85 protein-coding genes, 2 pseudogenes and 3 riboswitches are annotated in these 93,563 nt (G+C 38.2%); of the genes and pseudogenes, 61 read left to right on the plus strand and 26 right to left on the minus strand.

Features of this window, described 5'->3' with window-relative positions:
* A partial coding sequence (locus IC621_RS26410) for a hypothetical protein (RefSeq protein ID WP_224752420.1) occupies positions 1–235 on the plus strand: 235 nt, incomplete at its 5' end.
* A 440-nt stretch (positions 236–675) separates the two neighbouring features.
* Here IC621_RS26410 and IC621_RS08885 read toward each other — a convergent pair.
* Positions 676–1,806 (minus strand): CdaR family transcriptional regulator, encoded by a 1,131-nt coding sequence (locus tag IC621_RS08885; RefSeq protein ID WP_191157880.1) that lies wholly within the window; start codon positions 1,804–1,806, stop codon positions 676–678.
* A gap of 442 nt (positions 1,807–2,248) precedes the next feature.
* On the opposite strand from IC621_RS08885, the gene IC621_RS08890 reads away from it, so the two are divergent.
* Together IC621_RS08890 and IC621_RS08895 are read left to right on the plus strand one after the other, a co-directional pair.
* A complete protein-coding gene (locus tag IC621_RS08890) occupies positions 2,249–3,595 on the plus strand; it encodes a TrkH family potassium uptake protein (protein WP_191157882.1) in 1,347 nt (448 codons plus the stop codon).
* Positions 3,596–3,698: 103 nt separating this feature from the next.
* Complete coding sequence (locus tag IC621_RS08895) at positions 3,699–5,705, plus strand: penicillin-binding transpeptidase domain-containing protein (RefSeq protein WP_224752421.1); 2,007 nt, start codon at positions 3,699–3,701, stop codon at positions 5,703–5,705.
* Positions 5,706–6,331: 626 nt separating this feature from the next.
* Here the strand turns inward: IC621_RS08895 and IC621_RS08900 are convergent.
* On the minus strand, positions 6,332–6,670 hold the full coding sequence (locus IC621_RS08900) for a DUF3905 domain-containing protein (protein ID WP_191157884.1): 339 nt from the start codon (positions 6,668–6,670) through the stop codon (positions 6,332–6,334).
* Between the two features lie 93 nt (positions 6,671–6,763).
* Here IC621_RS08900 and IC621_RS08905 point away from each other — a divergent pair, with 93 nt between their 5' ends.
* The 3 genes from IC621_RS08905 (at position 6,764) to IC621_RS08915 (ending at position 7,473) form a co-directional block, all read left to right on the plus strand.
* The gene (locus IC621_RS08905) at positions 6,764–6,925 is read left to right on the plus strand and encodes a hypothetical protein (RefSeq protein ID WP_191157886.1); all 162 of its coding nucleotides are present in this window, start codon (positions 6,764–6,766) and stop codon (positions 6,923–6,925) included.
* Positions 6,926–6,997: 72 nt separating this feature from the next.
* Complete coding sequence (locus IC621_RS08910; RefSeq protein ID WP_191157888.1) at positions 6,998–7,159, plus strand: hypothetical protein; 162 nt, start codon at positions 6,998–7,000, stop codon at positions 7,157–7,159.
* 137 nt (positions 7,160–7,296) lie between these two features.
* Entirely contained in the window at positions 7,297–7,473 is a 177-nt protein-coding gene (locus tag IC621_RS08915) for a hypothetical protein (protein WP_191157890.1), read from the plus strand.
* 274 nt (positions 7,474–7,747) lie between these two features.
* Here IC621_RS08915 and IC621_RS08920 read toward each other — a convergent pair whose 3' ends face one another.
* Positions 7,748–9,514, minus strand: a complete 1,767-nt coding sequence (locus IC621_RS08920; RefSeq protein WP_191157892.1) for a B12-binding domain-containing radical SAM protein — start codon at positions 9,512–9,514, stop codon at positions 7,748–7,750.
* Between the two features lie 152 nt (positions 9,515–9,666).
* On the opposite strand from IC621_RS08920, the gene IC621_RS08925 reads away from it, so the two are divergent.
* From IC621_RS08925 to IC621_RS08940, 4 genes are all read left to right on the plus strand, one after another.
* Positions 9,667–10,395, plus strand: coding sequence for a FadR/GntR family transcriptional regulator (locus IC621_RS08925; RefSeq protein WP_191157894.1), 729 nt, complete (start codon positions 9,667–9,669; stop codon positions 10,393–10,395).
* Positions 10,396–10,765: 370 nt separating this feature from the next.
* Positions 10,766–11,494: a (Fe-S)-binding protein gene (locus IC621_RS08930; protein ID WP_191157896.1), complete on the plus strand. Its 729-nt coding sequence runs from the start codon at positions 10,766–10,768 to the stop codon at positions 11,492–11,494.
* A gap of 7 nt (positions 11,495–11,501) precedes the next feature.
* Entirely contained in the window at positions 11,502–12,932 is a 1,431-nt protein-coding gene (locus tag IC621_RS08935) for a LutB/LldF family L-lactate oxidation iron-sulfur protein (RefSeq protein WP_191157898.1), read from the plus strand.
* Positions 12,929–13,651, plus strand: coding sequence for a LutC/YkgG family protein (locus IC621_RS08940; protein ID WP_191157900.1), 723 nt, complete (start codon positions 12,929–12,931; stop codon positions 13,649–13,651). The genes IC621_RS08935 and IC621_RS08940 overlap by 4 nt, the downstream gene beginning before the upstream one ends.
* A 129-nt stretch (positions 13,652–13,780) precedes the next feature.
* Here the strand turns inward: IC621_RS08940 and IC621_RS08945 are convergent, their stop codons facing one another.
* Complete coding sequence (locus tag IC621_RS08945; protein WP_191157902.1) at positions 13,781–14,785, minus strand: acyltransferase family protein; 1,005 nt, start codon at positions 14,783–14,785, stop codon at positions 13,781–13,783.
* Between the two features lie 407 nt (positions 14,786–15,192).
* Here IC621_RS08945 and IC621_RS08950 point away from each other — a divergent pair, with 407 nt between their 5' ends.
* A complete protein-coding gene (locus IC621_RS08950) occupies positions 15,193–17,400 on the plus strand; it encodes a PAS domain-containing sensor histidine kinase (protein ID WP_191157904.1) in 2,208 nt (735 codons plus the stop codon).
* Between the two features lie 432 nt (positions 17,401–17,832).
* A complete protein-coding gene (locus IC621_RS08955; protein ID WP_191157906.1) occupies positions 17,833–18,414 on the plus strand; it encodes a DUF2087 domain-containing protein in 582 nt (193 codons plus the stop codon).
* Between the two features lie 200 nt (positions 18,415–18,614).
* Here the strand turns inward: IC621_RS08955 and IC621_RS08960 are convergent, their stop codons facing one another.
* Complete coding sequence (locus IC621_RS08960) at positions 18,615–19,133, minus strand: DUF3231 family protein (protein ID WP_224752422.1); 519 nt, start codon at positions 19,131–19,133, stop codon at positions 18,615–18,617.
* A 212-nt stretch (positions 19,134–19,345) separates the two neighbouring features.
* Between IC621_RS08960 and IC621_RS08965 the strand changes: the two genes are divergently transcribed.
* On the plus strand, positions 19,346–19,591 hold the full coding sequence (locus IC621_RS08965; RefSeq protein ID WP_191157910.1) for a WGxxGxxG family protein: 246 nt from the start codon (positions 19,346–19,348) through the stop codon (positions 19,589–19,591).
* A 392-nt stretch (positions 19,592–19,983) separates the two neighbouring features.
* Here IC621_RS08965 and IC621_RS08970 read toward each other — a convergent pair whose 3' ends face one another.
* The 5 genes from IC621_RS08970 to IC621_RS08990 form a co-directional block, all read right to left on the minus strand.
* Positions 19,984–21,321 carry a (Fe-S)-binding protein gene (locus tag IC621_RS08970; RefSeq protein WP_191157912.1) on the minus strand — a complete coding sequence of 446 codons (1,338 nt, stop codon included), beginning with the start codon at positions 21,319–21,321 and terminating at the stop codon, positions 19,984–19,986.
* Complete coding sequence (glcD, locus tag IC621_RS08975) at positions 21,318–22,706, minus strand: glycolate oxidase subunit GlcD (protein ID WP_396652997.1); 1,389 nt, start codon at positions 22,704–22,706, stop codon at positions 21,318–21,320. The genes IC621_RS08970 and glcD overlap by 4 nt, the downstream gene beginning before the upstream one ends.
* 284 nt (positions 22,707–22,990) lie before the next feature.
* Positions 22,991–24,055, minus strand: coding sequence for an S-methyl-5-thioribose-1-phosphate isomerase (gene mtnA, locus IC621_RS08980; RefSeq protein WP_191157916.1), 1,065 nt, complete (start codon positions 24,053–24,055; stop codon positions 22,991–22,993).
* Positions 24,056–24,198: 143 nt separating this feature from the next.
* Positions 24,199–25,389, minus strand: a complete 1,191-nt coding sequence (mtnK, locus tag IC621_RS08985) for an S-methyl-5-thioribose kinase (protein ID WP_191157918.1) — start codon at positions 25,387–25,389, stop codon at positions 24,199–24,201.
* Positions 25,390–25,486: 97 nt separating this feature from the next.
* A riboswitch (SAM riboswitch) is annotated at positions 25,487–25,644 on the minus strand.
* A 358-nt stretch (positions 25,645–26,002) separates the two neighbouring features.
* Positions 26,003–26,791, minus strand: a complete 789-nt coding sequence (locus tag IC621_RS08990; RefSeq protein WP_191157920.1) for a carbon-nitrogen family hydrolase — start codon at positions 26,789–26,791, stop codon at positions 26,003–26,005.
* A gap of 99 nt (positions 26,792–26,890) precedes the next feature.
* Between IC621_RS08990 and IC621_RS08995 the strand changes: the two genes are divergently transcribed.
* From IC621_RS08995 to IC621_RS26415, 5 genes are all read left to right on the plus strand, one after another.
* Complete coding sequence (locus tag IC621_RS08995; protein WP_191157922.1) at positions 26,891–28,078, plus strand: pyridoxal phosphate-dependent aminotransferase; 1,188 nt, start codon at positions 26,891–26,893, stop codon at positions 28,076–28,078.
* A 73-nt stretch (positions 28,079–28,151) separates the two neighbouring features.
* Positions 28,152–28,255: riboswitch (SAM riboswitch) on the plus strand.
* Between the two features lie 207 nt (positions 28,256–28,462).
* Complete coding sequence (gene mtnW, locus IC621_RS09000) at positions 28,463–29,704, plus strand: 2,3-diketo-5-methylthiopentyl-1-phosphate enolase (protein WP_191157924.1); 1,242 nt, start codon at positions 28,463–28,465, stop codon at positions 29,702–29,704.
* 181 nt (positions 29,705–29,885) lie between these two features.
* Entirely contained in the window at positions 29,886–30,497 is a 612-nt protein-coding gene (locus IC621_RS09005; protein WP_191157926.1) for a methylthioribulose 1-phosphate dehydratase, read from the plus strand.
* A 193-nt stretch (positions 30,498–30,690) separates the two neighbouring features.
* Positions 30,691–31,224, plus strand: a complete 534-nt coding sequence (locus IC621_RS09010) for a 1,2-dihydroxy-3-keto-5-methylthiopentene dioxygenase (RefSeq protein ID WP_191157928.1) — start codon at positions 30,691–30,693, stop codon at positions 31,222–31,224.
* 289 nt (positions 31,225–31,513) lie between these two features.
* Positions 31,514–31,996 carry a hypothetical protein gene (locus IC621_RS26415; protein WP_224752423.1) on the plus strand — a complete coding sequence of 161 codons (483 nt, stop codon included), beginning with the start codon at positions 31,514–31,516 and terminating at the stop codon, positions 31,994–31,996.
* A gap of 174 nt (positions 31,997–32,170) precedes the next feature.
* On the opposite strand, the gene IC621_RS09020 is transcribed toward IC621_RS26415, so the two are convergent.
* From IC621_RS09020 to IC621_RS09035, 4 genes are all read right to left on the minus strand, one after another.
* On the minus strand, positions 32,171–32,560 hold the full coding sequence (locus IC621_RS09020; RefSeq protein ID WP_191157930.1) for a hypothetical protein: 390 nt from the start codon (positions 32,558–32,560) through the stop codon (positions 32,171–32,173).
* Between the two features lie 153 nt (positions 32,561–32,713).
* Positions 32,714–33,241, minus strand: a complete 528-nt coding sequence (locus IC621_RS09025) for a type 1 glutamine amidotransferase domain-containing protein (RefSeq protein WP_191157932.1) — start codon at positions 33,239–33,241, stop codon at positions 32,714–32,716.
* A gap of 59 nt (positions 33,242–33,300) precedes the next feature.
* Complete coding sequence (gene fosB, locus IC621_RS09030) at positions 33,301–33,723, minus strand: metallothiol transferase FosB (protein WP_191157934.1); 423 nt, start codon at positions 33,721–33,723, stop codon at positions 33,301–33,303.
* Between the two features lie 354 nt (positions 33,724–34,077).
* On the minus strand, positions 34,078–34,497 hold the full coding sequence (locus IC621_RS09035) for a YkvA family protein (protein WP_191157936.1): 420 nt from the start codon (positions 34,495–34,497) through the stop codon (positions 34,078–34,080).
* A 223-nt stretch (positions 34,498–34,720) separates the two neighbouring features.
* Between IC621_RS09035 and IC621_RS09040 the strand changes: the two genes are divergently transcribed.
* The gene (locus tag IC621_RS09040; RefSeq protein ID WP_191157938.1) at positions 34,721–34,969 is read left to right on the plus strand and encodes an aspartyl-phosphate phosphatase Spo0E family protein; all 249 of its coding nucleotides are present in this window, start codon (positions 34,721–34,723) and stop codon (positions 34,967–34,969) included.
* Positions 34,970–35,084: 115 nt separating this feature from the next.
* Here IC621_RS09040 and IC621_RS09045 read toward each other — a convergent pair whose 3' ends face one another.
* On the minus strand, positions 35,085–35,816 hold the full coding sequence (locus IC621_RS09045) for a ZIP family metal transporter (RefSeq protein WP_191157940.1): 732 nt from the start codon (positions 35,814–35,816) through the stop codon (positions 35,085–35,087).
* Between the two features lie 340 nt (positions 35,817–36,156).
* Here IC621_RS09045 and IC621_RS09050 point away from each other — a divergent pair, with 340 nt between their 5' ends.
* Positions 36,157–37,104, plus strand: coding sequence for an aldo/keto reductase family protein (locus IC621_RS09050; RefSeq protein WP_191157942.1), 948 nt, complete (start codon positions 36,157–36,159; stop codon positions 37,102–37,104).
* 78 nt (positions 37,105–37,182) lie between these two features.
* On the opposite strand, the gene IC621_RS09055 is transcribed toward IC621_RS09050, so the two are convergent.
* The gene (locus IC621_RS09055; RefSeq protein WP_191157944.1) at positions 37,183–38,676 is read right to left on the minus strand and encodes a PAS domain-containing sensor histidine kinase; all 1,494 of its coding nucleotides are present in this window, start codon (positions 38,674–38,676) and stop codon (positions 37,183–37,185) included.
* A gap of 265 nt (positions 38,677–38,941) precedes the next feature.
* Between IC621_RS09055 and IC621_RS09060 the strand changes: the two genes are divergently transcribed.
* Positions 38,942–40,516, plus strand: a complete 1,575-nt coding sequence (locus IC621_RS09060; protein WP_191157946.1) for a bifunctional metallophosphatase/5'-nucleotidase — start codon at positions 38,942–38,944, stop codon at positions 40,514–40,516.
* A gap of 163 nt (positions 40,517–40,679) precedes the next feature.
* Positions 40,680–41,126 carry a MarR family winged helix-turn-helix transcriptional regulator gene (locus tag IC621_RS09065; protein ID WP_191157948.1) on the plus strand — a complete coding sequence of 149 codons (447 nt, stop codon included), beginning with the start codon at positions 40,680–40,682 and terminating at the stop codon, positions 41,124–41,126.
* A gap of 554 nt (positions 41,127–41,680) precedes the next feature.
* On the opposite strand, the gene IC621_RS09070 is transcribed toward IC621_RS09065, so the two are convergent.
* A complete protein-coding gene (locus IC621_RS09070; RefSeq protein WP_191158024.1) occupies positions 41,681–42,529 on the minus strand; it encodes an AraC family transcriptional regulator in 849 nt (282 codons plus the stop codon).
* Positions 42,530–42,653: 124 nt separating this feature from the next.
* On the opposite strand from IC621_RS09070, the gene IC621_RS09075 reads away from it, so the two are divergent.
* Both IC621_RS09075 and IC621_RS09080 read left to right on the plus strand, forming a co-directional pair.
* Entirely contained in the window at positions 42,654–43,652 is a 999-nt protein-coding gene (locus IC621_RS09075) for a Gfo/Idh/MocA family protein (protein WP_191157950.1), read from the plus strand.
* A 13-nt stretch (positions 43,653–43,665) separates the two neighbouring features.
* Complete coding sequence (locus IC621_RS09080) at positions 43,666–44,607, plus strand: aldo/keto reductase (RefSeq protein WP_191157952.1); 942 nt, start codon at positions 43,666–43,668, stop codon at positions 44,605–44,607.
* Positions 44,608–44,759: 152 nt separating this feature from the next.
* Here the strand turns inward: IC621_RS09080 and motB are convergent, their stop codons facing one another.
* Together motB and motA are read right to left on the minus strand one after the other, a co-directional pair.
* The gene (gene motB, locus IC621_RS09085; protein ID WP_191157954.1) at positions 44,760–45,503 is read right to left on the minus strand and encodes a flagellar motor protein MotB; all 744 of its coding nucleotides are present in this window, start codon (positions 45,501–45,503) and stop codon (positions 44,760–44,762) included.
* Positions 45,496–46,287, minus strand: a complete 792-nt coding sequence (motA, locus tag IC621_RS09090; RefSeq protein ID WP_191157956.1) for a flagellar motor stator protein MotA — start codon at positions 46,285–46,287, stop codon at positions 45,496–45,498. The genes motB and motA overlap by 8 nt, the downstream gene beginning before the upstream one ends.
* Before the next feature lie 175 nt (positions 46,288–46,462).
* Here motA and IC621_RS09095 point away from each other — a divergent pair, with 175 nt between their 5' ends.
* Positions 46,463–48,157, plus strand: coding sequence for a M3 family oligoendopeptidase (locus tag IC621_RS09095; protein ID WP_191157958.1), 1,695 nt, complete (start codon positions 46,463–46,465; stop codon positions 48,155–48,157).
* 1,094 nt (positions 48,158–49,251) lie between these two features.
* Here IC621_RS09095 and IC621_RS09100 read toward each other — a convergent pair.
* Complete coding sequence (locus IC621_RS09100; protein WP_191157961.1) at positions 49,252–51,369, minus strand: ATP-dependent Clp protease ATP-binding subunit; 2,118 nt, start codon at positions 51,367–51,369, stop codon at positions 49,252–49,254.
* Positions 51,370–52,062: 693 nt separating this feature from the next.
* Between IC621_RS09100 and IC621_RS09105 the strand changes: the two genes are divergently transcribed.
* From IC621_RS09105 to IC621_RS09160, 13 genes and pseudogenes are all read left to right on the plus strand, one after another.
* Positions 52,063–53,088, plus strand: coding sequence for a YkvI family membrane protein (locus IC621_RS09105; RefSeq protein WP_191157963.1), 1,026 nt, complete (start codon positions 52,063–52,065; stop codon positions 53,086–53,088).
* 78 nt (positions 53,089–53,166) lie between these two features.
* Positions 53,167–53,901 (plus strand): metallophosphoesterase family protein, encoded by a 735-nt coding sequence (locus IC621_RS09110; RefSeq protein WP_191157965.1) that lies wholly within the window; start codon positions 53,167–53,169, stop codon positions 53,899–53,901.
* A 20-nt stretch (positions 53,902–53,921) separates the two neighbouring features.
* Positions 53,922–54,494, plus strand: coding sequence for an HAD-IA family hydrolase (locus IC621_RS09115; protein WP_191157967.1), 573 nt, complete (start codon positions 53,922–53,924; stop codon positions 54,492–54,494).
* 158 nt (positions 54,495–54,652) lie between these two features.
* Positions 54,653–54,769 (plus strand): DUF6254 family protein, encoded by a 117-nt coding sequence (locus IC621_RS26425; RefSeq protein WP_224752425.1) that lies wholly within the window; start codon positions 54,653–54,655, stop codon positions 54,767–54,769.
* A gap of 131 nt (positions 54,770–54,900) precedes the next feature.
* Positions 54,901–55,668 (plus strand): hypothetical protein, encoded by a 768-nt coding sequence (locus IC621_RS09120; protein ID WP_191157969.1) that lies wholly within the window; start codon positions 54,901–54,903, stop codon positions 55,666–55,668.
* A 15-nt stretch (positions 55,669–55,683) separates the two neighbouring features.
* On the plus strand, positions 55,684–56,133 hold the full coding sequence (locus tag IC621_RS09125) for a hypothetical protein (RefSeq protein ID WP_191157970.1): 450 nt from the start codon (positions 55,684–55,686) through the stop codon (positions 56,131–56,133).
* 113 nt (positions 56,134–56,246) lie between these two features.
* Positions 56,247–56,291, plus strand: a riboswitch (PreQ1 riboswitch).
* 115 nt (positions 56,292–56,406) lie between these two features.
* Positions 56,407–57,072: a 7-cyano-7-deazaguanine synthase QueC gene (queC, locus tag IC621_RS09130; protein WP_191157972.1), complete on the plus strand. Its 666-nt coding sequence runs from the start codon at positions 56,407–56,409 to the stop codon at positions 57,070–57,072.
* The gene (gene queD, locus IC621_RS09135) at positions 57,069–57,512 is read left to right on the plus strand and encodes a 6-carboxytetrahydropterin synthase QueD (RefSeq protein WP_191157974.1); all 444 of its coding nucleotides are present in this window, start codon (positions 57,069–57,071) and stop codon (positions 57,510–57,512) included. The genes queC and queD overlap by 4 nt, the downstream gene beginning before the upstream one ends.
* Positions 57,505–58,233: a 7-carboxy-7-deazaguanine synthase QueE gene (gene queE, locus IC621_RS09140; protein WP_191157976.1), complete on the plus strand. Its 729-nt coding sequence runs from the start codon at positions 57,505–57,507 to the stop codon at positions 58,231–58,233. The genes queD and queE overlap by 8 nt, the downstream gene beginning before the upstream one ends.
* 16 nt (positions 58,234–58,249) lie before the next feature.
* Complete coding sequence (gene queF / locus IC621_RS09145; protein ID WP_191157978.1) at positions 58,250–58,747, plus strand: preQ(1) synthase; 498 nt, start codon at positions 58,250–58,252, stop codon at positions 58,745–58,747.
* 284 nt (positions 58,748–59,031) lie between these two features.
* Positions 59,032–59,146: pseudogene (locus tag IC621_RS09150) on the plus strand (IS200/IS605 family transposase); the annotation flags it as partial.
* A gap of 101 nt (positions 59,147–59,247) precedes the next feature.
* A complete protein-coding gene (locus IC621_RS09155) occupies positions 59,248–59,532 on the plus strand; it encodes a DUF3219 family protein (protein WP_191157980.1) in 285 nt (94 codons plus the stop codon).
* A 19-nt stretch (positions 59,533–59,551) separates the two neighbouring features.
* The gene (locus IC621_RS09160) at positions 59,552–60,541 is read left to right on the plus strand and encodes an LLM class flavin-dependent oxidoreductase (RefSeq protein WP_191158025.1); all 990 of its coding nucleotides are present in this window, start codon (positions 59,552–59,554) and stop codon (positions 60,539–60,541) included.
* A gap of 336 nt (positions 60,542–60,877) precedes the next feature.
* Here the strand turns inward: IC621_RS09160 and IC621_RS09165 are convergent, their stop codons facing one another.
* Positions 60,878–61,354: a GNAT family N-acetyltransferase gene (locus IC621_RS09165; protein ID WP_191157982.1), complete on the minus strand. Its 477-nt coding sequence runs from the start codon at positions 61,352–61,354 to the stop codon at positions 60,878–60,880.
* Between the two features lie 213 nt (positions 61,355–61,567).
* On the opposite strand from IC621_RS09165, the gene IC621_RS09170 reads away from it, so the two are divergent.
* Positions 61,568–62,365: a peptidoglycan-binding protein gene (locus IC621_RS09170; RefSeq protein WP_396652998.1), complete on the plus strand. Its 798-nt coding sequence runs from the start codon at positions 61,568–61,570 to the stop codon at positions 62,363–62,365.
* A 780-nt stretch (positions 62,366–63,145) separates the two neighbouring features.
* On the opposite strand, the gene IC621_RS09175 is transcribed toward IC621_RS09170, so the two are convergent.
* The gene (locus tag IC621_RS09175) at positions 63,146–63,334 is read right to left on the minus strand and encodes a YkvS family protein (RefSeq protein WP_191157986.1); all 189 of its coding nucleotides are present in this window, start codon (positions 63,332–63,334) and stop codon (positions 63,146–63,148) included.
* A gap of 233 nt (positions 63,335–63,567) precedes the next feature.
* Here IC621_RS09175 and IC621_RS09180 point away from each other — a divergent pair, with 233 nt between their 5' ends.
* From IC621_RS09180 to IC621_RS09190, 3 genes are all read left to right on the plus strand, one after another.
* Complete coding sequence (locus tag IC621_RS09180) at positions 63,568–64,419, plus strand: patatin-like phospholipase family protein (protein ID WP_191157988.1); 852 nt, start codon at positions 63,568–63,570, stop codon at positions 64,417–64,419.
* A gap of 63 nt (positions 64,420–64,482) precedes the next feature.
* Positions 64,483–65,124, plus strand: a complete 642-nt coding sequence (locus IC621_RS09185) for an SDR family oxidoreductase (RefSeq protein ID WP_191157990.1) — start codon at positions 64,483–64,485, stop codon at positions 65,122–65,124.
* Positions 65,125–65,191: 67 nt separating this feature from the next.
* Positions 65,192–65,386 (plus strand): hypothetical protein, encoded by a 195-nt coding sequence (locus IC621_RS09190; protein ID WP_191157992.1) that lies wholly within the window; start codon positions 65,192–65,194, stop codon positions 65,384–65,386.
* Between the two features lie 95 nt (positions 65,387–65,481).
* Here IC621_RS09190 and IC621_RS09195 read toward each other — a convergent pair whose 3' ends face one another.
* Positions 65,482–65,976, minus strand: coding sequence for a sigma-70 family RNA polymerase sigma factor (locus IC621_RS09195; RefSeq protein ID WP_191157994.1), 495 nt, complete (start codon positions 65,974–65,976; stop codon positions 65,482–65,484).
* A 322-nt stretch (positions 65,977–66,298) separates the two neighbouring features.
* Here IC621_RS09195 and IC621_RS09200 point away from each other — a divergent pair, with 322 nt between their 5' ends.
* The 3 genes from IC621_RS09200 (at position 66,299) to IC621_RS09210 (ending at position 69,741) form a co-directional block, all read left to right on the plus strand.
* Entirely contained in the window at positions 66,299–66,874 is a 576-nt protein-coding gene (locus IC621_RS09200) for a cell wall hydrolase (protein WP_191157996.1), read from the plus strand.
* 488 nt (positions 66,875–67,362) lie between these two features.
* Positions 67,363–68,700: a polysaccharide biosynthesis protein gene (locus IC621_RS09205; protein ID WP_191157998.1), complete on the plus strand. Its 1,338-nt coding sequence runs from the start codon at positions 67,363–67,365 to the stop codon at positions 68,698–68,700.
* Positions 68,701–69,360: 660 nt separating this feature from the next.
* On the plus strand, positions 69,361–69,741 hold the full coding sequence (locus IC621_RS09210) for a hypothetical protein (protein WP_191158000.1): 381 nt from the start codon (positions 69,361–69,363) through the stop codon (positions 69,739–69,741).
* A 163-nt stretch (positions 69,742–69,904) separates the two neighbouring features.
* On the opposite strand, the pseudogene IC621_RS09215 reads toward IC621_RS09210, so the two are convergent.
* Positions 69,905–71,461, minus strand: a pseudogene (locus IC621_RS09215) (IS3 family transposase).
* 138 nt (positions 71,462–71,599) lie between these two features.
* Here IC621_RS09215 and IC621_RS09220 point away from each other — a divergent pair.
* Positions 71,600–72,139, plus strand: a complete 540-nt coding sequence (locus IC621_RS09220) for a TlpA family protein disulfide reductase (protein ID WP_191158002.1) — start codon at positions 71,600–71,602, stop codon at positions 72,137–72,139.
* A 379-nt stretch (positions 72,140–72,518) separates the two neighbouring features.
* Positions 72,519–74,447 carry a heavy metal translocating P-type ATPase gene (locus IC621_RS09225; RefSeq protein ID WP_191158004.1) on the plus strand — a complete coding sequence of 643 codons (1,929 nt, stop codon included), beginning with the start codon at positions 72,519–72,521 and terminating at the stop codon, positions 74,445–74,447.
* 78 nt (positions 74,448–74,525) lie between these two features.
* On the opposite strand, the gene IC621_RS09230 is transcribed toward IC621_RS09225, so the two are convergent.
* The gene (locus IC621_RS09230; RefSeq protein ID WP_191158006.1) at positions 74,526–74,720 is read right to left on the minus strand and encodes a hypothetical protein; all 195 of its coding nucleotides are present in this window, start codon (positions 74,718–74,720) and stop codon (positions 74,526–74,528) included.
* Between the two features lie 425 nt (positions 74,721–75,145).
* Between IC621_RS09230 and IC621_RS09235 the strand changes: the two genes are divergently transcribed.
* The 4 genes from IC621_RS09235 to IC621_RS09250 all read left to right on the plus strand — a co-directional run bounded on the left by IC621_RS09235 (position 75,146) and on the right by IC621_RS09250 (position 81,109).
* Positions 75,146–75,454: a heterocycloanthracin/sonorensin family bacteriocin gene (locus IC621_RS09235; RefSeq protein WP_191158007.1), complete on the plus strand. Its 309-nt coding sequence runs from the start codon at positions 75,146–75,148 to the stop codon at positions 75,452–75,454.
* A 170-nt stretch (positions 75,455–75,624) separates the two neighbouring features.
* Positions 75,625–77,577 (plus strand): putative thiazole-containing bacteriocin maturation protein, encoded by a 1,953-nt coding sequence (locus IC621_RS09240; protein WP_191158008.1) that lies wholly within the window; start codon positions 75,625–75,627, stop codon positions 77,575–77,577.
* A complete protein-coding gene (locus IC621_RS09245) occupies positions 77,574–79,514 on the plus strand; it encodes a TOMM precursor leader peptide-binding protein (RefSeq protein WP_191158009.1) in 1,941 nt (646 codons plus the stop codon). The genes IC621_RS09240 and IC621_RS09245 overlap by 4 nt, the downstream gene beginning before the upstream one ends.
* Positions 79,515–79,537: 23 nt before the next feature.
* Positions 79,538–81,109: a SagB family peptide dehydrogenase gene (locus IC621_RS09250; protein ID WP_191158010.1), complete on the plus strand. Its 1,572-nt coding sequence runs from the start codon at positions 79,538–79,540 to the stop codon at positions 81,107–81,109.
* A gap of 375 nt (positions 81,110–81,484) precedes the next feature.
* Here the strand turns inward: IC621_RS09250 and IC621_RS09255 are convergent, their stop codons facing one another.
* Positions 81,485–82,810 carry a short-chain fatty acid transporter gene (locus IC621_RS09255; RefSeq protein ID WP_396652999.1) on the minus strand — a complete coding sequence of 442 codons (1,326 nt, stop codon included), beginning with the start codon at positions 82,808–82,810 and terminating at the stop codon, positions 81,485–81,487.
* A gap of 474 nt (positions 82,811–83,284) precedes the next feature.
* On the opposite strand from IC621_RS09255, the gene IC621_RS09260 reads away from it, so the two are divergent.
* The 10 genes from IC621_RS09260 (at position 83,285) to fsa (ending at position 93,238) form a co-directional block, all read left to right on the plus strand.
* On the plus strand, positions 83,285–84,553 hold the full coding sequence (locus IC621_RS09260; protein WP_191158012.1) for an NAD(P)H-dependent oxidoreductase: 1,269 nt from the start codon (positions 83,285–83,287) through the stop codon (positions 84,551–84,553).
* 115 nt (positions 84,554–84,668) lie between these two features.
* The gene (locus IC621_RS09265; RefSeq protein ID WP_191158013.1) at positions 84,669–85,097 is read left to right on the plus strand and encodes a transcriptional regulator GutM; all 429 of its coding nucleotides are present in this window, start codon (positions 84,669–84,671) and stop codon (positions 85,095–85,097) included.
* 21 nt (positions 85,098–85,118) lie between these two features.
* Complete coding sequence (gene srlA, locus IC621_RS09270) at positions 85,119–85,646, plus strand: PTS glucitol/sorbitol transporter subunit IIC (protein ID WP_191158014.1); 528 nt, start codon at positions 85,119–85,121, stop codon at positions 85,644–85,646.
* Between the two features lie 17 nt (positions 85,647–85,663).
* A complete protein-coding gene (srlE, locus tag IC621_RS09275; protein WP_191158015.1) occupies positions 85,664–86,683 on the plus strand; it encodes a PTS glucitol/sorbitol transporter subunit IIB in 1,020 nt (339 codons plus the stop codon).
* A 40-nt stretch (positions 86,684–86,723) separates the two neighbouring features.
* The gene (locus tag IC621_RS09280; protein WP_191158016.1) at positions 86,724–87,083 is read left to right on the plus strand and encodes a PTS glucitol/sorbitol transporter subunit IIA; all 360 of its coding nucleotides are present in this window, start codon (positions 86,724–86,726) and stop codon (positions 87,081–87,083) included.
* A 56-nt stretch (positions 87,084–87,139) separates the two neighbouring features.
* A complete protein-coding gene (locus IC621_RS09285; protein ID WP_191158017.1) occupies positions 87,140–88,078 on the plus strand; it encodes a sugar-binding transcriptional regulator in 939 nt (312 codons plus the stop codon).
* Between the two features lie 79 nt (positions 88,079–88,157).
* Positions 88,158–90,158 (plus strand): transketolase, encoded by a 2,001-nt coding sequence (gene tkt, locus IC621_RS09290; RefSeq protein WP_191158018.1) that lies wholly within the window; start codon positions 88,158–88,160, stop codon positions 90,156–90,158.
* Positions 90,159–90,307: 149 nt separating this feature from the next.
* Positions 90,308–90,583, plus strand: coding sequence for a phosphoenolpyruvate-utilizing N-terminal domain-containing protein (locus tag IC621_RS09295; RefSeq protein ID WP_191158019.1), 276 nt, complete (start codon positions 90,308–90,310; stop codon positions 90,581–90,583).
* A 313-nt stretch (positions 90,584–90,896) separates the two neighbouring features.
* Positions 90,897–92,246: a glucose-6-phosphate isomerase gene (locus IC621_RS09300; protein WP_191158020.1), complete on the plus strand. Its 1,350-nt coding sequence runs from the start codon at positions 90,897–90,899 to the stop codon at positions 92,244–92,246.
* Positions 92,247–92,569: 323 nt separating this feature from the next.
* Positions 92,570–93,238, plus strand: a complete 669-nt coding sequence (gene fsa, locus IC621_RS09305; RefSeq protein ID WP_191158021.1) for a fructose-6-phosphate aldolase — start codon at positions 92,570–92,572, stop codon at positions 93,236–93,238.
* The last annotated feature ends 325 nt before the right edge of the window (positions 93,239–93,563 follow it).

The following is a 93,563-nucleotide window of genomic DNA, read 5'->3' on the forward strand; positions in this document are numbered from 1 at the left end:
AAGCCAAGATTCGCGCATAGATCCTGGTAAATCGCGCAAAGAAGCAGCCTATTCGCTCATAGAAAAGAGATCGCTCAAAGAGAGAAGGATTTCGCTCATAGAAAGCCAAGGTTCGCGCATAGACACTGGTAAATCGCGCAAAGAAGCGGCCTATTCGCTCATAGAAAAAGAGATCGCTCATAGAGAGAAGGGTTTCGCTCATAGAAAGCCAAGATTCGCGCATAGACACTGGTAAATCGCGCAAAGAAGCGGCCTATTCGCTCATAGAAAAGAGATCGCTCATAGAGAGAGGAGTTTCGCTCATAGAAAGCCAAGGTTCGCGCATAGATCCTGGTAAATCGCGCAAAGAAGTAGCCTATTCGCTCATAGAAAAGAGATCGCTCATAGAGAGAGGAGTTTCGCTCATAGAAAGCCAAGATTCGCGCATAGACACTGGGAAATCGCGCAAAGAAGCGGCCTATTCGCTCATAGAAAAGAGATCGCTCATAGAGAGAGGAGTTTCGCTCATAGAAAGCCAAGGTTCGCGCATAGATCCTGGGAAATCGCGCAAAGAAGCGGCCTATTCGCTCATAGAAAAGAGATCGCTCATAGAGAGAGGAGTTTCGCTCATAGAAGGCCAAGGTTCGCGCATAGATTTTGGGAAATTCTTTTTTGATAAGTCACAACTTGGATCGATTAAGTGTTTTCTTGATCTTTTTTTGTATATTCATCTAAAAAATGAAGAGACATAAATAAAGATACGAGATCGCGGATGTTTTTCGTTCGTAAATTTGTTAATTCTTCTATTTTTTTTAATCTATAATGGAGTGTATTGATATGTATATGAAGAGATTGAGACGTCTCTTTTAATGATTGGTGCATTTGAAAGTATGCTCTTATTGTGTCAATCAATTCCTTATCATCTAGAAGGGGACCGATCGTTCTTTCTACAAAAAGTCGTTTTGTTTTTAGTGAGATTTCCTGAAAGCACATTTCTAATTCGAGTTCTTCTTCAAAAACAATTGATTGGTTAGATAATGCAACCTTTAATGCTTTTTCTGCCTGCTCATATGAGCTTCTTAATTGTTTAGCAGAGATTGGCTGGCCGACCCCAACAGCAAGCTTCATTTGATTAGTTTCAAAGCAATATGCTTGCAGCTTACTCAGAAAGCAGGCCGTTTGTTCTTTTGTCGTATGTTCAATTTGATTTAAGAGGATGAGTATTCGGTCATTGCCCCATCGGATAATAAGATCATCGCTTTGGGGGATTTTAAATCTTGTTAGATCTGTCCAAAAATGATTGATATCGACTGTTTCAGGTTGTAGTAACTGGGCAATGGCAACTCGTCTTTCGTTTGTTAGATTAATTTTTAAAAGCTTGCTTTTATCGATAAAAGAATCTGACCAGTTTTTCTGTTGAAGCCAATCAAATACAAACGTTTCTTCTGCACGTGCCTCCCATTCCAATTGTTCAGCATAATAGCTTTCTTGTAATAAAAGCTCAGTCATTTTCTTTAATAATTCACCATACTTCCATATTTGTGATGGGTTACCTGTAATACCAATTGCTCCAACAGGTTCGTGCTGAAAAAAGATCGGGAGACAAATCCCTGCTTTGACCCCTTTATATAATGCTTCATCATTTTTTGAGATAGGAATCGTTTTCTTTTCCTGACAAGCTAAGAATGCGCCTTCGTGATAATTGCCGATACGGGAAGGTTTTGTACTGGCAATAATAAAGCCGTTTCTGTCAACTATGATCATTTGTTCCTTAATCAGCTTTTTAACTTCACTTATGATTTTATTAGCTATTACCGCTCGAATCATCTTTCACACACCTTATCTATGTGGGGACTTTCCGTTATTGATACATCTATTCTACCAAAAGGGATAAATCTTTGCTCAGAATAAAATGTTGATCAATTCTTTCAAATGATTGGGTTCGTTAACCTTCATAAAATCCCCTAAAGAACATAGCCGCCGTTTTTAATCTACCTTTATTTGTGAATAAATATCTTTTTCTCGATAAATGCTTTTAGTTATTATGTTTGCTGTATTCATAAGTCTAAGATGTGACCAACCTCAGCATGTTACATTGAATTTGATATATAGACAAATACTTATAAAAGGTAAAGAATATATGGTCTAGCTATAATTGAATTAAAAAGGATAAAAAAAATCATATGGAATTTCTCAAAAAAACCTTTTAAGTTTGGAGTATTTTCATTATGATAGGGACGGGAAATTAAACGTCAAGGAATGAAATATTATGAAAAAAGTTGCAAGTTTTCTTAATAAATTATCGCCAGTTCAGCTAATTGCTTTATACTATGCGTTGGCTGTAACGGTTTCAGTTGGTCTGCTTAGTCTACCTGTCGCTCATAATCCCGGGGTAGACTTATCTTTTATGGATGCTCTCTTTACAGCTGTAAGCGCGGTGAGTGTGACAGGACTTACATCTGTAAATATAGCAGATACTTTTAGTACGACAGGAATTGTTTTGTTAGCTTTTGTTTTACAATTTGGCGGAATTGGGATTATGACATTGGGGACATTCATTTGGCTTGTTATGGGGAAAAAGATTGGACTTCGGGAAAGACGGCTGATGATGACAGATCAAAATCAGTCTCATTTATCAGGTATTGTGAAATTATTAAAGCAAATTATTTTACTCATCCTCCTCATTGAATTTATTGGCGGACTTATATTAAGTACATATTTTTTAAAATATTATTCGAAGGTTGAGGAGGCTTTTCTGCACGGGTTTTTCACATCAGTCAGTGCAACGACAAATGGCGGTTTTGATATTACGGGAGCCTCAATGATCCCTTTTGCCAATGATTACTTTATCCAATTTGTCGTCATGATTTTAATCATTCTTGGGGCAATTGGTTTTCCTGTTCTTATTGAAGTGAAAGACTTTATTTTATCGAATAACAAAAAACATCACTTTTCATTGTTTGCCAAAATTACATCAATCACGTTCTTCTCCCTTATTGTTGGTGGGACATTTTTCATTGCAATTCTTGAGTACAACCTCTTCTTTACTGATAAAGAGTGGCATGAAATCTTTTTTTACTCATTGTTTCAATCAACTGCTACGAGAAGCGGTGGACTTGCAACCTTGGATGTCAGCATGTTTTCAGATACTACACTAATTATTATGTGTGCGTTGATGTTTATCGGTGCTTCACCAAGTTCAGTGGGTGGAGGAATAAGGACAACGACTTTTGCTCTCAATCTTTTATTCATTTTCCATTTTGCTCGGGGAAATAAATCGATTAAAATTTTCAGACGTGAGCTTCATCATGATGATGTATTGAAATCCGTTGTTGTCACTATGGTAGCCGTCATCATCACTTTTTCTTCAGTATTCATTTTGATGATCACAGAGCGGCATGACTTTATTGAGATTCTTTTCGAAGTATGTTCTGCCTTCGGAACAACAGGGTTATCGATGGGCATCACACCTGATTTAAGTATAATAGGAAAGTTTATCATTATGGCTCTCATGTTTATTGGAAGAATTGGAATTCTAACCTTCCTATACATAATGGGCCGAAAAGAAATTGAAGCAAATTATCATTATCCTAAAGAGAGAGTTATTATCGGATAGATTACAGGTACTGATCCTTGAAAAGATGAATGCAAATTGCCCCCTGAAAAAAGTTACATTATGGTATAATAGCCAAGGAAAATAATAACAAGGGGGCTATTTTTTGAGGTATTTTGTTTTACTGCTTTCTTTTTTTATTTTAATCATGGCAGGGTGCTCGAAGGAGCCGACTCCTGAAGAGAGAATGACCCAATATATAAAGGATTGGAATGAACAAAATTTCAGCAGTATGTATGAACAGCTTTCAAAGAAAACAAAAGAATCTATTTCAGAAAAAGATTTTAAAGAAAGATATGAGAATATTTATCAAGCGATTGAAACAGAAAAGCTGAAGGTAACTTTTAATAAACCAGAAGGTGAAACAGAGATAAAAGATGGGGAAACGGCAAAACTTCCATTTTCACTAAGCATGGAGACGGTAGCAGGGCCAGTTGAATTTGAACATGAAGCTTCCTTAATTCAAGAAGAGACAGAGGAAGGAAAAGAGTGGTTTATTGAGTGGGATCCTTCCTATATTTTCCCTCAGCTTAAAGAAGGTGAAGAGGTTCGGGTCACCTCATCTTCACCTGAGCGCGGACAACTATTTGACCGGAATGGTGAAGGTCTGGCAATAAATCAAACAGTTTATGAGATTGGGGTTATTCCACAAGGAATAGCGGAAAACAAAGAAGAGATCATTGATAAGATCACAAAGCTATTGCCGATATCAAAGGAAAAGATTGACCAAGCTCTTGCTGCTGATTGGGTTAGAGAAGGAGACTTTGTACCGATTGCAAAAATGAATCCAGCAGATGAAGAAACGTATCAACAGCTGATAGAGCTGCCTGGTATACAGAAGAAGGATGTTACTGCCAGGTTTTATCCTTTTGGAGAGAGTGCTGCCCATTTAGTTGGATACGTTCGACCTATTACTGCTGAGCAATTAGAAGAACAAAAGGATGCAGGGTACTCTGGCAATTCGATGATAGGAACGAGAGGACTAGAGCAGGTCTATGAAAAAGAGCTTCGCGGCGAGAGCGGCTGGAAGATCTTCATTCCAGATAGTGAAGAAGTGATTGCTGAAAAGCCTGCTGTAAACGGAAGAGATATTCGTTTAACGATTGACGCGACATTGCAAGTCCAATTAACAAACGAACTAAAAAAAGATGAAGGAACCGCTGTTGCCATTCATCCAAAAACTGGAGAAACGCTTGCAATGGTAAGTACACCGACTTACAATCCAAATAATTTTTTATTTGGCTGGCCGGAAGAGGAACTTAAAACGTTTAATGATGAAAAACTAGCTACATCTATAGCAAAATTTAATAAGCTATATTCACCAGGTTCAACTTTTAAACCTTTAACAGCAGCTGTAGGGTTGGAAACTGGGAAAGTAGATCCAAATAAGGAAGAATCAATTACTGGTGCAACATGGAGCAAAGAGGGCTGGGGTGACTATGAAGTAACCCGGGTTTCTACTAGACTTGAAAAAGTAAATCTGAAAGATGCTTTAGTTACCTCTGATAATATTTATTTCGCAAGAGCTGCATTAAGTATTGGAAGCAAAACATTCCAATCTGAATTAGAGAAGCGTTTTGCCCTTTCAGAAGAACTTGACTTTTATCCTTTTCCAATCGAAACCTCATCTGTATCCAATAATGGCATTGGATCAGAAGGATTACTGGCAGACTCCGGTTTTGGACAAGGAGAAGTGTTAATGAGCCCCCTTCATGTCGCAGCTTCCTATACACCTTTTCTAAATGAAGGAAATATGATTCAGCCATATTTGGAAATGAAGGACTCTAATAAACCAACTGTTTGGAAAGAAGGGGTATTAAGCCAGGAAAATGCTAACCTGATTCTTTCCCACCTAAAAGCGGTGGTAAATGATCCAAGCGGAACAGCCAATAAACCAGTTGTAGAAGGATTAGAATTAGCAGGTAAAACAGGAACGGCAGAATTAAAGGTATCAAAAGATGCTAAAGGACAAGAAAACGGCTGGTTTGTAGCGATGAATACAAATGACCCTAGATTGCTTGTAGCGATGATGATTGAAGATGTCAAAGATAGAGAAGGAAGCCATTACGTAGTTCCTAAGGTTAAAAATGTCATGAAAGCTTATTTGCAGTAAAAACAGGCACCGATGCCTGTTTTTTTATGTGCTAAGATCAGAAAGTTTAATTTAACTAAAGTATTAACGTGTTAAAGAGTGTTGTCGTTGTCTGGCTCCAGGCGCCATCGGCCCTTAGGTCATAAGCCAATCCGTCAAGAAGGTTAAAGAACAACCTTCATGCCGGCTCGTCTTATGCTTGTCGCCGATAGGCGGGCGCCATGCGCTTTTCGTTCAGCTAAAACAGAAAGGAGACGTAAAGACAGGAATTTGTACGTAAACAAGAAGTTTAGCTCAAATTACTTATCACAAGTACAAAAAAATCAATTAAGTTTCACTTGGCTCGTAAAAAGGGGATTTGGATTATTAAATTCTCCGAATGAACCTTCGCTCAAATCGTTCAACTCTGGCTTATCCGCCAAGGAAACCGGACAGAAAAAGTTGAGAATAAAAGAACAAATTGCGAGAATTGGCACGTTAACGAGAAATCTCGCTCTAAATTCTCTTCTTAAAAAGGCAAAAATAAGTTCAATTTGGCATGTAAACGATAAGTCTTGGTCAATAGGATTGAATTGGCTTCGCTTAAATAAGTTCTGTCAGGCTGATAAAGAGTTTTTTCACCTTGATTAGCCGGTACCACATGTTTACTAGTCCTGCTCATACCCAACATCTTTATCTGGATGCATAAATAATCCGTTTTGTCCCATTTTCTTTTCTTCAACAAGCTGTCTATTTTCTGGGGTATTCCAGCCAATATCATTAGTAGGATGGATCCACTCATCACCTGTCATTACCTCTGGATCAATCTCATCACTCCAGTTATTAAGAGGAGATTGAGCTGAATTGTAATTGCTATCTCCAATTACAACCCCCTGCTCATTTACAAATGGCGGCTTCATTTTGATCCCGCTTCCTTTCCAGCTGGGAGCACTTATTTGGTGCGGCATTGTTTCGTTGATGGTCAAATCGTTATTCTTTTTTATCATATGTTTCACCTCAGTAATTACTATTTACTAATTGATCCATACTATGATTGTATTCCTTTAGCCAAATATACGAATGAAAGGTGGATATTTCAAATGAATGAAAACAAGCAATTTCCAGTTGCGGATTTAACAAATGAACACCTGCAAGAACTTCAGAAAATGGAACAGAAGCTTCGACAGGATACAGGGGAAGATATTGTGTTAATTGCTTATGAACATGGAAAAAAGGAATTTAATGCAGAGAACTTTCGTTAATAGAAACAGAAGGAGTTAGACAAACTATTACAGTGAGTATTCTCACAATTATGGTTTTGAGGGGGAAACTTTTTGAAAAGGAAAGTAGCAAAAGACCAAGCTAGAAATAATAACTTTACACCGAAGGAAAGCCTTCCTGATACTGAATTTTCAGCGGAGTATGATGCAGAAAACCCAATGAAGGGTGCAAACCGCAACTCAAAGCATGGACGACAAGGAAAGAGCAGAAAATAGCAAATGACTTTTTACAAAGCATTATCGGCGAATCGCCGGTTGCTTTAAGAATTAAATTGATCACTCCCACATGAACCTTGAAATGATGGAAGCAATACTTGCTTAACAGCAAAATAAAAAAACAGAGGTTGATTGCAATGACGAAGAAAACAGAAAAAAGCAAGGAAATGCAAAATCATAAAAGACCAATGGATAAAGAACTGCTTCAAGAAGAGTTTGGCCACGAGCTTGGGCATTATAACGAGGGAAAAGTGTACGAAACCCTTGCTGATCATAAAAGAAAGTCAAACGACGACGATTGCGAATGTGATTAAAATGAATGTGAGAGGCATCGTGCCTCTCACATTTCATTAAAGTAAAAGAATTTTGTTTATCCGTAAAATTAAAATTAACCAGATGAAGGTGCAAATATCCGTGTATCGGTGTAAAAAATCGGCTAACGGAGCAAATATCCGTAATTCGGTAAAGGTGCAACTTCTCCTGCTAACGGTGCAACTAACCAGCTGAGAGTGTAATTATTTAGAAAAGCAAGCAATTGACGATAAAAGCACTAAACAAAAAGTCTTCGCATACTTACGAAGACTTCATTTAGCTTACATGTTTTATCATTTTATTTAATGGGGTATGATAAATATCCGTTTTATCTTCAGGTAAATTGTAATGAACCAATAAAAGGGATGGGTCAAACTCGATTACACCTGCAGTTATATATTTATCCAAATTAAAAGGAGTTACCTCGATGATTGAGTGTTTGTTGAGTTCTTTTTCAGACAAGGCTTTTGCTTCAAAGCTTTCCCCTAAAATGTGAGGCTGCTCGATAACTGCTCGATAATAGTCATTTCTTCCTTTTTTATCAAGTGCATCTTTCCACCATGATTTACGGGGTTTATGTTTTTGATTTCTTAAGTAATCATATTTCATGAGTGTTTCAACGATGGGTAAGCTTTCTGGAGATCGCTTTTTAATAAAATTGGATAGTCGCTTAAATAAATCCTCCAATTGGTGGCCAATCCTGCTCCATCCTTGTTCGTCCCAATAAGTCCCAAATTCTTGGAAGAAGTCAAAAGGTGTCGGGAATACGTGGTGAACCAAATAGCCAATCGTAACATCCATTCGGTGGTCATTCCAGTATTTTTCCAGGACATCCTCTACTTGTTTAATTTTCATTATATCCTCAAAAGGTAAAATGTCGTTTTTAAGGATTTCATATGGAGAGTGATCCATATATACATATCCGTATTGTTTTGCACTTATTCGTAATCCTGTGCCTCTAAGCATTTTTAAGAAGCCTAATTGCAGCTCCTCAGGGTTTAAGGCAAAAACGTCATTAAATGTCTTCTTAAATGAATGATAATCTTCTTCGGGAAGACCGGCAATAAGATCTAAATGCTGGTCAATTTTTCCGCCATCCCGGACCATTGTAACAGTACGGGTTAGCTTTGAAAAGTTTTGCTTTCGTTTGACGAGCTCATTTGTTAAATCGTTTGTTGATTGAACACCAATTTCAAACCGGAATAAGCCTTTAGGGGCATTTTCATTTAAAAACCGGATGACTTCAGGTCGCATAATATCAGCTGTAATTTCAAATTGAAATACTGTTCCAGGCAAGTGCTCATCAATTAAAAATTGAAACATTTCTAGTGCATAGCTGCGGCTTATATTAAAAGTACGATCAACAAACTTAATTGTTTTCGCGCCGTTTTTCATTAAGAAGCGAATATCCTCTTTTATTTTTTCACGATCGAAATATCTGACACCGACTTCTATCGATGAAAGGCAAAATTGACAGCTGAAGGGGCAGCCGCGGCTTGTCTCAATATAAGTCACCCGTTTTGACAGCTGGTCCAAATCTTCTTCAAATCGAAAAGGAGAAGGTAATTCTTTAAGATCAATCTTGTTAGACTGAGGATTTATTTTAATTTGCTTAGAATCACGATAGGCAATGCCGTTTACTTTTTTAAGATCTTTATCCCCATGGATTTGATCTAAAAATTGTTTAAAGGTCTGTTCTCCTTCACCAATGACGATAAAATCTACCTCAGGTACATTCTCCATCCATTCGTATGTGTCATAGGTGACTTCAGGTCCCCCAAGAACGATGATTAACGAAGGATTGATTTTTTTCATCATTTTGATGACCTTAATCGTTTCTTCAATGTTCCATATATAACAACTGAATCCTAGCACATCTGGATTTTTTCGAAAAAGATCTGTCACAATATTCATTGCTGGATCTTTAATTGTATATTCTGCAAGCTTAATATCGTACTCCGGCTGGGCATAAGCCTTTAAATAGCGGATAGATAAGCTTGTATGAATGTATTTAGCGTTTAGAGTACTTACTACAATATTCATTAAAAACACCACTTCTACTTGTAGTTTTATAACTAATATAGTTTATCATAATTTTACAATAAAACGAACTTGAGTTTCCTTTTGCTTTTCTTACCTATTTTGTCTAAAATTTAACTGTTAAACAGTATGCGTGAATTATTGAGGTGAAAAGGTTGAAATATAAGCAGGTCAGACCGCGAAAAATATATGAAGAAGTAGCGGAAACGATTTTAGAAATGATTAAAAAGGGTGAAATAAAACCTGGTGAAAAACTGGATTCAGTTGAGCAGCTGGCCGAAAATTTCAATGTCGGGCGTTCAGCGATAAGAGAGGCACTTAGTGCATTAAGAGCAATGGGGATGATTGATATAAAACAAGGGGAAGGAACCTATGTGAAAGAATTTGACCCTGATGTATTTTCCCTTCCATTATCTAGTGCAGCCTTAATGAACAAACAGGATATATCGTATTTGTTAGAAGTACGAAGAATTTTAGAGACAGGAGCAGCAAGAGCAGCTGCTGAAAAAAGAACAGAAGCAGATCTTGAGGACATGCAGATTGCTCTAGGTCAGATGAAGGAAGCTGTAGGGAATGAAGAGCTTGGTGAGCAAGCAGACCTTTTATTTCACATTGGAATAGCAGCTGCTTCCCATAACCCAATTCTTGTCAATTTAATGAATCATGTATCGGGGATGTTGATTGAATCGATGCGGGAAACAAGAAGAATTTTGCTTTATTCAAAACGAAAAAATACGGACCGTCTATATGATGAACATGTTGAAATATTTGAAGCGATTCAAAGCGGAGATTCAGATACGGCTGAAAAACGTATGCTCCAGCACTTGGAAAATGTAGAAAAGGTATTAACAAAATATTTTCTAGAAAAGGACTCTTCTATTTGAAGGGGCCTTTTAATATAATCAGACTTTTCAAGTCTAATAAACGTATTACAGTTCATTGTGTTGTCCGGCGGAGGCAGACAGGCATAAGGACTTGACGTTTTTGCCGGTCAGTCGCCATCGCCCGCTAGATAATTCTGTTAAAATGGTTAATCAATGCCAGCTCGTCCGAGTGCTTGTCGCTGAAGGACTATCGCTTTGCGTTTTTCCCAGTTCATTTACATTTTAAAAACAGGAAAGCGCAAATAAATCCTTTATTAAAGATTTAATTTCTAGTTAATCATCAGATGACCTGTTGACTAAAATAGAAAAACAAGCTAAATTAATAATAACAAAAAGCGTTTACATTCAGCAGAATTGGGAGAGGTGAAGGATGAAAGTTGCTTTATTTATTACTTGTTTAGTAGATATGTTTCAGCCTCGGGTTGGGAAATCCGCAGTAGAACTGCTAGAGCATTTAGGTTGTGAAGTAGAGTTTCCAGAAGAACAAATTTGCTGTGGGCAGCCTGCTTTTAACAGCGGTTATGTGAAAGAAGCAAAAGAGTCCATGAAACGAATGATCCAAACATTTGAAAAAGCAGATTATGTTGTAACTCCTTCAGGTTCCTGTGCATCAATGTTTAAAGAATATCCTCATGTTTTTAAAGAAGAACCTGTCTGGGAAGAGAAAGCAAAAGCATTAGCTGAAAAAACGTTTGAATTAACCGAATTTATCGTCGGTGTGTTAAAGGTAGAAAATGTAGGAGCTTCTCTAACAGGAAGAGCAACTTATCATACCTCTTGCCATATGACGAGATTACTAGGGATAAAAGATGAACCTATCAAACTTCTAAACCAAGTTAAAGGATTAGATTATGTGCCGCTAAAAAACAATCACGATTGCTGCGGGTTCGGAGGGACCTTTTCAGTTAAAATGGATCGTATTTCAGAGCAAATGGTCGAAGAGAAAGCAGCCCATATTGAAGGGACAGAGCCTGATTTTTTAATAGGAGCGGATTGTGGCTGTCTTATGAATATTGGTGGAAAAATTGACAGAAAAGGAAAACCAATAAAAGTGCTCCACATAGCTGAGGTACTAAATCATCGAGAAGAAAGAAGGTGACCGGCAGATGGCAATGAAAATTAAACATGAGCCCTTTAAAGCTAGAGTAGAAGAAGGCGTGGAAGATGTTTTTATGCGAGGAGCTGTTGCAAGTGCTCAAGAACGATTAAGAGCACGTCGTCTTGCTGCAGCTGATGAGCTTGGCAATTGGGAAGAATGGCGGGAGCTGGGTGAGGAAATTCGTCAGAATACGTTAGAAAATTTAGATTTCTATTTGTATCAATTAAGTGAAAATGTCTCAAAGCGCGGCGGCCACGTCTTTTTTGCGAAAACGCCGGAAGAAGCGAACTCCTACATTAAAAAGGTTGTTGAAAGCAAAAACGCGAAAAAAATTGTAAAATCAAAATCAATGGTAACAGAAGAAATTAACATGAATGCTTGTTTAGAAGAAGCAGGATGTGAGGTCATTGAGACAGACTTAGGAGAATACATTTTGCAGATTGACGATCATGACCCTCCCTCTCACATTGTAGCCCCTGCGCTTCATAAAAATAAAGAGCAAATAAGAGATGTTTTTAAGCAAAAACTAGGTTATTTAAAAACAGAGAAACCCGAAGAGCTCGCTCTTCATGCAAGAGAAATGCTTCGTAAGGAATTTCTTTCTGCTGATCTCGGAATTACCGGCTGTAATTTTGCTATTGCCGAATCAGGATCGGTCAGCCTTGTTACAAATGAAGGAAATGCCCGATTAGCAACGGCGCTCCCTAAAACGCAAATTACAGTCATGGGGATGGAAAGAATCGTCCCAACCTTTGAAGAATTTGAAGTCCTTGTCTCACTTTTAACACGAAGTGCTGTTGGACAAAAGCTGACGAGCTATGTTACAGCCTTGACTGGCCCGAAGCAAACGGTGGAAGCGGATGGTCCCGAAGAATTTCACTTGGTTATTGTAGATAACGGGCGCTCTAACATCCTAGGAACTGAATTTCAATCCGTCTTACAATGTATCCGCTGTGCAGCATGTGTGAATGTTTGTCCGGTTTATCGTCATATTGGCGGCCATACTTATGGCTCCATCTATTCGGGGCCAATCGGAGCTGTATTGTCGCCGTTACTCGGAGGCTATGATGACTTTAAAGAGCTCCCTTATGCGTCAACACTGTGCGCAGCATGCACCGAAGCGTGTCCTGTTAAAATTCCGTTACATGAGCTTCTTCATAAACACCGCCAAGTGATTGTTGAAAAAGAGGGAAGAGCACCTATCTCGGAAAAACTGGCGATGAAAGCATTCGGTCTTGGGGCAGCGTCCTCATCTTTATATAATCTAGGCTCTAAGTTTGCATCGTCTGCTATGAATCCATTTACTCAAAATGAAAAAATTTCAAAAGGACCAGGTCCTCTAAAAGCTTGGACGCAATCAAGAGATTTTCCTGCTCCTGCGAAACAAAGATTTAGAGATTGGTATAAAAAACGAACTCAGGAGGATGAACAATCATGAGTAGTAAAATTTATGGGCGCGAATCCTTTATCGAAAAAATAGCCGCAGAGCTTGGCAGACCGATTAGAAAAGAAGGCGTCTTGCGTCCTCAATGGAAGAAAACCCCACAATATCATGTCTTAGCTGAGGCAGACCAGGATGAACTCGTGCAAGTATTAATGAAACAATGTGAATTCATTCATACGAATGTCGTCCTGACTGATGTTTTGCACCTTAGAGGCGTGCTTGAAAAGTCAATTGAGGAGTTTGGAAATGGTTCAGTTATCACATGGGATGATCCGAGATTTTCTGAATATGGAATTGCAAGCTTGCTAAATGCCGAACTTCCTGCAAAAAACATTGCTGTATCAAAATGGGATCCCCTAAATGGCAGGGAGGAAAATATTGAATTAGCTGAAAAAGCAAATGTAGGTATTACATTCTCTGACCTTACCCTGGCTGAATCAGGAACAGTGGTTTTATACAGTGATGCCGGAAAAGGACGGTCAGTAAGCCTGCTCCCTTCCACATATATTGCGATTATCCCGAAAAGTTCCATTGTACCCCGAATGACACAGGCCGCAGAGATCCTTCACAATAAAGTTGATTCAGGAGAGCAGGTTGCTTCCTGTATCAACTTTATATCAGGTCCCAGCAACTCTGCAGACATTGAAATGAATCTTGTCGTTGGTGTGCACGGCCCTATTCGAGCGACCTATATCATTGTGGATGATAAGTAATAAGGAGAGGCTTAGGATTTAAAGGTTAGTAATAAAACGTTTGGAGTATCCCTGCGTTTGAGTTACTTATTTAATAATAGGTTTAAAACCATTAATAAAAAACCGCCAGGCCTGGCGGTTTTCATTAGATTATCGTATTTCCTTTATCGCTTGCTTTAAATTTGTAGCTCTTAGTTCAATGACAGGCTGGGCAATGGTTTTAACGAAATTACTTGATAACAGCAATGTGAGTAATATGGATAGGACAACTAAGAGTGTTAAGCTTTCATAATCCTTTATAAAGTCAGGTAAAGCACTGTTTCGGAAATAACCGATGAATAAACCGTGCAAGAGATAGACAAAGAAAGTTCTTGTACCGAGATGAGTAAAAAACGTTTGCCGTGTTGGAATAAATGCTAAAAAGCTAATCGTTGTGATGAAGGTTAACGTGTAAAAGCCTAACCGAACAAAACTGCTGATAACATTTACTTCTCCAAATTCTGAATACGGTTTTGATCCGAATAACCAGCTGTAGTCGAATTCAAGGAAAAAGTATGAGAAAAAGGTTAGGACCATTAAGGAGGCTGCAAAAAGACGTGCTTTTTGAGTCGTCACCTTTCTAAAGTGGTCCCTTTGTAAGTAATAGCCGATTAAAAAAATCGGGAAAAACACAAACGTTCTCGACAAACTTAAATAATTACTAATAAAGTCAATGTACCCAACCGCTATTCCGATTACAAAGGCTGTTAAAATCGCCCATTGTTTTGACATTTTTGTAAATGGTATTAACAGGACATTCCAGAAAAACAAGCTTATCAGGAACCATAATGACCATTGCGGATCTAGCGGATCCAATGCGACAACACTTTCATCCTGGATTAAATAATAATAGACTGAATAAAGCCCTTGAAAAATTAGATAAGGCAGAATTAGCTTTTTGGCTACTTTTTTTACATAACCTGGTTTATTAAATCCCTTGGCAAAATAGCCTGAGATTAATATAAAAGCCGGCATATGAAACGTGTAAACAAATTTATAAATATTCAGCATCAATTCATTATCGTCGATGAACGAACGAATGATATGCCCAAAGACAACAAGGAGAATTAAGATAAATTTAGCGTTATCAAAATAGCTGTCTCTGCTTTTCATCATATCACCTATTTTCTGTTGAATTCTTTCATGTTGCAGACTTGCATATCTATTGTATACCCCCCTGTAAGGTAAAATAAAATCATTTCGAGGTCTTTTAATGTTTTTGTAAAGTAATGTTAATCTATCGTAAAAGTTTTGTTAATTTATCCCACTCTACACGGTCAGTAAAATAGTTTGGGAAAAGAACACAAACTTAAAGCGCCACGACCATAGCGGGCGTCTTTGTGATCAACATCCTGCGGGTCCCCCTAACCATTTGATACCCACTGATGGGAGAATCACTTTATAAAAAAAGAATGAGAATAATAGTAAAAAGGAAAGGTTTTTCTTTATGCTTGAAGGACTATGCATGTATTTGTAGAAATATAAACAAAGAAAATGAGGGATAGAACAAGGGGTGTAAAAGGATGGTTCGTACACTTGGGGATCCGACGGTTGATGACTTGAAAAGAGAAATACTTAGATTAAGTGAAGAAAACATGAAGTTAAAAGCAGAAGTGAATAAGCATAAAATAATCTTCAATGGCGCCCTAGATGCCATTATTATTTTTGATCAAGAGATGAATTTTATTGATGTCAATCAAGCAGCAATAGGCATGTTTAATCTTAGCGAGGAAGAATTAAAGAAAAGGTCTCTGAGCGACTTTTTAGGATTAGTACCGAAAGAGGCAATAGAACAGCATCGAAAGGTTCTAGCGGAAACTGGCACCTTAAATGATGAAATTATGATTAAACTTGATAACGGCCAAATAAAATTTTTAGAATTTACGGCAAAAAAACGAGCGATTGGCGATTATGATCTGTCCATTATACGCGACATTTCAACTAAGAAAATGCTTGAACGGGAAAGAACAATAAATGAACAGCTTTTTAAGGATCTTTTTCACCGGGCAGTCGATGGAATTGTCATATTTGATGAAACTGGCAGGTTTGTCGATGCAAATCAATCATTTTGTTTGAGCTTTGAAATTGAGAAGGAAAGACTGTCCTTCTTGCAATTTGATGATTTTGTTGAGGAAAAATATGAATATAAATTAGAAAAGCTGTGGCAGGTTTTATCAGACAAAGGCAGGGCAAAAGGAGAATTGCCTGTCCAGCTTTCGAGCGGAGCAAAAAAAATCTTTGAATTTACCACTACATCTAACATTTTAAATGGTTACTACATGTCTATCATGCGAGATATTACAGAAAAACGAAACATGGAATTAAAATTGTTTAAAAGTGAAGAAAGGTTCCGCGAGATTTTTGAAAATGCAATCGATGCTATTATCATCTGGGAAGAGACGGGAAGGATTTTAAAAGCAAATCAATCAGCCAGCAGAGCGTTTGAGCTTCCGCTTGATGATTTGATAGGCAGCAAAATATCAGACTTTGTTGATAAAAATGATTCGCGTTATGAAGATGTCAAAAGAAGATACTTTGAGGAAGGAGCCATAAGAGAAGAGCTTCTTTTTAATATGGCAAACGGCCAGAGAAAAGAGCTGGAATTCACCTCTAAAATGGGGATTATTGAAGGTCAGCACTTGACAATCTTAAGAAATGTAAGTGATCGTAAGAAAATGGAGAAAGAGCTCCGTGAAAGTGAGGAAAAATTCCGTAAGATCTTTGATGGTGCAATGGACGGGATTGTTTTATTTGATCAAAATTATCGGATTATTGATGCTAATCCTGTTGCAATCGAGATTCTCGAGGTCCCGGATGGTCAAATTCAGAATTACCATTTAAGCAATATTGTCCAATCTGAGAAATACAAGAATTTTAGACAATTGGTGAAAATGATTCGTGAACATGATGAAGTTGTAGAAGAGTACCCATTTAAGCTTCTTAATCAAAAAGAGAAAATTTTAGAGTTTTCATTTAAACGAAACATTAACAAAAATTTTGGATTGGTCACTTTTCGTGATGTAACAGAGCGGAAAGAATTGGAGGAACAGTTAAGAAAATCTGATACTTTAAATGTAGTTGGGGAGCTTGCAGCTGGAATTGCGCACGAGATTCGAAATCCTATGACTGCTTTGAAAGGGTTTATTCAGTTATTAGAGGGCAGTGTTAAAGAGGATTTCTCCATGTACTTTAACATAATCACATCTGAACTAAAGCGAATTGAATCGATTATAACTGAGTTTCTAATCCTTTCTAAGCCTCAGGCGATTCAATTTGAGGAAAAAGATGTAGTAAAAATAATGAGAGATACAATTGATCTTCTGAACGCTCAAGCGATTATCGCAAATGTTCAAATTGAGCTGTATATTCCAGAAACAATCCCTGCTATTTATTGTGAGCCAAATCAATTAAAACAAGTATTTATAAATATTTTAAAAAATGCGATCGAAGTTATGCAAGACGGGGGAACGATAATCGTTTCTATTAAATCCCATGAAGACCATCATGTGATCATTTCAATTAAAGACCAAGGTTCAGGAATCCCCGAAGATAAACTAAAAAGGTTAGGCGAGCCATTCTATACAACGAAAGAGCGTGGTACCGGGCTTGGTTTAATGGTAAGCTATAAAATTATTGAAGAGCACTGCGGAGCCGTAGAGGTAGAAAGTGAAGTGGGCGAAGGAACGACCTTTCATCTGAAGCTGCCAGTTCATCAACATCATAATAATTAAGGGACCCGGCCTATGAAGCCAATCCGCCATAAAAGGCGAAAGACTCATTTTATGGTCGCCGATATGCTGTATTATTACATTTTTATTTTTAGCTTGTCACCTTTTTGAACATGCGACATATTATTTATTATAGTAAATAAAGTTGTATAAAGGAAAAATAGGCAGGTGTTAATGATGATCAAGCGTGAGAGACAGAGGAAAATCCTCTTTTATGCAAGCTTATTGTCTAAAATGAATGTGATTACTGAACAACAGAAAGCTTCCATCATGACAAAATTAAGTTCCTGAGTATATCAGGAGCTTTTTTTTTAGGTCAACCTTTATTGTCATGAAACACTTTGTCCCGATTGAAAGAGTAAGGATATTTTCTATTTTACAATTTATTGAAATTAGATTATTATCTAATTAGATATTTATCTAATGAGGTGTATTATGCAATTAAGCAGATTAGTTAAATTTCATAAAATGATGGGAGATCCGACTAGAATTAGAATCCTAGCCCTGCTTGCAAAAGGACCTAAGCATGGGCAAGCTCTTGCTGGAATATTGGGACTAACTCCTCCAACTATTACTCATCATTTAAACAAATTAAAAGAATTAGCGATTGTAAGACAAAAACGCGAGAAAAACACTGTTTACTATTATTTGGATGTTGCTGCTTTCCACCACTTGTCGGAAGCAAGTATAGCGGTCATATTTGAAAAGGAGAGTTCGGTTATGAAAGGTTCAAAGGAAATGGAGCATCAAAAAGTGGTATTAAACTATTTAACTAAAGATGGAAAGCTTAAAACCATTCCTTCACAACGGAAGAAAAAGCTAATCATCCTTTTTCATCTTGCCAACGGTCTAGAAGCTGGTAAGAAATATGAGGAAAAAGAAATAAATAAATACATCAAGAACTATCATGAAGACTTTGCAACCATTCGGAGAGAATTTATTATGAATCACATTATGTATAGGGAAAATGGAATCTATGAACTGAACCCTAAAGAAATGTGGTCACAAATTGAGTAAGTATCAATGGTACGAGTGAATTTAAGTGTAATTTTTTTGTTCCCAATTATAAAAACAGATTGAATGATTTGGATGAAGAGCTTTAACTTATGAATGCTATGGTTGGGTTTAGGCTACCCTATTGAACAAAGGATTGGGGAATCTTTTTCCGAATAGTGAGAAACAGCCCCCACTTACTCTCTGGGGGCTAAACAAAAATTCTATGCGTGTGCAAGTTCAGGCATTTGCATGTTAAGAGGCGGAGGAATTAACCAACCTTTTTCTTTATTTATCCGTAATAATCTTACGCCATACTGTGCTTTTGTGGTATGAAATTGACCAAACATCATGCCGATGTCTTCTCTAATTGATTGACCCATAACTTGACTACATGCAACTAATCCAGCCGCTATATCTTTAGTTACAGACGCAGCAATTTCAGGGTCATTAAACCTGGCACCAACAGGAATACTTTCTAATGTTGCTGATGGTCTTTCAGGGGGGGAAGGCGGCAGACCAATACCATTCACTTTTAATAAGTTTTCAACTTGTTCAACCTCTTGCTTCATGGTTCGAATCGTATCTTCAAGAAATTTTTTAAGATCCGTATCGCCAGTATGGTTGATGAATGTTTGATACCCAGCTATATAACCTTTTGTCCCTGATAGATAACTCCAAACCCCAAACACTTCACCGTAGTGCATTGGTTCATTTTGTGGATTGTCACTTAAAATTCCCATAATCGTCCTCCCTAGTTGAAAAATATTCATTGAGCGACCTTCCTTTCTCAGAGTTTGGCCACTTTTTTATATTCTCAAAGAGGGAGTAAAGCTATTCGTCCTTTCTAATGATGGTTGTTAAAGGTATATTTTCTAATTTTAACCTAAGCGTCTTTAAGGAATAGTGTTCAATGAAGCTGGAGACATTACTTATTATGAAAGGAGGTTAAACCATGAAGAAAAAAGTATCTTCTATTTTATGTACATTAACTTTAACTATGATGGCTCTAGGCGTAACTGCCCATGCGGAAGACAATAACAATAATATGAATAGAGCAAATAACAATGATGATGTTATGACTCGGAATGTAACTACAGCTGCAGACGCCAATCAAAATGATACAAATTGGGAATGGCTCGGTTTATTAGGATTAGCAGGTCTGTTTGGTCTTAGAAGAAGAGAAAGAGAAGCTCGTTAATAAAGACATACCATAGAAAGGTATGTCTTTAGTCATAGAAAAAGCTAAATAAAGAATGGAGTTAATTAGAACATTGTTAAAGTCCGTTAAAGTGAAAAAAAGCTAATGACCTACTACATTTAGGTTGTTAGCTTCTATTTGCGAGCGTGGCAGACCACTGCCAGGCAGCAGCCGGCATGAAGAAGGAACTTGCCGGATAGATGACGACCCGGCATACATCGGCTATCAATCGGCATAGGGAGTCCATGGGAACAACACCATGTAATCAGCTATACGAACCGGCGATTATATCTCTGGTGAAGTGATACTTAATGAAACGGGCTCATTTCTGACGAACAATTTTCGATAATGATATTCCCCATTTCACAAAAGCGGGGGAGGAATAAAGTTATTTAAATAGAATTAAAGGACGATTGTTCAGCTTCAAGCAATAGATCGGCAATATGAACAGCACGTACTTTGCCTGTAAGACCTTCACGTTCAATGCCGAGCTTCATTTGCAGCAAACAGCCAGGGTTAGCGGTTACAATTGTCGTCGCTTCCGTTGCTTTAGCTGATTCCATTTTGGTGTCGAGAATTTTCATTGACATTTCCGATTCGACAATATTATAGATGCCAGCTGAACCACAACATCGATCAGCTTCCTTCATTTCACGATATTCTATATGATCAATTGATTTTAAAAGCGTACGAGGTTCAGAGGATGTTTTCATTACGTTCTTTAAATGACACGAATCTTGGTAAGTGATTACTTGTGCTTGTAAACTCAAGTTTCTTTTATGGAACTGTAGATCAACTAGAATACTAGATATATCTTTTAACTTCAGTGAAAACTGTTTGGCACGCTCCGCCCATTCAGGCTCATCTTTAAGAAGATGGTCATAATCCATTAAAAATGCACCGCATCCTCCAGCATTTGTAATAATGTAGTCAATCTGTAAGTCTTCAAATGCTTTTATGTTTCGTTTTGCAAGTTCTTTTGCAGCATTTTTTTCTCCACTGTGTCCATGTAAGGCTCCACAGCACGCTTGTTCTTTCGGAATGACGATTTCACAGCCTGCTAGTTGTAATAGTTTCATTGTAGAGTCATTGGTTTTCATAAACATTGTATCCATTAGACAACCCGAGAAAAAAGCTACACGTTTTTTTATCGTTGATTTAGCAGGAAGATAGGATGGACGATTTTTCATTTCTTTCATCGTCGGAACTTCAGGAAGTACTCTTTCCATCGACGACATGCTCTCAGGGAACATCTTCATCATTCCACTTGATCGTACCATTCTCTGCAGTCCTGAGCGCTGATAGAAACCGATTAAGCCAGTCAATAAACGCATTCGATTTTGATAGGGAAAAAGACCTTCAAATACTGCCCTCCGAATCGTTCTTACAGGTAATGAGTGCTTTTTGTTTTGATTAATAATATCACGCGCTTCTTCAAGTAAATGGCCATAGTTAACACCTGATGGACAAACAGGCTCACATGCTCTGCAACCTAAACACACATTTAGTGAACGTTCAACATCTTCATCAGGTTCTATTACACCATCTACAACTGCTTTCATGACGGCAAGTCTGCCCCTTGGTGAATGAGATTCTTGAAAACCTGAATCGATATAAGTTGGACATGTAGGTAAACAAAAACCGCAGCGCATACAGTTTAGAAGTTCGTCTTCATTCATTCGCTCTTTAAATTGTTGTTGAATGTATTCCCGTTCTTTACCTGTTGTCATTTCGTAACCACCACTCGTTTTCGATCGTCTTTAGCGAACACTTTACCTGGATTCATGATGTTATTCGGATCAAGAGACTCTTTTATTGCCTTCATTGCTGCAATTCCTGCCTCACCAAGCTTCAATTCTAAATAAGGTGCTTTCATGACACCTACACCATGTTCACCAGTAATGGTGCCGCCAAGCTCAATTGCCTTTATAAAAATTTCTTCAAAGGCTTTTTCGACACGTTCAATTTCTTCATGGTTTCGAACATCTGTTAAACATGTTGGATGGAGATTTCCATCACCAGCATGACCAAATGTACAAATAGTAAGCTCATACTTCTCAGCAATCTCATTCGTAGCTTTCACCATTTTCGCTATTTCGGAACGCGGTACGGTTGCATCCTCTAATATGGTTGTAGGTTTTAACCGTGATAAAGCAGAAAGTGCAGACCGTCGTGCTGTACGCAGACCATTTGCCTCTGTTTCAGATCCTGCCACTTTAACAGAAACAGCATTCTCAAGTTTACATATATCTGCCATCTTAGCCATATCGCGTTTCACGACTTCGATCGGACCATCTTGTTCAATAAGAAGAACCGCTTTTACATCTGTTGGTAAGCCAATTTGAGCATGAGCCTCAACAACCTCAAGCGTTGGCTGATCGAGAAACTCTAGTGTGGTTGGAATGATTTTATTAGCAATGATTTTTGAGACGGTTTTAGCAGCTGCTTCAAGGTCTTGATAGAGTGCCAGCATGGTCATCTTTGCTTCCGGAATGGGGATAAGCTTAAGTGTTGCTTCCGTCACAATTCCAAGAGTGCCTTCTGAACCGACAAAAAGCCGGGTTAAATCATAGCCTGCCACATCCTTTGCAAGCTTACCTCCTGTGCGGATGATGTCTCCATTTGCTAATACAATCTCCAAAGCGATCACATAATCCCGTGTTACCCCATATTTAAGTCCGCGTAAGCCCCCGGAATTTTCATTGATGTTGCCGCCGATCGTTGAGATTTTCATTGAGCTTGGGTCAGGCGGGTAAAATAAACCTTTTTCTTCAACTGCATGAATCAAATCTAGTGTTACAACTCCTGGTTGAACTGTGACAGTGAGGTTTTCCTCATCAATTTCTAAAATGGAATTCATATGTTTAAAAAGAAGGACAATTCCGCCTTCTGTTGGACATGTCCCAGCACAAAGATTTGTTCCAGAACCTCTTGGTACAATTGGGATATGATGTTTATTGCAAACCCTTACAATTTCTGCAACTTCATCCTTATTTCTTGGCGCAATCACTGCATCCGGCAAGGATTGAAATTGTGGGGTAGCATCGTATGAATACACAAGTCTGCCGACCTTTGAGTCATCGAAATTTTCCGAACCTACTATATTACAAAGCATTAATTTTACCTCACATGATAGCAAAAAAACCATCCTTTCAAATTAAATCTGTACTCTATTTTTATGATAAAAAAAATAAGTAAATTAAACTATGTATATTCATATGAAATCAATACCGTTTTATTGTAAATTTTTATATAAACATCCAAAAAACCATCTAGGAAAATAGGATGTTATGTTGGAAAAAAACAAGATTAACAGCGGGGTATTTGAAGTACGAAGTATCAAAAATTGACCAGAAAATAATAAGGATAGAGTAAGCATTTGCTTCTCTACCCTTATTTTTAGTTAACAGTACTTGACTCTGTTTTTAATTTGGCAATTTCCTCGGTGAGATTGCCTTGAAGGACTCTTTTTTCTGTGATAATGCCAGTAATATACCTATTAGGAGTGACATCGAACGCTGGATTGTATACTTTCACGTCTTCAGGAGCAATTTTGTGCCCATTTATTGTAATGACTTCCGCTCGGTCACGTTCCTCAATTGGAATTTCTTTTCCTGATTGAATGGTGAAATCAAAGGTCGAAAGTGGAGCAGCCACATAAAATGGGATTTGAAATGCTTTTGCCAAGATAGCGAGATTGAACGTTCCAATTTTATTGGCTGTATCTCCATTTTGAGCAATGCGGTCTGCACCGACAATGATGGCCTTGATTCCTTTTTCCTTAATTGTATGAGCGGCCATATTGTCCGTAATCAATGTAACATCAACATCAGCTTGCATTAATTCCCATGCTGTTAATCGAGCTCCCTGCAGGACTGGTCTTGTTTCACAAGCAAAGACTTTTAATTCTTTTCCCTTTTCTTTTGCTAGATAAAAGGGGGAAAGGGCAGTACCATAACGAGCGGTAGCGATGGAACCTGCATTGCAAATTGTCATAACCTGGTCCCCTTTTTTAAAAAGAGGGAGAGCATTTTCACCGATCTGCCGGCATACTTCCTCATCTTCAATTTGAATTTGAATCGCTTCGTGGATGAGATTTGTTTTTGCCTCGTTGATTGACTTTGCATGCTCTACCCTTTTAACAAGTCTGTCAACAGCCCAAACTAAATTTACGGCTGTTGGTCTTGAATTTGTCAAATAATCACGGGCTTCTTTAAGTCTTATCTGAAAATCTTCTAAAGTTTCGACTGTCAAGGATGAGGTGTGAAGTGCCAAGCCAAAGGCAGCCGTTATCCCGATAGCCGGGGCACCGCGTACTTTCAGCTGCTTGATGGCATCCCATACTTCTTGAAGCTCCTTAAGCTCCAAAAATTCAGTTGTATGAGGGAGCTTCTGTTGATCTAATAGAGAAATATAAGTTTCCTTCCATTCGACTGAACGTGGAATTGTAGATGTAATGGCCATTTTATTTCTCCCCTTTTATGCAGTGTAAGAAGTTTAAGTTGATTAAAGTGTAATTGTGTGAAAGAGAGCTGTTTTTGTCTAGCTGCAGCGCCTAGCCCGCCTGAGGTCACAAGCCCTAGGCTGATCAAGGCGCTTCCGCTTTTCTAACTAGTAACCTTCGTGAAAATTTCGATAATTGCTTTTGTGTTTATAAGAGTTTCCCGCTTCCGAATAAGCTCACTGCCTAATGCCAATGCATTTTCCTTCACAGCAATTCTTTGATTAAATGGAACAATAGAATCAAGGTCTGCTACATGAGCTAAACCGATTGTACGGCGAATGATTTCACAGCCTGCAAAGCCGACTGCATCCTCAAAGGCTTTTTCTAACACGTGGTCCAAATAACCAGGTATGGTTGCATAAGCTTCTATACTATCTTTCTTCCAAGCAAAAGAAAACTCCTCTACAAAAACCTCCCAGGTTTTATGAATATGATTGAATAATTCTATTCGATTTTCTGGTTTTCTAGAAAGGGCATTAAGTAACAGGTTTGCAATAAAGTGACCCAAATCAAATCCGAATGGACCATAAAAAGCAAATTCTGGATCGATAACTTTCGTTTCCGTTCTATTTGCAAAAATACTGCCTGTATGTAAATCCCCATGTACAAGCGTATCTGCCTCAGTCAAAAATTTTCGTTTTAATTTTGCTATTTCTAATTTTAAAGGTGTATCTTCCCAGATTTTCTCTACGGAGGGACGTAATTCTTCTTCAAAATCGTTCGTGTCATAATCAAAAAACGGATCTGTAAATACTAAGTCTTCCGTGATTTTACAAAGCTCTGGGTTCGAAAATTGCTTAACCAGCCTTTTTTTCTCTTGAGGGTCTAAGGCATAATCTGAGGTGTAGAACAAGGTTTTAGCCAAATACCTTCCAATATGCTCTGACAGCAGAGGAAATGATTTGCCTTCAATAAGTCCCCTGCGGGCTATTTGTAATTCAGATAAATCCTCCATTATGGTGATCGCAAAGGTATTATCTGTGTAAAAAACCTTTGGGACAAGATCGGGAACATATTCTGCTTGCTTCATTAATGCACTGCTTTCAATTCGCGCTCGATCTATCGTTAATGGCCAGCTCTCACCGACTACTTTTGCATAAGGCAATGCCTGCTTTACAATCAATCCTTTTTTCGTTAAGGCATCTTGTATGTGAAAGACCAAATTTAAATTTCCATCACCAATTTCCTTCGACGTTAACTGACTTGTTTGATCAAATAAACCGAGTCGCTTTACTAGTTCAATTGACTTGTTTTCTGTTAAAGGTTCATAAATGGATGATATCGCAACAGCCATAGTTTTATTCCTCCTAAAAATAATGTTAGAGGCTTTTCAAGGCTAATAGAAAAGCCTCTTTCTGCTAGGAAAGAGGCTTGAAGATTTGTCTTCTCACCTCTCATCTTCCAGAAAGAAATCTTTCTGCTGGAATTAGCACCGTGCCTTAAAGGTAAACCTTAGCGCTCTTTCTTTTGCGCTCCATCTTTGATGGCATTACGGTCGGTTGCTGTTGGGGTCGACGGGCCTAGTCCCTCTCCCAACTCTCGATAAGAGATTCATATTATTCATTTGTAAAAGATAATGCTAGTAACATGGAACTCTTGCTGAAAGCCGCCAAGTCCAATGGCAAACATAAAAGCCAGTACATCATGTGCATGTAGATTGCTTGCCTAAAATCATAACAGGAATTTTTTCCATTTGTCAATAAGTTTTTTGAGTCAAATGGAAAAGTTAGGCTTGTTTTTAGAAGGCAGCTAGAACTCTCTTCTAAAAGCCGCTTAATAAAGGCAATCGGTGAGTCACTGATTGCTTCAAATTTCACATCACACCCCACACACCAAGGAGAAGAAAAAGGTCTAGGTGGGAATACTATTGTTAAAATGACAAAGGAGTACCAAAACAGCATTTATTATTAATCATACAGCTCTTTTCTCCTGTCATTGAAGATTGGAATTTGTTTGCGGACTTCGATGACTTTATTTAGGTCAATTTCTGCTGTAATCGTTTCAGGTTCTTCTGAGCCTTCAGCGATAATTTCTCCCCAAGGGTCAATGATCATTGAATGACCAGCAAACGCATTCTTCAGATCAGCTCCTGCTCGATTACATGCCACAACATAGCACTGGTTTTCAATTGCTCTAGCAATGAGAAGACTCCTCCAGTGGTACAAACGGGCAAGCGGCCACTCAGCAACTACATAAAGAACTTGTGCTCCCTTCGTGGTATGCGCTCGCAGCCATTCAGGAAATCGAATATCATAGCAAATCATTCCTGCACTCGGAATATTTTCAAGTGTGAACAATCCGGTTTTGTTTCCTCCTTTTAAATACAAATGTTCATCCATAAGCTGAAAAAGATGGGCTTTGCTGTATTCATGAATAAGATGTCCTTCACGGTTGAAAGTGAACATCGTGTTTGTTACATTTTCTTTTACTTTTTTAGCAATGGAGCCCCCAACAAGGTTTACAGAATATTTTTTCGCAAGCTCAGAAAGAAATTTCATGGAGACTGCACCGTTTTCGTCGGCAATTTCATCTAACCTCGTTAAATCATAGCCTGTTGTCCAAAGCTCTGGTAAAACAATGATATCTGGTTTTGACGTAATTACTGTCTTTTCTATTTCCTGGGAAACTTGTTTGAAATTCTTCTCAGGATCTCCAAAAGCAATATTGATCTGCAAACATGATATAGTTAAGTTCATAATGACTACCCCATTTATAAAAATAATCCTTTACATTTTCGTATTAACATTATATGATTTTTGACTAGAATTTCAAGAAATTTTTGAGTAGGTGAAAAAATGAAGCAATTTGAACAATCCGATTTGTTGAAAGCATTACCAAAACAGTTTTTTGCGTCACTTGCACAAAAAGTAAGTTTGAAGGTAGGACAAGGATTTGATGTGATAAACCTTGGGCAAGGTAATCCAGATCAGCCGACACCAGATCATATTGTTCAATCCTTGCAAAAAGCCGTAGAGAATCCGATCTTTCACAAATATTCTCCTTTCAGGGGGCAATCTTTTTTAAAGGAAGCTGTTGCTGAATTTTATTGGCGGGAGTATGGTGTTAAACTTGATCCTGAAAAAGAAGTAGCCGTATTGTTCGGTGGAAAAGCAGGATTAGTTGAAGTTCCGCAATGCTTATTAAATCCTGGAGATTTGGCTTTAGTTCCTGATCCGGGCTATCCTGATTATTGGTCAGGCATTGAGCTTGCTAAAGCGAAAATGCACAGCATGTGTTTGCGATCTGAAAATGAATTCCTTCCAGACTACAATGAAATCCCAGAGGAACGATTGCAGCAAGCAAAATTAATGTTCTTAAACTATCCGAATAATCCGACTGGAGCGGCTGCTACTAGTGATTTTTTTGAAGAAACAATTCGTTTGGCTAAAAAGAACGATATTTGTGTTGTTCATGATTTTGCATATGGTGCAATTGGTTTTGATAAGAAAAAACCAATAAGCTTTTTGCAAGTAGACGGTGCGAAAGAGGTTGGGATAGAGATTTATACGCTCTCAAAAACTTACAATATGGCTGGATGGAGAATCGGATTCGCGGTCGGAAATGAAAGTGTTATTGAAGCCATTAATCTTTTTCAGGATCATATGTATGTCAGTGTATTTAGTGCTATTCAAGAAGCGGCTGCGACTGCGTTGTTAGATTCTCAAAGGTGTGTAGAAGAATTAACTGCTCTTTACGAAGCAAGAAGAAATACGTTATTTAAGGAGCTGGATAAAATTGGCTGGGAAGCGGAGGCTCCAAAAGGATCTTTCTTTGCCTGGCTGCCAGTTCCTGAAGGATTTACTTCTGAGGAATTTGCTGATTTATTGTTCGAAAAAGCCCATGTAGTAGTCGCGCCGGGAATAGGATTTGGGACGCATGGAGAAGGATTTGTAAGAGTCGGTTTACTGACTGATGAGGAAAGAATCCAAGAAGCAGTTGAGAGAATCAGCAAATTAGAAATCTTTAAAAAGGTAGGAAAATGAGTTGACAAGGAAAACAATTGCTGTCATAATCCAAATTGCAATTACATCATCTTTGAAAAAGTGAATAGTTATTTTCTTATCAAGAGCAGGTGGAGGGACTGGCCCGATGATACCCGGCAACCGACTTAACAAGTTAAGCACGGTGCTAAATCTTGCAGCAAAGCTGAGAGATAAGGATTTGTTACATAGATAAAACCTCTTCTCGCTTGGTACGGTGAAGAGGTTTTTTAATTTGATAAGTTTATTATAAGAGACTGCCTGAACAATCGGCGAGTCGCAGATTGCACAAGTCTCATATCCATCCTCAACTTCGGGAAGCTCGTTAACTCTCAAGGTGAAAGCTTGAAAACAGCAATTTTATATTATGAAAAGAAGGTGTTGAAAATGGGCGAAGTCATAGCCACGTATCTAGTACACGACATTAAAAAAAACTTGCAAAAGAAAGCAGAAGGAATTGCGCTGGGACTAACGGTTGGTTCATGGACCGACTTGCCAAAACTCGAACAGGAGCAATTGAAAAAACATAAGGGCAGAGTAATGGAAGTGAAAGAGCTGCCTGAGGATGAAGCTGTAAATGTTTATTTAAAGAAAAGTGTTTCACGAGGACTTATTAAAATCGCTTATCCTGCCGCTAACTACAGCCCTGATTTGCCGGCTATACTTGTTACAGCTTTTGGAAAGCTATCACTTGATGGTGAAGTAAAACTGATCGATTTAGAGTTTTCTGATGATTTAAAAGCAGGCTTCCCTGGTCCGAAATTAGGAATTGAGGGAATAATAAATAAAGTAAAAGTCTTTGACAGGCCTCTTTTAATGAGTATTTTCAAAGGGGTAATAGGCAGAGATTTACCCTACTTAGCAGAGCAGCTTAAACAGCAAGCCTTAGGAGGAGTGGATCTCGTAAAAGATGATGAAATCTTGTTTGAAAATGAATTAACTCCTTTTGAAAAAAGAATCGAAACAGGAAAAGATGTTTTAAAAAGTGTATATGAGGAAACAGGTAAAAGAACACTTTATGCCGTAAATTTAACAGGGAGAACTTTTGATTTAAAGGATAAAGCCAAAAAGGCAGTTGACCTAGGGGCAGATATGCTGCTGTTTAATGTTTTTGCATACGGTTTAGATGTCCTGCAAAGCTTAGCAGAAGACAAAGAGATTCCGATCCCAATTATGGCCCATCCGGCTGTAACAGGGGCATTTACTTCTTCCTCCCTTTTTGGTTTTTCTTCCAGCCTATTACTTGGAAAGCTGGTTCGCTATGCCGGTGCAGATCTTTCGCTTTTTCCTTCACCATATGGAAGCGTAGCATTGGAAAGGGGAGAAGCACTTAAAATTGCTCAATTTAATACGCAAAAAGAAAATGTGAAACAATCTTTTCCTGTTCCATCAGCAGGAATTCATCCTGGACTTGTCCCCCTATTAATTCAAGACTTTGGAATAGAGAGTGTCATTAATGCGGGAGGCGGGATTCATGGTCATCCAAATGGGGCAAAAGGCGGCGGAAATGCGTTCCGGGAAGCAATTGCTGCTGTATTAACGAACGAATCTTTATCCGCTAGAGCAAGCCAGTCAGAGGATTTAAAACTTGCTTTAGACCTATGGGGAGAGCCGGTGGTGGCTAAGTGAAAAATCAGCTCTTTTTCAATAGATTACTGCTTTCCGCACTAACAGATTATTAAATAAGTTCAATCGGTGTGTCCCAGTTTGTTCAGGTATCACATCCCAGCTTAATCGTTGCCTGACTAATGAAGGATATTAACCGGATCACAGGTTACAAAATCAAGCAAATTAATGAGGAGGTGATCGGTTGGAGCTATTTCAGCAAAGATGGAATGAGCTGGCAGCTATAAAAAGGGAGCTTGCTGAACGGGACTGGTTTCCTGCAACAAGCGGGAATCTTGCCATTAAGGTCGATGACGAGCCGGCAACCTTTCTTGTAACGGCAAGCGGTAAGGATAAACGAAAAGAAACAGAGGAGGACTTCTTGCTCGTAAATAGCAAGGGCGAGCCTGCAACGGATACAAAGCTGAAGCCATCAGCTGAAACATTGCTGCACGTTGAAATTTACCAACGGACAAATGCAGGCTGCAGCTTACACGTTCATACTGTAGACAACAATGTTATTTCAGAACTTTATGGTGATATAGGTTCTATTCAGTTCACAGGCCAGGAAATTATCAAAGCATTTGGATTGTGGGAAGAGGATGCAATGATTTCAATTCCTATTATTCCTAATTTTGCACACATCCCCGCCTTGGCAACTGCCTTTAGTGAGCATGTAAAGACAGATGCGGGAGCAGTTCTCATTCGAAATCATGGGATCACTGTTTGGGGCAGAAATGCTTTAGAGGCTAAAAAATATTTAGAGGCTTTTGAATTTTTGTTTTCTTATCATCTTAAACTACGATTGTTCAGGTAGAACGGAAAGTATTAACTGGAGGATCTCTTCGTGAAGTTGTGCCTGTTATCAAATTAGAGTGACTTTTAATAAATTGGGGATTGCTTTTGATCTCACATCAATCAGTTGGAAAGTAGAAAAACCCCTGTTGATGGAGGATTAAAGCACCAACGTTTCGAAAAATAGCTTAAATAAATATGAGGAGGAATAAAAAATGGCAACTATTCGTTTTCAAGAAACAAATAAGAAAATTACAGATCAAAAAGAGGTCGAGCAGTTCCTTTCCGAGCAGGAGGTTATTTATGAACATTGGGACATTGAAAAGCTGCCTTCCCATTTAACAGAAAATTATTCTTTAACAGATGATGAAAAAGACGAAATTCTTGGAACGTTTAAACGAGAAATCGCCGATATCTCTGAGAGAAGAGGGTATAAAGCTCAGGATGTAATCTCCTTATCTGAAAGTACTCCAAATTTGGAAGAGCTATTAAAAAACTTCATGCAAGAGCATCACCATACAGATGATGAGGTTCGTTTTATTGTTAGCGGACACGGCATTTTTGTTATTCAAGGAAAAGATGGAGAGTTTTTCGATGTGGAATTAAATCCTGGAGACCTTATTTCTGTTCCTGAAAACACTAGGCATTATTTCACACTCCAGGAAGACCGTCGTGTGGTCGCAATCAGAATTTTTGTGACAACAGAAGGCTGGGTACCAATTTACGAGGAAGAAAAATCCGAACTATAAATATTGGCAGATAGTTAAGTAACATCTGAGAATTTAAAAAATTTGTAAGGGATAACTTCACGGAGGGGTCTGATTGAATAAAGCCCCTTGTGGTTATCCCTATTTTAATTCATTGTACCCTAGCTGCTTGAAATATTCTTTCAACGGTTCATGCTCTATCATTTTTCAGAATCCACATTAAACGGGAATCATTTGCAATCATATCGGCGCGGGATATTCTAATCATTTTTTCGTTCCCATAGAAAAGGATGATATAATAAAAATATTATTGAGAAGGGAGGAAATAAACTTGGAAACAACATTGGATCAAATACTTAATGAGCTTAAAAAAATGCGTTCTGATATTAGTGGATTAAAAGAGATGCGCTCTGATATTAGTGGGTTAAAAGAAATGCGCTCTGATATTAGTGGATTAAAAGAGATGCGCTCTGATATTAGTGGGTTAAAAGAGATGCGCTCTGATATTAGTAGATTAAAAGAGATGCGTTCTGATATTAGTGGGTTAAAAGAGATGCGCTCTGATATTAATGGATTAAAAGAGATGCAAGCTGCTGATATTAGTGAATTAAAAGGAATGCGTTCTGATATTAATGAGATAAAACAAGGACAAAAAAGACTGGAAGAAGGCCAAGAAAGATTGCAAAAGAATCTAATAGATAGTTTAGGTGCTTACACAGAGAGAATCGTTGATTATGTTGATGATAAAACTGAAGTGTTAAATAAAAGAGTTTTCAAGGCAGAGTCTGAAATAGAAAGTTTAAGTAGACAGTAGGCAGTTAAACCTGACTTTTGCTATTTACACAGGATGTTTTTCTTTAATTCAAAGGAGAGATTTAGTGTTCTAGGTCGTTTTTTCGATACTTTCCCCTGATAATAATCAATCCTCAATTGTAGATATTAACTTTTCCCAGCCTTTCAATTTAACCCTTTTAATATGAAATTTTAGTTATTGTCCCCATTTGAGTGTGACCGTTAATGTACAGCAATCAGTACTTTCTTCTGCAGGAGGTTGAAGGTTAAAAATGATGGCTGATGGTGTATAACGAACTTGAACGGGTACGTTTAAGCCGCCGATCCCCTTAATTAAACGGTCCACTTCAGCTTGATTTCCGCGCTGGGCAGCATCCATGAGCTTATGAGAAAAGGCGGTGTCACCCAGCTTATCTAATAAAAGTTCACCTTGTTTCATTATAACCCTAAATGTTTTCACTGATTGAGAAAATATCGTAATATCCACAGGAGGATATTGACGTAAGGATGAAAATGGGTAGGAATAAACAATTGGATGTTTTTGAAATCGTTGATGTCCATAGTAATTATATCGTGGGTAGTACATAACAAGTCACCTTCTTCCATGAGAATTTATTTCTTATCATCTTATGTGAAAATGCTTGCCTTTGGTGCCATATGAGTTTCACCTAACATCTCAAACTTTCTGATCTCACAAAAAAGGACGACAAAGAAAATCATCTTTGTCGTCCTATGGGCTTTATTTTTCACCAGCCAAAACATCTGCGAATGCTCTCACATATGGTGGGAGATCCGGTGGGCGTCTTGAGGAAATAATATGTTCATCGACGATGACAGCCTCATCATACCAAGCTGCCCCAGCATTTGTCATATCATCCTTTATCCCTGGTGTACTGGTTACTTTTCTACCTTGGAGGATTCCTGCTGAAATTAATACCCAGCCGGCATGGCAAATCTGTCCGATCGGTTTTTTCGCTTGATCCATTTGTCGTACCATTTCCAACACTTCAGGATATCTTCTAAGCTTATCAGGGGCCCATCCGCCTGGAACTAAAATCGCATCATAACCATCTGCTTGAACATCCTGAAAAGATAAGTCAGATTCAGCAGGCACTCCGTACTTTCCCTTGTATGTGACGTTTGCTTTTTCACCAACTAAATGGACTGTTGCGCCTTCTTCTCTTAAACGAAGAACAGGATACCAAAGCTCAAGATCTTCAAAATCCTCACTCACAAGTGCAATCACTTTTTTATCTTTTAAACGCATGTGAACACCTCCAGCTTCAGTATACCATCCACTTCAAGCTAGTCCAAAGCAAACCCTTTTTAGTCAAAAAAAGTCATATGCGGTTTTTCTTGTTTATAATACGCCAGCCGGTCCATTAAAGTTCCAGTATGGAGCTCAAATTTGTGACCATCAGGATCTGTAAAATAGATTGATTTTTTATCTTTTTCATGTCGTTCCCTGTTTCTTAAAATATGTACATCGTTGGCTTGTAAATGCTCAAGCCACCTGCCATAATCCTCTTCGCTAATCGAAAAGGCAAGGTGGGTATAGGAAGCATGGATTTCAGACCTAGGGATATCAGGCTCTTCATTTAATGCAAGCCACAAACCATCTAAGTCAAAATAGGCTGTCGAGTTTCCTTTTACAAGCAGTTTTGCTTTCAAAACCTTTTCATAAAATAATATAGATTGAGATAAACTAGAAACTGAGAATAATAGATGGTTCACACCATTTAGCTTCATAGTCATCACCTTTTGGATTATATTATTGACTAGACTTAGTATATAAAATAAGGATGAAAACTTTTGAATCATTAATTCTCAACAAATATCGGTAAAAAATAGGTCCTGGTCATCTCACAATATCTTCAAACCAGAAAGAATAGGCTGCAATCCGATACCAGTGCAAATAATCAGGTTACGGTGCAATTATCCGGATAACGGTGCAAAAAATCGGATGACGGTGCAAATATCCAAGTAACGGTGCAAAAAATCAGATAACGGTATAATAATCACAATAACAGGACAATTATCCCATCATAACCATACAATTCGTTTCAGGTGCACTAATTTTTTTGTTAAACAATGGACAGCCAATCATTTTTTAGACTCTTCTTCCATATCAACTGTTATCGTCTTACTTTGCTGCTGTTTCCATTCATCAAATTTATTTAGATCTTTTTTTATTTGATTGGCTACAAAAGCTAGGACTGCTGCATCATCTAATATACCAAGTCCAATTAAAAAATCAGGTACAAGGTCTATAGGAGTTACAAAATAGATAAGGGCAGCTACAATGATGACAACCGATTTCTTCGGGAAGTGGGGATATTCTCCGGATTTCCAAGCTTTGATTGCTTCAACAAACGTCCTTAAAGTTCTCCAGCTGCCTTTCAATTCTCCTTCCTTTTCATTTCCTTTCGCTTCAGATTGTTTTAGTAATGAGTTTGTTTTCTTTTTACTATTCAAAAATCTTTTTGCTTTCGGTTCAATCGCTTTGATAATATTTGAAAACATATGATCACCTCTTCTATTATGAAATATCCTTTTTTAGAAAGTTTAAACAAGGAATAAAAAGGGAATTGATAACTAACTTTTGATAAAAAATTGTCACATTCTCACTATAAAAAATTGTCTAATTTTGCGTTTCTATTTACAAATTTAGTATAATCTGTAATAATGCACAAGTACGCTATTAATACCTGAATCGATTTTATTTTAAAAAAAGAGGTGAATGCGTATGGAAAAAGAACAATTAATGACAATAATAAATGAAAAAAGAAAGCTGATGATGGAATCTGCTGAAACACACGGTCTAACAAGCTCAGAGGTTGTCAGGTGCAGTCAAGACCTGGACAAGCTTTTAAATAAATACCAACAATTACTTTTAGAAGAAGAGCAAAGAGTTTATGGACCCTTTCAAGAGTTCGTAACAAAGATGAAAAGCTGGACCTTTAAAGACAAGTATGTGTTAAATGCAGAAAAATAATAAAGGCTGGCTCGGCATGGATTTTAATCTTGCCCACGAGTCAACCTTTTTTTTATTGATGAATAGTTCTTATCTCCAAGAATTAAAGCCTAACAAATCGCTCTCTCTTTACCTATTAAAATGCTTCTATGAGAAGTATCATAAATAAAATCCCGACAATAAATGAATAAGTAGCATTTCTCTCATTGCCATCTCCATGGCTCTCGGGAATTAATTCTTTATAAATAATAAAAAGCATGGCCCCTGCTGCGAAAGCTAATCCGTAGGGGACGAGCGTCCCAATAAATGTTGTTAAGTAATAGCCAAGAAGACCAGCTACAATTTCAATTGCACCAGTTAGTGTGGCTATCAAAAATGATTTCCATTTTTGAATGGTTTGATTCATTAAAAAGAGGGCAACAAGAAAACCTTCAGGAGCATTTTGCAGCCCGATGGCAAAAGCAATAAGATTGCCGGTATCTGATTGATCAAGGGAATAACTGACCCCAACTGACAGTCCTTCTGGTATGTTATGAAGCGTAATTGCTGCTATAATAAGTAATGCTTTTTCATCAAAAGGCAAGCCTGTCTTAGAATGCTTTAGATCAATGTGGGGTATTGATTTTTCTAAAGTTGTTAAGGTAAGCACACCCAACAATAATCCGATTGATAATTGGATCATTCCGCCATTATTCAATGATTCAGGAATCAAGCCCGTCATGGCTGCAGTCATCATAATGCCTGCTGTAAAAGCAAGTAAAATGTCTCTCCATCTATGAGTGATGGTTTTTTCCATAAAGAGAATTGGAAGGGCCCCGAGCCCAGTTGCCAAAGCTGATAATGTTGTTCCAAGGAAGACCTCGTTCATACTCCACCTCTTACATTCCTTTGAAGTTAAAGATTCATTTTAGTTAAACATTTTAATAATGCTATATCTCCTGCTGTTCACTAATGGCATTATTATAGCGGAAATAATGAATTAAGTATATGAGATCGGTTTGTAATATTCCCTATTATCATTATGTCGGTACAAATTTAACTGTGCCCAAAAAATCCTTTTCCAAGCTAATGATGACCAAAATGTCGAAATATTAACTTTGAATAGAGGACTGGTCGAAACTTCTGTTTCAGCTGAATCTTTACCATTTTTGAAATTTCTGATAAATTTGATATAAGACAATTTTTCGACATTCAGGGGAGGATGCAGAATGAATTACCGTAAACTAGGAAGGTCTGGTTTAAGAGTGAGTGAAATTAGCTTAGGAAGCTGGTTAACCTTTGGAAAAACGGTTGATGAACAAGATGCAACCGCTATCATACATAAAGCTTATGACTTGGGTATTAACTTTTTTGACTGTGCGAATGTTTATGCAGCTGGAGAAGCAGAAAAAGTTCTTTCTAAAGCTTTGCGTGACTTTGCAAGAGAATCATATGTGATTACAACAAAAGCATTTTGGCCGATGGGTGAAGGCCCAAATGATAAGGGGTTATCTCGTAAGCATATTATGGATCAGGTTCATGGAAGCCTACAGAGGATGGACTTGGACTATATTGATATTTTTTATTGTCACCGTTATGACCGCGATACACCTCTTGAAGAAACTCTTCGCGCAATAGATGACTGTATTCGCCAAGGGAAAATTTTATATGTAGGTGTCAGTGAATGGACGGCTGCCCAAATTCAGGAAGCTGTCAACATTTCAGACAAGTATTTATTAGACAGAATTATTGTCAATCAGCCCCAATACAATATGTTTCATCGAGAGATTGAGGATGAGATTATTCCGGTATGCGAAAAGATTGGGATATCTCAGGTTGCATGGTCCCCATTACAACAAGGTGTTCTAACTGGAAAATATCGAGGAGGCAACATACCGCAAGGAAGCAGGGCTTCAAAGGAGGAAGTAAATTCCTGGGTTAAAAAAATTATCAATGACATCGTCACTCGAAAAGTAGACCTTTTAGATGGAATCGCAAAAGAGCACGGATTAACTCTTGCTCAGCTGGCGCTGGCATGGATATTAAGACAGCATAATATTGCAAGTACTCTTGTAGGTGCCTCCTTGCCTGAACAGGTAGAAGAAAACGCAAAAGCTTCAACGGTTACGCTGACTCTTGAAACATTAGAAAGAATTGAGGAAGTCCTGGCTATTTAGGGGACCCCTAAATTGAATGTTCGTTATAAATGAAAAATTAAAGCTGACCAATTTTGGTCAGCTTTTCGCAAATTGATTTTAATGGGAACAAGGTAACTCAATTATCATCGTTGTCCCTTTGTCAACCATGCTTTCAATTTGAATGGAACCATTATAGTGTGCAAGAATTCTTTTACAAACAACCAGGCCTAAGCCTGTCCCTGTTTCTTTCATTGTAAAGAAAGGATCGAAAATTTTATCCTGAATCGCTTCAGGAATCCCCTTCCCGTTATCAATAATCTTTATGACAGCAGCAGTACTCTCAAGGCAGGTAACAATTTTTAAGTTACCTCCTGAATGGGTAGCTTCCAGCGCATTTTTAGCAAGGTTTAAAACAACCTGTTTAATATGATCTTTATTACAAGTAACAACGATCTCTTGTTCGTTTCTAACAAACTGAAATTCTATTTGATGAAGTTTCGCTTCAGATGTAATGATGGGGACAAGCTCTTCAATAATCCTATTCAAGTCGTAATCTTTTTGAATTTCAGCTGTTGGTTTACCCAAAACCATAAATTCACTTACAATTTGATTGATCCGCTGAATTTCCGTTTCAATAATAGAAAAATAAAATTGATCCTGCTCATTTTTGTATTTTTCCTTCAATATTTGAATAAAACCACTGATCCCAGTTAAAGGATTCCGGATCTCATGTGCTGTACTTGCAGCAAGGGTGCCAACCAATTCGAGCTTTTGCGCATCATTTTGCAATCGTTCTAATCTTGCAAATCTCTTAAGTCGCAAATATTGAATGAGTGTATAAACGATCGATAAACCTGCAAAGGCTGTAAAGAGAGGAAGAGCAGAATTTTTGAGGACTTCAGCAGACCTCACCCTCTCAGGTTTAGCTTCAATGACCCAATTGATTTCATCTAAGTGTATTTCCACCGGCTCCAAAGGCGACGATTCATTTTTTTCTCCGCTGGTAAGAACTACACTTTGATCTTCATTTTTTACTGTCATTTTTACAGAAGGGTTTAATACATTCATTATGTTTTGAAGATAATCAATTCGTATGGCAGCTAGCAGCATGTGCTGGTTAGAATCCTGTTCATTTGTAATTGGAGTACAGATTGTTAACACATCATGTCCTGAAATTGGACCATAAAAAGGACCGGAAACAACCGTGCTTTTGGTTGAAAGAACGTTTTTTAAGGAACTTTTACTACCTATATCAATTGGATATTGAATTAATTGAGATCCGCTTTTAAATAAACCATTTCTATCTGTGTAATAAATTCCTGAAAATCTTGGTTCTTTTCGCTTTGTTTCGATTAAATATTTTTGAATTGTATCAAGACTCTTTTCTTCTGTCAGGGCAGTAGCCATTGTTTCAAGTCGGGCTTTCGTTTGGCTAATCAATTGATCAATCTGCTGTTTATGAATTGTAGCCATAAAATGGACTTCTTCCCGATGCTTCTTTTCTATTGAATCTTCATTGATTTTGATAATGCTTGCTGAAATGATGATAAATGGCACGATCACAAAACAAACATAATGAAGAGCTTTTTTAAAAACCTTGGAATGAATCAATTTTCATCTCTCCGTTAAGCATATATGGAACTAATTATAGCACCAATTATAAGGTGAGTGTATGACAATAAGAAGGCTGTTTTTGTACACTTTTATTTGCTGTCACCAAATAATAAAGTCAAGAGTCGTTTTGTCTAAAAGCAAGTTTGACGACTTATCAATTTCCTTTATTATGAAAGGTAAAGTATTTCCCTTTTTATTCTGACTAAAGATATTGATTTGTGTTAGTTTATAGGTAAAGAAGTATATAAAGGGGAACAATCTAATGGAAAAAGTAGACTTAACGATTATTGAAACAAGTGATATCCATGGTAACGTTTATCCACATTCATACAGCAATCATGAAAGTCTGCCCTTAGGCTTAGCAAGAATTTCTACATATATTAAACAAGAAAGATCCAAAAAAGAAAATTTATTGTTAATTGATAATGGAGATCTAATCCAAGGAACCCCACTAACCTACCATTATGTAAAAAAACTAAGTGAGCAAAAAAATCCAATGATTAAATTGCTGAATGCCTTAAGCTTCGACGCAGCTATCGTCGGTAATCATGAATTTAATTATGGAAAGGACATTCTCATAAAAGCAGTAGATGAATCGAATTTCCCTTGGCTTTCTGCAAATATTTTAAATCAAGACACGAATGAACCTTTTTTTGGAAATTCATACATCATAAAGAGTTTTGCTGGAGTAAAGGTTGCGATATTAGGGGCAACAACACACTACATTCCTAATTGGGAAGAGCCAGAGCATATTAAAGGAATCCACTTTGAGGACGCTTTAGAAACAATTAAAAAGTGGGTAAGGGAAATTAGAGAGGTCGAGAAGCCTGATATCCTGTTAGTTTCTTATCACGGCGGGTTTGAGCGGGATATTGTAACTGGAGAAGAAACGGAAGCTCCAACAGGAGAAAATCAAGCATACCGGATTTGTAAAGAAGTAGGAGAGATTGATATCCTGTTAACAGGGCATCAGCATAGGCAAATAGCTTCAGAGCTGAATGGAGTTTTAATCTTACAACCTGGGTTCAACGGACAAGCTGTCGGCAAAATAGAATTGACGTTATCACAGCAAGAACATACTATGAAATGGAAGATCGATCGTTCCTCTGTAAAGGTGGATCCACTTGATACCTATGAAATAGATCATGAAATTCTCGAGTGTGTAAATGAATATGAAGAAGCGGCACAAGCATGGCTTGATCAGCCAATTGGCCATATTCAAGGGGACATGGAAATACATGATCCATTTAGTCTCCGCCTGGAGGACAATCCCCTGATTGAGTTCATAAACAAGGTTCAAATGGAAGCTGCTGGTGTAGATATATCAAATACAGCTCTATTTCATAATCATTCACCAGGCTTTAAAGAGAGTGTAACAATAAGGGATATTGTTTCAAATTACATATATCCGAACACGCTGAAAGTGATTCGGTTAAAAGGCCATGATATTAAAGGAGCTCTAGAACGCTCTGCCACGTATTTTACGTTGACAGAAGAAGGAGAAATAAAGGTTAATCCCACTTTCTCTTCACCAAAGCCGCAGCATTACAATTATGATATGTGGGAAGGGATCGATTATATTCTGGATATCTCACAACCTGTAGGAGAAAGAGTAGTTAAATTGGTTTATAAAGGAATGCCGATGAATCTTCATAAAGAATATGATGTTGTTATGAATAACTATAGAGCTGGCGGGGGCGGAGAGTATACGATGTTTAAAGGGAAACCAGTAATCAAGGATATTCCGCTTGATATGTCAGAGCTCATTGCAAATTATCTGCTTGAATTTAAAACTTTTAAAGCAACAGTCAACCATAATTGGAAAGTCATTTGGTGATGTTTGATGGAGTTATTCCAGTAATCTGAAAAGAGGAGGTGGAACAATTTTGCGTTTTAATCTATCCACCTCCCTAATTTCTTCAAAACTTGACATACACTTATTATTTGCTATATTATTTATTTAGAATTCAAGATATTTTTCACTCGAAGGATTGATTACCGTGAGCAATAAACAAAGTGAGCAGTCTTTAAAATTTTTTATTGTGCTTTCAAGAGCCTTTCGTGCCATTAATGATTTGGTCAATAAACAGATTCACACATTTGGGTTGAATCCTACAGAATTTGCTGTTCTTGAGCTTTTATATCATAAAGGAGATCAGCCTTTACAGCAAATCGGCGGAAAAATCCTGCTTGCCAGCGGGAGTATAACATATGTAGTTGACAAGCTTGAACAAAAAAACCTTCTCGCTCGTAAAGCATGTGAGAAAGATCGCCGTGTCACATATGCTCATATTACTGAGGATGGCAAACAACTCATCGAAGAAATTTTTCCAACTCATGAAGAGAGAATTAATGAAATTATCAGCATTCTTTCTGAAGAAGAAAAGCAATCAGCCATTGAGCTGATTAAAAAAGTAGGATACCATGCAAACGATTTGGCCAAATAGCTTTCACAAAGTGTGAAGGCTATTTTATCAGTTAAGAAAGTTTAAGTTAATTAAAGTATTAACGTGTTAATGAATGTTATCATTGTCCAGCTCCGAGCGCCATCGGCTCGAGGTCACAAGTCAATCCGTCAAGAAGGTTAAAGAACAACCTTCTTGACGGATTGACTTGTGCTTGTCGCCGATAGGCGGGCGCTCTGCGCTTTTCGTTCTTTACTAAAAATTTTGCACATGAGAGTTTTTAAGGGTGGCTAACCCAATTTAAGAGTTAGCCACCCTTGTGTTTTCTAAAATATACTATCAAAGCTCATTTTTTTCGTTACTCGGAAGGGGTCATTTATGTTCATTTTTAAAATGTCCGAAAATATAGGCATACTAGTGATTCCGCATTGTTCAGCAACAGTGGAAATCTTCTCGTTGCAGCTGCTTAAAAGATCTTTTGGCTAATATAAAAAACCATTAAAGAACGTATCGTTGAGTATTTATTAGCTTAATTTGAGAATAAATAAAATGAAACCAATGTCAGGCGAACAAGGTTTTTTTTATGACAGCTCCTATTAATTTGGCTTTTTGTGAAAATACAGCTGGCGATACTCAGTCGGGGTCATGCTTTCTTGTTCCAAAAATCGTTTATTAAAATAGCTAATACTCGGATAGCCTGTTTTTATCGCAATTTCTTTTATCGTCAGCTCTTTATTATCTAAAAGCAACTGTTTACTCTTTTGAAGTCGGCATAATGTGATAAACTCCATCGGTGTCATTTGTGTGGCGCGTTTAAATAATCGGCAAAAATAATAGGTGCTCACTCCTGCTTGTTCTGCCCAATAATCCAGTTCAAATGGGTCACATGCTTTACTTTGCATGATTGGCAGCAGGACTTGAATCCGATCGTTTAATTCTAGTCTTCTATCAGATCTTCGAGGGACAACATTGGTAATGAACTCCATCAAAAAAGTGTAGGTTAATGTTGATAATCGAGACAAATGCAAAAAACTATTTTCCTCTGCCTCTAGGAGAAGCTGTTCATGAGCTTTTTCTAATGTTGGCACATGTTGAACATTCCAAAGTGAAAAGCGATAGAAGCCTCTTTCAGATAAAAATTGATTGAGGATGCTCCCGTAAAAATGAACCCAGCGAATATTCCACGGATTATTTTTGCTGCTATAATACCGCTGCTCCTGCATTGGAAAGTATAAAAAAGCATCCCCGCGTTTTAACGAATATTGCTTTCCGTCGATTTCAACAAATCCAGATCCAGAGAGAATAAAATGGATACTAAAATTATTCAGGGTTCCTACTTTTCGATTTACTTCATGTCCAGGCTCATCCCAATACCAGCCAATCGATTCAGGCAGAATCATATATTCCTGTTCATTTAGCGTGGGCAATAAATATTGTCTTTGCAGCTGATATCACCCTTTCATAGCAATATTCTTTCATATGTAGAGCAATAAGATTCTATTTTTATTTTATTATGAGTTTAATATAATGGCAATATAGTATTAAATTTACAAAAAGGAGTGGGAAGGAATGAAGAAGGTGCGATGGGGGATCATCGGGTGTGCAGGCATTGCAAAGCGTGCTGTCATCCCTGGAATTCAACAATCTGAAACATGTGAAGTCACTGCGATTGCCAGCCGAAGACTAGAAAAAGCTAAAAAAACAGCTGAAGAATTGAATATACCAACTGCATATGGAAGTTATGAAGAATTACTTGCCGACCCAAATATTGATGGCGTTTACATTCCGCTTCCAAATCATTTACATAAGGAATGGACGATTCGTGCAGCAGAAGCCGGTAAACATGTATTATGTGAAAAGCCTTTAGCAATTCATGCAAAGGAAGCGCAAGAAATGGTGATAGCATGTGAAAAAGTTGGTGTCGTATTTGCTGAAGCATTCATGTATCGTTACCATCCGCGCTATGCGATGATTCAGGACTTTCTAAAATCGGGCGAAATTGGAGAGCTGCGTGGCATCCATGGAACATTTACCTTTAACAACTCAAATGACAATGGGAATGTTCGTTTTAAGCAAGAATGGGGCGGCGGCTCTCTATATGATGTGGGAGTTTACCCAATTAGTGCGGCGCGGATGCTGCTGGGAGAGGAACCACAAGCTGCCACTGTACACGCCTTTTTTTCTAATGAACACGATAATGTAGATATGATGGCATCCGGCATTCTTGAGTTCAACCATGGCGTGGCCCTAACCTTCGATTGTGGAATGTGGGCAGCCTTTAGAAATAATCTTGAAATTGTAGGAACAGAAGGTCGAATTGAAGTTCCTTCCGCTTTTATTGCCAGTCAGAATGAACAAGATAACTTTTTTGTGATTACGCAAGAAGGCCGCAGGGAAGTAGAAGTCCCACGATTGAATCAATACTCCTTGCAAGCGGACGCTTTGGCAAGAAGTATTCTAAATGGAGAGCCTCTCCCATATCCAGCTGCCGATGCAATCCTTAATATGAAGGTTGTTGATGCTTGTTTAACATCGGCAAGAGAACGCCGTCGAGTTGAAATTTCATGAGGAGGTATTCTGTATGAAAACGATTACCATTCCAGGCTTAGCAAAACCAGTAACAACACTTATCCAAGGATCTGATTATTTTAGGCCAAGTATTTATGACAAGGTTTGCAGTGTACTAGATCGATATGTTGCAATCGGTGGAACCACTATTGACACCGCTCACATTTATTGTGGAGGAGAAAGTGAGGTTGCGATCGGGCAATGGATAAAGGATCGCAACAATCGGGAGGATGTGGTGATCCTGACGAAAGGGGCACATCACGATCAAAACGGTCCTCGTGTAAATCCAGAAGCCATTTTCAAAGATCTATTTGAGAGCTTAGAACGGCTCGGAACTGATTATATCGATTTATATGCTCTGCATCGTGATGATCCTTCGGTACAAGTTAGCGTCATTATTGAGGCATTAAATGAACATATCAAAGCTGGGCGCATAAAAGCCATAGGCGCATCAAATTGGACGGTTAAACGATTACAGGAAGCAAATGAATATGCAGCTTCAAATCGGTTAGTAGGCTTCACCTTCAGTAGTCCTAATTTAAGCTTAGCAAAGGCAAAAGAGCCTTTTTGGGATGGTTGTGTTTCTGCTGATGCATCTGATTGTGCCTGGCACCAGGAACATCAGTTCCCAATTCTATCCTGGTCTTCTCAAGCAAGAGGCTTCTTTACAGGCCGCTTTACGCCTGAGGATCGAAGCAATGAAGACCTTGTCCGTGTATTCTATAGTGAAGACAACTGGGAGCGTCTGCGTCGCGCTGGACAATTAGCGAAAGAAAAGGACGTCAGTACTATCCAAATTGCTCTTGCTTATGTGCTTAATCAACCCTTTCCATCCTGTGCTCTAATTGGTGCACAGAATGAGGAAGAATTACTTTCTTGTTATGAAGGCTCCAAAATCGTTTTGACGAAAGATGAATTAAATTGGTTGGAGCATGTTGAAAAAAATGTAAGCTAGAAATTTATTTTTTAAAAACAACCCGTCATACTAGAAAATGAAGTGTTAAACCGTTTACTAAATACCTCAAATGAAAATTTCGAACAATCAAGTGCTTTCCTTTAGTAGGTTTGCACTGAAAAGAGGAATCTCAGTTTCTGAGCTTCCTCTTTTTAGTCAACTTCATTCGGCAAAATCAGAATTTCGACTCTCCTATTTTTCTCTCTCCCTTGCGGTGTATCGTTAGAGGCGAAGGGGCTATATTCACCCAATCCTTTTGCACTGAACAATTTAGGGTTCAATTGTTTATTCTCAATTAATAATTTCATAAAGCTTATTGCCCGCATAACGCTTAAATGCCAGTTTGATTCAAACTGAGAGTTTTGGATGGGGACATTATCGGTATGCCCGCTAATGATAATATTTCTTGGAGGATTCATGATAAGCAACTCAGAAATTTCTTTTGCTAAACTCTGATCCTCACTTCGAATGGTAGCACTGCCCGAATCAAAGAAGATATTATCGACAATTGTAATAAGAAGACCTTCATCTGTCAGATTTGTTTTAAGACTCGCTTGTAGTTTGTTTTCTTGAATATACGAATTAATCTTCTCCTGTACTTCTTTTAATTTTTCTTTTTCCAATTGTCTAAGTTTATCAAGATCCTTACTTTTTTGCGTCGGTTGTTCTATGGGTATTTCATCCACTGGACTTGAATATTCCATAACACCTGTCCCGCCAGTAAAGACACTGTTAAAGGCTCTCGATAACATTTGGAATTTTTGAGCATCTACAGAGCTCATTGCGAATAAAACGATAAACAATGCCAGCAACAAAGTTAAGATATCAGCATAAGGAATGAGCCAAGATTCATCTATATGATCTTGTTCGGCTTTTTTCTTCCGTCTTCTAGCCATTGACTTGCTCTCCTTCAACTAATAAGTTCTTTCTGTCCTTGGCAGGTAAATAAGTTGCCAGCTTTTGCTCAATTGCTTTTGGTGATTGCCCTTCCAGTAAAGACAGAACACCTTCAATCATGACATAACGAACTTTTATTTCCTGTTTCGATTTCCTTTTCAACTTATTGGCAAAAGGGTGCCAAAGCATATAGCCTGAAAAGATCCCCATAAGGGTAGCGACGAAGGCAGCGCCGATTGCTTCCCCTAATGCTGTTGTATCATCCATATGAGAAAGAGCAGCAATTAAACCTAAAACAGCGCCTAGTACTCCTAATGTCGGTGCATAGGTACCTGCTTGGGTAAAAATACTTGCTCCAGCTAAATGCCGTTCCTCCATTGCCTCAATTTCCTCGTTCATGACATCACGGATAAATTCTGCATTCTGGCCATCAACAGCCATAGTGAGCCCATTTATTAAAAACTCATCATCCACTTCTGAAAGCTTTGCTTCAAGAGCGAGCAAGCCCTCTCTTCGTGCTACCTGGGCCCATTCTGAAAACAACGGAATTAATTCCTGTATTGTAATATTTTTTTTCTCTCTAAAAATAACCCCGAATAATTTTGGTACTCGTTTAATTTCATTTGTTGGAAATCCAATGACAACGGTGGCAATCGTTCCAACAATAATAACCATGATTGCCGCAGGGTTTAAAAGAACAACAAGATTAACCCCTTTTAAAACCATTCCGACCCCAACAGCAATAAATCCTAAAATTATTCCAATAATCGATGTTTTGTCCATTTTTATCAAATCCTTTATAAAGCTTACTTGCTTTTAATATCGTCAAATCTCTTTGCATCTTTAGGATTTCTAGAATCTGCACCCTAAATAGAATGAGTGATGAAAAAAGGAGATTTTCCAACATTCACGAATTAAGAAGGGACGATCTATTACATAAGTAAAGGTGGAGGATTAGATGAAGTTTAAAGATTATCTTTATAAAAAAATAAATATAGAGGAGGTAAGAACAAAGCATGAGAAGATGCTAGAAAGATTTGAACAAGCTAAAACCTTTGAGGAACAAGATCGAACCATCCAATTATTGCAGGAATTATATAATGAAGCAGATACGATGTTTAATCTTGTCTATATTAGACACTCCATTGATACGAATGATGAATATTATAAAAATGAGCAGGATTATATGGATGAAATTGAGCCGCTAATAAAAGAGCTTCATACAAAATTTTATGAAAAGCTTGCTTCTTCACATTTTCGTCCCCAGTTAGAGCAAAAATGGGGGAATCAATTATTTGCTCTTGCAGAAATCCAATTAAAGACATTCTCACCAGAAGTCATTGAAGATTTGCAAAAAGAAAACCGATTATCATCAGAATACACAAAGCTTGTAGCGTCAGCCAAAATTGAATTTGATGGAAAGGAATATACATTGGCTCAAATGCAGCCACTTGCCGAGTCAAAAGATCGTGAAATAAGAAAACGAGCAAATGAAGCAAAATTTCAATTTTTTGCAGAAAAGAGTGAAGATTTTGACAGGATCTATGATGAACTTGTAAAAGTGAGGACAACGATAGCTCAAAAGCTTGGATATGAGAATTTCGTAGAATTGGGCTATGCCCGAATGAGCCGGACAGATTATGGAGCAGATATGGTAAAGGTGTTTCGTGACCAAGTGAAAGAGTTCATTGTTCCAGTTGCAACAACGCTGCGCAAACGTCAGCAAGAACGTCTAAAGCTAGACACTCTAACTTATTATGACGAACCAATCGCCTATCTTTCTGGTAATGCGACTCCAAAAGGAGATTCTGATTGGATTATTGAAAATGGAGGAAACATGTATAAAGAGCTGTCACCAGAAACTGATGAATTTTATAATTTTATGGTAGAGCATCAGTTGATGGACTTGCTGGCAAAAACAGGAAAAGCTGGCGGAGGATATTGTACATTTTTAGCAAACTACAAAGCACCTTTCATTTTTGCTAATTTTAATGGAACTTCCGGTGATATTGATGTCTTGACCCATGAAGCAGGCCATGCATTCCAAGTATACATGTCTCGTCATTTTGATATATTGGAATATCAATGGCCGACAATGGAGGCTTGTGAAATCCATTCGATGAGTATGGAATTCTTTACGTGGCCTTGGATGGAGAGCTTTTTTAAAGAAGACACGGAAAAATATAAATTCTCTCATTTAAGTGAAGCCGTTCTTTTTCTTCCATATGGAGCAGCTGTCGATGAATTTCAGCATTTTGTTTATGAAAATCCTGAAGCATCTCCAAAAGAGAGAAAATTAGCTTGGCGAAAAATCGAGAAAACATACTTGCCGCACCGTGAATATGAAGGCAATGCTTATTTAGAGGAAGGAGGCTTTTGGCAGCGTCAAAGCCATATTTATAATTCTCCATTTTATTACATTGATTATACACTGGCACAAATATGTGCCCTTCAATTCTGGAAAAAGCTTCACGAAAACAAAGAAGCTGCATGGAACGATTACCTTCATTTATGCAAGCAAGGGGGATGCAAGCCGTTTCTCGAACTAGTTCAAGAAGCAAATCTGAACTCTCCATTTCAAAAAGGGACGATTCAGTCAGTAGTCGGAGAAATTGAAAGCTGGTTAGATCGTGTTGACGATCAATCGCTATAAGGGTGAAACGGAGAGCATGACATAAGGAGCTCTCCTTTAATCTCTGACTAAATCCTACCCAAAGATCGATTGTTATTGCTCGGTTTTTCTTCATTTTAACAATGATTATTAAAGAAAAGCTGATAAAATGGGATATTTACTATTTCACGTCTTTCGAAATCTTCATATATATGAGTATCAACTGGAAAAAGGACGTGTTATTGTGAGACTTCAAAAGAGAAGAAAGCAGCGGCGATCCACCTGTATTTTCCCCGGGTACAGATGGTGCGGCCCAGGATGCAGCGGACCTGGTGCACCTATTAATGAGGTCGATTCCTGCTGCATGAGGCACGACAGGTGTTTAAGGCGCGGGGGTTCACGTTGCAGGTGTGACGATGATTTTATGGCCTGTCTCCGTCCAAAAATAAATAATCGCAGCCAAAGCGGCAAAAACGCTGCAATAATGTATAACTTTATGAGGCTTAGAGCGCTATTTGTATGCAGCCGCTTTTAATTTACGGCTTTCGCAAGGAAAGGACACAGCCTAGCAGTGTTTTATACCAATTCTTAAAAACGCTGTTTCAGAATAAAAAGATATGGCTGTCGGCCCAATAAAATAATAATGAGATAAGATTGAGGAACTGATACTGGCATCAGTTCCTATCATCATACAATAAATTGGTGAACTGATAGCAATCTTCAGCTCTTATATTCTATCTTTAAAATCATAATCCGCTATGATGCCCGATAAGGCTGATTTGGACTGAAGTCGGGCATCCTAACCGCACTATGATGCCTGATAAAGCTGTTTTTTACGAATCCAAATAAATCACCAAATCTTAACTGAAAGAGAAAAAAATCAATGCCGCTGCCATTAAAGACAAATGAAAAGCCCGATAAACAGGAAACAACGATCTATCTTAGGCCTCCGCAATTATAGATTAATGACAAATTTTTCAACTTCTGAAATGGATTTTTATCATTAGATGGCTATGCCAAAGTCCTCTTTTTCATACTTGTGTGATTGACATAAACACTACTCCTAATGGAATCTTGATGAATAAAAATCAGACAAAAAAAAGGCTGAAACGTCTACGTTTCAGCCCTTTCTTGGGTTATTTTGCTTCAATCTTTCCTTCATTTAAGAAGAAGTGGACTTGGTTTAGTTGGTCTTTTTCAAATAACAGATCAGCAATTTTATCTTCCAGCTGCTCCTGAATGACTCTACGAAGAGGTCTTGCACCGAATGCACGGTCATAGCCCAATTTTGCCAGCTCTGTTTTTACATCCTTATCAATTGTAATTGTAATGTTTTGATCGTGGAGAGTTGTTTCCAATTCAACTAGCATTAAATCTATGATTTTCAACAAGCTTGTCTGCTCAAGGTGCTTAAACTCGATGATGCTGTCAAAACGATTCAAAAACTCAGGTTTAAAGAAAGAGCCTAGTGAATCGAGTAAACGAGATTCTTTGACCGCACCTGAGTCACTAGTTTGGAATCCGACTTTTGTTTGTTTCTCAGTTGCACCTGCGTTACTAGTCATGATAATGACTGTATCTTTAAAACTAACCGTACGGCCTTGGCTGTCTGTAAGGCGGCCGTCTTCCAAAATTTGCAGGAACATATGCTGGACATCTGGATGAGCCTTTTCAATTTCATCAAGCAGGATAATACTGTAAGGGTTGCGGCGGACCTTTTCTGTTAATTGTCCAGCTTCATCATGGCCGACATAACCTGGAGGAGAGCCAATAATCTTAGACACTGCGTGTTTTTCCATATATTCACTCATGTCCAGGCGAATCATCGCATCCTTTGAACCAAATAACTCTTCAGCAAGAGTTTTTGACAGTTCTGTTTTACCAACACCAGTTGGACCTACAAATAGGAATGATCCGATTGGGCGGTTTTTAGCCTTTAATCCAGCGCGGGAGCGGCGAACCGCTTTTGCCACTTTATCAACAGCTTCTTCTTGTCCGATCACCTTAATAGCAAGATGTTTTTGAAGATCTCTCATTTTTGTTTGCTCATCTTCCTGTAATTTTCCGACTGGAATACCTGTCTTTCTTTCGATGATCGCTTGAATCTCAGAAATGCCGACGATCATTTTTTCTGCTGGACTTTGGTTTTCTAATTGTTTTTCAAGTTGAATTTCCTCATGACGAAGCTTGGCTGCCAATTCATAATTTTCTTTTTCAGCTGCCTGCTCTTTCTCTTTTGCTAATTCAGCTAATCTTTCTTGAAGTTGCTGTTCATCAATAGAGTTTGATTTCAGATTAGCTTTTGACCCAGCTTCGTCTAACAAATCAATTGCTTTGTCTGGTAAAAATCGATCTTGAATGTATCGGTGTGATAAAGATACACAAGCTTTAATGGCCTCATCTGTATATTCAACCTGGTGAAATTGCTCGTATTTATCTTTAATCCCGTTCAAGATCGTCACAGCTGCTTCAAGGGTGGGCTCATGAACCATTACAGGTTGAAATCTTCTTTCTAATGCAGAGTCTTTTTCAATTTGACGGTATTCTTTAAGCGTTGTAGCACCGACAACCTGTAATTCCCCTCTTGCTAATGCAGGCTTTAGAATATTCCCTGCATCCATCGAACCTTCGGCTGTTCCTGCACCTACTAATAAATGAATTTCATCAATGAATAAAATAATATTTTTTCTTTTTTGCAATTCAGAGATGAGTTGTTTCATTCGTTCTTCAAATTGCCCCCGGATACCTGTATTGGCAACAAGTGAGGCTACATCGAGTAAGTAAACCTCCTTATTCTTAAGCTTAGCTGGCACATCTTGCTGAACGATTTTTAGGGCAAGCCCTTCTGCAATAGCAGTTTTTCCCACTCCAGGCTCTCCTATAAGAACGGGGTTATTTTTATTTCTGCGATTTAGGATCTCACTCACTCGTTCAATCTCTTCGTCTCTGCCGATAACAGGATCAATTAATCCAGCTCGTGCAGCATGGGTTAAGTTGCGGCCCAGCTGATCAAGAAGTCCGCCGCCTCTACCTTGATGGGCCTCTTGATTTGCCTGTGAAGATTGAGACTGAAAATTCATTTGACTTTTAATAAAGTCTTCCATTGAAAATGGCTGATTGAAAAAGCCGTTTGGCATCTTTTGCGCTTCTTTTGCATAACAATCCTCGCAAAGCATAAAATCTCGATTCTCTTGATTGATTCGAACCTGCATGCGAATACTCGCTTGTTTATTTTTACAATTTTGACATAGCATGAAAAAACCTCCTAGGTAACATATTGTTTATTTTGACTTTGACTATATTTGACTAAAAGGTTGAAAGAAAAACTTAAACGAATAAATCGAATAAGCTATTAAAAAGGAGTTTAACCTTCTTTGACTATTATTATAGTTTGACCTTTCTTGACTTTCAACTATTTTGATTTATTTTTTACAAAAAGCCGAAAGAAAAAGAAAAAATTTAAACGACGTCTTTCTGAACAACTTGTCTCATATAAATTAAAACAGGCATTGCTCGTATCCTTTGCTCTGATGCCAGAAAAGCAGAAGCGGATCTAAAATAATATAGGCTAACGCTCAAGTTTTCTGTTGAAACGTGTGCAAAACATGCATCTTACAGGCATGGTGCAAATTTCTGGAAACAGTGCAAATAATCCGGTAACAGAGTAATGATTCGAGTAACGATGCAATTATTTGGATAACGGTGCAAATATCGTAGTAACGGTGCCAAAAATCCGATGACGTTTCAAATATAGAGATAACGGGTGCAATTTTTCAGTATCGGTGCGGCTTTCATCTCTACTACTTGAAGAAAGACTTTGAAGCAACCTGCGATACATCGTGCCTTAATTTAAAGCTCAGTTAAAAAGAAAAAGTGCGTAAAAATAAAAAACAGAGATGATGTTGGGTCATCTTTTATTTTTTAAAGTAAAAAGGGAGGCGGGGGAAGTGGACAAACATTTTATTCCCTCCATTCAGGTGGCTGCGGTTTATATTGGAACTGTGGTGGGGGCGGGTTTTGCGACTGGAAAGGAAATTGTTGAGTTTTTTACACGGTATGGATTTTATGGGATACTTGGGATCCTGCTTGCAGGTTGGCTGTTTTGTTATTGTGGTGTGAAAATTATGATTATTTCTAAACGAATTGGAGCAAAATCCTATCAGGATTTCAATCTTTATTTATTTGGAAAGCCTCTTGGGTCGGTCATTAATTTTTTAATGATTTTTATTTTACTTGGCGTTACGTCTGTCATGCTTTCAGGTGCTGGAGCGGTATTTGAAGAGCAGCTTCATTTGCCAAAGCAGCTTGGAATTGGAATTACGATGGCACTAGGGCTGTTTGTGATGATTAATGGAGTAAAAGGAGTGTATGGTGTCAATATTTTTGTTGTACCTATGCTTGTTCTTTTTAGTATGATCGTGGCGGTTCAAGCTTTTTCTCCCCAATCCATTTTTCTTACGGGTGAAGGCCCAACCTATCATTGGATCGTTTCAGCATTTTCCTATGGAGCATTTAATTTGGCTATGGCACAAGCCGTTCTTGTACCCCTTGCCAGCGAAATAGACGAGGAGGCTTCTCTTAAAACAGGGGGAATCATTGGAGGAATTGTATTAACAATCATCCTGTTGGGAAGTCACTTTGCTCTTTCGTCTCTGCCAACAGTGATGCTTGACGAAATACCAATGGCATCTGTTATAAAAAACAGCTATATAACGATTTACTTTGTTTATGTTTGTGTCATTTACGGGGAAATCTTTACTTCAGTAATTGGGAATCTCTATGGTCTTGAAAGGCAATTAAGTCAACTGTTAAAACTGAAAAGTTCTTTTATCATTGGCACAATTTTGTTAATTTCCTATTTTATAAGCCAGCTTGGCTATGGACATCTAATTTCGATACTTTATCCTTTTTACGGGTATTTGAGTTTAGGATTTTTAGTTTTATTACTTGTGAAAAAATACCCATTACCGTAGTGGAACTGTGATAAGATGGAGTAATTGATTGGATAATAACAATTAGAATAGCGGATAGTTTGAGAAGGGGGAAGAGAAGTGAATCGAATCGCAGTCATATCTGATATCCATGGCAATGTTCCAGCATTAGAGGCTGTTCTGCAAGATATCCATCGTAGAGGCATTCAAGAAATTTTTTGCTTAGGAGATCTTGTCGGGAAAGGTCCCGAATCTAAAAGGGCCATTCATCTCATTCAAAAATCATGTACAGTTGTTGTAAAAGGAAACTGGGATGATTTTATTACGAAAGAGACAGAGTTTGATGCCATCCGCTGGCATCAAGCACAGCTTACTAAGGAGGATAATGCCTATTTAATGAGCTTACCATTTCAAGTGGAGTTTATGATGAGCGGAAAAAAAGTTCGTCTTTTCCATGCTTCTCCCTTTAGTATATACAAAAGAATTCAGCCTTGGGACCCGATCGAAAAGCGATTAAGTATGTTTGAAAATACGGCTGAAACCGGAAATGAGGGAGGGGAACCAATTGTTGTCGGTTATGGGGATGTACATAATGCCTATGTGCAAAACTTCTTAGGGAAAACCTTATTCAATACAGGCAGTGTCGGGAATCCACTTGAAATCACGCAAGCATCTTATGCGATTTTAGAAGGTGAATATCATGCTGCTGAACAAGGGCCTTTTTCCATCCAATTAGTAAGAGTCCCGTATGATATAGAAATGTCTATTCAAATTGCCAGGGAAATGAAGATGCCAGATCTTGATCAATACATCCAAGAATTAACGACAGCAAAATACCGGGGGATTAAAGGGTAAAAGGAGTGAAAAAATACAGGATGCATATTTTGTGGGATTTTGACGGTACATTATTCAATACATATCCTGCATTCATTGAAGCAATGGACAAACTATTATCAGGAAAAGTAGATAAAAAAGAGATAGAGCAAAAACTTAAAGTATCCTTTTCCTATGCTGCGAAAGAATTTCATTTGTCCCAACAACAGATAACCGAATTTAAAGCAATTGAAACCGCAATCTCTCCCAAATATAAAAAGCCGTTCCCTTTTGTAGAAGAGATTTTAAAAAAGGCCCGTGTGAACGTCATCATGACTCATAAGCCCTTTAACGAGGTCAAAACGATCTTGGATTATTATAAATGGAACGATTATTTTTCAGATATCATAGCAGGAGATCATGGTTATCCTAGAAAACCTAATTGCAAAGCATATCAATATTTACATCATAAACATCACATTGACCTTGTCATTGGTGATCGTTTGCTCGATATTTTACCAGGAAAAGAACTAGGCATCAAAACATGTCTTTTTCAGAATAATGAGCAAGGTGCAGATTTTTATGTTGATGATTATAAGCGATTTTTTGACGTTCTAAATGAAACGTGGAAATAAGTTATTTCCTACAACTAACTGAGTTAACCCTCGCTGTTTGAATGTTCACTTTATTTTATTAGAAGTACCAGGCTGAAAGCAAACACTAGAATAAACGAATGAAAACAGCGATCTACGGAAATGATAATCACTGAATCATTTGTGAAGGAGTAGTCGCTATGACACAGAATAAAAGCCAGCAAGAAAGACAGTGGACTGTGCGAAAAGAGTCACAAAACCCACATGGAAAGGTCAAATCTTTTAAAGAATTATCAAATGAAACAACAAAAAAGTAGGCTTCAGAAAAGAGGATAACTTATTGGTATTGACCAGACCAATTGAGTTTCCTTTTTTTGTTTGCAAGTCGTATAATTTATTGAAAATTTCTCATCCTAACAATAACCTTACCTGTAAAGAAGTGACCTTATTGAAAAATCCTACACACTCTATAAGACGATATGCTGTCTTCCATACTCCTTACTCTACAAACATCTTTTATCCCCGCAATCCTTGGATTGTGTCATGGTGGTCTGCTGCTTTCCCTGGATTTGGACATTATATGTTAGGGAAATATTTTTCCGGATTTTTATTGATGGTATGGGAGGTTCTTATAAACAGTTTAGCCCATTTGAATCATGCGATTTATTTTAGTATGATCGGACAAGCAGAAGCAGCAAAAGAGGTGCTTAACGAAGAGTGGATGGTGGTTTATATTACCGTATATGTTTTTCAAATTTGGGACAGTCATCGGAGAGCAGTTGAATATAATCATTATTTTACACTAGCATATTCTGAAGGTCTGCAGATGAAATTACATTACCTTTCAGGCTTGGAAATAAATATACTTGAGAAAAGAAAACCCCATCTTGCAATGTTTTGGTCAGTTCTTACTCCAGGTTTAGGTCACTTTTATGTGAACCGTGTTTTAGCCATTTTTTTTAATTTGGGAGTATGGGTTTTCATAAGTTATTTTGCTGGTTTTTATAGGGCGTTGGTAAATACCATTTTGGGGAAATTTGCTGTCATTCCTACGGTTGTGAACCCTCAATGGTTTTTATTTATCCCATCCTTGTACATATTTATTACTTATGACTCTTATAAAACCTGTAAAGAATGCAATAAACTTTTTGATTACGAACAAGCAAAATTCCTGCAGAAAGAGTATCAAAGTGATTCCTTTAAAATGCCGATTTAATGAAGGTGTGATTCAATGTACATTGTAGCCACTTTTTCTTACTCCTCGACATTAGAAATTTTTTTGAAAGAGATAGAGGAAAATGGATTTACGAAACAACAGATCCTTGTTATTCCCCTTTCAGAGGTTAAAGGAAGCAACAGTAAATTGCCGAACAGTCCAGGGGTAGGATTTATTGATCTTGCAGCTGTGTTTGGCTCGATTTTTATGCTGTTAGGAACGATATATGGATTGAACTTAAGACTCGGACCAATTGCATGGGGGTCATTCGGCTTAATTTTTGGTATATTATTAGGCGTTTTCCTAGTTTTTATTATTAAAAAAATGAAGACCAAAAAACCTCATCACACCAGTAAAGGAGAGGTTGTCGTCATGATTCATTGCTCTAAAGATATGCTTCAAATCATAGAGCCAATCCTATGGAATCATGATGTACTTGCAGTAGGTAAACTAAATAAAAGTTAACGATTTATCAAAATTTCCTATCCAATACACTTCCCTCTAAAACCTTATTGGCACCGAAAGAAAAACATGCTATAGTAATGAGAGTTATGAATTAAATAGAAATCCGTACTCGTATGGGAGAGGTTCTAGCACAACCCTCTATAAAAAACTAAGGACAAACTATATTCCTTGGATATAGTTTTTTTATTTAGTATGATTTTATTTTTGCTAGATACCTCATAATTTAATGGGGTTTTTTTTATGGGGTTACCTTGCTTAAGGAGAGATTATGAAATGCGTAATGATAAAGCAATCGTCGTTTTCAGCGGCGGTCAAGATAGTACAACGTGTTTATTCTGGGCTTTAAAACAGTTTAAAGAAGTAGAAGCTGTCACATTCAATTATAATCAACGGCACAAATTAGAAATTGATGTGGCGAAGAGCATTGCAAGTGAGCTTGGTTTAAAGCATCATCTGTTAGATATGTCGCTTTTGAATCAGCTGGCTCCAAATGCTTTGACAAGAAATGAAATTGCTATTGACCATAAAGATGGTGAATTGCCTTCTACCTTTGTACCTGGCAGAAACCTAGTGTTTTTATCTTTTGCCTCGATACTAGCCCATCAGGTAGGAGCAAAACATATTATTACTGGAGTTTGTGAAACAGATTTCAGCGGTTATCCAGATTGCAGAGATGATTTTGTGAAGTCTTGCAATGTGACTGTGAACCTTGCGATGGATACTAGTATAGTCATTCATACACCGCTTATGTGGTTAAATAAAGCGGAAACGTGGAAGCTTGCAGATGAACTAGGAGTCCTTAATTTTGTAAAGGATAAGACGTTGACCTGCTATAACGGTGTTGTGGCTGATGGCTGCGGGGAATGTCCGGCATGTGTACTTCGCAAACGAGGGTTAGATGATTATTTATCTTCCATAGAAGGGGGAGGTTCTAAATGATTCAGCAAATATATCCTCAGGTGATTCACCCTTATCAATATGAGTTAAATAAAGATATGCACCTTTCAGCGGCACATTATATACCGCATGAAGACGCAGGAAAATGCAGGGAATTGCATGGCCACACCTATTTTATTAATGTAACGATTGCAGGTGATGACCTTGATAAGTCCGGATTTTTGGTGAATTTTAAACAGTTAAAAAACCTGGTACATGGGAAATTTGATCATACTGTTTTGAACGATCATCTTGAGGTTTTCCCTAAAGATGGTCCGGACAGCTTCCCAACGACTGAGGTTGTTGCCCGCAAAATCTATGAAATCATTCAAAACGATCTGGATCAATTACCGCACAAACCTAAATGCCTGCAGGTTTTTGTTAGAGAAACTCCAACAAGCTATGTTGTTTATAGGCCAAAGCAGGTGAAGAAGAATGATTAAGCTGCCTGTGCTTGAGATTTTTGGTCCAACTATTCAAGGAGAGGGAATGGTGATCGGCCGAAAAACAATGTTTGTGAGAACAGCGGGTTGTGACTATTCATGCAGCTGGTGTGATTCGGCTTTTACTTGGGACGGTTCAGCCAAAGAAGACATCATCCAAATGAGTCCTGAAGAAATATGGAATAAGCTTGAAGAAATAGGCGGTGATTATTTTTCCCACGTTACCATCTCTGGAGGTAATCCTGCCTTATTAAAAAACTTGGATCAATTGATCTCTATTTTAAAAGAGAAAAATAAGAAAGTAGCAATCGAAACACAAGGGAGCCGTTATCAGGAATGGTTTGTAGAGATAGATGATTTAACGATATCTCCAAAGCCGCCAAGCTCTCAAATGAAAACAAATTTCGAGATGTTAGACACGATTTTCGAGTCGCTTTCAAAAGCAAATAGACTAAGTCATGTAAGTTTAAAAGTTGTTATTTTTGATGAAGCAGATCTAGACTATGCAGCATTCGTTCATAAACGGTACCCGTCAATCCCTTTTTATCTGCAAGTAGGCAATGAGGATGTGGACGAGAGCAATGATCAAAAGCTTGTATCTAAGTTGCTTACTCGCTATGAGTGGTTAATTGAAAAAGTGACGAACGCAAAAGAATTCAATAATGCCCGCGTATTGCCTCAGCTTCACACATTAGTATGGGGCAATAAACGCGGTGTTTAAAGGAGGAGCTGCAAGAATGGCTGGAAGACAGGATCATGAATTAGAAGGAGTTACATTGTTAGGTAATCAGGGGAATAACTATGTATTTGACTATTCACCAGATGTGTTGGAAGTATTTGAAAATAAGCATCCAAACCGCGATTATTTTGTAAAATTCAATTGTCCAGAGTTTACTAGCTTATGTCCAATGACAAGCCAACCGGACTTCGCAACAATTTATATCAGTTATATCCCTGATAAATTAATGGTCGAAAGCAAATCACTAAAACTCTATTTATTCAGCTTTCGTAACCACGGCGATTTTCATGAAGATTGCATGAATATCATTATGAATGACCTGATTAAGCTTATGGACCCCCGTTATATTGAGGTGTGGGGCAAGTTTACGCCACGTGGAGGAATATCAATCGACCCTTACTGTAATTACGGCAAACCAGGCACGAAGTATGAAAAGATGGCTGATTATCGATTGATGAATCATGATTTGTATCCTGAGACGGTTGATAATCGGTGAAGTGAGAAGTATGATGTGAAAAGGTGAAATTATAATAAGAGTGTGAGACATGTCACAGTATGGTGTGAATTGTAGTGTGATAGTGAAATGTCAAGAAACTGGGTTGCAATGTTGATGAATTGGCTAATAATAGACAAGCAGGCATTAACTTGCCTATTTTGATTGGAAATGAAAACCTTACGTCTAGTGTTCTAAAAACTTTCAGCGTGGTAGTAAAAAACTCTTCCGAGGTGCTAAAATTATTTTGGTTCGCCAACCAAAATTCTGCAATCGGAGGAGTTTTTATGTCAAAAGACACTAATCGTTTAGCACACACTACTTGGAATTGTAAGTCCCACATAGCCTTTGCACCGAAGTTATAGAAGACAAGTGGTTTATGGGAAAATTGGGCGGTCAATTAGAGAGCCTGCCTGTGTGCAATTAGTAGGGAATCAACTTATTTGCTGCGCCCTATTTCGGAGTGCTATCATTTTAATACAGATGAAAAGGGAGATGTTAGCATGCCAACAGAAGTCCTGTTAGACGATCGGGTAATCAAGGTAAACAGCTACAAAGAAGAAAATGTAAATGGTTTGCAAAAAATCTCAGTTGATTTTAAAGTAACAAGCAATGAATATCATGATGTAACGACATTATTATATAAAGGAAGATTTGATGTAAAAGTGCCTGAGAGAGAGTTGTCTTTTGAAGGAACAATCAACCAATATTCCACTTCAGTTACAAATTTATATGAAGAAAACCAGGTTGGTGATTTTAAATTAACTTTAATAGAAGTAAACAATTGAGTGAGGAAAAGAAATGGTTATGAAGTTAAGCATTTTAGATCAATCGCCGATTTCTTCCGGCCAAACGGCAAAAGAGGCGTTAAATGAATCACTGAAGCTGGCTCAAGAAGGAGAAAAGTTAGGTTATACGCGTTACTGGATTGCTGAACATCATGACTTGCCGGGGCTTGCTAGTTCAGCACCTGAAGTAATGCTTGGCTATATCGGTGCACAAACGGATCGTATTCGTATCGGTTCAGGAGCCGTTTTGCTTCCTCATTATAAGCCATACAAAATTGCAGAAGTATATAATATGCTTGCAACGTTGTTTACCGGTCGAATTGATTTAGGAATTGGCCGAGCCCCAGGTGGATCCGCAGAAGCAACGAATGCTCTTTCAGATCATTTTTTACAACAAGTTTGGAATATGCCGAAATCCGTTCAGGAACTGCTGCAGTTTTTAGAAAATGACTTTCCTGCTGACCATGCGTACGCCAAAGTATCGGCATCTCCACTGCCGCCTGTTGCACCTGAACCGTGGCTGCTCGGGACGAGTGAAAAAAGTGCCAAATTAGCTGCAGAAAATGGTATGGCTTATGCATTTGGACAATTTATGAGTGATAAAGACGGAGAGGCTATTGTGAAAAAGTACAATGAAGCATTTAAACCGCGAAAAAGCGGACAAATTCCGCAAACGATTTTAACTATATCTGCTTTATGTGCTGAAACGACAGAAAAAGCAGAAGAGATTGCCCGAAGCTCCTTTTTATGGAAAATTCAAAATGAAAAAGGTGAAAGCGGCCAAGGTGTCCCTTCAATTGAAGAAGCAAATCATTTTTTCTTGAATAATAAAGAACTGTTAAACAAAATGAAAAAGAATATGATTATCGGAAACCCAAAAGAAGTGAGACAGAAACTATTTGAACTCGAGCAGCAATATGAAGTAGATGAAATGATGATTGTTACAATTACCCATTCCCCAACAGATCGGCTTAAATCGTATCAATTAATTGCAGAACAAATACTTTAAAAGATTGGATAAGGTTTAAAAGAGGAAGAGGCAGATGTCTTCTATTATTTTTATCTTTTAGAAGAAACAAACTGACGAATGATAAAATTGGATTACAATGATAATTCTTAAGTAGCAGAGGTTAAGGGATTGGCTTTTGAAACCGAGACGCTAGCATCTGATAACGACGGCTTAATTAGCGAGTTAATAACAGAATGCTGCTTTCCCTCTTTGGCTTTGGAAAACAAACTTTTTGGATGATGAGTTCCAAATAAAACATTGGGAGGACCTATTTCTCTAGAATTTTTGCAAACAATATGGCATCCTGAAGAATCCCATTTACGTAGTGGTAGTTTTTTAAATACCCTTCTTTTTGGAAACCGTTTTTAGAAGAACGCCTTGGGATCTCTTGTTATCAGGATGTACGATTGCCCCTATCCGGTAAAGCTCTAGCTCTTTGAATCCATATTTTGTAATCGTTTGAACCGCTTTGCTTCCAATTCCCTGGCCCCAATAATCAGGGTGAAGGTCATACCCGATCTCACAGCGATGATGCTGATGATTCAACAAATGAAACCCGATTGTGCCAACAATCTGTCCAGTATCTTTTAGGCAAATTCCCCAGCGTAAAGTTATTCCCTTCTGAAACCCCTCAGCAAATTTTTCAATTAAAAGACTAGCTTCCTTTTTTTCTTTAAAGGGTGCCATTCCATAGAACTCCATTGCACGCAAATCCGAGAAATATGAAAAAAGGAAAGGAGCATCCTCCGCGTTTATTGGACGAAATAGTAAGCTATTATTCTCGATTACATGAAAATCCTCTAATTTTTTCATGGCTGATTAACTCCTTGAATTGGTTTATTTTATTATTTTACCATTTAATTCAAGGGAAAACTTGCAAAATTACTAGTTTAAAAGTCGATTTTCTGTGCAAAAAAATGACAGATTTATAGGACATCTGCTTTGTTTTTGGGTAAGCACGCTTAAACCTAGCAAATTTTGTCGAATAGTTTAATTGTTACTACATAACACGGGAGGATGTACAAAATGAAAAAGAAAATAATCGTGCTGGCAGCAGCATTTGCTTTAAGTTTTGCTGTCTTTTTTCCAAAGCACAGTGAAGCCGCACTTGGCGATACTACGCTAAGTAAGGGAACGTGGCATAATGATGTCAACGAATTACAAGAGTCTTTACTTTCTAAAAGTGTCTATCCATATCATGAGGCAACAGGCTATTTCGGTACAATCACAGAACAAGCCGTAAAAGACTTTCAAAGCAAAAACGGCTTAAAGGCAGATGGAATCGCAGGTTCTCAAACATACTCAAAATTAAAAGTGGTCAAATATGGGGATCAAGGAAGACCTGTAATAAAACTTCAACGACTATTAAAAGCATGGAATCAATATACCGGATCTGTTGATGGTATTTATGGAAACGCTACTAAAAAAGCTGTTCAAAGTTTTCAAGAACAGCATGGGTTTCCTAGCGACGGAGTCGCAGGCGCCCAAACATTGAAGAAGCTCAATGAAAAATCTAATGAAGTTTCATCCAATGTGAAAGAGCTGACCGTTTCTGCTACAGCCTATACAGCAAGCTGTGAAGGCTGCTCCGGGGTGACGAAAATGGGAGTCGATTTGAACAAATATCCTGATGGCAAAGTGATTGCAGTTGATCCAAACGTCATTCCGCTCGGATCAACTGTAGAGGTCGAAGGATATGGAAAAGCAATCGCTGCCGACATTGGCGGTGCAATCGATGGAAATGAAATTGACGTCTTTATCTCCGACTTGTCCGATGCAGAAAAATGGGGAGTTAAAAACGTTAAAGTGAAAGTTTATGAATAAATAGAGCGGTACCAGGTACATTGAGTATCTGGTTCTTTTTTTATAGATTAGAATATATATGGTTTTTGATCTTAGTGTAGGACGCGGATAGGAAAGTGGATTTTGCGTATAGACTCGATCATATCGCTCATAGAACAGAGGTGAATCGCTCAAATATAAGTCAGCCCCGGCGTTTCGCACATAGACCGAAAGAAATCGCGCATAGGAAGAGAGATTTCGCACATAGCCGTGATCATATCGCTCATAGAACCAGGTGAATCGCTCATAGACAGGGCAATTCCCGCGTTTCGCTCATAGACCGAAAGAAATCGCTCATAGGAAGAGAGATTTCGCGCATAGCCGTGATCATATCGCTCATAGAACGAGGTGAATCGCTCATAGACAGGGGAATTCCCGCGTTTCGCTCATAGACCGAAAGAAATCGCGCATAGGAAGAGAGATTTCGCGCATAGCCGTGATCATATCGCTCATAGAACCAGGTGAATCGCTCATAGACAGGGCAATTCCCGCGTTTCGCTCATAGACCGAAAGAAATCGCTCATAGGAAGAGAGATTTCGCGCATAGCCGTGATCATATCGCTCATAGAACGAGGTGAATCGCTCATAACAAGGCAGTCCCCAATAGACCAAGGCATACTGAGATTTTAAATCAAATAAGTAACAAATAATTTAGCAAAGTTACGGTAAATATTATCGAATTTTCTGAGATATATCAAAAATGCATACCCACTTCTGAAATACCTGTCTATCCAAATTAAAAAGGTTGCCCAAAGGCAACCTTCAGCTTGTTTTCTCTTGTACTATTTTATAGTTTTTGTGATTAACAACCGTGCGATTATCAAGCTCTAAATCGCGGAAATTATCCATGAATGTTAAATCAACAATAACTGAGTTTTCATTTACTTTTTCAACGATCCCTTTAAGGCCATCCCTAAATTCTATTATATTGCCAACCTTTGCAATTTTCATATCCTCTCTCTCCTTTGTCTATTTTCCGCCATGCACTTTGATAAGGCTTTGATTCCTGAAAACCTATTAGGGTAATTTTGCAATATTTTTATTTTTTAGTAAAGGCTTTCAGGAAAAATGATCAATTTTTGTTAGTATTATAACCTTAAATTGATAAAACGCAAAGCAAAATGATGTCGTAACTCTCTTTTTTTATGATATATTGAAAAAATAAAACTGTAGAGGAGTTAACAATGGTACAAGCAGGATTAGTATTAGAAGGAGGCGGAATGAGGGGAGTATATACTGCCGGAGTTTTAGAATACTTCCTTGAAAATGACTTGTCCTTTCCTTATCTAATAGGGGTTTCGGCAGGTGCCTGCATGGCTGCCTCTTATTTATCTAAACAAAAAGGCAGGAACAAAAAAGTAAATATAGAACTTGTTTCACATCCGAAGTATCTTTCATTCAACAATTATTTAAGATACAGGCAATTATTTGGAATGGATTTTTTATTTGATGAAATTCCCAATAAAATTGTTCCATATGATTTTGAAGCTTTTCGAAATTCAGGTTCATCCTTTGTCGTAGGAACAACGGATATTGAGACAGGAGAGCCTGTTTATTTTAATGAGTGGGAAACAAGCAATGATTTATTAACGGCAATCAGAGCTTCGAGCTCATTGCCCTTTATTGCTCCAGTTGTGGAATTTAAACAGAGAAAGCTTATGGATGGAGGAATTTCTGATTCTGTTCCTTTGAAAAAGGCGGAACAGGATGGGTATCAGAAAAATGTCGTTATCCTAACGAAAAATAGTGGCTTTCAAAAAAAGAAGCCATCAGGTTCATGGGTTTTAAAAAAAGCCTACAAGGAATATCCGAAGCTGATTGAGGTGTTATTGCAGCGTTATGAAATCTATAATGCTACCCAGGAATATTTACTGGAGCAAGAAAGAAAAGGAAATGTTTTTATTATTCGTCCTTCTGAACAGTTAAGAGTAGGGAGAATAGAGCGAAATCCCAAGAAATTGGAAAATTTATATCAGCTTGGAATAAATGATGCGAAACGTATTTATATAAATTTGCAAAAGTGGCTTAAGTCTTAATAGTTTATTTCTATCTCAGAAGGGAAAAGTTAGAGCATATACTTATCTTGGAAGGTGATAGATGTGAAAGTGTTAGTAGTTGGTGCAAATGGAAAAACAGGTAAACTCATCGTCGAGCAGCTAGCGAAAAGTGGAGAACATGAACCATATGCGATGATTCGCAATCCCAAGCAAGAGGAAGATATGAAACAAATTGGCGGTCATCCAGTTCTTGCTGATCTTGAAGAGGATGTAAGTAGTGCAGTTCAGCAGGCTGAGGCAATCATTTTCGCTGCAGGCTCCGGTTCGAAAACGGGACCAGATAAAACGATTTCCGTTGATCAGGAAGGGGCTAAACGTGTTATTGATTCGGCGAAGGCTCATGGGATTCAGCATTTTGTGATGTTAAGCTCGATGGGAACAGATAACCCGGAACAAGGGCCAGATTCCATGCAGCATTATTTCCGAGCAAAGGCAATTGCTGATGAGTACCTGCAGAATTCTGAACTATCTTATACCATTGTTCGTCCGGGAAGATTAACAGATGATAAAGGAAATGGGAAGATACAAGCATCTCATCATCTTAATAAATCTGGTTCTATTCCTAGAGAAGATGTAGCAGCAGTGTTAATCGCTTCTTTAACAAAAAATGAAACCAAAAATAAATCATTTGAAATTCTATCAGGTAACGAAGAAATCAATGATGCTTTAAAATTTGTATATTAAATAGACAGGATACTACTCAACTTAGTAAACTAATAAGAGAAATATGGACTTGGAAGGGGCAGTTTTTTTGGATGAACAAACAGTTAACACTGTGTTAAACGAGCTGAGATCGGGAGAGTTAAAAGAGTATCATGTGTCAAAGGACCAATTTTTAACGTTTCGAAAAATACTTGTAGACCGTGTAGATTTTAAGCATTTCCGCGGAATTGCCCAGCATGGCGGCAGCGTTATATTTCGGTATTTAGAAAATCCAAGAAGTTAGAAAAGGTACGTACTAGAGGTGAGAAGTGAGATGTGAAACTAGAAGCAATCGGCGAAAAACCGATTGCTTTTTAAAAAATGTGAAGACATCATATTTCAAGTATTCTTAAGCTTTTCGTTTTTTCTAATCTTTTTTAATGCATCCCTTCGCCAAGATTTAACGGCTGATTCTGAAACTTTTTCGGTGATGGCTATTTCTTTTGGGGTCTTGCCCTCGATTACATAAGAAAGAAACCATTTTTTTTGGTTAATTGTTAATTCAGCTGCTATTGCTTCTACCATTTCAATTGATTCTATATTATTTAATGAGCTGTCCTCGCTCCCATATTCGGTTTCTTCTGCTCCGAAGGAATGGTGTTGTTCAAAACGATTCCTTTTTGTCATTTCATACATTATTTTCCCCTTAATTGTAGAGTATGCGTATCCGGAGAAAGATCCTTTCAAATGATCATATCGCCGATATGCTTCCCATAATGCAATCATCCCTATTTGATAGAACTCATCGTGATTTTTGTAAATATGCAGCTTTTTTAAGATATGATAAATCATCGGTTGATAATCACTTAATAATTCTTTAAACGTGTTGTTCATTTTCCATCCAAACAAAGAACATGTTCTTTCATTTATTCCGCGGTAGCTTTATCTTAAAAAGAAAGAATGGATGAAGTAAAAGTTGGTTATTGAAGAGATAATTGGAAGAGATCGCTGTAAATTAACAATTTTCTAATTGAAAATCAGATATAACCTATGAGTTTTCCAAAAGTAATCGGGTATTTCTTTCTTTTTTCAAGCAATTTCACCTCCATTTATTCCCATGGAAAGCCTGCCATATATTTAACAATGAATACTTTTTGGATAAATGTTAACCTAACCTTTGTATTTAAAAACCGCATGATAATTACTGGAGGTTTAGATGAAAAAGATACTAACGGTTAGTGTGATAACAATGATTTTTTCATTTTTTTCTATAGATAATATGATTCATGCCGAAGAAGTATATGAAATAAAAAGAGGGGATACCCTTTGGCTGATTGGCAAAAAACATGGTGTTTCAATGAGAGATATAGAGTCGGTGAATCAAATTAGCGGGAATTTTATGTTTAATGGAGAAAAACTAATAATCCCCTCATCACTTTCCGAGCAGGATATGGGTTTGCTTGCTCGCATAGTGCATGCTGAGGCTAAAGGGGAACCATATAAAGGAAAAGTGGCTGTCGCAACAGTGGTCCTTAATAGGGTAAAGCATGAGCAATTTCCTGATTCAATTGAAGAAGTCATTTATCAAGAAAACGCATTTGAACCAGTTGCAAACGGCTCCATTCATGAGCCAGCTGATGAAGCATCAAAAAAAGCTGTTCAAGAAGCATTAGCCTATCAGATGGAAGAAAGTGATCTTGTTTACTTCTATAATCCAGATATAGCAACAAGTGACTGGATTTTTTCCAGAGAAGTAACAATGACAATTGGAAATCACGTTTTTGCAAGATAATTCTATATCTCTTGAAATGGTCAGACTTTCTTAAAAGTCTGGCCTTTTTTAATTAAAAAAATAAATTGTTAATTTGTTAAAGAGTTATATAAATTTCCATCTACAGGCTGCACCTCCCCTTAGGTCACAAGTAAATCCGGCCGAGAATGTTAATTAAAGGATTAACGTGATAAAGAATGGTATCATTGTCCAGGGCAGGCAGACTGGACCTGAGAAGGTTAAAGAACAACCTTCTCGGGCGGATTGCCTTAAGGTTGTCGCCACTAGCGCTCTGTGCTTTACGTTCAAGTGCCGCCTCTTTCTTCTCACCTCAAAGGATACAATCATTCTCGTTAGATAAGTTCTTTTTCAAGAACAAAGTTTCCGAAAACAACCGACTTTATAGAGGTTATAGACCTCTTTTCTTTTTTTCCTTGAGAAAAAGAAAATAATTGGGAAGGCTTGTTCATATGATTAGAGGAGATCATAAATGGACAAGGGGAGACATCATGAATTCTTTTTACAGAAGTACATTATTGCTTACGATTGCAGCATTTATAAGTGAATGTATTGAATTCATTATTAATATCATTCTTGCAAGAGAACTTGGGGAGCATGGAATGGGTTTATATATGTCGATTTTGCCAATTATTTTTTTCGTAGTGGTAATTGCAAGCATAGAAATGCCGATTTCTATTTCAAAATATATTGCTGAAAAGGATGAGAAGTATCATCACAGTATGTTACAGCATGCAACTTCATTTACGATTAAATTAACGTTCGTTTTTATTTTACTAGGCTTTCTAGTCGTTCCATTCATTCCTGTTTTTTCAGATTATCATCCTTTTGTGAGATGGCTTGTCCTCCTGCTTATCCCGATTATTTCCTTTTCTTCAATTGCCAGAGGCTATTTTATGGGCGTACAAGGAATGGGGAAGATTGCGACCTCCAATTTTTTAAGAAAAGCGGTGCAATTACTAGTCCTTTTTAGTCTATATCAATGGATCCATTTTGATATGGAAACCTCCTTGCTTGTTGCCATAAGTACATTAATTGCTAGCGAGTTCATTGTATGTACCTATTTATTTAGCCACTATTTGCTGCAGATAAGAGCGATAAGGAGCAAGCATGCTGTCTCATTGTCTGCTAAAGAAGTTAGAAAAAGTCTATTGTCCGTATCTTTACCTACTACAGGATTACGAATTTTCAATTCTCTAACAAACGCTGTGCAGCCATTCCTAGTAAAAGCTGCGTTAATCTCCGCAGGTGTGTCAAGTGTGGCAGCAGTAGAACACTATGGAATGCTAGCTGGTGTAGCTTTAACAATTGGTTTTTTTCCAGCTTTTATCGCACATTCACTAATGGTAGCCTTAATTCCGAATGTATCAGAAGCCTTTGCTAAGAAGGATTTTGTTCAACTTCAAAAATTACTTCAACAAGCAATGTGGATTACGTTTATTTATGGGATACCCGCGGTATATTTGATCTTTCATTTTGCCCATCCGCTAACAGAAATGTTCTTTCAATCCTCTTCTGCTGCCTTCTATTTGCAAATGCTGTGGCCTTACTTTTTGTTTCACTTTTTTGTGATTCCAATGCAAGCTTACTTGATCGGACTTGGCCTTGTTAAAGATGCTTTTTACCACACTGTGTGGTCACATATCATTTCATTTGCCATGATGTACTTTCTTGGCTCAATGGAGCATTTTCAAATGACAGGCATCATTTTAGGAATGAATACAGGGATCGTCCTCTTAACATTGATGCACTATTTTACAATTTGTAAGCGGATTGGCTTGTCTGTTTTCTTATTCAAAAATCAAGATCAGTCAATAAATAAAATATAAAGCAGGAAGAGTTATTTTCGGAAAAGTGGATTAGGATTTCGTAAAGAAGTAGAAAAGAAGAGGGAATGAAGAAAAAGCTAAACAAAATTTTACGTGAATTTGATAAAGATTCAATAAAAAAGAAAAGGACAATTTATTTTACGCAAAGGGTGGCATTACTTACATAAGTATGCTACCCTTTTTCTATTCAAGAATTGCGGAGGTAAAGGATCAGTTCGTAGTATCAAGAATATCCCTTTTATGAGATAGATATTGTGGTTAGGAAATGCATAAATTTGGTGATTGAAATGAAGTGAGAAAGTGATGAATACTTGAATAAAACCGTTCATTGTAAAGAGGGCCCTTTCTATTTTCAAAAAGTCAAATCATTATCTTTGACTTTTCAGCAGGTCCTTCCATAAAATGATATTTGTAGTTGCCTGGTTGGGAAAAGGGGTTAGATCGAAAAAGCTGTCTCTAAATATTCTCTTCATTTCTTTAGCTATGAAAATATATGACTATTCTTTTAAAAAACCTATAAACATATTGTCGACCTAAAAAAAGCAATCGGTGATTCACCAATCCCACCTCAAATGATACTTTAACTCTCGAAGTGACAGAATTTTTAATCATTCGCAACATTGCAGTGAAAACAACTATTTTACAAAAGGAGGAAGAATTGTGGCATTATATATTCTCCCTTTAATCTTAATCAGCTTTTTTGCCTATTTAATTTATGAGCGGTTTATTCCAGTAAAAGGCGTGAAATGTGTGAATATATGTGAGATGACTGGACATCCAATAGTAGATGTTCGAGATTACAATCATCATGGTGCTTTAACTGTACAAGATTCTTATCATATCCCTTTTGGATACTTGCACAGATATTATCCTGAAATCCCCGAGAAGCAGGTTTTTATAGTGGCAGAAAGCTCTCTTGAAAAAAATTTAAGTATCCGCCTTTTAAAAAGAAAAGGCTTTAAAATAGCAGGAGTTTATGTAACAAATCAGAAAAAATGCAACCAAAAAAGAGATGTTCTCTGGGATACGTGTAAAATGTGAAAAGCCGTCTCAGGCCAGCTTTTGTTCTATAAGAGCAGCCTTCATTTGTAGTTATTGCAAACTAAGAAAAGCATTGATTTATTTATATCTAGGTTATATAAAGTCAACATATAAAAATTGAACTGCCCCCTGTCAAGTAGACAGTGGAAATAATAAAAGTGATTTAAGCGGCTTTAGCTCTATATTCCATAGGGCTATGGCCGTTTAATCTTTTTTGGTATCTTTCATAATTATAAAAATGGATGTACTCATCTATCCCAGTAGTAAGTTCCTCAAATGTCTTATATTTATGTAAATAATACTTCTCACATTTCAGTGTTCCAAAAAAAGACTCCATTGGTCCATTATCAATACACCGACTTAACTCGTGACATGCTTTGTATCATCTTTGCCGCATCTATCTTACGTTTGAATCCTTTAGAGGTGTATTGGAATCCACGGTCACTATGGATAAGAGGGTGTTCTCCATTCAATAGTACTGTGGCTTGATCAAGTGTCTTGAATACAAGTTGATTATTATTGGAGTGTCCTAGAACATAACTTATAATGGATCCGTCATAAAGATCACGAATCGCACTTAAATAAGCCTTTTTCGATTGGCCATACTTAAATTCTGTAACGTCCGTTACCCATTTTTCATTTGGTTTTTCGGCTGTAAATTCACGATTTAATATATTGTCTGCCACATGTTGAGGTGTAGAGCGTTTATATTGCTTCTTCTTGACACGAATGACAGAGCGTAATCCAGCCACTTTGATCAACCGATAGATTCTTTTATGATTAAGCTTCTCCTCGAACTTTCTATTCATGTGAAGGGTAATTTGACGATAACCAAATATGCCATCAACTTTTTCATGGAGAGTTTTCATCTCGTTGATGATTTCTTTATTCAGTATTTCTCTGGGTGAAGGAGTACGATTTATCCACTTATAGTATGCCGATCGTGCAATACCGGCAATTTCACATAGTAAACTAATGCTTAAGCCTTCATTCTGGTGAAGCTCTTGAATAGCGATATACTTATCCTCAAATCGGATTTGGCTTATTTTCGCCTCCTTTCGATCTCCTCTAACTTCTTTAAAAATAAATTCTCTGCACGTAACCGTTCATTTTCTCTTTCTAACTTTTTCAACTGTAGGTTGACTTTCTCTTCTGGAGTCAAGCTAGCTTCTTCTTTCTTATTACCACGTTTATCTTTTAGCGCTTCATCTCCACCATCTTCATACTTCTTAACCCATTGATAGACTTGTTGATAAGAAACATTATAAGTATTAGCTGCTTCTTGATAATCTTTTCCGTTCCCCAAGCAATCAATTACAATTTGTATTCGTTCTTCCCAAGTCGTTTTTCTTCCCTTAGTCATAGAGCTCGTCCTTCCTTGTGACGTATCCTTTAAATCTCTATGACTATTATACTTCTTTATCCAACCTCTGAGGACAGAAGCATCCGATATTTCATACAATCTAGCAACCTTACGCATAGAATACTTCCCAGACAGACAATCTCTAATGGCAGCTAGCTTCAATTCCTTAGGATACTTTTTCCAAGTAGAAGACTCTTTTAGACCTTCCAAACCATACTTATCATACTTGTGTTTCCAGTCCAAAATCGTTGAATGGTGCACGTTATATTTTGACTCAAGTTCATATGTTGAATATTGATCATCTAATGCCTTTAATATATCGTATTTCTCTTCTGCAGAGTAAGGTCTTTTGGACATAATAAATACTCCCCCATAAGCAGCCAGATTTTTATTTTTTAATCTGTCTACCTATAGGGGAGCATATCACCATCCGAAAATTCATAAATCCTTATCTTATGGGAAGTATAAAAGTTAAATAATGGATAAGGAGAGTGGATGGAGTTGTTTTCAACGATACTGGCAGTTCATCTTTTTTTGTCTGCTTCTTTAGGGTTAAGCGGATTAAATGCCCCATTAAAGCAGGATCACCAGATGACTGCTCAAACCTCAATTGGGACCGTAGAAAGAGAGTATGCGCCAGAGTTTATTTTGACTACATTGGATGGTAAAGAAGTGAGGCTCTCTGATTTTAAAGGGAAGAAGGTTATTCTTAATTTTTGGGCATCATGGTGTTCTCCATGTAAATCTGAAATGCCAGTTATGCAGCATTTTTATGAAAACCATCACAATAAAATGGAAATTGTTGCAGTGAACCTAACCTCAGCAGAAAGAAATAAGATGAAGATTAAGCAATTTGTTGGTGAAAATAAGCTAACCTTTCCTGTGTTACTGGATACAATGGGTTCAGTGGGCCATACTTATCAAATTTTAACGATCCCAACTACCTACATGTTAAACGAAGATGGTAAGATCATTCAGAAATATGTTGGTCCACTTAATGAGGAAATAATGAAGGAATTTATAGATAACGAATGATTTTTAAGAACCCACGTATAAAGATGCTGAGTTTTTTGCTTACGTTTTAAGCTGCAGAAAATAACTCTGCAATCAAATCTAACAAGAGAAGAATTTTCCAATAAGAACATCTACAATAAATAGGAATATGATAAAGGAAGTTTTAGTTAACCCGTTTATTAAATACATAAAAAGGGGATTTCATAATTAAAGTAAAATAGATTTTAATTATAATTATTATTATTTACTAATTATAATAATTTTTATTTGAAAATAATCATATTTTTGTTATAATAATGATAAATCACTAAATACAAGATATTATTGCTGCCGACAAGGCAGCTTTTGATGTTCTTAGACGGAAATGAATTTGATTACTATTCTCAGTTAGAGGTGATAAATGGTGGAAGCTAAAGTAAACACAACTATTCAGCATACAAGTAATAACGAAGAACCATCAATATTTAAAAAATGGAAGGAGCATGGTGAATTAATTGCCGCCTTGCTTTCCGGAATTCTCATTTTTATAGCTTGGTATACAGGAAGAGATGCAGAATCTTTCCTATCAATCTCTTTATTTGTTCTTGCATTTGTTATTGGTGGATTTGCAAAAGCGAAGGAAGGTATCGAGGAGACGATTGCAGAGAAAACATTAAATGTTGAGCTTCTTATGATTTTTGCGGCAATTGGTTCAGCGATCATCGGATATTGGATGGAAGGCGCTATCCTAATTTTTATTTTTGCACTCAGCGGGGCGCTGGAAACCTATACCTTAAACAAAAGTCAGCGGGATTTATCAGCTTTAATGGAAATACAGCCTGAAGAAGCAGTCTTGCTAGTTAATGGAAAAGAACAGCGAGTTCATGTTTCACGGTTGAAAATTGATGATTTAATAGTTGTAAAACCAGGGGAAAGACTCCCAGCTGATGGTGAGGTGGAGAATGGAGAGACAACGATTGATCAGGCCGCTATTACTGGTGAATCCATCCCGGTATCAAAGGCATTAGGTGATGAGGTGTTTGCCGGGACAGTGAATGTGAATGGGGCTATAACGGTTAAAGTAACAAAAACAAGTGATCAGTCTTTATTTCAAAAGATATTATCCCTAGTGCAAAGTGCACAATCCGAGAAATCCCCATCACAGCAATTTGTTGAGAAATTTGAAGGAACCTATGTGAAAGCTGTGCTTATTGCTGTTGGTGTAATGATGTTTTTGCCGCACTTTTTACTTGGGTGGAGCTGGTCTGAGACATTTTATCGGGCGATGGTCCTTATGGTAGTCGCATCCCCATGTGCTCTAGTTGCTTCAATTATGCCAGCGACCCTCTCTGCTATCTCAAATGGTGCACGCAGCGGTTTGCTTTTTAAAGGTGGTATCCACCTTGAACGATTAAGTAAAACCAAAGTGGTGGCTTTTGATAAAACAGGTACCTTAACAAAAGGGGAACCTGCCGTTACAGATGTTTTCATTCGGGAAGATTTGCAGGATGAAGATTTTTATCAAACGGTCTTATCAATTGAAAAACAATCAAATCATCCTTTGGCGAAGGCAATAGTCGATTATCTTCAAAAAAAATATCCTTCAATGTCGTCTGAATGGCTTACTGTTTATGAAGAGTCAGGCAATGGAATGAAGGCATGGAAAGCAGAAAGCGAATGGTTGATTGGAAAAGCTGATTTTGTAGGAAAAGAACTTGCACACAAGTTTCATAATGGCGCGTATAAACAGTTGTCAGAGCAAGGAAAAACGATTGTTTATGTGAAGGATCAACACGGCATTGCAGGTATGATCGGGCTAAAAGATGTTCTTCGTAGGGAAACCTCTGAAGCCATCAATAAGCTAAAATCAGCCGGTATTCATACAGTGATGTTAACAGGTGACAGTGAAACGACAGCAAAGGCTATTGCGAAAGAATCAAAAGTCGACACATATATAGCTGAATGCTTGCCTGAAGATAAAGTAAATCAATTAAAAAAGCTTGAAAAAGAATATGGCAAAGTAGCAATGATTGGAGACGGAATTAATGATGCCCCGGCACTTGCTACAGCAGATACCGGTGTGGCAATGGGGGAAGGAACAGATGTTGCTTTAGAGACAGCTGACATTGTTTTAATGAAAAATGACTTGTCCAAAATGATTGAAGCCATTGATCTTTCAAAAAAAATGAATCGGATCGTAAAACAAAATATCATCTTTTCTATGGGGATGATTGCAATCCTTATATGCTCAAATTTCCTGCAGGTTCTTGACCTGCCTCTTGGTGTAATCGGTCATGAAGGCAGCACGATCCTCGTTATTCTGAATGGTCTAAGACTTTTAAAAACTTAAAGTAAAACTCTGATCAATGGAGGATATATCAAAAAAACGTTAGGGTAGATTATCATCTTAACGTTTTTTTACTGCAGATTACTCTTGATCTGTTTTCTTGTCCGGTTTTTTAATAACGATAATATAGGCAGAAACAAAGCAAATAAAACCAATTATCCAACCAATAAGCGTACTAAAATAATAGAAGTTAATTAGTTTCATTCCTATGAATGGGGAAACTAATCCAATGATACATAATATTTGAACAATCCGGTTTTTAATAAATTGAACCAAGATGTAACAACTCCTCATGTACAGTCAAAAGACATCTCTCTATCCTTTTTATTGTATCGAAAAAAGAGCTTGAATGAAATAAGCCGACTTTCTAACATTCCAAGTTAACGATGTATGATTACGAAGGAAGAAAAAATTCTCTCATCTGTCCCTCCAGTCTCCTTTTTGTCGAAAAATTAAGTGGATCTGATTTAGTATGACTCATCAAACTATTGCTTCTCTCCTTGCATAAGGGTTCCGTCTTAAATTTAAAATTTTAAAAAAATAGGTATTTGAATCAGTAACTATGCCCAAGCAGCTTTCATATTTTGTTGAGGAGAGTATTAGAAGCATTGGTTGAGTCTTTTATTTCAAAGTTGATTTCTTTTTAATCCCCTTTTAGGTTGCCTGCACACCTTGTTATTTTAAATCCGGAGGTATGAAAAATGAATAATTTCCAAAATGAACTTCAAATGTTGAATGTTGGTGATTTCCAAGCAAACGAGGCTATTCCTTGGGATCCAAACCAATACCATGTGGATCAAAATCGACAAATTGGAGTCTTTTTCAGATGTTTTAGTTGTTTTAATTGTTTTAACTGTTTTAACTGCTTTAATTGCTTTAATTGCTTTCGTTGCTCTAATTGCTTTCGCTGCGGTGGTAATTGCGGCGGCCGTTGCGGTGGAAATTGCGGGGGACGATGCGGTGGAAATTGTGGCGGTCGCTGTGGCGGAGGACGCTGCGGAGATCGATAATTCTAGTTTCGAATGGAAAACGTGGTTAGCTATGGAGAAAAGCCCCTGCATGATTTGCAGGGGTTTTTCTCTAGTAATTTAGACATAAGAGACAAATTCCACTACATAAGATTATAGTGGAAATAGAAAATGATGCTATTAGGACCCTCACGTGGATAAGGAGGAGCAAAATGACGAATTTGAACCCTTCTATGCGTCTGAAAGTGAAAAGGGACACTTTTTTTCTCCCTGATCCAAACAGCGGTGTATATTTTCGGAATAATGTATGTTCGTTCCATATGAAAGGCAGTACGATAGATCAGTGGGTTGACAAGCTGATACCGATGTTCAATGGGGAATACACGTTGGGGCATTTGACAAACGGATTGCCGGGTCCATATCGAGATCGTGTGTATGAAATTGCAGAAGTGCTGCATCGAAACGGGTTTGTTCGAGATGTAAGTCAAGACCGTCCGTATCAATTGGCAGATCATGTTCTTAAAAAGTATGCTTCACAAATCGAATTTTTGGAAAGTTTTGGCGATTCTGGTGCGTTTCGTTTTCAAGCCTATCGTCAGGCAAAAGTGTTGGCGATCGGCTCTGGCCCTTTTTTTGTCTCGTTGGTTTCTTCGTTGCTTGAATCTGGATTGCCTAAATTCCATGTGCTGATTACGGACTCAGTACCGACAAATCGGCCGCGGTTAGAAGAATTGGTGGTACATGCCCGTAAAACAGACCCCGAGGTAGCAGTAGAGGAGGTCATCCTGAAAAAGGAGGGGGAAAGTTCTTGGCGGGAGATCGTGCAGTCGTTTGATTCGTTTTTGTATGTGTCACAGGAAGGCGATGTAGAGGAACTACGAGCTCTTCATAAGATTTGCAGGGAAGAGAAAAAGCTGTTACTTCCTGCCATATTTCTGCACCAGGTCGGTCTGGCAGGTCCTCTGGTTCATCCAGACTCTGAAGGATGTTGGGAGTCTGCTTGGCGCAGCATACACCAAAATGTGTTTGGTAATGAAGAGCAATTACCCAGCTTTACTTCCACAGCAGGAGCGATGTTGGCCAATGTGATCGTGTTCGAATTGTTTAAACACGTTACGAGAGTTACTGAATCAGAACCGAGGAATCAATTCTTCCTGCTTCATTTGGAAACGTTGGAAGGAAATTGGCATTCGTTCCTGCCTCATCCGCTAGTGACCGGACGTGCTGCAGCTAAATGGGTTCAAGATTTAGATTTGGAGCTTAAAAAGAGCTCAAGCAGAGAGGAATCAAGCGAATTGCTTCTTTACTTTAGTCAGTTGACATCAGCGGAATCAGGTGTTTTTCATATTTTAGAGGAAGAGGATTTAAAGCAGTTACCGTTAGCACAGTGCCGTGTTCAGCCTGTTGACCCGTTGCCTAAGGGCCCTGCTGAGCTGTTACCAAGTATTGTCTGTACAGAACTGACACATGAGAAGGCACGGAAAGAAGCGGGTCTATCTGGGATTGAAGCATATGTGTCCCGGATGCTCGATGTGTTCGTTACAACTCTTCCTCCACACCAGAAAGCAGAGGGAAGTATTGTAGGATCCGAGGAATTTGTTGGTGTCGGAGCGGGAGAAACTATTGCAGAAGGCGTTTGCCGTGGATTGCAAAAGTGTTTAACAGATGAACTGAGCAAACAACTGGTCGATCAGAAGAATGTTGTATCTCGAGTACAGTTAAGTGATGTAGAAGATGAAGGTTGTCGGTATTATTTACAGGCACTGACCACGATGCAGGGTGAACCGATCATCGGGTTAGGAAAGGAAGTGTCCGGCTTCCCTGTAGTATGGGTCAATACGGATGATCGCTGGTACGGCAGTGTAGGTCTGAATACAACAATGGCGTTGCAAAAAGCGTTACAACAGGCACTTATGAATGGAAAAAATCAAGCAACACAAACGTTGGCGGATTCGACCGTGTTTCTTGTGGAAAAGGAACCGCAACGCATTGAAATCCGAACGAGTGAAGAAATACCACAGTCCGAGGTCTTGCAGTCCGCATTGCAAGTCTTGGAAAGGAACCGCAAGCGGCTCTTGGTTTTCGAACTAGCAATAGAACCATATTTGAAAAAGGAACTGGTAGGTGCGTATGGTATGTTGCTGCGAGAGGAGGAATCCGGGTGAGTGCAGTTGTATTGGTTGTAGGAGAAGGAATGTTAACAGACCAAGTGTGTGAAGAATTGTCAGCCCAATACCAGGTAGTTCGACATATTGATTTCGAGGCAGGAATACCTGAAGCGACAGATTTAGTTCTAGTGTTGCACGATGCCTGGAATCCATCCGTTCATCAAAAAGCGGAAGAGGTGTTACGTCCAACCGGCATCCCTTGGCTGCGAGGCTTCGTTTCATTTGGAGAAGGCGTGGTCGGACCGCTAGTCCGCTCGAATACACAAGGGTGCTTCCGATGTGCGGACATGCGACATCTCATGGCAGGACGCGACCGTAAAGAGATGTGGGAAATTGGGCAGAGGCTAGCAGCGGAAGGTGGGATGTCGCGTGACGCGTGGGCATCGAGCACGGGGCTATTGCATATCGCCTGCCTGCTTGGGTCGGAGGTGCAAAGGATACTGAAAGGCGATGATGTGTACTCGGAAGGAAGAGTATTATTAGTCAATTTGAAAACATTAAAAAGTTCATGGCATACTTTTCTTCCCGATCCGTTATGTCCGGTTTGTAGTCAATTACCTGACGATTCACAGGCCGCTGCCCGAATTTCACTAAAACCATGTCCCAAGGTTGAAGGCAGTTACCGCTGCCGTTCGATGGACGATCTAAATAAAGTTCTAGTTAAAGACTATCTGGATGATCGAATGGGAATTTTTAATGGGAAAATGCATGACCTTTTGCCGCCTTTCGCTGATGTAGGTGTAAATTTGCCGTTATTCTCAGGTGACGAGGGAGTAGCAGGCCGGACTCATTCATACGCGATAAGCGAGTTAACTGCTATTTTGGAGGGCTTGGAGCGGTCCTGCGGTATGACACCCCGTGGAAAACGGACAGTGGTCTATGATAGTTACCGTAATCTGAAAGATCAAGCACTCCATCCAATTACAGTAGGAGTGCATGCGAAGGAACAGTATGAACAGCCAGGTTTTCCATTTGAACAGTTTGACCCTGATCGTCCGATAAAGTGGGTATGGGGCTATTCGTTTTTGCAAGAGTCTCCAATTTTAGTTCCTGAGTTGCTTGCCTATTACAGCTTGGAGTGCGGACAAGGATTTGTCTATGAAACTTCCAACGGATGCGCGTTAGGAGGAAGTTTGGAGGAAGCCATTTTCTACGGTATTTTGGAAGTGGTGGAACGTGATTCATTTCTAATGACTTGGTATGCAGAGTTACCCCTCCCGCGTCTTGACCCTTATTCGGCAAACGATCAAGAATTGAAGTTGATGATCGACCGTGTGCGGACAGTGGGGGGATATGATCTGCATTTTTATAACTCGACGATGGAGCATGGAATACCTAGCGTTTGGGCAATAGCAAAAAACAGGAAGCAAAAGGGATTGAATATTATCTGTGCAGCCGGAGCTCATCTGGATCCAGTGCGGGCTGTGAAAAGCACGATTCACGAGTTGGCTGCCATGATGTTGACGCTTGATGAGAAATTAGAGATGAACCATGGGGAGTTTGTGCGAATGCTGCAAGATCCTTACTTGGTGCAGAAGATGGATGATCATGGCATGCTGTACGGTTTGCCGCAAGCGCAAGAGCGCCTGCAGTTTTTGCTGGACAATAATCGTCCGTTGCGCTCGTTTGATGAGGAATTCAAGTGGAAGTCATCTCATGCAGATCTGACCGATGATTTGCATGACATTCTTCAAAAGTTTCGTGGATTGAACCTCGATGTGATTGTGGTGGATCAATCAACATCGGAAACGAAACGAAACGGACTGCATTGCGTGAAAGTGCTTATTCCGGGGATGTTGCCAATGACATTCGGACATCACCTAACGAGAGTAACAGGGCTGGAGAGGGTGCTTCGGGTACCGATGGAACTTGGATATGTGAAGCAACCGCTGACACTTGAACAGCTCAATCAACATCCACATCCGTTTCCATAAGCGGTAACTAGGAGGATTGGAGAATGGGTCTAGAGACATTTCTGCACAATCTGCATTTTGACATTGATAAGGCAACCCCAACGGACTGGGAAGTGGATTGGGATGATGCGCCGCTTCCTTATAAGATCTACCGTGGCTTGCCTGTTTTCCCATTATCTTCGGAAGTACCGCTGACGCTTGAAGAATGGAAAGCACCGGAACAGCCTAACCTTCGAAGAATCGGTCATTTTCTCTGGTATGTATTCGGCCTTTCTCAACTTTCACAGTCAGCATTTACCTCCTCAGAACAAGCTCCGGAATTAATGCAGTCGTACCGGCGGTTTGTTCCTTCCGGTGGGGCGTTGTATCCAAACGAATTGTACGTGTATCTAAAGATGGAAGATTTGCCTGTTGGGGTGTACCATTATGATGTGGCGCACCATCGCTTGGTATTCTTGAGAGAAGGTAATTTCGATTCATATATTGCCCGGGCTCTAGGTAATCGCTGTGACGTGTCCGCTTGCTTTGGAACGGTTTTTGTATCGACAATGTTTTGGAAAAATTTCTATAAATACAATAACTTTGCCTACCGTCTGCAAGGGTTAGATGCTGGTGTGATAATTGGACAGTTACTGGAAGTAGCAAAGCGGTTTGGTTTTGCTGCGGGGGTGTACTTCCAGTACCTAGATCGGGCGATCAACCATCTGCTTGGCCTAACCGAAGAAGAAGAGAGTGTGTATGCTGTTATCCCGTTAACAGTGGAACCCACAAGTTGGTTTACAAATGTGGGTGGCAGAGATGAACTTGTATCGGCTGCCGAACTGTGCATAGAGTTGCCGGCGATTCAAAATAAGCACTATGTCCGATCCCAAAGGGTCAAATCGTTTCCGATGTTAACGAAGATAAATGAAGCTGCCATACTGGAATCAACTAAATCGTTTCGGCGAATAAAGGCGAGGGAGAAGTTGAATTGTGAGAGGCAATCGGTAACTCTCCCTGCCATGAAGCGGTTATCATATGATCTGGCATTGGTTTGTCAAAAGCGATTTTCCCCGGACATGGATTTCATTTTTGGAAAGGTAAGCAGGTCGCAATTGGCCACCCTGCTACAGGAAGCAATGTCCGCGTACTTGTATCGAAATGATTTGGATGAAGTTCATGAGAAGCAAGTTTCCCGTGTTTCACTATATGGCTGTTTGAATAATGTTGAAGGCATTCCGGACGGTGCTTATCATTATGACAGCTCTGGTCATGCCTTACGACAGGTAGATCTCGGTGATCATCGACTCAGTTTTCAATATGGAATGTCTGCAGGAAATGTGAATTTATTCCAAGTACCGCTCTGTTTTCATGTTGCAGGGGATAAAGATCACTTCATTTCGGAACTGGGGTACAGAGGATATCGAATTCAACAAATGGAAGCGGGGATGCTCGTGCAACGATTACTGTTAGCGGCTTCAGCCCTCGAGATGGGAGGACACCCGCTACTCGGGTTTGATGCGAAGTTGAGTGATGAGATATACAAACTGGATCGACAAGGAAAAACCAGCTTAATCCAAATCCCGATCGGCCCTTACCGAGACCGCCCTTGGTTGAAGGGTAGTTTGCATAGTTAAGTAAGAAAATAAAGCTTAAATGTGACAGACGAAGAGATGTACTTACATTACGTTGGAAATACTTAGTTTGGGAAAATTATTCTTCATTTCTTTACCGAGTTTTAACGGATTCCTATTCTTTTGATAAATTTTATTATTTCAAGTAGGAGTCCAGCATATCTAGGTTCTTATCTTTTCACATCAGCGATTGCGACAGCAATTTTTCCCGTTGACACGTCTAAATCTGCAGTTTTTGGGTTATCTTTCATAGTTATGGCTCCTTTTGGAATGTAGCTTTGATTTTTTATTTTTTGTAGGAATTCAGTGTATCAAAATTTAACCTTGGGTGAATAGGAAGAAAAGAATGGGGACTCAATACAAGAGTCCCCAGCTGGTTTAAAACAGTAATAGTCCTAGAGATATGATAATTCCGCTTACTATAAGAACGAATACACAAAATCCCATGATGTCCTTGGCTTTTAAGCCGGCAATTGCGAGCGCAGGCAAGGCCCAAAAAGGCTGGATAAGATTTGTCCATGCATCCCCCCATGCTACAGCCATAGCTGTTTTAGCATAGGAAACATCCAAAGCGTTTGCCGCCTCTAACATAACAGGAGCTTGAACCGCCCATTGTCCTCCGCCAGATGGAACGAAGAAATTCACCAAGCCCGCACTCCAAAAAGCGAACAATGGAAAAGTAAATTCGTTTGATATAGAAACAAATGCCTCCGACATCACTGCTGCTAATCCAGAGGCGACCATCATCCCCATAATACCCGCATAAAAAGGAAACTGCAGAATGATTCCGCTTGCTCCTTTAACCGCATTTGTAATCGCTTGTAAAAAGAGCCTGGGTGTTCCGTGAAACAGAATGCCTAGGAATAAAAATAAAAAGTTAACAATATCTAAGTTTAATAGAAATCCGTTATTCACAAAATAATAGATAAGAAATCCAAGCCCCATTAATCCAATCAGCCATGAGATCACTTTGCTATTTTCTAGCCGTTCTGCAGGTGTCATATCCGTTTTTTCCAACGTTGCTGCCTGCAGGTCTGATGCGTCATTCAGCAATGCGGGATCAACGATAACTGTTTGCTCTTTTGCAGGCATCATCAATCTATTAATAATCGGAAGAGTAACAAAGAGTGCTCCGATAATTAATAAGTTATATGGGGCAAAGATGGTCTCGCTGGTAGGAATAATGCCGATAATTTTTTCAGAAAAGTGACCTTCAGTAGCAATTGTCAATGGAATAGACCCTGAAATACCTCCATGCCAAACAACAAAACCACTGTAAGCGCTTGCTATTAATAGCCTGTAATCTATCTGCGGGATTCTTTTAGCCAGCTCTCTTGCATAAAGAGCTCCAATTACAAGGCCAAACCCCCAGTTTATCCAGCTGGCGGCCATAGAGACAATACTTACATAGACAATTCCTTGTCCTGGTGTTTTTGCAACAGAGGCTAGTGAACCAAGCAGTTTTTTGAAAAAAGGACTGCTTGCTAATACATGGCCAGTTACTAAAACAAGAACCATCTGCATGGCAAACGACAACAACCCCCAAAACCCTTCTCCCCAATATTGGACCATTTCTACGGGGGTGCTTTTAGTAAAAATTAGACCTAAACCAAATACTGCAAAAGTGAGTAAAACGACAAATAGATAAGGATCAGGCAAATACTTCTGCATGAGTCGGTTTGATAAAGAAATTAGTACTTTCAATTGAATCATCCCCTTTATGAATCGCAGTCATTATGTATTATTCCGCAAAAACTATTGATTCCCTTTTTTACCTATAAAAAATAAATAGGTGAGAATACTTTTTGATTTGATCTTCTGCAATGACAATTCTCATTTCGTACCACCCTCCTTACCTGTCGCCCGATAATAAGGTATGGCGATCATTATCCAACTTCACGAATAAGTCCCTCCTCTATCATCTCTTTATTTCATAAATTTTTATTGACAACCCTTTCATTCTATTTTAGAATAGGCTCATACAGTTAACAAATGTTAATGGATGTATCAAAGGTGAAAATATATTAACTTTTGTTAATATATAAATAAAAAGTTAAAAATATTTTTTGAATGTTAATCCGTTAAACAAATGTTAAGTATGTAAAGTACTTTATTTTTCTTTTGTATGAAGGCCTTTCTAAGACTTTTTATGAATTATGAGAAGGAGGATGTAAACATATGTCAATCTATCAAAAACTTTTAGAAAGAGAAAGTGCGAACGAGCCAATTAAAGTGGGGGTTATCGGTGCTGGGCAAATGGGATTTGGAATGATTGGACAAATTTCTCGTATTCCTGGTATGTGTGTAACCGGAATTAGTGATATAAATGTTGAGGCAGCTAATAGAGCTGCAGATTACTATAACTCACAGGCAGCTAGAAAAGAATCAATTATAGTAACAAATGATTTTCGTGAAGTTATTCAATCTTCGAATGTAGAAGTTATCGTTGATGCGACAGGTGTTCCAGAAGTAGGAGCCAACATTTCACTTGAAGCATTAAGGTCTAAAAAACATCTTATTTTATTAAATGTTGAAGTAGATATTACAATCGGTTCAGTGATGCATCAAATGTTTACTAATGCTGGATTAGTTTACACAGGGTCAGCTGGGGATGAGCCGGCAGCAACACTTGAATTATTTGAATTTGCCAAAACGATGGGTATGGAAGTACTAGTTGCAGGTAAAGGAAAAAATAATAAATTAAATGTCACAGCAAACCCTGACACTGCACAAGAAGAGGCAAACAAGAAAAAAATGTCTTCTCATATGCTTGCTGCTTTCCAAGATGGTACTAAGACAATGGCTGAAATGAATTTATTGGCAAACGCTATTGGATTCGTACCGGATGTTGTTGGAATGCACGGAATTTCTGGAGATCTTGATTCCGTTGTTAATGATTTAGATGTTAAAGAAAATGGTGGATTGTTGAATAAATTTGGTGTAGTTGAATATGTAGATGGTCTTGCACCTGGAGTATTTGTCATTGTAAAAGGTCAAAATGAAGCTGTAGCGCACGAGCTAAATTATTTGTTGAAAAAAGGTGAAAGGGATCATCATATCTTATATCGTCCATATCATCTAGCAAGTCTAGAAACACCTATTACAATTGCAAAAGCTGTATTACAACAAGAAGGCTCCATTCAACCGCTAGGTGCACCTATTTCTGATACTGTTGCTGTTGCAAAACGTGATATTAAAGCCGGGGAAACATTAGATGGTATTGGAGGTTATTCCGTACGCGGAGTTCTTGAAACTCATCAAGATATGAAGCGAAATGATCATATTCCAATTGGTTTAATTAGTGGAAAGGTTGTCGCGAAAAAAGATATTCGCCAAGGTCAATTCCTAACAACTGATGATGTAGAATTAGATCCTACAACAACTGTCTGGAAATTAAGATCACTTCAGGATCATTTATTCCCTGCAAAAACGCTTAATACTAAATAAAGTAGTTGAAACTATATAAGTTAAAAGCGTGCTGCAAAACTTTGCTTAATAGAAGTTTTGCCGCACCTTTCTTTCTCAATTAAAGAGAACTTATACAAGGAGGGAATTACTTTCTATGGAATTTGTGATGATTCTCTGTTTTTTGCTAATTACACAATATGTACTCACATTTATCCAAGTTCGTTACTATAGAAAAAGTATGGATAGGGTTGTAAGCACTTACAGGGGCAAGGAAGGTTATTATTTATTTTCTGGTATGGAAAAAAGAAAATTTCGTCCTGGTGCAATCGCTATGCTTGTCGTCGACAAAAACTACTTGATCCAAGAATGTTATGTAGTTAATGGCATTTCTGTTTTATCTAAATTTAAAGAAATGAGCAAATATAAAGGACAACATGCAGGAGCTGTATTAGACGCTTTAGGGGAATTTAAGATAAATAAAAAAGGAAATTATAGACGATTACCAGCCATCAATAAAGCTCTTTCAAAGGCTGCCGAAAATGCTTTATTATCAATTTCTAAAAAAAATATCTCCATGCTTTAATGGAAAGGAGTGCTAATTTCGATGGAATGGATTCAATGGTTCGGAGAACACTTTATCGGAATGTTTGAAGCTGGCGGAAAACAGTTTATGGATTTGTTAACTGGAATTGTTCCCACTTTAGTTGTATTACTAACATTTACGTATGCAATGATTAAGTTTATTGGAGAAGAGAGAGTCAATAAAGTCATTCAATTTGCGGCAAAATATACATTGTTAAGATATACGTTGATGCCTATCTTATCAATTTTGCTATTAACAAATCCAATGGCTTATACATTTGGAAGGTTTTTACCTGAAAAACAAAAACCAGCGTTTTTTGATTCTCTAGTTTCTTTCTTACATCCTGTTACAGCTTTATTTCCTTACGCGAATGCTGGTGAACTTTTTGTCTATTTAGGAATTGCTAATGGTTTAAAAGAAGCTGGTTATTCCATGTCTGATCTCGCCGTTCGTTATTTCCTAATAGGGATTGTTATTATGCTTTTACGTGGTGTTATTACTGAACTTATCACAAAATATCTAGCTAAAAGAATGGAAGCGAATTCTTAATTGAAGGAGGAACTGTCATGACTCAGCAACGCGCAATTTTTGTTGATAAAGGTTCAGGCGGTTGGGGAAAAGGCCTAAGAATTGAACCGAAAGGAAAAAAAACAAAGGTGGTTTCCATTACGGGTGGAGGCATTCATCCGGTCGCCAGAAAGATAGCTGAAGTATCCGGAACAGAAGCCGTTGATGGATTTAAAAATTCGGTACCGGAAGACGAAATGATGTGTGTTGTTATTGATTGTGGAGGAACGGCAAGAATTGGACTTTATCCCATGAAACGTATTCCCACAGTTGATATTCTTCCCTCTTCACCGTCAGGCCCACTGGCTAAACATATTACAGAGGACATCTTTGTTTCGGGTGTTACAGAAAAACAAATCAAGTTAGCTGAGGGGGAAGCAGAAAGTCAACCAGAACCTGAAGAAACGTCTGAAACTAAACAATCTGATACAAACGATAAAGAAAACTTTAAAAAGAATTATGAACAGTTGAAAAAAGAAAATCAGGATAACGGTAATAATTTCTTGATGAGATTTTCAAAAAGCATTGGAAAAGTAACAGGAACTTTTTATCAAGCAGGACGAGACTCAATTGACATGCTTATAAAAAATATCATTCCTTTTATGGCCTTTGTAAGTATGCTTATTGGAATCATTAACTACACAGGAATTGGAGATGTTGTTGCAACCTTTTTATCACCTCTTGCCGGTTCTTTATGGGGGTTAATAATTTTAGCCCTTGTTTGTACCTTGCCATTCTTATCGCCGGTGTTGGGTCCTGGTTCTGTGATAGCACAAATTATCGGTGTTTTAATTGGTACTGAAATAGCCAAGGGGAATATACCACCTCAGTTCGCCTTGCCTGCTTTATTCGCTATTAACGCACAAGTAGGTGCTGACTTTATACCAGTTGGTTTATCACTTGGCGAAGCAAAACAAGAAACGGTACAATATGGTGTACCGGCAGTGTTATATAGTCGTCTCATTACTGGTGTTCTCGCTGTTGTAATTGCCTATGTTGCAAGCATTGGAATGTATTAATCACTTTAAAATGATCACAAAGCAAATGGAGGTATAAAGTATGTATAAGTCGATTGTAAAAGAAATTGGAGAATTAGCTTTATCATTCGAGGAAGAGAAAATTATGATTTTATTTGGACCTCAAGCACCAGAAGGATTAAGAGAAGTAGCCGTCATCCATGAGGTTGAAGAAGATCAGGCAGAAAGCGCAATCAAAGAAGGGAGTATTCTTCAAATTGATGAGCAAGAATTTACCATTACTGCTGTGGGATCATTAGCAAACAATAATTTAAAGGAACTTGGGCATATTTCAATCTACTTCTCTGATCCTACCGAAGAAGTGCTTCCTGGTGCTGTGTTTGCCAGTCCGCATGTACTTCCACAAATTAAAGATGGCAGTGTCATTGAATTTAAAGCGTGAATCTAAAGACCTCCTAGAGTTCAGATCACATACAAAGAAAAAAAGGAGATAGTAATTTGAACTTACTTGAAGATAGCAGATTGCTCGTTAAAGTGGCCCATATGTATTATGAGGAAGGACGTAATCAATCACAAATTGCAGATGAGATCGGCGTGAGTCGATCTCTAATCTCTAAATACCTTTCAAAAGCTAGAGACTTGGGACTCGTTGAAATTATTATTCATGATGAAATGATTCATCCATATAGGCGACTTGAAGGGAAAATTGAACGTTTATATGGTTTGCGTGAAGTAGTATGCACTCCCAATCTTGGCGGCGAATCTTCAAAAAGCAGATTGGGGGCTGCGGCTAGTAAATATTTGTTACGAGTAATGAGAGACGGACAAACAATTGGTGTATCTGCAGGAACAACTTTACATGAGATAGCAAAGTCTATGACCTCTTCCCAACCCTATCCTTCTATTACATTTGTTCCTCTAGTTGGAGGGATGGGAAATGAACGGGTGGATATACATGCTAATCAAATTGCAGCTAAGCTGGCTACAAGCCTGCACGCTCAGTATAAACTTCTTCATGCTCCTGTAGTAGTTGATTCCAAAGACGCGAAGGAAATATTTATGAGGCAAACTTCTATTCAACATATTTTTAATTTATCAGCCCAATCTAATATAGCGATAGTAGGGATTGGAGGAACTCCTGAGCATTCAACCATGGTAAAGTCTTATCTAGGTCAGGGCCATCAGGAGTATTTTGATCAGACAGATGTAGTTGGAGACATTTGTTATAATTTCATCGATAAGAATGGGCGGGCATCTTTTAATTCATGGAATGAAAAAGTTATTGCGTTGGATTTAGAGCAATTAAGGGAGATTCCGCTTGTCATTGGAGTGGCTTGCGGATTGGAAAAAGTACAAGCAATAAAAGGAGCCTTGGAAGGTAAGTTAATACATGTATTAGTGACAGATGAGCAAACGGGCCAGGCTTTGTTGGATTAAATTAAAAATTAGTTTAGGACGAGATATGCATAAAATCGTCCTATTATTTTTTGGAAAATAAGGAAGAGGAGAATAGGAAATGAATCAATCTATTGAACAATTAGCTGTGTCAACGATTCGAACACTCTCTATAGATGCAATTGAAAAAGCAAATTCGGGTCATCCAGGAATGCCAATGGGTGCTGCTCCAATGGTGTATACATTGTGGACAAAATTCATGGAACAAAATCCTGAAAACCCAAATTGGTTTAACCGTGATCGATTTGTACTTTCAGCCGGGCATGGCTCTATGCTCTTATATAGTTTATTACATTTATCAGGTTATGATGTCACAATGGATGATATTCAATCATTCCGTCAATGGGAAAGCAAAACTCCCGGACACCCAGAATATGGTCATACTCCCGGCGTTGATGCTACTACAGGTCCGTTGGGACAAGGAATCGCAAAGGCAGTCGGAATGGCAATGGCAGAAAGACATTTAGCTGCAAAATATAATCGTCCTTCTTATCACATAATTGACCATTATACATATGTGATTTGCGGGGATGGAGACTTAATGGAAGGTGTTTCGGCAGAGGCTTCTTCTCTCGCAGCTCATTTAGGCTTGGACCGTTTGATAGTAATATACGATTCAAATGATATTTCCCTTGATGGCGATTTGCATCGCTCCTTCTCTGAAAATGTAGAGGAACGCTACAAAGCGTATGGATGGCAAGTGATTCGAGTAGAAGATGGCAATAATGTTGAAGAGATTACAAAAGCGATTGAGGAAGCAAAAGCGGACGAAAACCGTCCAACTTTAATTGAAGTGAAAACAACCATTGGTTTTGGTTCTCCAAATAAATCCGGTAAATCAGATTCTCATGGTTCCCCGCTTGGTAAGGATGAAGCCACGTTGACAAAACAAGCATATGCATGGAATTCCGCTCAGGATTTTTACGTGCCAGAAGAAGTTTACGATCATTTCCATACCGTGGTAAAAGAAACGGGTAAGAAGAAAGAAACAGAATGGAATATCTTGTATAAACAGTACGAAGAGAGGTATCCGGAATTAGCAAACGAATTGAAGATGGCAATCGAAGGGCGTTTGCCTGAGGCTTGGGATAGCAATCTGCCAAAATACGAGGCGGGCAAAGCCATCGCCACCCGATCATCTTCGGGAGATGCCATTAATGCTATTTCGGAAATATTGCCGTTTTTATTTGGAGGGTCTGCAGATCTTGCAGGTTCTAACAAAACCTATATGAAAAAAGAAAAAGATTTTACAAGAAAAGATTACAGCGGTAAAAACATTTGGTATGGTGTTCGCGAATTTGCAATGGGAGCTGCCATGAATGGAATTGCCCTACACGGCGGTTTGAAAACTTATGGAGGGACGTTCTTTGTATTCTCGGATTATTTACGTCCGGCTATTCGCCTTGCAGCACTTATGAAACTGCCTGTAACATATGTATTCACGCATGACAGTATTGCGGTAGGTGAAGATGGGCCTACACACGAACCAATTGAACAGTTGGCAGCACTACGTGCAATGCCAGGTCTTTCTGTAATTCGTCCTGCTGATGGTAATGAATCAAGTGCAGCCTGGAAGATTGCATTAGAGTCTACAGATAAACCAACAGCATTAGTATTGTCCCGTCAAGATTTACCGACATTGGAAGGGGCAAAAGATGATACGGATGAGAAAGTATCCAAAGGTGCCTATGTCATTTCCCCAAACAAGAAAGAAACGGCAGATGCACTTCTTCTGGCAACAGGCTCTGAAGTGAATCTTGCAGTGAAAGCACAAGAAGCATTGGAGCAAGACGGGATTGATGTATCTGTTATTAGTATGCCTGCTTTGGATCGCTTTGAAGTTCAATCTGCCGAGTATAAAGAGTCTGTATTGCCAAAAAACGTCACAAAACGTCTTGCTATTGAAATGGGAGCTTCTTTGGGTTGGTACCGCTATGTAGGAACAGAAGGAGAGGTATTGGGCATTGATAAGTTCGGTGCTTCTGCTCCTGGTAAAGAAATCATCGAGAATTATGGCTTTACTGTAGATAATATCGTAGCAAAAGTAAAAGAGCTATTGTAGTAGAGTTCATGTAAAAAAATAGAGTAGAAGAAACATAGATGATTGGAAAAAGTTACACGGTAATGCTCGTCCTTTGTTGAAAGATGGAAGATGGGATGTAACCCGTTGTTAACGTTGAAAAAGTATAAAAGTGAGGGATTAGTAAAACTATGTCTACAGTAATCAAAGGGATTGCTGCTTCGCCGGGATTTTCTATTGCTAGAGCTTTTCGCTTGGAAAACCCGAGGCTTACAGTAGAAAGGACCCTAGTAACAGATACGGATGTAGAAGTATTGCGATTTGAAGAGGCGCTTACACAATCCAAATTAGAGCTGGAGGACATCAAAGAGCACGCCCGCAAGGAACTTGGGGATGATCATGCAGAAGCCATTCTCTCCATGTCTACAACGGAAGAAGTTATATCAGTGGTGAAAAGTCATCTGTAAATGAAGCTTAATTTCTTTGTTTGCTCCAGTTGAGCAGTTAAAAAGAGTGATTTTCAATAGAAAATTCGGAAAATTTATAGCTGATTTTATTACTAAGTAGGACGTATCATTCTTCTTTTGGACAGGTTGTCCCAATCTTATATTAAAGAGAATCATATATTATAAGTCCAACTTAACCATTGGACTTATGGTATAGGATATTATATTTACTGGTATCCAGTAATGCAATCGAAAGTTTGTGATTAAGGATATCTCGAAAAATTGGTTTGGATAGACCTTTTAATAATTAGAGTTTACATTCTAGGAGGATGAAATGGATAATAAATTACATTTTGATTTTTCTAAAGCACTACCATTTATCGGTCAGCATGAAATCGAAAACTTAACTAATGCCGTCAAAGCAGTTCACGTATCATTGCATAATAAAACAGGCGCTGGAAAGGATTTTCTTGGGTGGATTGACCTTCCAAAAAAGTATGACAGAGAGGAGTTTTTACACATTCAAACTGCTGCTGAGAAAATTAAAGCAGACTCTGATGTATTGCTTGTTGTCGGAATCGGTGGATCCTATCTTGGTGCCCGTGCAGCAATTGAAATGCTCAACCACTCGTTTTACAATCTGCTATCCAAGGAAGAGCGGAAAGCACCTCAGGTGTTTTTTGTTGGAAACAACATCAGCTCAACTTATGTGAAAGATTTGTTTGCTCTTTTAGACGGTAAAGATGTGTCTGTTAATGTTATTTCTAAATCTGGTACAACAACTGAACCAGCTATCGCATTTCGTATTTTCCGTAAGTTCCTTGAGGGGAAATATGGTATTGAAAAAGCTCGCAAACGCATTTACGCAACAACAGACACAGAACGCGGAGCATTAAAGACTCTCGCTAACGAAGAAGGGTATGAAACATTTGTTATTCCTGATGATGTGGGAGGCCGCTATTCTGTACTAACTGCTGTAGGACTTCTTCCAATAGCTGTAAGTGGTGTAGACATTGAAGCGGTGATGAAAGGGGCAGCTGATGCAAGTGAAGATTTTAGCTCTCCAGATCTTGCCGAAAATCAGGCTTATCAATATGCTGCTGTTCGGAATATTCTTAATTCGAAGGGAAAGACCATTGAACTGATGGTAAACTATGAACCTTCTCTGCATTATTTCTCAGAATGGTGGAAACAGCTGTTCGGTGAAAGTGAAGGGAAAGACAACAAAGGATTATTCCCGGCGTCTGTAGATTTCTCGACAGATCTACACTCGATGGGCCAATATGTACAGGAGGGACGTCGTGATTTATTCGAAACCGTCCTGAATGTTGAAAATGTTCGCGAAGAAATTCTTATGGAAGAAGAAAAACAAGATTTGGACGGACTAAATTACATTGCAGGGAAAAGCATGGACTATGTGAACAAAAAGGCCTTTCAAGGAACGATGCTTGCCCACACAGATGGAAATGTTCCCAATTTAGTTGTGAATATTCCAGAACTGAGTGCGTACCAATTCGGATATCTTGTGTACTTCTTTGAAAAGGCATGTGCGGTTTCAGGTTATTTACTCGGGGTTAACCCGTTTGACCAGCCGGGAGTGGAAGCGTATAAAAAGAACATGTTCGCTCTTCTAGGCAAACCAGGTTTCGAAAAAGAAAGACAAGAGCTCGAAGCACGTTTATAAATAAGGCGGGTGTCACATGTTTATTTGAGATGATCTTTGAGACATTCGGAGCTTCAAGAACTGGAGTCGAGGTAAAGGGGGTGTTTGGATTTAGGACAGAAAACGTTGTTCAAACAACAAAAAGGTTATAAAATTCTTAAGATGGAATGATAATTGTCTTTATGGAAATTTAAATCCATAGATTTCTCGAATAACATTAAAGTAATTTGAGGAAAACTTGTGGCAGCTCTTCACAACGAGTTTTGATGGACATGCTGTGAAAAAAGAAGTGCGAAAAAAATAAATAAAACACATTAAATTTAAAAAAATGGAGGCAATTTGTCATGAAATTTTTTATTGATACGGCAAACCTTGAGGATATCAAAAAAGCATATAGAATTGGCGTTTTAGCTGGTGTTACAACAAATCCTTCCTTAGTTGCTAAAGAAGGTATTAAATTCGAAGATCGTATTGCAGAAATCTGTCAATCAGTCCCTGAGGTTGAATCTGTTTCTGCAGAAGTAACTCCTGACGCTGTGACAGCTGAAGAGATGATCGCACAAGCAGAAGAACTCATCAAAATTAATGGTGGTGATAAGAAAGTAACCATTAAACTTCCTATGACGTTAGCTGGTTTAGAGGCTTGTCGCTATCTTGCTAAAAAAGGTGTTAGAACCAACGTTACACTTATTTTTACAGTAAATCAAGCACTCTTGGCTGCTCGTGCAGGTGCCACATATGTTTCCCCATTCTTAGGCCGTTTGGATGATATCTCTGAAGATGGTGTGCAATTAGTAGCGAAAATTGCAGAATTATTTCGTGTTCAAAACCTAGATTCACAAATTATTGCAGCTTCTGTCAGGCACCCAGATCATGTAACTCGCGTTGCTATGGCTGGTGCTCACATTGCAACTATCCCATATAGTGTCATTGAGCAGCTTGCTAAGCATCCGCTAACAGATCAAGGTCTGGAAAAATTCGCTGCTGATTGGGAAAAAGCACCTAAAAACTAAAATTATCTAAAATGAAAAGCTTTAATAACTCTGCAAGGAGCGTTATTCCTTCCAACTCGAAAATGGTAAAGTTGTCCTTTTTTAGATATGCATGCCTACAATTCCTGTGAAAATTTTCTTGGTAGTCTGAAAGGATTTGAATCCTAACATCGACATACTTGTTTTTTGATAAAGAGGAAGTTGAAAGATTAATAAATCCAAAAAAATGTTATTGTTTAATTTTATAATCGAATCAATTTCATAATTCCTTATTCTAAAGAAATAAAGACTTGCAGAATTTGATTTTTAATTACAATTTTTACCTTTATGCTGCCTGCTGTTGATT

Source organism: Metabacillus arenae (genome assembly GCF_014773385.1).
In the GTDB taxonomy this organism is placed as follows: Bacteria; Bacillota; Bacilli; order Bacillales; family Bacillaceae; genus Metabacillus_D; species Metabacillus_D arenae.

Excerpts from the sequence above, each read along its gene's own strand:
- motB (WP_191157954.1), bottom strand. The coding sequence starts at position 45,503 with ATGGCTAGAAGACGGAAGAAAAAAGCCGAACAAGATCATATAGATGAA.
- IC621_RS08990 (WP_191157920.1), bottom strand. The coding sequence starts at position 26,791 with ATGAACTTAACTATATCATGTTTGCAGATCAATATTGCTTTTGGAGAT.
- queE (WP_191157976.1), top strand. The coding sequence starts at position 57,505 with ATGATTAAGCTGCCTGTGCTTGAGATTTTTGGTCCAACTATTCAAGGA.
- IC621_RS08885 (WP_191157880.1), bottom strand. The coding sequence starts at position 1,806 with ATGATTCGAGCGGTAATAGCTAATAAAATCATAAGTGAAGTTAAAAAG.
- IC621_RS09300 (WP_191158020.1), top strand. The coding sequence starts at position 90,897 with ATGGATAATAAATTACATTTTGATTTTTCTAAAGCACTACCATTTATC.
- IC621_RS09020 (WP_191157930.1), bottom strand. The coding sequence starts at position 32,560 with ATGTACTACCCACGATATAATTACTATGGACATCAACGATTTCAAAAA.
- IC621_RS09170 (WP_396652998.1), top strand. The coding sequence starts at position 61,568 with ATGAAAAAGAAAATAATCGTGCTGGCAGCAGCATTTGCTTTAAGTTTT.
- IC621_RS08960 (WP_224752422.1), bottom strand. The coding sequence starts at position 19,133 with ATGGGAATTTTAAGTGACAATCCACAAAATGAACCAATGCACTACGGT.
- IC621_RS08905 (WP_191157886.1), top strand. The coding sequence starts at position 6,764 with ATGAATGAAAACAAGCAATTTCCAGTTGCGGATTTAACAAATGAACAC.
- IC621_RS09025 (WP_191157932.1), bottom strand. The coding sequence starts at position 33,241 with ATGCGTTTAAAAGATAAAAAAGTGATTGCACTTGTGAGTGAGGATTTT.
- IC621_RS09165 (WP_191157982.1), bottom strand. The coding sequence starts at position 61,354 with ATGAAAAAATTAGAGGATTTTCATGTAATCGAGAATAATAGCTTACTA.
- IC621_RS08965 (WP_191157910.1), top strand. The coding sequence starts at position 19,346 with ATGAAGAAAAAAGTATCTTCTATTTTATGTACATTAACTTTAACTATG.
- IC621_RS08950 (WP_191157904.1), top strand. The coding sequence starts at position 15,193 with ATGGTTCGTACACTTGGGGATCCGACGGTTGATGACTTGAAAAGAGAA.
- IC621_RS08930 (WP_191157896.1), top strand. The coding sequence starts at position 10,766 with ATGAAAGTTGCTTTATTTATTACTTGTTTAGTAGATATGTTTCAGCCT.
- IC621_RS09080 (WP_191157952.1), top strand. The coding sequence starts at position 43,666 with ATGAAAACGATTACCATTCCAGGCTTAGCAAAACCAGTAACAACACTT.
- IC621_RS09075 (WP_191157950.1), top strand. The coding sequence starts at position 42,654 with ATGAAGAAGGTGCGATGGGGGATCATCGGGTGTGCAGGCATTGCAAAG.
- queD (WP_191157974.1), top strand. The coding sequence starts at position 57,069 with ATGATTCAGCAAATATATCCTCAGGTGATTCACCCTTATCAATATGAG.
- IC621_RS09160 (WP_191158025.1), top strand. The coding sequence starts at position 59,552 with ATGAAGTTAAGCATTTTAGATCAATCGCCGATTTCTTCCGGCCAAACG.
- IC621_RS09205 (WP_191157998.1), top strand. The coding sequence starts at position 67,363 with ATGAATTCTTTTTACAGAAGTACATTATTGCTTACGATTGCAGCATTT.
- srlE (WP_191158015.1), top strand. The coding sequence starts at position 85,664 with ATGACTCAGCAACGCGCAATTTTTGTTGATAAAGGTTCAGGCGGTTGG.
- IC621_RS09235 (WP_191158007.1), top strand. The coding sequence starts at position 75,146 with ATGAATAATTTCCAAAATGAACTTCAAATGTTGAATGTTGGTGATTTC.
- IC621_RS09280 (WP_191158016.1), top strand. The coding sequence starts at position 86,724 with ATGTATAAGTCGATTGTAAAAGAAATTGGAGAATTAGCTTTATCATTC.
- mtnA (WP_191157916.1), bottom strand. The coding sequence starts at position 24,055 with ATGGCCATTACATCTACAATTCCACGTTCAGTCGAATGGAAGGAAACT.
- IC621_RS08920 (WP_191157892.1), bottom strand. The coding sequence starts at position 9,514 with ATGAATATTGTAGTAAGTACTCTAAACGCTAAATACATTCATACAAGC.
- IC621_RS08900 (WP_191157884.1), bottom strand. The coding sequence starts at position 6,670 with ATGATAAAAAAGAATAACGATTTGACCATCAACGAAACAATGCCGCAC.
- IC621_RS09225 (WP_191158004.1), top strand. The coding sequence starts at position 72,519 with ATGGTGGAAGCTAAAGTAAACACAACTATTCAGCATACAAGTAATAAC.
- queF (WP_191157978.1), top strand. The coding sequence starts at position 58,250 with ATGGCTGGAAGACAGGATCATGAATTAGAAGGAGTTACATTGTTAGGT.
- queC (WP_191157972.1), top strand. The coding sequence starts at position 56,407 with ATGCGTAATGATAAAGCAATCGTCGTTTTCAGCGGCGGTCAAGATAGT.
- IC621_RS09060 (WP_191157946.1), top strand. The coding sequence starts at position 38,942 with ATGGAAAAAGTAGACTTAACGATTATTGAAACAAGTGATATCCATGGT.
- fsa (WP_191158021.1), top strand. The coding sequence starts at position 92,570 with ATGAAATTTTTTATTGATACGGCAAACCTTGAGGATATCAAAAAAGCA.
- mtnW (WP_191157924.1), top strand. The coding sequence starts at position 28,463 with ATGGGCGAAGTCATAGCCACGTATCTAGTACACGACATTAAAAAAAAC.
- IC621_RS26425 (WP_224752425.1), top strand. The coding sequence starts at position 54,653 with ATGACACAGAATAAAAGCCAGCAAGAAAGACAGTGGACTGTGCGAAAA.
- IC621_RS09195 (WP_191157994.1), bottom strand. The coding sequence starts at position 65,976 with ATGAACAACACGTTTAAAGAATTATTAAGTGATTATCAACCGATGATT.
- IC621_RS09175 (WP_191157986.1), bottom strand. The coding sequence starts at position 63,334 with ATGAAAATTGCAAAGGTTGGCAATATAATAGAATTTAGGGATGGCCTT.
- IC621_RS09010 (WP_191157928.1), top strand. The coding sequence starts at position 30,691 with ATGGCAACTATTCGTTTTCAAGAAACAAATAAGAAAATTACAGATCAA.
- IC621_RS09260 (WP_191158012.1), top strand. The coding sequence starts at position 83,285 with ATGTCAATCTATCAAAAACTTTTAGAAAGAGAAAGTGCGAACGAGCCA.
- IC621_RS08970 (WP_191157912.1), bottom strand. The coding sequence starts at position 21,321 with ATGACAACAGGTAAAGAACGGGAATACATTCAACAACAATTTAAAGAG.
- IC621_RS08945 (WP_191157902.1), bottom strand. The coding sequence starts at position 14,785 with ATGATGAAAAGCAGAGACAGCTATTTTGATAACGCTAAATTTATCTTA.
- IC621_RS09295 (WP_191158019.1), top strand. The coding sequence starts at position 90,308 with ATGTCTACAGTAATCAAAGGGATTGCTGCTTCGCCGGGATTTTCTATT.
- mtnK (WP_191157918.1), bottom strand. The coding sequence starts at position 25,389 with ATGGCTGTTGCGATATCATCCATTTATGAACCTTTAACAGAAAACAAG.
- fosB (WP_191157934.1), bottom strand. The coding sequence starts at position 33,723 with ATGAAGCTAAATGGTGTGAACCATCTATTATTCTCAGTTTCTAGTTTA.
- IC621_RS09050 (WP_191157942.1), top strand. The coding sequence starts at position 36,157 with ATGAATTACCGTAAACTAGGAAGGTCTGGTTTAAGAGTGAGTGAAATT.
- IC621_RS09040 (WP_191157938.1), top strand. The coding sequence starts at position 34,721 with ATGGAAAAAGAACAATTAATGACAATAATAAATGAAAAAAGAAAGCTG.
- IC621_RS09125 (WP_191157970.1), top strand. The coding sequence starts at position 55,684 with ATGTACATTGTAGCCACTTTTTCTTACTCCTCGACATTAGAAATTTTT.
- IC621_RS08940 (WP_191157900.1), top strand. The coding sequence starts at position 12,929 with ATGAGTAGTAAAATTTATGGGCGCGAATCCTTTATCGAAAAAATAGCC.
- IC621_RS08935 (WP_191157898.1), top strand. The coding sequence starts at position 11,502 with ATGGCAATGAAAATTAAACATGAGCCCTTTAAAGCTAGAGTAGAAGAA.
- srlA (WP_191158014.1), top strand. The coding sequence starts at position 85,119 with ATGGAATGGATTCAATGGTTCGGAGAACACTTTATCGGAATGTTTGAA.
- motA (WP_191157956.1), bottom strand. The coding sequence starts at position 46,287 with ATGGACAAAACATCGATTATTGGAATAATTTTAGGATTTATTGCTGTT.
- IC621_RS08890 (WP_191157882.1), top strand. The coding sequence starts at position 2,249 with ATGAAAAAAGTTGCAAGTTTTCTTAATAAATTATCGCCAGTTCAGCTA.
- IC621_RS09265 (WP_191158013.1), top strand. The coding sequence starts at position 84,669 with ATGGAATTTGTGATGATTCTCTGTTTTTTGCTAATTACACAATATGTA.
- IC621_RS09115 (WP_191157967.1), top strand. The coding sequence starts at position 53,922 with ATGCATATTTTGTGGGATTTTGACGGTACATTATTCAATACATATCCT.
- IC621_RS09240 (WP_191158008.1), top strand. The coding sequence starts at position 75,625 with ATGACGAATTTGAACCCTTCTATGCGTCTGAAAGTGAAAAGGGACACT.
- IC621_RS08995 (WP_191157922.1), top strand. The coding sequence starts at position 26,891 with ATGAAGCAATTTGAACAATCCGATTTGTTGAAAGCATTACCAAAACAG.
- IC621_RS08915 (WP_191157890.1), top strand. The coding sequence starts at position 7,297 with ATGACGAAGAAAACAGAAAAAAGCAAGGAAATGCAAAATCATAAAAGA.
- IC621_RS08955 (WP_191157906.1), top strand. The coding sequence starts at position 17,833 with ATGCAATTAAGCAGATTAGTTAAATTTCATAAAATGATGGGAGATCCG.
- tkt (WP_191158018.1), top strand. The coding sequence starts at position 88,158 with ATGAATCAATCTATTGAACAATTAGCTGTGTCAACGATTCGAACACTC.
- IC621_RS09155 (WP_191157980.1), top strand. The coding sequence starts at position 59,248 with ATGCCAACAGAAGTCCTGTTAGACGATCGGGTAATCAAGGTAAACAGC.
- IC621_RS09180 (WP_191157988.1), top strand. The coding sequence starts at position 63,568 with ATGGTACAAGCAGGATTAGTATTAGAAGGAGGCGGAATGAGGGGAGTA.
- IC621_RS09100 (WP_191157961.1), bottom strand. The coding sequence starts at position 51,369 with ATGCTATGTCAAAATTGTAAAAATAAACAAGCGAGTATTCGCATGCAG.
- glcD (WP_396652997.1), bottom strand. The coding sequence starts at position 22,706 with ATGCTTTGTAATATAGTAGGTTCGGAAAATTTCGATGACTCAAAGGTC.
- IC621_RS09035 (WP_191157936.1), bottom strand. The coding sequence starts at position 34,497 with ATGTTTTCAAATATTATCAAAGCGATTGAACCGAAAGCAAAAAGATTT.
- IC621_RS09045 (WP_191157940.1), bottom strand. The coding sequence starts at position 35,816 with ATGAACGAGGTCTTCCTTGGAACAACATTATCAGCTTTGGCAACTGGG.
- IC621_RS09095 (WP_191157958.1), top strand. The coding sequence starts at position 46,463 with ATGAAGTTTAAAGATTATCTTTATAAAAAAATAAATATAGAGGAGGTA.
- IC621_RS09250 (WP_191158010.1), top strand. The coding sequence starts at position 79,538 with ATGGGTCTAGAGACATTTCTGCACAATCTGCATTTTGACATTGATAAG.
- IC621_RS09200 (WP_191157996.1), top strand. The coding sequence starts at position 66,299 with ATGAAAAAGATACTAACGGTTAGTGTGATAACAATGATTTTTTCATTT.
- IC621_RS09220 (WP_191158002.1), top strand. The coding sequence starts at position 71,600 with ATGGAGTTGTTTTCAACGATACTGGCAGTTCATCTTTTTTTGTCTGCT.